This window comes from Pseudomonas putida, from assembly GCF_001636055.1.
GTDB lineage: Bacteria > Pseudomonadota > Gammaproteobacteria > Pseudomonadales > Pseudomonadaceae > Aquipseudomonas > Aquipseudomonas machongensis.
Genome location: NZ_CP011789.1, coordinates 2,740,814 through 2,856,156, shown reverse-complemented (window position 1 = coordinate 2,856,156; position 115,343 = coordinate 2,740,814). Strand labels below are relative to the sequence as shown.

Sequence of the window (115,343 nt, the reverse complement as noted above, 5' to 3'; positions counted from 1 at the left end):
TGGGCCTTGAGCGCCGCCATCAGGTCGACGATGGCGATCTGCAGCTCGGCGCGCAGTTCGTCGATGAAGGTATGACTGGCGAAGCACGGCACCAGCACGGCGTCGGCACCGCTGTCGGCATAGCCCTGGCAGACCTGGAACACGTAGAGCTTGCGCGAGGTCATGCTCGCGCCCGCGCTGAGCGGCAACGCCAGGTCCTTGAACGGGTGCTGCTCGAACAGCAGGTGGTAGCGGCCCTGTTCGGCCAGCAGGGGCTGGCTCTTGAGCAGCTTGAGGAACAGGTCGCCACCGGCCAGCGAGCCGAGGCCGCCGATGATGCCGAGAGTGCGCGCGTTGGCGGTCTTGCGTGGGCTTTTCATGGGACGGTCCGGATCAGGCGTGGGTGGCAGGTTTCAGCGCAGGTTCGACAGGCGTCGGGGCATCCTCATGGCGCCGTTCGAGGTCGGCGATCACCGCCGTGGCGATGCTGTTGCCCACCACGTTGGTCGCGGTACGGCCCATGTCGAGGAACTGGTCGATCGCCAGGATCAGCAACAGCCCGGCCTCGGGCAGGTGGAACATCGGCAGCGTGGCCGCGACCACCACCACCGAGGCCCGCGCCACCCCGGCCATGCCCTTGCTGGTGACCATCAGGGTCAACAGGATCAGCACTTGCTGGGTGAAGCTCAGCTCGATGTTGTAGGCCTGGGCGATGAACATGATCGCGAAGGCCTGGTACATCATCGAGCCGTCGAGGTTGAAGGAGTAGCCCAGCGGCAGGACGAAGCTCGACACGCGCTTGGGTGCACCGAATTTCTCCAGCGCATCGATGGTCTTGGGGTAGGCCGATTCGCTGCTCGCAGTGGAGAACGCCAGCAGCACCGGCTCGCGGATCAGCTTGCCCAGGGTGAACACCGGGCGCCCGAGGAAACCGTAGCCCACCGCGAACAGCGCCAGCCACAGCAGCAGGATGCCCAGGTAGAACTGGCCGATCAGCTTGCCATAGTCGAACAGCAGGCCGATGCCCTGGGTGGTGACGGCAGCGGCCAGCGCGGCGAAGACGCCGGCCGGAGCGAACATCATCACGTAGTCGGTGATGCGGAACATCACCTTGGCCAGCTCGTCCACCAGCTCGCCGATGCGGGTGTTGCCTCGTTGCTTGACGAACGCCAGCGCCAGCCCGAAGAACAGCGAGAACACCACGATCTGCAGGATCTCGTTGTTGGCCATGGCTTCGGCGATGCTGCGCGGGAACACATGGCTGATGAAGGTCTTGAGGCTGAAGTCCCCGGCGTTGACCGCCACCGAGCTCACTGCCTGGCCCGACTCCACGCTCAGGTTCAGGTGGGCGCCAGGCTGGAACAGGTTCACCAGCAGCATGCCCAGGGCCAGGGAGAACACCGAGGCGCTGACGAACCAGATCATCGAGCGCAGGCCGATGCGCCCCACCGAACCGGAATTGCCCAGGCTGCTGATCCCTGCGACCAGGGTGGCGAACACCAGGGGGGCGATGATCATCTTGATCATGCGCAGGAAGATATCGGTGACCAGGCTGAAGTAACCGGCAATCTGCTTGGCGGCGTCCGCGGAGCCTGCGTAGGTGTTGCACAGCCAGCCGACGACGATGCCGAGCAGGATCGCCACGGCGATGTAACGGGGTAGTTTCTTGTTATTCATCTCGACCTCTGTCTGTCGAATGCGGGAGGGACAGCAACAGGCTACGACGCACGGCCGGGGCAGTTGATGAGGATGCGCGATGGGTTCATGCGTAATTCGCATAGTTGTCGAATGGCGGTGAATTCGCGGCGAAGCGAGGATAAAATCCGGCATTGAACCGCCCCACTAACCTGTAGCAGCGGCGGTTCGCCGCTGCGACTTGTCCCACGATTGGGCGCGCAGCGGCCATAACACCGGACACCGAGTCACATCAGAAAGATCTCGGTTGCCTGGCTTGCGGCCGCTACGCGCCCGATCGCGGGACAAGCCCGCTCCCACAGGATGCGGCTGCAGAGTCTGCGCACCAACCACAGGACCACCACCATGCAGACAAAATGGATCGATGACCTGCTGGCCATCGCCGAAACCAAGAGCTTTTCCCGCGCGGCCGAGATCCGCTGCATCACTCAGTCCGCGCTGTCGCGACGCATTCGCTCGCTGGAGGAATGGGTCGGCGTCGAGCTGGTCGACCGCAGTACCTATCCGGTGCAACTGACCGCCGCCGGCAAGACCTTCTGCGACGAGGGCCGAGACGCGCTGTCGATCTTCCATGACCTGCGCTCGGCGCTGCGCCGCGGCGAGCGCATGCCCGGGCGCTCGATCCAGGTGGTGGCCGGGCACACCCTGTCGATGACCTTCCTGCCCACCTGGTTCGCCGGTTTCCAGCGGCGCTACGGCTACTTCAATGCGCGGGTGCTGGCCGCCAACGTGCAGGAGGCGGTCATCGCTCTGGCCGAAGGCAGCTGCGACCTGATGATCGGCTACAGCCACCCGCGTGCACCGATCATCCTCGACCCCGACAAGTTCGTCGGTCTGCGCCTGGGCAGCGATGCCTTCTTCCCGGTGTCGGCGCCCGACGCAGATGGGCGCCCGCTGTTCGCCCTGCCGGGGGCAGCGGGCAAGCCCCTCCCCTACCTCGCCTACACCTCTACCTCGTTTCTCGGGCGGGTGGTGGATGTGCTGCTGCAGGGCAACGCGCAACCTCACCTCAAGCGCTTCTACGAAGCCGACATGGCCATGCACCTGATGCGCATGGCCCGCGAGGGCTATGGCATCGCCTGGCTGCCGGAGTCGGCGGTCGAGGAGGAACTGGCCAGCGGTCGGCTGGTGCGCGCAGGCGGGGACGAGTGGAGCGCGGAACTGGAAATCTGGTCATTCCGCTCGATCGGCAACAGCAACCCGACCATGCTCGAGCTATGGAAGTCGCTGGAACGCGACCTGCGCTGAAACGCTGCCGGGGCCTTTGCGGCCCCGGCTTCAGGTGTATCGACGGGCGATCAGAACTTCAACTGCCATTGCCCCATCACGGCGTGATTACGCGCATTGCTGCCCAAGTCGCCGTTGTAGCCCAGGCCCACACTCTGCCGTGCACTGAGCCCCAGCTCCAGCCCGGCCTCGACGACCAGGCTGTCACGGTCCAGCGCACTGCCCTGGACGCTGAACGCATCGCCGCCGGCCAGGAACGCCTGGCGCGTGCGGGTGTCGAGGTTGCCATAGGTGTGGCGCCAGCCCAGGCTGGCGCGGGGCGTCAGGCTCATGCCGTTGTCCAGTTGCCCCAGGTGTGCGATGCGCACGCCGAAGGTACTGGTGACATTGTCCTGCGTGTCGGCATCCACCGCCAACGCAGCATCGCCGCCCTTCTCGCGGTAGCTGTCGCGGTGATAGCGCTGGTAGCCCAGGTTGGCGAAAGGCTCGGCACTCAGGCGCCCACTGCCCAGAGCATAACCCAGCTCGGCGAAGGCCTGCTGGCTGTCGGCATCGTAGTTGCCCTTCAGCCGCTCATCGAAGCCATCGAAGGCCACGCTGCGCTTGCTGTCGCCGTCATGGCTGCTGTACGCCGCACCCAGGCGCAGGGCCAGCGGGCCACTCTGGCGTTGGGCGTAGAGGCCGGCATGCCAGCTGCGCACCTTGCCGTCCAGGCCGCTGGCGTCCAGGCGGGTGCGCGAGTAGCCGCCCAGCACGCCCAGGCGCCAGTCGCTGCCCACCGCCCAGTCCAGGCCCATCACCGCGCCGCCGGTGCGCTGTTCCAGGCTGCTGGCGCCGTGGCTGCCATCGACCTTGCCGTAGCTGCCCAGCGCCTGGCCCCACACTCGCCCCTGGGCGTTCGGGTCGTTGAGGTTGCGCACGCCCTGGGGCAAGCCGGTGGCAGCGAGCACCGGGGTGTCCTGCTGATCCAGGCCCACCAGCAACCCGGCATTGCTGCCCATCGACTGCAAGGCGCCGAGCATGGTGCTGCCCACCTGGGCGCTACCGGCCAGGGTGGCCGCAGCGAGGTTGGCGGTGTTGCTGCCCGACAGTTGCTCGATGGCATTGCCCGCGCTGGCGTTCGAGGTATTGAGCAGCGCACTGTACAGCGCACTGCCGCTGCCCAGGCTGGCCAGGCTGCGCGCCGCAGCGCCAGCGTTGGCGCTGCGGGCGAACTGGTCGAAGGCGACGTCGTTGCGGGTGTAGGTCAGGCCTACCGACTGGCTGCTGTAGCTCAGTTTCGGGGTGAGGAAGGCGTAGTCGCTGGTGACCTGGCCAAAGGTGCCGTTGATCGCACCGGCGTTGAGCACGGTGTACTGGCTTTGCCAGGGGTACTGGCCAGGCGTCGGCTGGATGCGCAGGGTGGCACCGCCCAGATTGGCGGTACCGGTGACGGTGATCGGCGCGCTGCTGCCGTCGGCGTTGACGCCATAGACCAGGCTGGCGCCCGAATCGAACTTCAGGTCGCCCTTGACCGTGGCCACGCCCAGCCCGGTGTTGGTCAGCATCGTGCCCCTGACGTCGAGACCACCGACCACACCACCGCCCGCGTAGGTCGCCCCCCGGTCTACCCGCAAACTGCCGAGCACGCTGCCCTGGTTGACCAGCGCGGCGCCCCGGGTGATCTCGCCACCCTGGCTGAAATCGTTGACGCTGCTCAGCGTCCAGGTGCCCCCGGAGACCAGCAGCTTCTCGAAGTTGGCGCTGTTGCCGAACTGGCCGCTGCCCTCGAGCTGCAGCGTATCGACGCCATCGCCTGCATCCACCAGGCCATTGAACACCCCACCGGTACGCACGATCAGGCGGTCGTCGCCGCCGCCCATGCTCAATGCCAGGCCGTTGCCGCCGCTGATGGTGCCGCTGTTGATCACGGTGTCATCGAAGTTGCCGACCAGCTTGATGCCGAAGCCACGCTCGCCACGAATGATGCCGGCGTTGTCGATGGTGGTGGCGCCGACGCCCGAACCTTCGGCACCGTCGTCCACCAAAATGCCGTTGTCGACGCTGCGGATCAGGCCGGTGCTGGTGTTGGTGACCGTACCGCCACCCATGGCGATGCCTTCGCTGCCGTTGGGCCGCCCGCCGCTGTCCACGCCCTTGGCGCCCAGGCCCTGGATGGTGCCGGCGTTGTAGACGTGGCCGATGAAGTCGATATCGACGCCGTCGCCATCGCCATTGATCTTGCCATCGGCGATGGCACCGGTGATGGTGCCCCAGTTGTACACGGTGCCGGTGCCGTCGGAGCCGAAGCCCGAGCCGTTGCGCCCGGTGACGCTGGCACCGGCATAGTTGTAGAGGGTGGCGTCGGTCTTGAGGTCGATGCCGTGACGGTCGGCACTGATGCTGCCGTAGTTGTACACGGTGACGCCGGTCGAAGTACCGATCTTGATGCCGTCGTATTTCTGGTCCAGGCCCTTGGCATCCTGGGGCGCGGTGTCGGTATAGATACGCCCGTAGTTGGTGATGGTGGCGTTGGAGCCGGTCTTGATCGCGTCGTTGCCCACGGCGTGGATCACGCCGCTCGCCTCGTTCACCAGGGTGGTGCTGAAACCTGGGTTGTTGAGGGCCTCCAGATCGATGGCCTGGCCATCGGTAATGGATTCGATGGTCCCGGCGTTGCTGATCTTGAGGCTGCCGCCCGCGCTGGGGTTGGTCTGGAAACGGATACCGTCGTTGGTACCCTGGATCAACGCCCCGGCGCGGTTGGTGATGACGAAGAAGCTCTGGTCGGTGCCGCCATCCTTGGTGTCGATACCACGGGCCACAGTGGAGCGAATGATCCCGGCATTGTCGACGCTGACCGTAGTGCCACTGGTCTGCTTGGGCAGGATCACCCCGTCGTCGGCACCCGAGACGATGCTGCCGGTCGGCGTCACCTTGAGCGTGTCGCCCTTCTTGAGTTCCAGCGTGCTGGTACTGGCATTGCCAACCTGGTAATCGGTGGCGTTGGCGGCCAGGGCAGCACTGGCCAGGGCGACACACAGGGCCAGACGGTGCGGCGTGAAATGCATGTTGGGGCGACCATTGTGATTGTTGATGGCCGGCCAATATGGCTATCAGATATTACCGTTTGATTGACAACCTGCGCCGACCGCCTTCAACCAGCGCCCCACTTCGGCATAAATCCCCTCCACGGCCTCGACCATCCCCTGCATCCGCAGGAAATCGTGGGTCAGTGCCTCTTCCACCCGCCACTGCAGCGGCACACCGGCCTTTTCCAGGGCGTGCGCCCAGGCAACACCTTCATCGAGCAACGGATCATGCCCGGCCAGGGCCATCCAGGTGGGCGCCAGCCCTTCGAGCGCCGTCAGGTGCAACGGCGACACCCGCCAATCGAGGCGCTGCGATGCGTCACGCACGTAGTGCCGGTAGAACCATTCCAGGGTTTCGCTCTCGAGCAGGTAACCCTCGGCAAATTTCCCATGGGACGGCCGCTGGCAACTGATATCGGTGACCGGATAAAACAGCAACTGCGCCAACGGACGCAACGCCGCCTTCTCCGGCTGCTGCGCGGCCACGGCGGCGACGACGATGGCCAGGCTGGCCCCGGCGCTGTCGCCACTGACCACCACCCGGCGGGCATCCAGGCGCTGCGCCTCGCCGTGTTCCTCCAGCCAGCGGGCACTGGCCAGGGCATCGTCCGCAGCCGCCGGGAAGGGTGCTTCCGGCGCCAGGCGGTAGGCTGGCGCGAGGACCGCAAAATCGCTGCACATCGCCAGGCGGCGACATACCGCATCGTGGGAGTCGAGGCTGCCGACCACATAGCCGCCACCGTGAAAATACAACAGCACCGGCTGCAGACCGTCCACCGGCGACTGCCGACGGTACAACCGTGCCGGCAGCGGTTGGCCGTCACCATCCACCATCTGCAGGTGCTCGACCTGCAGGTCATCAGGCGGGCTCGGGTCGAGCACCTGGGAGCTGCGCTCGAATTCGGCACGGGCCTGCTCGACGCTCATCTGGTGCATGGGTTGGCTGGCACCGGTCAGTCGGCCCAGTTCGACCAGTTCGAGAAAACCGGCCAGGTCAGGATGCAGAGACATTGGGAAAATCCTCGGAAGACGCGATACGGGCGCCCGCCGATGCGGCGGACGCCCGAGGTTTCAATGACTGAACGTCGGGGCCAGGCTGTCGCGGATATCCGCCAGTACGCTGGGGTGCTGCAGCAATTCGAAGTGCCCTGCCGCCACCACCGCACTGGCCTGGCACTGCCCGAGCGCCGCTTCGAAACTGGCACGCTCGCGGCTGCCGACGACTTCGCCCCACCAGCAGCGCGCTTCGGCCGCCACCGCAGGCAGGCTGTGCAAGGCCTCACCCAGGGCTTTCAGGCGCATGGCCACGACGAAGGTGTGGGCCAGGTCCTGTGCCTCGATTCGGGCATACACCTCGGAGGTGCTGCCCTGCTCGCGCAGTTGCCCGATCTGCACCGCCAACGCATCGGAGTCCAGTTGCGTCAGCGTTGCGGGGTCGAGCGCCGCTGCGGGCGCATCGCCCAGGGTGACCGCCACGAAACCGTGGAAGTCGTCACGCCAGTCGCCGCCCGCTGCGGCCAGCCCCGGCAGGTAACTGTCCACCAGCCCCAGCAGGCTGACTTCGCGGCCGAGGCGGATCAGCTCGGCGGCCACCAGCACCGCCAACGGCCCACCCAGCGACCAGCCCAACAGCCGCAGCGGCCCTTCGGGCTGCTTGCGCAGCACGACTTGGGCGTAGTCGCCAGCCATTGCCGCCAATGAGCTGTCCTGCCACTCGCGGTCCAGCAGCATGCGGCATTGCAGGCCATAGACCGTGCACTGCCCATCCAGGTGGCGGGCCAGCGGCTCGTAGTCGAACACCGTGCCGAAGCCGGCATGCAGGCAGAACAGCGGCGAGCTGCCGTCGACGATACGGTTGAGCGCCAACAGCGGATCCGGCGCCTGCGGCTTGCGTTCGCTGCCGCACAGTTGGGCGATGGTCGGTTTGCTCATGATGTCGCGCAGCTTCAGGCTCAGGCCCAGCTCAGGTGCCGCGCGGACCTTGCCCAGCACCTTGAGCACGCGCAGCGAGTCGCCGCCCAGTTCGAAGAAGTTGTCGGTGATCCCGACCTGGTCGAGCTCCAGCACCTCCTGCCAGATACGCACCAGCGCCTGTTCCTGCGGCGTACTGGCCGGCACGTGCTCACGCGCCTTGAACTGCGGGTCAGGCAGGGCCTTACGGTCGAGCTTGCCATTGGCGCTCAGCGGCAGCGCGGCGAGCAGGATGATCTGCGCCGGGACCATGTAGTCCGGCAGTTCATCGGCCAGGTGCGCACGCAGGCTTTCGGCCAGGTTGTCACCCGCCTCGGCCACCACGTAGGCGACCAGTTGCTTGCTGCCATTGACCTCCCGCGCGACCACCACGGCATCGCGTACCTCGGCCCGCCCACGCAGGCGCGCCTCGATCTCGCCCAGCTCGATACGGAAACCGCGGACCTTGACCTGGTTGTCGAGGCGGCCGAGGTAGTCGAACACGCCATCGGCGCGACGGCGCACCAGGTCGCCAGTGCGGTACAGACGCCCGCCCGCCTGCGCGAACGGGTCACAGACGAAACGCTCGGCCGTCACGTCCGGACGCTGATGGTAGCCGCGCGCCAGGCCCTCACCGCCGATGTAGAGCTCACCGGCAACCCCGTCCGGCACCGGATTGAGGGCAGCGTCCAGTACATACAAGGTGCGCTCGCCGACCCGGGTGCCGATCGGTGCGTACACCGCCTCGCACGGTTGGTTGGCGGCAACGCGCCAGAGCAGCGGCGTGACCACGGTTTCGGTCGGGCCGTAGCCATTGGTCAGCGCCTGCGGGCGCAGGTTGCGGCGCACCAGGTCGTAGTTGGCCTGGGCCACCGCATCGCCACCGAAGCAGTAGATGCGCACTGCCGGCGGCTCGCGGCCTTCGGCGTACTCGGCCAGTTGTTGCAGGTAGGCCGGCGGGAAGCAGGCGATGTCGATGCGCTCGGCATGCAACGCTTGCCAGGTCTGTTCGGGCGTCCACAGTTCGCCCGGACGGATCACCAGGCAACCGCCATTGCTCAGGGTCGACAGCCAGCGCTCCTGGGCGCCATCGAAGGCGAACGACATGAACAGCAGCTCGCGGGTGCGCGCGTCCATTTCGTAGCGCTCGGCGATCGCCGCGCAATGCATGGCCAGTGGGCCATGGGTGACCGCCACGCCCTTGGGCTTGCCGGTCGAACCCGAGGTGTAGATCAGGTAGGCCAGGTTGTCGGGCGACACCGTCGCGGCGCCACGGGTGATGCCCGCAACGTCGAGGTCAAGGCTGTCGAGGGTCAGCCAGTTCACTCCCTCGCGTTGCGGCAGGCGCGCCTGCACGCTGTGCTCGGTGAGGATCAAGGCAGCGTTGCTGTCCTGGAGGATCCAGTCCAGGCGCTCGCGGGGGTAGTCGATGTCCAGCGGCACATAGGCGCCACCGGCCTTCATCACGGCGTAGAACGCCACCACCATGTCCACCGAGCGCTGCAGGGCCACGCCCACCCGCACTTCCGGGCCGACACCCTGCGCCACCAGCAGCTCGGCCAGGCGGCTGGCCCGCTGTTCGAGTTGGGCGTAGGTCAACTGGCGACCGGCACACACCAGCGCAACCTGCGTCGGGCGCTCGCGGCTGTGGCGGGCGATCTGCTCGCCCAGCAGCGCCGTCGGCGCCTGCCCACCCAGGCGGTTGGCTTCGACCAACTGCCGCTGCCCGGCCTGATCGAGCAGGCCGAGATTGCCAAGCCGAGCCTGCGGCTGGTCGAGCATCGCCTGCAGCAAGGTCTCGAAGCTGGCGAGGATCTGCTCGACGCTGGCCGGCGTGAAACGCCCGACCAGATAGAGGAACTCGATCTTCAGGGTCGCGCCCAGGTGCACCGCGAGGTCCATGGCGTAGTTGGTCACGTCACGCGTGCTCACCTGGCCGAACTGCAACTGTTGGTCCTGGGCCTGGGCGAGGCGCTCGTCCACCGGATAGTTCTCGAACACGATGATGCTGTCGAACAGGCCACCGGCGCCCTGCCCGGCCCAGCGCTGGATATCGGCCAGCGCCGTGTGCTCATGGTCGCGCACCTCCAGGTTCCAGGCCTGCAGGGCCTGCAGCCATTGGTCCAGCGGCTGCTGATCGGACAGGGTCTGGACGATCGGCAAGGTGTTGATGAACAGGCCTAGCATTTCACCCGAACCTGCCAGCTCCGCCGGGCGCCCGGCCACCGTGGCGCCGAAGCAGACGGTCTGCTGCCCGGTATGGCGCTGCAACAGCAGCAGCCAAGCCGCCTGCACCAGCGTGTTGGGGGTCACCCGCAATTGCTGGGCGACCTCGCGCAGGCGTTGGGTGCGTGCGCCATCCCAGTCCAGGTACAGCGCCGCATGGCCTTCAGCCTGCGCATCGGCCGGCAACGGCAGGCTGCTGCTGAGGCTGGTCGGCCCCTCCAGCCCTGCCAGGCGCTCGCGCCAGAAGGCTTCCTGACGCGCTGCCGGCTGCGCGCGCAACCAACCGATATAGTCGCGGAAATGCCCGCGCTTGGTGGGCAACGGATGCCCGGCATAGCACTCGAAGACCTCGCCCATCAGGCGCGAATTGGACCAGCCGTCCATGAGGATATGGTGGCTGGTCCAGATCAGTTGGGTGGTGTCGTCATCCAGGCGCACCACGCTCAGGCGTGCCAGCGGCGCCTCGAGCAGCTCGAAGCCACGTGCACAATCCTCATCGGCCAGCGCCTGCAAGGCGCCTGGCTCGACGGTGCGCTCGCGCCAGTCCAGGCAGCGCGCCGGCAGGCTGCCTTGGCGGTAGACCACCTGCAGCGGCTCGGCCAGGTGGCTGGCGGTCCAGAAACCGGTGCGCAGGATCTCGTGGCGCGCCACCACCTGCGCCCAGGCGGCGATGAACGCCTCGGCGTCGAGGCCCTTGACCTCGATGCTGGTCTGGTTGATGTACAGGTTGGCCGCCGATTCCTGGGTGTGGAACAGCATGCCCAGCTGGGTCGGCGATAGCGGGTAGATGTCCTCGACCTGCTCCAGCAGGCCGGGGAAGCGCTCGAGCTGGGCCTGATCGAGCCCGCACAGCGGGAAATCCGAAGGCGTCGCGCCGCGCACCGGCAGTTCCACGCAGTGACGCACCAACGCGCCGAGCTGTTCGATGTAACGCTCGGCCAGGGCCTGGATCTCGTCGGGGGCGAACTGCGCCCGGCTGAAGATCCAGTTCAGGCTCAGCTCGCCGCCATACAGCTGGCCATTGACCGTCAGCCAGTTGCCCAGCGGTGCATCCTCGCCCTGCTCCGCCCCGGCAGACTCGTTTGCCGGGGTGAACAGCGCACCATCGTCCACGGCGAAACTGCCGTCGAACTGGCCCAGGTAGTTGAAGGTCACCCGCGGCTGCGGCAACGCCGCGAGCAGCGCACGCACCTGCGGCTCGCCGTAGTAACGCAGCGCCCCGAAACCGACGCCGCGATGCGGAATGGCGCGCAGTTGCTCCTTGACCTGCTTGATCGAGGCTCCCAGCTCGGCAGCCGGCGTCAGGCACACGCTGAACATCGAACTGAACCAACCGACCGTACGGGTCAGGTCGATGTCGTCGAACAAGGCTTCGCGCCCGTGCCCTTCCAGTTGCACCAGGGCGTGCTCGTCACCGGTCCAGGCCACCAGGGTGCGCGCCAGGGCCGTCATCAACAGGTCGTTGATCTGGGTGCGATAGGCCGCAGGCGCCTGCTGCAGCAATTGCCGGGTCAAGGCCGCGTCCAGGCGCACCTGCACCGTGCCGGCGTCGCGATTGAGCAGAGGTTGCGTCGGCGCGGCTACAGGCCAGTGCACCTGCACCTCGCGCAGACGCTCCCAGTACGCAAGCTCCGCCTGGCCCTGCTCGCTGTGCGCATAGCTTTCCAGGCGCTCGGCCCAGGCCTTGACCGAGCTGGTGCGTGGCCCAAGGTCCGGTGCCTGGCCAGCCAGGCTCTGCTGGTAGGCGCTTTGCAGGTCGTCGAACAACACCCGCCACGACACGCCATCGACCACCAGGTGGTGGATCACCAGCAACAGGCGCTGGCTGTCGTCGGCAAGGGTGATCAGCACGGCGCGGACCAGCGGGCCGTCGGCCAGGTCGAGGCTACGCTGCACCCGCTCACCCAGGGCTTGCAGGGCATCGGGCTGTACCCCCTCGACCCGCTCCAGCAACGTACCGACCGTGGTCACCTCACGGAACTGTGCCTGCCACTGCCCGTCCACCTCGGTGAAACCCAGGCGCAGCGCATCATGCTGCACCAGCAGCGCCTGCAAGGCGCGCTCCAGGGCATCGGCGTCCAGCGCCAGGGTCGGCTGCAGCAACACCGATTGGTTCCAGTGCGCGCGCTGCGCCAGCGGCAAGGCGAAGAACGCCTGCTGGATCGGCAGCAGCCCCGCCCGGCCGGTCACCGGCCCCTGCTCGGCCTCCTGGCCCCCGGCCTCGATGCGCACCGCACCGGCCAGGCCCTGGATGGTCTGGTGGCGGAACAGGTCCTTGGGCGTGAAGCGGATACCGGCCTGCCGCGCGCGGCTGACCACCTGGATGGAGATGATCGAGTCGCCACCCAGTTCGAAGAAGTTGTCGTTGACCCCGACCTGCTCCAACTTGAGCACGTCCTGCCAGATCCCGGCGAGGGTCTTTTCCACGGCGCTCTGCGCCGCGACATAGGCCTGTTTCGACTGGCCGACCGCAGGGTGCGGCAGCGCACGACGCTCCAGCTTGCCGTTGGGGCTCAGTGGCAGTTGCTCGAGCAGCAGCAGGTGCACCGGCACCATGTAGTCCGGCAGCACCGCGCCGAGGCGCTCGCGCAAGGTGGCGCGCAAGGCTTCGGCCGCCGCGTCGTCCGCCACTGGCGTGCTCGGCACCAGATAACCGGCCAGTTGCAGGCCACCGGCACCCGGCACCGCCAGCACCACGGCTTCGCGCACTTCGTCCTGCTCCATCAGCCGTGCTTCGATCTCGCCCAGCTCGATGCGCAGCCCGCGAATCTTCACCTGATGGTCGATACGCCCCATGTACTCGATCACCCCGTCGGCGCGGTAGCGCGCCAGGTCGCCGGTGCGGTACAGCCGCTCGCCGTCACCGAAGGGGCTGGCGACGAAGCGTTCGGCAGTCAGCCCAGGGCGGCGGTGATAACCGCGCGCCAGGCCGGTGCCGCCCAGGTACAGCTCGCCCACCACGCCCACCGCCACCGGACCGAGACCGGCATCCAGCACGTAGGTCTGCAAGTTGGCGATCGGCTCGCCGATCGGCACGCTGTCGCGGCCTTCTTCGCGGCAGGTCCAGTGGGTCACGTCGATCGCCGCTTCGGTCGGGCCATACAGGTTGTACAGCCCGGCATTCGGCAGCTTGTCGAACACCTGGCGCTGGGCATCCACCGGCAGCGCCTCGCCGCTGCAAACGATACGGGTCAGGCTGTCGCAGCCCGTCACCGCAGGGTCGGCAACGAAGGCCTGCAGCATCGACGGCACGAAGTGCAGCATGGTGATGCGTTCACGGCGAATCAGCTCGATCAGTTGCGCCGGGTCGCGGTGCAGCCCCGGCGCGGCGACTACCAGGCAAGCGCCGGTCATCAGCGGCCAGAAGAACTCCCACACCGACACGTCGAAACTGAACGGGGTTTTCTGCAACACCCGGTCCCCGGCAGTCAGGCCATAAGCCTGTTGCATCCAGCACAAACGGTTGGTCAAAGCGCGGTGGCGGTTGCCCGCACCCTTGGGCTTGCCGGTGGAGCCGGAGGTGTAGATCACATAGGCCAGGTTCTCGCCCGTGACCTCGATCACCGGCGCGTGCTCGGCATAACCGCTCAGCGGCTGGTCGAGCAGCAGGCACTCCAGGCCCTGCGGCAGCGGCAACTGCTCGCGCAGGTGCGATTGGGTCAGCAGCAGTTCGATGCCGCTGTCCTCGATCATGTAGGCCAAACGCTCGCGCGGATATTCCGGGTCCAGCGGCACATAGGCGCCACCGGCCTTGATCACGGCCAGCAGGGCCACGACCATTTCCACGCTGCGCTCGGCCGCCACGCCCACCAGCACATCCGGGGCCACGCCCGCCGCCTGCAGGCGGTGCGCCCACTGGTTGGCCAGGGCGTCGAGCTGGCGGTAGCTGAGCTGACGCTCGCCGAACACCAGCGCCGTGGCGTCCGGCGTGGCCTCGACCTGACGCTGGATCAGCGCCTGGACGCTGTGCTCCAGCGGGTACTCGACCGCCGTGGCGTTCCAGCGCGCCAGGGTGTCACGCACTTCGTCGGCAGCGATCAACGGCAGGTCGTCCAGCGTGCAGTCGAGGTTGGCGACCATCGCCTGCAGCAGGTTCTGCCAGTGCCGGGCCAGGCGCTGCGCGGTCGCCGGCTCGAATAGGTCCAGGGCGTAGGTGAACTGCGCATCCAGCGCATCGCCCTGCTCCAGAATGTTCAGGGTCAGGTCGAACTGGGCGGTATGGCCCTCGCTCTTGAGGTTTTCGATACGCAGGCCGGACGCCTGGGCGCCGTCACCGCCAGCGCCCAGCGCCGCGCCACCCTGGTGATTGAACATCACCTGGAACAGCGGGCTGTGGCTGAGGGTGCGTTGCGGGCGCAGTGCTTCGACCAGTTGCTCGAACGGCAAGTCCTGGTGCGCCTGCGCGCCCAGGGCATCGGCCTTGACCTGCTGGAGAAACGCCCGCACGGTCGTCTGCCCCGAGATCTCGACGCGCTGCACCAGGGTGTTGACGAAGAAGCCGACCAGTCGCTCGGTCTCCATGCGATTACGGTTGGCCACCGGCACGCCGATGCGCAGGTCGCGCTGGCCACTGTAGCGGTACAGCAAGACCTGATACGACGCCAGCAACAGCATGAACAGGGTGACGCCCTGCGCCTGCGCCACACTGCGCAGTTCACGGCACAGCTGCGCCTCGAGCTTCACCTCCAGGCTTGCGCCGCGCAGGCTCTGCTCCGCAGGGCGCGGATGGTCGAACGGCAGCTCGAGCACCGGATGCTCGCTACCCAGGCGTTCGGTCCAGTAAGCCAACTGACGCTCCTGCTCACCGGCCTCCATCCACTGACGCTGCCACAAGGCGTAGTCGGCGTACTGCACCGCCAGCGCCGGCAGTTGCACGGTCCGCCCTTCGCACGCGGCGGCGTACAGCTGGACCAGCTCGTCGATCATCACCTGCATCGACCAGCCATCGGTGACGATGTGGTGTTGGGTGAGCACCAGCACATGCTCCTGCTCGCCGAGCCGCAACAGCTTGACCCGCAACAGCGGGCCGGCCTGCAGGTCGAAGCGGCGCTGGATCTCCTCCTCGACACACGCCTGCAACTGCGCCTGGCGTCGTTGCGGCGCGTCGTCGAGGGCCAGGGTCTGCTGCTCGATCCCGGCCCAGTTCGGCGCATCGATCACCTGCAGCACCTGCTCGTCATCCTGGACGAAGCGGGTGCGCAAGCTTTCATGACGGGCCACCAGCGCAGCAAAGCTGGCATCGAGCGCAGCGATGTCGAGCGCGCCCTGCAACTTCAGGGCGGCACTGATGTGATAAGCACTGCTCTCGGGGCTCATCTGCCAGAGGAACCACTGCCGCTCCTGGGCATAGGACAGCAGTTGTGGTTCCTCGGGCTGACGCTTGAACACCGGCGCGACGCTGAACAGATTGATGTTCTTGTGCTTGAGCATCACCGCCAAGGCCTTGCGTTCCTTCGGCGACAGCTCGCCCACCCTTTCAATCAACGCTTTCACACCGGTTCCCCTTCACTCAGAAATTAGCTTCTCAAGCTCATCTCCTGTTAAACGTTCCAGGGCCTCCAAGGATTTAGCCAGTTCATCCATCAAAGGATCGTTGCCCACATCCAGTGCTTGCACCGAAGCACTGAACTCGCCCAGGTGCCGCGCGTTGAACAGGGTCTTGAGCGGGACCTCGATGCCCAGGTGCTCGCGAATCCGCACGATCACCTGGGTCGCCAGCAGCGAATGTCCACCGAGGGCGAAGAAGTCATCGTCCAGACCCACCTGCGGTACTTGCAGCACGTCCTTCCAGATCTGCGCCAGTTGTTGTTCGCGCTCGCTGCGCGGTGCCACGTAGCGGGCCTGGGCCAGCTCCGGAGACGGCAGCGCACGACGTTCCAGCTTGCCGTTGGGGCTCAGCGGCAATTGATCGAGCAGCAGCAGGTGCACCGGCACCATGTAGTCCGGCAGCACCGCACCGAGGCGTTCGCGCAAGGTGGCGCGCAAGGCTTCGGCCGCCGCGTCGTCCGCCACTGGCGTGCTTGGCACCAGATAACCGGCCAGTTGCAGGCCACCGGCCCCCGGCACCGCCAGCACCACGGCTTCGCGCACTTCGTCCTGCTCCATCAGCCGTGCTTCGATCTCGCCCAGCTCGATGCGCAGCCCGCGAATCTTCACCTGATGGTCGATACGCCCCATGTACTCGATCACCCCGTCGGCACGGTAGCGCGCCAGGTCGCCGGTGCGGTACAGCCGCTCGCCGTCACCGAAGGGGCTGGCGACGAAGCGTTCGGCAGTCAGCCCCGGACGACGGTGATAACCCCGCGCCAGGCCGGTGCCGCCCAGGTACAGCTCGCCTACCACACCCACCGCCACCGGACCGAGGCCGGCATCCAGCACGTAGGTCTGCAAGTTGGCGATCGGCTCGCCGATCGGCACGCTGTCGCGGCCTTCTTCGCGGCAGGTCCAGTGGGTCACGTCGATGGCCGCTTCGGTCGGGCCATACAGGTTGTACAGCCCGGCATTCGGCAGCTTGTCGAACACCTGGCGCTGGGCATCCACCGGCAGCGCCTCGCCGCTGCAAACGATACGGGTCAGGCTGTCGCAGCCCGCCACCGCCGGGTCGGCGACGAAGGCCTGCAGCATCGACGGCACGAAGTGCAGCGTGGTGATGCGCTCGCGGCGAATCAGCTCGATCAGTTGCGCCGGGTCGCGGTGCAGCCCTGGCGCGGCGACCACCAGGCAAGCGCCGGTCATCAGCGGCCAGAAGAATTCCCACACCGACACGTCGAAACTGAACGGGGTTTTCTGCAACACCCGGTCCCCGGCAGTCAGGCCATAGGCCTGTTGCATCCAGCACAAGCGGTTGGTCAGCGCCCGGTGGCGGTTGCCCGCGCCCTTGGGCTTGCCGGTGGAGCCGGAGGTGTAGATCACGTAGGCGAGGTTCTCGCCAGTGACCTTGATGACCGGCGCCTGCTCGGCATAGCCGGTCAGCGGCTGGTCGAGCAGCAGGCACTCCAGGCCCTGCGGCAGCGGCAACTGCTCGCGCAGGTGCGATTGGGTCAGCAGCAGTTCGATGCCGCTGTCCTCGATCATGTAGGCCAGGCGCTCGCGCGGGTATTCCGGGTCCAGCGGCACATAGGCGCCACCGGCCTTGATCACCGCCAGCAACGCCACGACCATTTCCACGCTGCGCTCGGCCGCCACGCCCACCAGTACATCCGGGCCCACGCCCGCCGCTTGCAGGCGGTGCGCCCACTGGTTGGCCAGGGCGTCGAGCTGGCGGTAGCTGAGCTGACGTTCGCCGAACACCAGCGCCGTGGCCTCCGGCGTGGCCTCGACCTGACGCTGGATCAGCGCCTGGACGCTGTGCTCCAGCGGGTACTCGACTGCGGTGGCGTTCCACGCTTCCAACGGCAAGGCACGCTCATGGGCGTCGAGCATCGACACCTCGCCCAAGGCCCGTGTGGCCGAAACGGCCAGGCCTTCCAGCAGCAGGCCCAGGTGCGCGGCCAGGCGCTCGATGGTCGCCGCCTCGAAGCTGTCGCCGTCGTAGCTGTAGTGCAGCAGCAGGCTCGCCCCCTGGTTGACCGCCAGGGTCAGCGGGTAGCTGGTCTGCTCGTGGTTGCTCACCGCGTCGAAACGCAGCGCCTCGGGCGCAGCCTGCTCCAGCACTTCGGAGACCGGGAAGTTCTCGAACACCAGCAGCGTGTCGAACAGGGCGCCACCGCCCTGCCCGGCCAGGCGCTGGATCTCGTACAACGGCGCATGCTCGAACTCGCGCAGCGCCAGGTTGCGCGCCTGCACGGCCTGCAGGCAGTCGGCCACGGTCTGTTGCGGGGTCGGCGTGGCGACCACTGGCAAGGTGTTGATGAACAGCCCCATCTGCTGCTCCATGCCCGGCAACTCCGCCGGGCGCCCGGCCACCGTCGCGCCGAAACACACGCTCGCCTGGCCGGTGTAGCGCTGCAACAGCAACAGCCAGGCCGCCTGTACCAGGGTGTTGAGGGTGACTTTCTGCTCACGGGCAAAGTTCGCCAGGCGCGCAGTGACGGCCTCGTCCACGGCGATACGGTAGTCGCCATGGGCGGCGCCGGCCGCGCGGGGCTCCTGGCGGATGGCACGGGCCAGGTGGGTAGGCTCGTCGAGCTCCGCCAGTTGCTGGCGCCAGAACGCCTCGCACGCCTCGGCGTCCTGCGCCTGCAACCAGGCGATGTAGTCACGGTAGCGCCCGACAGGCGCGGCGACCGCCTCACCGGCGTAGCGCGCCAGGACTTCGCCGAGCAGCTGCGAATGGCTCCAGCCATCCATCAGGATGTGATGGTGGGTCAACAACAGGTGATGACGGCCCGGCGCCGTGGCGATCAGTTGCACCCGCAGCAGCGGCGCCTGCTCCAGGTCGAAGCCCTGGGCACGCTCGGCCAATGCCAGTGCATCCAGTGCGCCAGCCTGGTCGGCGCGGCCCTGCCAGTCGTGCAGCGCGAACGGCACTTCGACCTGGCGTGCCACCACCTGCAGCGGCTGGCTGAGCCCACCTTGCCAGAGGAAACCGGTACGCAGAATGTCATGGTTGAGCAGCGTAGCCTGCCAGGCATCGCGGAAACGCATCGGCTCCAGCCCGTCGATGTCCACGCGCATCTGGTTGACGTAGTCGCCACTGGCCTGCTCGTAAAGGCTGTGGAACAGCATGCCCTGTTGCATGGGCGACAACGGGTAGAGGTCCTGGACACTCGCCGCCGCCACTGGCAAGGCGTCCAGCTGGGCCTGGGACAAGCGGGCCAGTGGCACGTCCGAAGGGGTCAGGCCGCCCGCCTGCGGTTGGCAGCAGTGCTCGATCAAGGCCAGCAACGCCTGGGTGTAGGCATCGGCCAGGGCCTGGATGGTGTGGTTGTCGAAACGTGCGTCGCTGAAGGTCCAGCCCAGGCTCAACTCGCCATCGAACACCTGGCCGTTGACGCTCAGCGCGTTGGCCAAGGGCGCGTCGGGGTGTTGCTCGGCGCCACGGGCCTCGTCGCAGGGCAGCCAGAACGCCGCCTCGCCGCTGGCGAAGCTGGCATCGAACTGGCCCAGGTAGTTGAAGGTGATCGACGGGGTCGGCAGGCCGGCCAGTCGCTCGCGCACCTGCGGTGCGGCAAGCTGCGACAGCACGCCAAAGCCCAGGCCTTTGTCAGGGACCGCGCGCAATTGCTCCTTGATCTGCTTGAGCGAGTCGCCCAGGCCTGCCGCCGGGGTCAGGCGCAGTGGGAACACACTGGTGAACCAGCCGACGCTGCGGGTCAGGTCGAGGTGCTCGAACAGGTCTTCGCGGCCATGGCCTTCCAGCTGCACCAGCGCATGGGCCTGGCCGGTCCAGGCGCAGACGACCTGGGCCAGGGCGGTCAGCAGCAGGTCATTGACCTGGGTGCGATAGGCTGCCGGTGCATCCTGCAGCAAGCGGCGGGTCTGCTGCTTGTCCAGTCGCGAGTAGAGCGTGCTGCCGTCGCGATTGCGCTGGCCGCCATCGGCACGGTCCCAGGGCAATTCGGCGCTCAGTTCGCGGCCCTGGGCCTGCCAGTACTCCAGTTGTTCCAGCGCATTCGTGCTGGCGTGCTGGCGCAGTTGCTCGACCCAGTCGCGCTGCGAGCTGGTCTTGCCCGGCAGGGCCAGGGGCTTGCCGCTGCTCAGTTGCTCGAAGGCCAGTTGCAGGTCTTCGAACAGGATGCGCCACGACACGCCGTCCACCGCCAGGTGGTGGATCACCAGCAACAGGCGCTGGCTGCCGTCCGGCAGGTCCGCCAGTACGGCGCGCAGCAGCGGGCCATCGCCCAGCGACAGGCTGCGCTGGGCCGATTCGGCCAGGGCTTCCAGTTCGTCGGCAGTGTTCAGGGTGCGTTGCCAGAGCAGCTCAGTCGGCTGCTCGCCGAGCGGACGGTAATGCGCCTGCCAGCCGGTCTCGCTTTCGGTGAAGCTCAGGCGCAGCGCATCGTGGTGCGCGACCAGCGCCTGCAATGCCTGCTCCAGGTAACCCGCGTGCAGCGGCTGGGCCGGCTTGAGCAGCACCGACTGGTTCCAGTGGTGACGCTCGGGGATATCGGTGTCGAAGAACGCTTGCTGGATCGGCAAAAGCGGCATCTCGCCAGTTAGCGGGCCCTGCTCGATCAGTTGCACGCCCTCACCTTCCTGGGCAACGGTCGCCAGCCCTTGAACGGTCTGGTGCTGGAACAGCGCCTTGGGCGTGAAGCGAATACCCGCCTGACGCGCACGGCTGACCACCTGGATCGAGATGATCGAATCGCCGCCCAGTTCGAAGAAGTTGTCGGTCACGCCAATCGGCGAAACCTTCAAGACTTCCTCCCAGATCGCCACCAGGCGTTTTTCCAGCACGCTGCGCGGCGCTACCTGGCGCGTCGGGGCAGTTGCCTGCGGCGTGGGCAGCGCCTTGCGGTCGAGCTTGCCGTTGGGGGTCAGTGGCAGACGTTCGAGGAACAGCCAGTGGGTCGGCACCATGTAGTCCGGCAGGGTCTGTTGCAGGTTGGCTTTCAACACACTGCGCAATTCGCTTTCGTCGGCGCCAAGGTCATTCGCCACCACGTAGGCGACCAGTTGCTGAACGCCATTGAGCTCGACGGCCAGCACCGCCGATTCGCGCAACAGGCCCTGGGCCTGCAAGCGCGCTTCGATTTCACCCAGCTCGATACGCAGGCCGCGTACCTTCACCTGATGGTCCACACGTCCGGCGTACTCCAGCACGCCGTCTTCGCGGTAGCGCGCCAGGTCGCCGGTGCGGTATAGCCGCGAGCCGTCCGCCGCGAACGGGTCCGGCAGGTATTTCTCGGCGGTCAGCCCCGGGCGCAAAAGGTAGCCACGGGTGATGCCCTCGCCCGCCAGGTACAGCTCCGCCGTCGCCCCGACCGGCACCGATTGCAGCTCGCCGTCCAGCAGGTAGCTGGCGGTGTTGTGCAACGGGCGGCCAATGTTGGCCTGGCCACCCGCTTCGCGGCGGGTCCAGGTCGAATAGGTGGTGTCTTCCGAAGGGCCGTAGAGATCGTAGACATGCTGGATGTGCTCCAGCGCGTAGAGCGCCTCCACCACCGACTGCTTCAGCGGCTCACCCGCCAGGTTGACGATGCGCACGCTCGCCGGTATCTGCCCGGCACGCAGCAGCGCGCTGGCCGCCGACGGCACGCTGTTGATCAGGCGCACCCGATCCCGCGCTGCCAGTTCAGGCAGCTCCAGGGCATTGCGCGCCCCCACGATGAAACCGCCCCCCGCCAGGGTCACGAACAGCTCCCACACCGACAGGTCGAAACAGATCGAGGTGCTGGCCAGCACGCCTTGGATGTCCGCCTGGCTGTACACCTGCTGCGACCAGGCCACCAGTGCGGCGACGCTGCGGTGGGCAATGGCCACGCCTTTCGGGCGGCCAGTGGAGCCGGAGGTGTAGATCACGTAGGCCAGGTTATCGGCCACGGCGCGGGCTGGCAGGTCACTGTCGTCGCCGTCCAGATTCAGCTCATCGAGCAGTACGCTCGCGAACGCGCCATCGACCGCCAGTGCATCGAGCACCGCGCGTTCACTGATCAGTACGCGGGCAGCGCTGTCGTCGAGCATGTAGCTGACGCGCTCGGCCGGATAGTCCGGGTCCAGCGGCACATAAGCACCACCGGCCTTGAGCACTGCCAGCAGCGCCACCAGCATCGACATGCCGCGCGGCAAGGCCACGCCGACCCGCACTTCGGCGCCAACACCCAGGCTCACCAGGTGGCGGGCCAGGCGGTTGGCGCGGGCGTTGAGGGTGGCGTAGTCCAGTTGCTCATCGCCCCAGATCGCCGCCAACGCCTGCGGCGTGCGGCGTACCTGGGCTTCGATCAGATGATGGATGCACTGGCTGCGGTCGAAGTCCAGGCCATTGGCGTTCCACTGCCGTTCGATACGGGTCCGTTCACGGCCCTCCAGCAAGGTCAACTGGTGCAACGGTGCCTGAGCGTCGGCACAGAACTGCTCCAGCAGGTGCAGCAGGTGACGCGCCACGCCCTCGACGGCGCTGTCGCGCAACTGCGTGCGGTCGTAGTTGAAATGCAGCGTCAGCTCCCGCCCGGCGGCCACCGCCAGGGTCAGCGGGTAGTTGCTTTGCTCGTGGGCACGTACCGCGCTGAAGCGCAGGCCCTGGTCGCCGCCCTGCTCCAGGGCCTCGGCGATGGGGTAGTTCTCGAACACCAGCAAGGTGTCGAACAGGCCCTGGCTACCCTGCTCGGCCCACCGCTGGATTTCGAACAACGGTGTGTGCTCATGCTCGCGCAGGGCCAGGTTGACGCCCTGGACCGTCTGCAACCACTGCGCCAGCGTTTCCTGTGGATCGGGCGCGGCGATCACCGGCAGGGTATTGATGAACAGACCGATCTGCTGCTCGATGCCCTTGAGCTCGGCCGGGCGACCCGCCACGGTGGCGCCGAAGCACACGCTGCGCTGCCCGGTATAGCGCTGCAACAGCAACAGCCAGGCGGCCTGCACCAGCGTGTTGACGGTCACCTTGTGCTGGCGCGCCAGCACGCCGAGGCGCGTCATGGCCTGGGCATCGAGGCCGGCATGATGATCGGCATAACCGCCCTGCCCGCCAGGCTGCGGCGCAGGCAAGGCACGCGACAGCCAGGTCGGGGCCTGCAGGCCGTCCAGTTGCTGGCGCCAGAACGCCTCGCGGGCCTGCGCCGGCTGCCGCTGCAGCCAGCCGATGTAGTCGCGGTAGTGCCCGGACGGCGCCGCGATGGCCTGGCCGGCATAGCGCTGCAGCACTTCGCCCAGCAATTGCGCGGTGCTCCAGCCGTCCATCAGGATGTGATGGCTGGTGAAGATCAGGTGATGGCTGTTGGCACCGTTGCCCACCAGCAACAGACGCAGCAACGGCGCCTGCTCCAGGTCGAAACCTTGCTCACGGGCTTCGCGTGCCAAGGCATCGAGCCGTGCACTGTCCGGCACCTGACCATCCCAGCGCACCTCGGTGAACGGCACCTGCACCTGACGCTGCACCACCTGCAGCGGCCGGGTCAGCTCGCCCTGCCAGCGCAAGCCGGTGCGCAGGATCGCGTGGGCCTCGATGGTGGCCTGCCAGGCGGCCCGGAAGCGCACCACATCCAAGCCCTGCACATCGGCGCGCATCTGGTTGATGTAGTCACCGCCCGCCTGGTCGTAGAGCGAGTGGAACAACATGCCGTGCTGCATCGGCGACAGCGGGTAGATGTCCTCGACGGTGCTGGCGTCCAGCTGCAGCGCATCCAGGCCGGCCTGGTCCAGCTCGGCCAACGGCACATCGGACGGGGTCAGCCCGGCGTGGCCGGCCTCGGTGCAGTGCTCGACCAGGGCGCTGAGTGCCTCGCGGTAGGCATCGGCCAGGCCCTGCACAGTGGCGACTTCGAGCATCTGCGGACTGAAGGTCCAGCTCAGGCTCAACTGGCCGTCGTACACCTGGCCATTGAGGGTCAGCCAGTTGCCCAGTTGCGCAGCATCGCCCTGCTCGCGGCCACGGGCCTCGCCACTGGGGCGCAGCACTGCCTGTTGCGGGTCGAAGCTGGCGTCGAACTGGCCAAGGTAGTTGAAGGTGATACGCGGCTGCGGCAGCGCCTGCAGCGCCGCACGATCATCGGCGCTGCCAAGGTAACGCAGCACGCCGAAGCCCAGGCCCTTGTCGGGCACCGCGCGCAGTTGCTCCTTGACGCGCTTGATCGCGCTGCCCAGGTCGGCGCAGTGGTCCAGGCGCACCGGGAACAGGCTGGTGAACCAGCCAACGGTACGGGTCAGGTCGATGTCGTCGAACAGCTCCTCGCGGCCATGGCCTTCAAGCTGGACCAAGGCGCTGTCGCTCCCGCACCAGGGCGCCACGACCCGTGCCAGGGCGGTCAGCAGCAGGTCGTTGACCTGAGTGCGATAGGCCGCCGGTGCCTCTTGCAGCAGGCGCCGGGTGGTCTCGGCATCCAGCCGGGTGTGCACGGTGTGGGCCTGGGCATTGGCCAGCGAGCCCTGCGGGTCGTTCACCGGCAAGTCGCGCGGTGCGCCGGCCAGTGCCGTCTGCCAATAGGCCATCTGCCCGCGCATATCGCCCTCGGCCGCAGCCGCCAGGCGCTCGGCCCAGGCTTTGAGCGAGCTGGTCTTGGCCGGCAGCACGCATGGCTGGCCAGCGTCCAGTTGCGTCAGCGACTGTTGCAGGTCATCGAACAGGATGCGCCAGGAAATACCATCGACCACCAGGTGGTGGATGACCAGCAGCAGACGTTGGCTGCCGTCGGCGAGCTGCGCCAGCACCGCGCGCAGCAGCGAACCGTCCTCCAGCGCCAGGCTGCCCTGCGCGCGGTCGGCCAGGGCCTCCAGCGCAGCGTCGTCCTCGGCCTCGACCTGCCACAGCAAGGCCGACTGCTGGTAGAGCGCCTGCATCGCCTCTGGGGTTCGGAAGTAGGCGCCCTGGACGCCGAACGACAGGCGCAGGGCATCGTGGTGGTTCACCAGTTGGCTCAGGGCTGCGGTCAGCGTCTCGACCGACAAGGCGCGGGCGGGCTTGAGCCAGACCGACTGGTTCCAGCGCGCAGGTTCTTCAGGCAACGCGGCGAAAAACGCCTGCTGGGCCGGCAGCAGCGGCAGGCTGCCGTGCACCGGGCCCTGGTCGATGACCAGCCCCTGCCCGCCCATCTCGGCGACCTGGGCCAGGGCGCGGATGGTCTGGTGCTGGAACAATTGTTTGGGGGTGAAGCGAATACCCGCCTGGCGCGCACGGCTGACCAGCTGGATGGAGACGATCGAGTCGCCGCCCAGTTCGAAGAAGTTGTCGGTCACGCCCAGCGCCTGGCACTTGAGCACGTCCTGCCACAGCGCGTGCAGGCGCAGTTCCAGGTCGTTGGCCGGTGCGACCTGCTCGCTGCCCGCGTTGGCTTCAGGCAGCGGCAACGCCTTGCGGTCGAGCTTGCCATTGCTGGTCAACGGGAACGCGTCCAGCAGCAACAGGTGGTTGGGCACCATGTAGGCAGGCAGCTGCCCTTGCAGCGCCTCGCGCAGGGCCACCGCCAATGGCTCGTCCTGGCCCGGCTCGGGCACCACGTAGGCCAGCAACTGCTGCTCACGCGCCAGCACCAGCGCCTGGCGGACACCCGGCAGCGCGACCAGGTGTGCCTCGATCTCGCCCAGCTCGATGCGCAGGCCGCGGATCTTCACCTGATGGTCGATGCGCCCGAGGTAGTCGATCACCCCGTCGTCGGCCTGGCGCACCAGGTCGCCACTGCGGTACAGGCGCGCGCCGGGTCGGCTGGAGAACGGATCGGGGACGAAACGCTCGGCGGTCAGCGCCGGGCGCTGGTGGTAACCGCGCGCCAGGCCTTCGCCACCGATGCACAGCTCGCCGGCGGCGCCCGCCGGACACACCTGCAACGCCTCGCCCAGCACGTAGGCGCTGGCATTATCGATCGGCATGCCCAGCGGCACTACCGCCCCTGACAGCACGGCCGGGACTTCGCACGCGGTGCTGTCGATGGTCGCCTCGGTCGGGCCATAGAGATTGACCAGGCGCCCTTGCCAGCGCTCGCGCAACTGTGCACACAACTGCGCACTCAGGGCCTCGCCGCCGCACAGCACGGTGCGCAGGCTGGCCAATTGCTCAGGGCGCGCATGCGGCAGCATCGCCTGCAACAGCGACGGCGCCGATTGCAGCACGGTGATGCCGTGCGCCTGAACTTGCTCCCACAGTTGCGCCAGCGACTCATCCTGCCCCGGCGCCGCCAGTACCAGGCGCGCGCCGCAGATCAGCGGCAACCAGAACTCCCACACCGACGCATCGAAGCTGATCGCGGTCTTCTGCAGCACGCGGTCCTCGGCCGTCAGCGGCAAGCACTCGCGCATCCACGCCATGTGGTTGCCAAGGCCGGCATGCCGCACCGCCACGCCCTTGGGCTGGCCGGTGGAGCCGGAGGTGTAGATCAGGTAGGCCAGGTGCTCGCCATCCACCGCAACCTGTGGCGCGATGAAATCCCCATCCTGCACCGCGCTCGCAGGCGCGAGCGCCAGCACGTCCAGGCTCTGCGGCAGTGGCAGTTGCGTCAGCAGGGCTGGCTGGGCGAGCAGCAGGCCGATGCCGCTGTCGTCGAACATGTAGGCCAGGCGCTCGGCAGGATAGGCCGGGTCGAACGGCACATAGGCCGCACCGGCCTTGAGCACGGCCAACAGCGCCACCACCAGCTCCAGGCTGCGTTCGGCAGCGATGCCCACTCGCACCTCGGGGCCGACGCCACGGGCGATCAGCTCACGTGCCAGACGATTGGCCCGCGCGTCGAGCTCGGCATAACTGTACTGCTGCCCGGCGCAGACCACGGCGACGGCCTGCGGCGTGCGCTCGGCCTGGGCCTGCACTTGCAGGTGCACCGGGCGGGCATCGGCATGCACCACCTGCGGCCCCTGGGCACGCAAGCGCACCTGCTCGGTTTCGGCGGCGCTCATCAGCGCCAGCTCGGCGCAACGCTGGTCAGGCTCGGCGACGATGGCCGCGAGCAGCGTTTGCCAGTGAGCGACCAGGCGCTGCACGGTGCCGCGCTCGAACAGGTCGGTGGCATAGGTGAAGGCGGCGATCAGCGCGTCGTCGGACTCATGGGTTTCCAGGGTCAGGTCGAACTGCGCGGTGGGGTTGTCCCAGGCCACCCCTTCGACGCGCAGGTCACTGCCAGGTGCAGCCTGGGCCTGGCCGCGCGCCGGGGCACTGCGCTGGTGGTTGAACATGACCTGGAACAGCGGCGCATGGCTGAGGCTGCGTTGCGGTTGCAGGGCTTCGACCAGTTGCTCGAACGGCAGGTCCTGATGCTCCTGGGCGCGCAACGCGGTGTGCTTGACCTGCTCGAGGAAGGCGCGGAACGGCTGCTGCCCGTCGATCTCGGCGCGCAGCACCTGGGTGTTGACGAAGAAGCCGAGCAACCCCTCGGTTTCCGGGCGGTTGCGGTTGGCCACCGGCACCCCGACACGGATGTCGTGCTGACCGCTGTAGCGGTGCAGGAACAGTTGAAAGCTTGCCAGCAACAGCATGAACAGGGTCGCGCCCTGCCCCTGGGCCAGGCTGCGCAGTTGACGGCTGAGGTCGGCATCGAGGCTCACCTCCAGGCGCTCGCCACGCAGGCTCTGCACCGCCGGTCGCGGACGGTCGCCCGGCAGCGCCAGCAGCGGCTGCTCGCCACCCAGTTGCTCACGCCAGTAGTGCAACTGGCGCTCGCGCTCGCCGGCTTCCATCCAGTGCCGCTGCCAGATCGCATAGTCGGCGTACTGGATCGGCAGCGCCGCTGCCACGGGGACCTGCCCCTGGCTGAATGCACCGTAGGCCCGCACCAGTTCGCCGATCATGATCTGGATCGAGGCGCCGTCGGCGATGATGTGGTGCTGGACGATGGCCAGCACATGGTCGTGCTCACCCACCTTCAGCAGGCTGGCACGCACCAGCGCGCCGTCGAACAGGTCGAACACCTGCTGGGTCAGGGCTTCGACCCGGGCCTTGATGCAGGCATCCAGCGCCGCATCGCCCGGGGTGCCGGAAACCAGTTGCTCATGCGCCAGGGGTAGCCCCGCGGGCGGCAGGATACGCTGGCTCAGGCGCCCGTCCTGCTCGGCAAAGCGGGTGCGCAGGCTTTCATGGCGCTGCTCCAGCCAGTCGAGGCTGCGCTGCAGGGCGTCGATGTCCAAGTGGCCGCGCAGACGCAGCACGGTCGCCAGGTTATAGGCGGTGCTGCCAGGGTCCATCTGCCAGAGGAACCATTGACGCTCCTGGGCGTAGGACACCGGCAGCGTGTCGAAGGCTGACTGCACCTGCGGGATCGGCAGGTTGGCCGGGGACACCCCCTCCGCCAGCATCTTCTCCAGGTACAGGCGGCGCTTTTCCAGCGGCAGGGTAATGAAGCGCTGCGCGATTCTCAGGGCTGCTTGGGTTTCCATCAAACTTCCTCCATTTCGTCAAGCAGCCATTCGAGCTTGCTCAATTTCGATTCATCCACCACCTGCCCGCCTGCCTGGCCCAGCGCCTCGGCGAACTGCTCCAGCACCGGCGCCTGGAACACCAACTGCGGCGACAGCTTCAGACCCAGCGCCAGTTGCAGGCGCGAGACCACGCTGACAGCCAGCAACGAATGCCCGCCCAACTCGAAGAAGTGGTCGTGCACCCCAACCTGCTCCAGTTGCAGCACCTGCTGCCAGACCTCGGCGACCTGGCGTTCCAGGTCGGTACGTGGCGCCTGGTAGACCTGGCGTGACGCGCTGGCGTCGACGGCCGGCAAGGCCTTGCGGTCGAGCTTGCCGTTGGGGGTCAACGGCATGCGTTCAAGCACCTGGATATGCGCCGGCACCATGTAGGCCGGTAGCCGCTCGGCCAGGCTCTGGCGCAGCGCCTCGCGCAGGCCATCGCCCGCCTCGGCGGCCTCCAGCGGCACCACGTAGCCCACCAGCTGTGCGCCGCCCGCGCCGTCGCGGGCAATCACCACGGCCTCGCGGACCTGCGGATGGTCCTGCATCAGGGCCTGGATCTCGCCCAGCTCGATGCGGAAGCCGCGGATCTTCACCTGATGATCCAGACGTGCGAGGTACTCCAGGGTGCCATCGGCCAGGTGGCGCACCAGGTCGCCCGTGCGGTACAGCCGCGAGCCATCGTCGGCGAACGGATGTGGCACGAAGCGCTCGGCGCTCAGTGCCGCGCGGCCGTGGTAGCCGCGGGCCAGGCCCTCGCCACCGATCAGCAGCTCACCGGCCACGCCCGGCGCCACCGGTTGCAGATCGGGGCCGACGACGAACAAGGTGGTATTGCCGATGGCCTCGCCCAGCAGCGGTGCCGGCTGTGTGGCATCCAGGCGTCGCCGTGCCGACCAGATGGTGGTCTCGGTGGGGCCATACAGGTTCCACACTTCGCCCCCCAGGGCGAGCATGCGCAGGCTCAGTTCCGGTGCCAGCGCCTCGCCCCCGCAGAGCATGCGGCAACCACGCAGCAGCTCGGCCTGCGGGTTGTCGAGCAGCATGCGCCAGGTCGACGGCGTGGCCTGTACCACGTTCACGGCCTGCTCGCGCACCACCTCCAGCAGTTGCTCGGGATCGCGTGCAGCCTGACGATCCACCAGCACCACACGTGCGCCGCGCACCAGCGGCAGGAAGATTTCCAGGCCGAAGATATCGAACGAGAAGGTGGTCAGCGACAGCACCCGGTCTTGCGCCTGCAACCCTGGCGCTGCCGCCATGCTGTCGAGGAAGTTGCCAAGCCCCCGGTGCGGGACCATCACACCCTTGGGCCGCCCGGTGGAGCCGGAGGTGTAAATGACATAGGCCAGGTGGTCGTCAGCCACCGCTACCTGCGGGTCATGTGCCGCCAGCGCGTCCAGCGCATCCGACTCCGCTGCCAGCAGCATCTGTTGTACGCCCTGAGGCAGGGTGCGCCGTTCGGCCAGGTGGGGCTGGGTCAGCAGCAGGCCGATGCCGCTGTCCTGGATCATGTAGTCCAGGCGCTCTTCAGGGAAGTCCGGGTCCAGTGGCACGTAGGCGCCACCGGCCTTGAGCACGGCCAGCAGTGCGACCAGCATTTCCAGGCCGCGGTCCAGGCACAGCCCCACCAGGCGGTCTGGCCCCACACCCCGGGCGATCAGCCCATGGGCCAGGCGATTGGCGCGCAGGTTGAGCTCGGCATAGCTGATCGATTCAGCGCCATGAACCGCGGCGATAGCCTGGGGCTGGGCCTGAGCCATGGCCTCGAACTGGCGGTGCACTGGCAGCCAGGTCACATCGTGTCCGACCTGGCCGCTCCAGTCGTGCAGCACCTGGCGGCGCAGGGCCGCTGGCAGGCTGTCGACCTCGCCCAGCGGGCGTTCGGCATCTTCGACCAGGGCGTCGAGAATCTGCGCCAGTTGCGCTGCCAGCCCAGCGATCTGCGCCGGGGTGAAGCACTGCGGGTCGAAGCTGTATTGCAGGCTCAGTTGCTCGCCGGCGTTGACCAGCAGGGTCAAGGGGTAGTTGGTCTGTTCGAGGTTGTCGATGGCGCCGAAGCGCAGGCCATCCGGTGCACGCGCCTGCAGCACGTCCGACACCGGGTAATTCTCGAACACCAGCAGGCTGTCGAACAGGGCTTCACCCCCCTGCCCGGCCCAGCGCTGGATGTCGAACAGCGGCGTGTATTCATGCTCGCGCAGACTCAGGTTCTGCGCCTGAAGGCCCTGCAGCAGGCTGGCGACACTGTGCTGGGCGTGCAGGGTCAGCGCCACCGGCAAGGTGTTGATGAACAGACCGACCTGCTGCTCGACCCCCGCCAGCTCCGACGGGCGCCCCGCCACCGTGGCACCGAAGCACACGGTCTGCTGCCCTTGGTGGCGCTGCAACAGCAGCGCCCAGGCCGCTTGGAGCACGGTATTGAGGGTGACTTTCTGCTCGCGGGCAAACGCCGCCAGGCGCGCACTGCGCTGGGCATCGAACACCTGGTCGTGCTGGGCGTGGGCCTGCTCATCGCTGGCAGGCGTGGCGCCACGGAACACTTGGGCCAACAGGGTCGGCTCGTCCAGCTCGGCCAGTTGCGCGCGCCAGAAGTCCTGGTTGCCCTGCTGATCCTGGCGAGCCAGCCAGTCGATGTAGTCGCGGTAGCGTCCGCGTGGCGCCTCCTGTGCCTGGCCGTTGTAGTGCTGCAGCACTTCGGACAGCACCTGCGCGTGGCTCCAGCCATCCATCAGGATGTGGTGATAGGTGTAGATGAAGTGGTGACGGCCTTGGCCCAGGTCCACCAGCAGCAGACGCAACAGCGGCGCACTGGCCAGTTCGAAGCCCTGCTGGCGCTGGGCATCGGCCAGGGCCTGCAAGGCCGGGGCTGGCGCGTCCAGGTCACGCAGGTCATGGACGCTGAAAGGCACCTCGACCTGCTGGCGAACCACCTGTAGCGGCTGGGCCAGATCGCCTTCCCAGACGAAGGCGGTGCGCAGGATGTCGTGGGCCTGCACCGTGGCCTGCCACGCCGCATGGAAGCGCTGCGGGTCGAGGCCATCGATGTCGACACGCATCTGGTTGATGTAGTCGCCGCTGGCCTGCTCATAGAGGCTGTGGAACAGCATGCCTTGCTGCATCGGCGACAGTGGGTAGAGGTCCTGGATCGTCTGCGCCGCCACTGGCAGGGCATCGAGCTGGGCCTGATCGAGCCCGGCCAGGGGGAAATCCGACGGCGTCACGCCGGCGACACCGACCGTGCAGCAATGGCCGACCAAGGCCACTAGCTCACGCTGGTAGTCCTCGGCAAGACGCTGCAGCGTGGCGATATCGAAGCGCTCGCGGCTGAAGGTCCAGCTGATCTGCAAGCGCCCGTCGAACACCTGGCCGTTGAGGTTGAGCCAGTTGTCCAGCGGCGCCTCGGGTGAATGCTCGGCGCCACGGTTCTCCCCGGCAGGCAGCCAGGCAGGCGACTCGTCGGCAAAGCTGGCATCGAGCTGGCCGAGGTAGTTGAAGGTGATGCGCGGGGTCGGCAGCGCACGCAGGGCGTCGCGCACCGAGGCGTCGCCCAGGTGACGCAGCACACCGAAGCCCAGGCCGTTATCGGGGATCGCGCGCAGTTGCTCCTTGATCTGCTTGAGCGAGTCGCCCAGGCCTGCCGCCGGGGTCAGGCGCACCGGGAACACACTGGTGAACCAGCCGACGCTGCGGGTTAGGTCGAGGTGCTCGAACAGGTCTTCGCGGCCATGGCCTTCCAGTTGCACCAGGGCGTGGTCGTGGCCAGTCCAGCGGCAGATCACACGGGCCAGGGCCGTCAGCAACAGGTCGTTGATACGGGTGCGGTAGGCGGCGGGCGCCTGCTGCAACAGTTGGCGGGTCTGCTCGGCATCCAGTGTGCTGTGCACCGTCACGCCGTCGCAGTTGCGATTGGCGCCGTCCAGGCGCTGGCACGGCAGGCTGTCGTGGGCGCCTTCTAGCGTTGCACGCCAGAAGTCCAGCGACTGCTGCAAGCGCGAGCTGTGCGCGGCGCGTTGCAGTTCGCCGACCCAGTCGCGCTGCGAGCTGGTCTTGCCCGGCAGGGCCAGAGGCTTGCCGCTGCTCAGTTGCTCGAAGGCCAGTTGCAGGTCTTCGAACAGGATGCGCCACGACACACCATCCACCGCCAGGTGGTGGATCACCAGCAACAGGCGCTGGCTACCGTCCGGCAGATCGGCCAGCACGGCGCGCAGCAGCGGGCCATCGCCCAGCGACAGGCTGCGCTGGGCCGATTCGGCCAGGGCTTCCAGTTCATCGGCAGTGTTCAGGGTGCGTTGCCAGAGCAGCTCGGTTGGCTGCTCGCCAAGCGGACGGTAATGCGCCTGCCAGCCAGCATCGCTTTCGGTGAAGCTCAGGCGCAGCGCATCGTGGTGCGCGACCAACGCCTGCAACGCTTGCTCCAGGTAACCCGCATGCAGCGGCTGGGCCGGCTTGAGCAGCACCGACTGGTTCCAGTGGTGACGCTCGGGGATATCGGTGTCGAAGAACGCTTGCTGGATCGGCAAAAGCGGCATCTCGCCAGTCAACGCGCCCTGCTCGATCAGTTGCACGCCCTCGCCTTCCTGGGCCACGGTCGCCAGCCCTTGGACGGTCTGGTGCTGGAACAGCGCCTTGGGCGTGAAGCGGATACCCGCCTGACGCGCCCGGCTGACCACCTGGATCGAGATGATCGAATCGCCGCCCAGTTCGAAGAAGTTGTCGGTCACGCCAATCGGCGAAACCTTCAAGACTTCCTCCCAGATCGCCACCAGGCGTTTTTCAAGCACGCTGCGCGGTGCTACCTGGCGCGTCGGGGCACTGGCCTGCGGCGTGGGCAGCGCCTTGCGGTCGAGCTTGCCGTTGGGGGTCAGTGGCAGACGTTCGAGGAACAGCCAGTGGGTGGGCACCATGTAGTCGGGCAAGGTCTGCATGAGCCAGGCCTTGAGCGGCTCGGCATTGTCGTGCAGCGCGGGAGCGACGACATAACCCACCAGCTGGGTGCTCAGCTCGCCCTGATGCGCGATCACTGCCACTTCACGGACGTCGGCATGAGCCTGCAAACGCGCTTCGATCTCACCCAACTCGATACGCAGGCCGCGCACCTTCACCTGATGGTCCACACGTCCGGCGTACTCCAGCACGCCGTCTTCGCGGTAGCGCGCCAGGTCACCGGTGCGGTACAGCCGCGAGCCGTCCGCCGCGAACGGATCAGGCAGGTATTTCTCGGCGGTCAGCCCCGGACGCAGCAGGTAGCCGCGGGTGATGCCCTCGCCCGCCAGGTAAAGCTCCGCCGTCGCCCCGACCGGCACCGATTGCAGTTCGCCGTCCAGCAGGTAGCTGGCGGTGTTGTGCAACGGGCGGCCAATGTTGGCCTGGCCACCCGCTTCGCGGCGGGTCCAGGTCGAATAGGTGGTGTCTTCCGAAGGGCCGTAGAGATCGTAGACATGCTGGATGTGCTCCAGCGCGTAGAGCGCCTCCACCACCGACTGCTTCAGCGGCTCGCCCGCCAGGTTGACGATGCGCACGCCCGCCGGTATCTGCCCGGCACGCAGCAGCGCGCTGGCTGCCGACGGCACGCTGTTGATCAGGCGCACCCGATCCCGCGCTGCCAGCTCCGGCAGCTCCAGGGCATTGCGCGCCCCCACGATGAAACCGCCACCGGCCAGGGTCACGAACAGCTCCCACACCGACAGGTCGAAGCAGATCGAGGTGCTGGCCAGCACGCCTTGGATATCGGCTTGGCTGTACACCTGCTGCGACCAGGCCACCAGCGCGGCGACGTTGCGATGAGCAATGGCTACGCCTTTCGGGCGGCCAGTGGAGCCGGAGGTGTAGATCACGTAGGCCAGGTTGTCGGCCACGGCGCGGTCTGGCAGGTCACTGTCGTCGCCGTCCAGATTCAGCTCATCGAGCAGCACGCTCGCGAACGCGCCATCGACCGCCAGTGCATCGAGCACCGCGCGTTCGCTGATGAGTACGCGGGCAGCGCTGTCGTCGAGCATGTAGCTGACACGCTCGGCCGGGTAGTCCGGGTCCAGCGGCACGTAGGCGCCACCGGCCTTGAGCACTGCCATCAGCGCCACCAGCATCGACATACTGCGCGGCAAGGCCACGCCGACCCGCACTTCGGGGCCGACACCCAGGCTCACCAGGTGGCGGGCCAGGCGGTTGGCGCGGGCATTGAGGGTGGCGTAGTCCAGTTGCTCATCGCCCCAGATCGCCGCCAACGCCTGCGGCGTGCGGCGTACCTGGGCTTCGATCAGGCGATGGATGCACTGGCTGCGGTCGAAGGCCAGGCCGTTGGCATTCCACTGGCGTTCGATGCGCTCGCGCTCGCTGTCCTCGAGCATCGCCAGCTCGCCGACGCGCTGCTCTGGCGCTGCGACGATCGCCTGCAACAGGTTCAGCCAGTGCTGCGACAAGCGCTCGATGGTCTCTGGCAGGAACAGGTCGGTGGCGTAGGTCCAGATCGCCGACCACGCCGTACCCGACTCGAAGGTATTGAGGGTCAGGTCGAACTGCGCGGTGTGGCTGTCCCACGCCAGCGCCTCGACCTGCAGGCCCGGCACCTGCACCATGGACGCCTCGGCGGCACGCTCGCCCTGGTGGTTGAACATCACCTGGAACAGCGGGCTGTGGCTCAGGCTGCGCTCAGGGTGCAGGGCCTCGACCAGTTGCTCGAACGGCAGGTCCTGATGGGCCTGGGCTTCCAGGGCGCTATCACGTATCTGCTCGAGCAGGCGGGTGAAGGCCATGCCCGGCTCGACCTCGGCACGCAGGACCTGGGTGTTGACGAAGAAGCCGATCAGACGCTCGGTCTCCAGGCGGTTGCGGTTGGCCACCGGCACGCCGACGCGGATATCACCCTGGCCACTGTAGCGGTGCAACAGCACCTGGAAGGTGGCCAGCAGAAGCATGAACGGCGTCACCCGCAGCTCACGCGCCCGCTGTTGCAGGCCCTGGGCCAGGTTGTCCGGCAGCGCCAGCGCAAGCTGCGCGCCACGGAACGACTGTTCGGCCGGGCGTGGATGATCGGTAGGCAGTTGCAGGAACTGCTCGCCGGCAAGGCGTTCGGTCCAGTAGCCGAGCTGACGCTCGCGCTCGCCGGCCTCCATCCACTGCCGCTGCCAGATTGCATAGTCGGCGTACTGCAGCGGCAATACCGGCAGCGTGGGCGCTTCGTCCTGGCTGAAGGCGGCGTAGCATTGCACCAGTTCCTCGACCAGTACCTGCATCGACCAACCATCGGAGACGCTGTGATGCTGGGTGACGACCAACACATGGTCGTCCTGCGCCACACGCAGCAGGCGCACACGCAACAGCGGCCCCTGCTCCAGGTCGAACACCTGGGCCACCTCGGCCTGCACCCGTGCGGCCAATTCGGCCTCGGCGACCGTTTCGATCGGCAGCGCCAGCGGTACGGCGGCGTGAATGCGCTGCTGTGCACCCTGCGGCGCCTGGGCGAACGTGGTACGCAGCGACTCGTGACGCGCCAGCAGGCTGTCGAAGCTGCGCTGCAACGCCGGCACATTCAGCGCGCCGCGCAGGCGCAAGGCGCTGGGGATGTTGTAGGCGCTGCTGCTCGGGTCGAGTTGCCAGAGGAACCACTGGCGTTCCTGGGCGTAGGACAGCGGCGCCAGCTCGCCACGCGGTACTGGCAGCAGCGCAGGCTGTGCGGCGTCTGCGGTTGGCGTGAGGCTGGCGACGAACGCCTGCAGGGTGGTCTGTTCGAACAGGGTGCGCAGCGCCACTTGCAGGCCCAGCCCGTGACGCAGGCGCGACACCACCTGGGTGGCCAGCAGCGAATGCCCGCCCAGGGCAAAGAAATCGTCCTGCAGACCGACCCGCTCGACCTCCAGCACCTGCTGCCAGATCTGCGCGACTTGCTGCTCCAGCGCCGTGCGCGGCGCCTGGTAATCCTCCTGGCGCAGGGTCGGGGCCGGCAGCGCCGCGCGGTCGAGCTTGCCGTTGAGGGTCAGCGGCAGGCTGTCCAGGCACAGGATATGCACTGGCAGCATGTATTCCGGCAGGTCGGCCTTGAGGCCGCTGCGCAGGCGCTCAACAAGCGCCGACGCCTCGCCGCTGCCCTGCTGCGCCACCACATAGGCCACCAACTGCGTACCGGCACTGCCGTCGCGAGCCAGCACCACCGCCTCGCGCACGCCCGGCAGTTGCAGCAAGCGGGCCTCGATCTCGCCCAGCTCGATACGGAAACCACGGATTTTCACCTGCTGGTCGATACGCCCGACGTACTCGATCACCCCGTCGTTGCGGTAGCGCGCCAGGTCACCGGTGCGGTACAGGCGCCCGCCATTGCCGAACAGGTCGGGCACGAAGCGCTGAGCGCTGAGGTCGCTGCGGCGATGATAGCCGCGCGCAAGCCCGGCTCCGCCGACATACAGTTCGCCGATGCATCCCGGCGCGACCGGCTCCAGCTGGCCGTCGAGCAGGTACCAGGACAGGTCGTCGATCGGCTCGCCGATCGGGCTGCTGGCTGCCCCTTCGAGATCACGCGGGCTCAGCGGACGGTAGGTGACATGCACGGTGGTTTCGGTGATGCCATACATGTTCACCAGCCGCGGCCCCTGCGCCGCGAAATGCCCGTACCACGGGCGCAGCGCCTGCACCTCCAGGGCCTCGCCGCCAAAGATCACCTGGCGCAGGGCTCCGAGCTCGGCGGCGTCACGCGTGCAGGCCACCTGCATCAGTTGCTTGAACGCCGAAGGGGTCTGGTTCAGTACCGTGACGCCTTCGCGGTGCAGCAGCGCGTGGAAATCCTCGGTGCTGCGGCTGGTCTCGTGCGGCACGATCACCAAGCGCCCGCCATGCATCAGGGCGCCAAAGATCTCCCACACCGAGAAGTCGAAGGCGTAGGAGTGGAACAGGGTCCAGACATCGTCGGCACCGAAGTGGAACCAGCGCTCGGTGGCGGCGAACAGGCGCATGACGTTGTCATGGGGCAGCAGCACGCCCTTGGGCTGGCCGGTGGAACCGGAGGTGTAGATGACATAGGCGAGCTGGCGCGGGTCGCAGGCCAGTTGCGGCGCGCCGGGGTCGGCAAGCGGCTGCGGCGACAGCGGTTCCAGCATCAGCTGGCGCACGTCCTGCGCACCCTGCACACGTGCCGCCAGGTGCGGCTGCACCAGCAGCAGGGCGATGCCGCTGTCGGCCATCATGTAGGCCAGGCGCTGGGCCGGCGCGCTGGGGTCCATGGGCACATAGGCAGCACCTGCCTTGAGCGTGGCGAGAATGGCCACGATCATTTCCAGGCTGCGCTCGACCACCAGGCCGACCCGCACCTCAGGGCCGACACCCTGCGCCAGCAGGCGATGGGCCAGGTGGTTGGCTTGGGCTTCGAGCTGGCCGTAGCTGAGCTGGCGATCATCCAGCGTGACTGCGATGGCCTCGGGACGCAGGCGCGCCTGCTCCTCGATGCGCTGGTGAATGCACTGCTGCACCGGATACTCAGCCGGACGCGGATTCCACTCGGCGATGATGTCCGCGCGCTCCTGCGCAGTGAGCAACGGCACCTGCACCAGGGGCGTATCCGGCGCTGCGATCATCTGCCCGAGCAGTTGCAGCCAGTGCCGCGCCATGCGCTCGACGGTGGCCCGCTCGAACAGGTCGGTGGCGTAGGTGAAGGCTGCCGACAGCTGCTCGCCAGCCTCGGCGGTGTCCAGGGTCAGGTCGAACTGCGCGGTGACCGTGCGCACGTCCAGCCCCTCGATGTGCAAGCCCGGCAGGTTCAGCGCCGAGGCGCCATCGCCGCCGAGGTGGTTGTGCATGACCTGGAACAGCGGGTTGACCCCGGCATTGCGCTCCGGCGCCAGGGCCTCGACCAGTTGCTCGAACGGCAGCGCCTGGTGAGCCTGGGCGCCGAGCACCGCCGTACGCACCTGCTGCAGCAGTTCACGGAAGGTATTCTGCGGGTCGATGCTGACATCCAGCACCTGGGTGTTGATGAAGAAGCCGATCAGCGCCTTGGTATCGGGGTGCTGACGGTTGGCCACCGGCACGCCGACGCGGATCTCTCGCTGGCCGCTGTAGCGGTGCAACAGCAACTGGAAGCTGGCCAGCAGGAGCATGAACGGCGTCATCCCCTGCGACTGGGCCAGGCTGCGCAGGCCTCGCTGCAACTCGCCCGGCAGCGTTACCGCCAGGCGTTCGCCGCGATGGCTGGGCTGCTGCGGGCGCGGGTGATCGAGCGGCAACTCCAGCACGGGTTGCTCGCCGCCCAGACGCGCAGCCCAATAGCCCAGCTGGCGCTCGCTCTCCCCCGCCTCCATCCAGGCCTGCTGCCAGATCGCGTAGTCGGCGTACTGGATCGATGCCGCCGCCAACGTAGGTTCGCCACCGCCGCTGAAGGCCGCATAGGCGTGTACCAGTTCCTCGACCAGCACCTGCATCGACCAGCCGTCGGAGACGATATGGTGCTGGGTCATCACCAGCACATGGTCGTCATCGGCCAGACGCAGCAGGTCGACGCGCAACAGCGGGCCCTGCTGCAAGTCGAACAGCGTCTGGGTGCGGGCCTCGACGAAGTCGCGCACGGCCTGCTCGGTATCGGCGCCGGCATCAACGGGCAGGTGCTGCAGCGGCAGCTCGAAGGCCGATGCCGGCGCCTCGATCACCTGGCGCACGCCCTCGGCCGTCTCGACGAAGCGCGTACGCAGCGATTCGTGCCGCCCCAGCAACCACTGGAAGCTGCGGGCCAGGGCCGGCACATCCAGCGTGCCCTTCAGGCGCAGGGCACTGGGGATGTGGTAGGCACTGCTGTGCGGCTCCAGTTGCCAGAGGAACCACTGGCGCTGCTGGGCGTAGGACAGCGGGATAACATCGAGGCCTTCACGGGCCGCCGGGATCGGCAACTGCCCCAGGGTCAGGCCCTTGCCGGCCAGCTTTTCCAGGAAGGCCCTGCGCTGTGACAGCGGCAACCTGATGAATCGCTGAACCAGCGCGATGTTATCCATTACAGCCATCTCAGTTCGTCTCCAACTCGGTGAGGAAGTCATGCATATCGCTCAGATCCTGCTCGAGATCGGTGGTCCGCAACCCTTCCAGCGCTTGCGCATAGCCCTGCAGGTCGTCGGCCTGGAAGATCAGCTCCAGTGGCACCTGTACCTGCAGTTGCGCCTGTGCGGCTGCCGTGGCTTGTGTCGCCAGCAGCGAATGCCCGCCCAGTTCGAAGAAGTTGTCGTCACGCCCCAAGCGGTCGACCTTCAGCACCGCAGCCCAGATATCGGCGATGGCGCTTTCCAGCTCGCCTTGCGGCGCGCGGTAGTCGCGTTGCATCAGGCTGGCATCCGGGGCCGGCAGGGCCTTGCGGTCCAGCTTGCCGTTGGGTGTCAGGGGCAGTGCTTCGAGGAAGACCAGATAGGTGGGGACCATGTAACCCGGCAGTGTCTCCTTAAGACGAACGTTGAGCTGCTCGCGCAATTTAGCCTCGCCGAGCGCCAGGCCTTGCGCGCTGGCCAGCACGTAGCCCACCAGTTGCGGGCCACCGACGCCAGGGCGGGCCAGCACCACCGCTTCACGCACGCCGTCCTGGGCCTGCAGGCGCGCCTCGATCTCACCCAGTTCGATGCGGAAGCCGCGGATCTTGACCTGGTGATCGACCCGTCCCAGGTAGTCGACCACACCATCGGCGCGCTGGCGCACCAGGTCGCCACTGCGGTACAGGCGTGCGCCCGGCACACCGTAAGGGTCCGGAACGAAGCGCTCGGCGGTGAGCGAGGGGCGGTGCAGGTAGCCGCGCGCCACCCCTGTGCCGCCGAGGTACAGCTCGCCCGCGACGCCCTGGGGCAGCAACGCCGCCGAATCGTCGAGCACATAGGCACTGCGGTTGCCGATGCGGCTGCCGATCGGCGCATAGGCTGCCTGGCAACGTTCGGCGCGATCGGCTTTCCAGATCAGCGGGGTGACCACGGTTTCGGTCGGGCCATAGCCATTGATGATGTGCTCGGGCGCAAGCACGGCCTTGACCAGCTCGAACGCGGCTTCCGGCACCGCGTCGCCACCGAAGCAGTAGATGCGCACCGGCGGCGGGTTGCCGTGCTCACGCACGTGTTCGGCCAACTGCTGCAGGTATACCGGCGGGAATGCGGCGACGGTGACGCCATGCCGGTGCATGGCCGCGCAGGCCTGCTCGGCGGTCCACAGTTGCGGATCGCGAATCAGCAGGCGGCCGCCGTGCAACAGGCAGGTCAGCCAGCGTTCATGGGCACCGTCGAAGGCGAACGACATGAAGTGCAGCTCGCAGTCGCGTGCGCTCATGGCGTAGCGCTCACCAATCGCCAGGCAGTGCATGGCCAACGGGCCATGGGCCACGGCAACGCCCTTGGGCTGGCCGGTGGAGCCGGAGGTGTAGATCACGTACGCCAGGCCCTCGGCGTGCACCGGGCGCTGCGGCGCGCTGCTCGGCAGCGAGGCGCTGGCCAGTTGGTCGATGCACAAGGTCGCCACGGTTTGCGCGGCAGGCAGGCGCGCCAGCAACTGCGAATGGGTGAGCAACAACGCCATGCGCGAGTCCTGCATGAGGTAGGCCAGGCGCTCTTCGGGGTACTCCGGGTCGAGCGGCACATAGGCCGCGCCGGCCTTGAGCACCGCCAGCAACGCAACCAGCATCTGCGGGCCACGCTCCAGCGCCACCCCCACCAGCGCCTCGGCGCCCAGCCCTGCCTCGATCAAGCCATGGGCCAGGCGGTTGGCCTGCTGGTCGAGTTCGGCATAACTCATTTGCTGCTCGCCGAACAACACCGCCACCGCCTCCGGCGTGCGCTGCGCCTGGGCCTCGAACAACTGGTGCACTGCACGAGGCGAATCGAAGCGTGCATCGACGTGATTCCACTGCTCCACCAGTTGCGCACGCTCCTGCCCGGTGGTCAGCTCCAGCGCACCGATGGCCTGGCCTGGAGCCGCCTCGAGCAGTTGCTCGAGGACCTGGCGCAGGTGCCCGGCGACCTGCACGATGCGCGCATCGTCGAACGCTTCGCGCAGGTAGCTGTAGTGCACCTGCAGGGTCTGCTCCAGGGCGATGGCCAGGGTCAGCGGGTAGTTGGTGCGCTCGTGGCTGTCGATGGCGCCGAAGCCCAGGGCGGGCACCTCGGCCTGGCGCAGGGCCTCGGCCACCGGGTAGTTCTCGAACACCACCAGGGTGTCGAACAGCGCCTCGCCGCCCTGCCCGGCCCAGCGCTGGATATCGTACAGCGCGGTGTGCTCGTGCTCGCGCAGGGCCAGGTTGTGCTGCTGCAACTCGGCAAGCCATTCGCCCAGCGCCTGCTCGGCTCGCACCTGCGCCACCACCGGCAGGGTATTGATGAACAGCCCGACCTGGCGTTCGATACCGACGATCTCCGCCGGACGCCCCGAAACCGTGGCGCCGAAGCACAGCGCCTGCTGGCCGGTGTAGCGCTGCAGGAGGATCAGCCAGGCGCCCTGCAACAAGGTGTTGACGGTCACCTTGTGACGGCGCGCCAACTCGCCCAAGCGCTGGGTGAATGCGGCATCGAACTGCTGGTAGTGATCGCCAAACGGCGCTTGCGCCACGGCTTCGCGGCGCACGAAGGCCTGGGCCAGTCGGGTCGGGGCCTCGAGCACACTCAGTTGCTCGGTCCAGAAACGCTCGCTCAGCCCGGCATCCTGGGCCTGCAGCCAGGCCAGGTAGTCGCGGTAACGCCCGACATGGCCGATCTCGCGGCGCGCGGCGTAGCGCTGCAGCACCTCACCCAGCAGCTGCGAATTGCTCCAGCCGTCGAGCAGGATGTGGTGATGGGTGTAGATCAGATGGTGACGCTCATCAGCCGTACGTACCAGCACCAGGCGCAGCAGCGGCGCGCGGGCAAGGTCGAAGCCCTGGGCCTGTTCCTCGGCCGCCAGGCGATCGAGGGCGGCGGCCAGGTCCTGGTCGCCACGCAGGTCGAGCACGCGGAACGGCACCTCGACCTGCTTGTGCACCAGTTGCAGCGGCCGCTCGACATCGCCCTGCCAGAGGAACACGCTGCGCAGGCTGTCGTGGGCGTCCAGCGCCTGCTGCCAGGCCTCGCGGAAACGCGCCGGGTCCAGGCCGTCGATGTCCACCCGCATCTGGTTCACGTAGTCGCTGGCGTCCTGCTGGTACAGGCTGTGGAACAGCATGCCCTGCTGCATCGGCGACAACGGCACGATGTCTTCGATCTGCCGCGCAGCGACCGGCAGCGCATCCAGTTGCGCCTGGGCCAGCGGGTAGAGCGGGAAGTCCGAAGGTGTCACGCCTGCTTGGCCAGGCTGGCAGCAATGCTCGACCAGGGCCTGCAACTGCTCGGCGAAATCGCGGGCCAAGGCTTGCAGGGTGGCGTGGTCGAACATCTGCGTGCTGTAGGTCCAGCTCAGGTCCAGTTCGCCGTCGTACACCTGGCCGTTGATGCCCAGCCAGTTGGCCAGCGGCGCCTGGGCGCTCTGCTCGGCGCCACTGGCCTCGCCGCTCGGGCTGAACAGCGCGCCATCGTCGGACTGGAAGCTGCCATCGAACTGGCCCAGGTAGTTGAAGGTCACGCGTGCCACCGGCAAGGCCTGCAGCGCTTCACGGGTCGCGGCATCGGCGAAGCGGCGCAGGGCGCCGAAGCCCAGCCCTTTGTTGGGCACGCTGCGCAACTGCTCCTTGATCTGCTTGAGCGAGTCGCCCAGCGCTTCGGCCGGGGTCAGGCACACCGGGAAGACGCTGGTGAACCAGCCGACGGTACGGGTCAGGTCGAGGTGCTCGGCCAGTTCTTCACGGCCATGGCCTTCCAGCTCCACCAGCACGCTGCCCTGCCCGCTCCAGCGGCACAGGGTGCGGGCCAGGGCGGTCAGCAGCAGATCGTTGACCTGGGTGCGATAGGCGGCCGGCGCTTCCTGCAGCAGGCGCTGGGTCGTGGTTTTGTCCAGGCGCGTATGGACCATCGCCGCATGGGCGTTGTCCAGCACCGCCGTTGGTGCGGCGCACGGCAACTCGGCGGCGCCCTGCAGGCGTTGCTGCCAGTAGCCCAGCTCAGCGCTGTGCTCGGTGGCGTAACGACGCAATTGCTCGGCCCAGTCGCGTTGCGAGCTGGTCTTGCCCGGCAAGGCCAGGGGTTTGCCGCTGCTCAGTTGCTCGAAGGCCAGTTGCAGGTCTTCGAACAGGATGCGCCACGACACGCCGTCCACCGCCAGGTGGTGGATCACCAGCAACAGGCGCTGGCTGCCGTCCGGCAGGTCGGCCAGCACGGCACGCAACAACGGGCCATCGCCCAGCGACAGGCTGCGCTGGGCCGATTCGGCCAGGGCTTCCAGTTCGTCGGCAGCGTTCAGGGTGCGCTGCCACATCAGCTCGGTCGGCTGCTCGCCAAGCGGGCGGTAATGCGCCTGCCAGCCTGCCTCGCTTTCGGTGAAGCTCAGGCGCAGCGCATCGTGGTGCGCGACCAGCGCCTGCAATGCCTGCTCCAGGTAACCCGCATGCAGCGGCTGGGCCGGCTTGAGCAGCACCGACTGGTTCCAGTGATGACGCTCGGGGATGTCGGTGTCGAAGAACGCTTGCTGGATCGGCAGCAGCGGCATCTCGCCAGTCAACGGGCCCTGCTCGATCAGTTGCGCACCCTCGCCTTCCTGGGCCACGGTCGCCAGCCCTTGGACGGTCTGGTGCTGGAACAGCGCCTTGGGCGTGAAGCGGATACCCGCCTGACGCGCCCGGCTGACCACCTGGATCGAGATGATCGAATCGCCGCCCAGTTCGAAGAAGTTGTCGGTCACGCCAATCGGCGAAACCTTCAAGACTTCCTCCCAGATCGCCACCAGGCGTTTTTCAAGCACGCTGCGCGGTGCTACCTGGCGCGTCGGGGCACTGGCCTGCGGCGTGGGCAGCGCCTTGCGGTCGAGCTTGCCGTTGGGGGTCAGTGGCAGACGTTCGAGGAACAGCCAGTGGGTCGGCACCATGTAGTCCGGCAAGGTCTGCTTGAGCCAGGCCTTGAGCGGCTCGGCATCGTCGTGCAATGCCGCAGCAGCGACATAGCCGACCAGTTGCGTACCCAGTTCGCCCTGACGGGCGACCACCGCCACCTCACGCACCTCGGGGTGCGCCAGCAGGCGTGCCTCGATCTCCCCCAGCTCGATACGGAAACCACGCACCTTGACCTGATGGTCGATACGCCCCAGGTATTCGATCGACGCGTCTTCGCGGTAACGCACCAGGTCGCCGGTGCGGTACATGCGCCCGCCTTCACCGGTGAACGGGTCGGCGACGAAGCGCTCGGCACTCAGCCCTGGCCGACGCAGGTAACCGCGCGCCAGGCCCTCGCCGGCCAGGTACAGCTCGCCCGCCACACCCACCGGCTGCGGCTGCAGGTGGCCATCCAGCACATAGGCGGCGGTGCCCGGCAGCGGCCGGCCAATGCTGGCCCGGCCGTTGGCCTGGCGCAGCACGCAGGTCGAATAGGTGGTGTCTTCGGACGGCCCGTAGAGGTCGTGCACGCGCTCGATACCCGGCAGCGCATACAGCGCATCGACCAGCGACTGCTTCAGCGGTTCGCCCGCCAGGTTGATGGTACGCACACTGGGCGGAATCGCCCCGGCCTGCAGCAGCGCGGCAATCGCCGACGGCACGGTGTTGATAAGGGTCACGCGCTCGCGCGCGGGCAGCTCCGGCAGCGCCAGGGCGTTGTCGGCGAGGATGAAATGACCGCCGCCGGCCAGGGTCACGAACAGCTCCCAGACCGACAGGTCGAAGCAGATCGAGGTACTCGCCAGCACGCCTTGCAGGTCGTCCTGGCTGTACAGCTCCTGGGCCCAGCGCACCAGCGCCACGGCATTGCCATGGGTGATCGCCACGCCCTTGGGCAGGCCGGTGGAGCCGGAGGTGTAGATCACGTACGCCAGGTGCTCGGCATCGTCATGCTGGACCGGCGCATGGGTCGGTTGCAGCGCCAACTGCGGGTCGTCATCGAGCAACAGCAGCGACTGGCCTTCGCTGATCACCGACGCCAATTGCGCGGCCTGATCGGCCTGGGTCAGCAGCAGGTGTGCCTGGCTGTCGCCGAGCATGTGCGCCAGGCGCTCGCGCGGGTAGGCCAGGTCCAGCGGCACATAGGCGCCACCGGCCTTGAGCACCGCCAGCAAGGCCACCACCAGTTCGGCGCTGCGCGGCAGTGCCACACCCACCCGCACTTCCGGGCCGACACCCAGGGCGCGCAGGCGATGGGCCAGGCGATTGGCCTGCGTGTCGAGCTCGCGGTAGCTCAGCTCACGCGCGCCGCAGATCAGCGCCAGGGCCTCGGGGGCCTGCGCGGCGCGGGCCTGGATCAGACCGTGCAGGCTGGCGTGGGTCGCAGGCGGCAGCGCTGCCGAATTCCACGCCTCAAGCATGCGCTGCTGTTCATCGGCGGCCAGCAGCGGCAGCCGCGCCACCGGGCACTGCGGGTCGTGCACCACGGCCTGCAGCAGGTGCTGCCAATGGTCGGCCAGACGCTCGATGGTGGCGTGGTCGAACAGGTCGGTGGCGTAGGTCAGCGACACTTCGATGCGTGCCTCGACCTCGGTGGTGTCCAGGCTCAGGTCGAATTGCGCGGTGCCGCTGTCCCAGCTGAGCGGTTCGAGCGTCAGGCCTTGCAGGGAGGTCGCGGTGGCAGGCGTCACCTGATGGTTGTGCATGACCTGGAACAGCGGGCTGTAGCTCAGGCTGCGCTGGGGCTGCAGGGCGTCGACCAGTTGCTCGAACGGCAGGTCCTGGTGGGCCTGGGCGCCGAGCACGGCCTGGCGTACCTGTTGCAGCAGTTGATCGAAACCGGCCGCGCCGTCGACCTGGGCGCGCAGCACCTGGGTGTTGACGAAAAAGCCGACCATCGACTCGGTCTCGGCCCGGGTGCGGTTGGCCACCGGTACGCCGACGCGGATATCGGACTGGCCGCTGTAGCGGTGCAGCAAGGCCTGGAACGAGGCCAACAGGTAGACGAACAGGGTCACGCCCTGGGCGCTGGCCTGCTCGCGCAGCGCTGCCACCAGCGGCTCGGCCAGGCTCAGGTCGAGGCGCGCGCCGCGCTGGCTCTGCTCGGCAGGCCGCGGGCGGTCGAACGGCAGCTCCAGCACAGGCTGTTCGTCGCCCAGTTGCTCGCGCCAGTAGGCCAGTTGCCGAGCGCCCTCGCCCGCCTCCAGCCATTGGCGCTGCCACTGGGCGAAGTCGGCGTACTGCAAGGCCAGGGGCTCGAGCGCCGCGGCCTCGCGACGGCAATGGGCGAGGTAACGCGCCTGCCACTGCTCGACCAGCAGTTGCATCGACCAGCCGTCGGAGACGATGTGGTGCTGGGTCATCACCAACACATGGTCCCGTTCGCCCAGCACCAGCACGCGAACCCGCAGCAACGGCGCCTGGAACAGGTCGAACGGACGACGAATCTCGCGTTGTACTTCGCGGCGGATGGCCGCCTCGTCGGCCTGCGCCTCCATGGCCTGGTAGTCGATCGCGAAGGTCAGCGCCGGGGCGATGACCTGACGGACCTCGCCGTCCTCTTCGACGAACGCGGTACGCAGCGAGGCATGGCGATCCACCAGGTCCTGCACGCTGCGCGCCAGGGCGTCGCGATCGAGCACGCCGCGCAGGCGCAGCGCCGCCGGAATGTGATAGGACGCACTGTGCGGCTCCAGTTGCCACAGGAACCACTGGCGCTCCTGGGCGTAGGACAACGCCAGCGGCCGGTCATGGCCCACACTGACCAACGCCGGCCCCGCCTCAGCGGCCTGGGCCTGGCAGGCCTCGGCGAACGCCTCAAGCACCGGCGCCTGGAACAGCACCCGCACCGGCACCTCGCGCTGCAATTGCTGGCGAATGCGCACCACCACCTGCATGGCCAGCAGCGAATGCCCGCCACGCTCGAAGAAATGATCGGCCAGGCCGATCTGCGGCACGTCCAGCACCTGGGCCCAGATGTCCGCCAGCGCCGCCTGCAAGGCATTGCGCGGGGCGATATAGGCAGCGCTGCTCGCGTCCGCCTCGGGCAGTGGCAAGGCTGCGCGGTCGAGCTTGCCGTTGTTGTTCAGCGGCAATTGCTCCAACACCACGAGGTGCGCCGGCACCATGAACTCCGGCAGCGACTGGCGCAACGCGTCGCGCAGCGCGGCGACGAAGGCCGTGCGCGCATCGCCCTGCACTGCCTCGCTGGCAACCGGCACGACGAAGGCCACCAACTGCGCCCCCTGGCCAGTCGCCTGGGCGATCAGCGCAGCAGCACGCACCCCCGGCTGGGCCTGCAGGCAGGCTTCGATCTCGCCCATTTCGATGCGCATGCCGCGAATCTTCACCTGATGATCGATTCGCCCGACATACTCCAGTGCCCCTTCGGCGTTGTAGCAGGCCAGGTCGCCACTGCGATAAAGCCGTGCGCCCGGCTCGCGGGCGAACGGGTCGGGCAGGAAGCGTTCGGCCGTCAGGCCCGGACGCTGGTAATACTGCTGGGCCAGACAGGCCGGGGCGGCGATGCACAGTTCACCGACCGCGCCGGCCGGCAACAGCTCGCCAGCACCGTCGAGCACATAGAGGGCGCGGCCAGCAATGGCCCGGCCAATCGGCACGCCGTGGCTGTCGCTGGCATCGCCCAGGCGGCAGGCATGCACGCTCGAGACCACGGTGGCCTCGGTCGGGCCATAGGTGTTGATCAGCGCGACCTCGCCAAGGCCCGCAGCGTGCCAGAGGCGCAGCCCTTCCACCGACATCGCCTCGCCGCCGACGTGCACCTGGCGCAATGCGCCCAGGCCGCGGCCCGGCTGCGCGGCGCACTCTTTGGCCAGCAGGTACCAGTAGGCCGCTGGCAGGTCGGCCAAGGTGACCTTATGCTGCACGATGTGCTCGGCCAACTGCTGCACATCCCACAGCACCTCGCCCCGCATCACCAGCGCCGCCCCCAGGGCCAGCGGCGGGTAGCACTGCTCGACGAAGCCGTCGAAGCTGAAGGTGGCGAACTGCAGCACGCGGTCGTTGGCGCCCAGGTGCGAATACTGCGCGCCGCTCTGGCAGAACTCGCGCAGGGCGGCATGGCTGATGGCGACGCCCTTGGGCCGGCCGGTGGAACCGGAGGTGTAGATCACGTACGCCAGGTCCTGGGCGTGAGGCTGCACGAGCGGGTCATGCTCGGGCTGCACGTCCAGCACCAGCTCGCCGGTCACCAGGCGCGGGACTTCGGGTGGCAGGCTCAGCCCCTGCAACAAGCCGTCGTCGCACAGCAGCAAGTCGAGCTGGCTGTCTTCGATCATGTAGCGCAGGCGCTCATCCGGGTAGGCCGGGTCGAGCGGCACATAGGCAGCGCCACTCTTGAGCACGGCCAGCAGGCTGACGATCAGTTGCGGGCTGCGGCGCAGGGCCAGGCCGATACGTTTGCCCGGGCCCATGCCCTGGGCGATGAGCAGGTGCGCCAGGCGGTTGGCCTGACGATTGAGCTGGCCATGGCTGAGCGAGTGGCCCTCGCACGACACGGCAAGAGCGTCGGGGCTGCGCGCGGCCTGGGCGGCGATGCGCTGGTGCACCAGCGGTGTGGCAGACAGGTCGATCGCTTCGCCCTGGCTGTGCGCCAACACCGCCTGCTGCGTGGTGTCATCCAGCAGGCGCAGGCTGCCCAGCGCGGCCGAGGGCTGCTCGATCATCTGCTCGAGCGCCTGGCAGAAAGCGGCGCACAACTGCTCGACCTGCGCAGCATCGAAGTGTGCCAGGTCGTAGGCGAACTCCACGCTCAATCGCGCGCCCAGCTCGATGCCAAGGGTCAACGGGTAATGGGTGCGCTCGTGATTGCGCAGCGCACCCACCTGCAACCCGGCCGGCGCGCCATCACGCAGGGCCTCGGCCACCGGGAAGTTCTCGAACACCATCAAGGTGTCGAACAGCACGCCGCCCTGTTGGCCGGCCCAGCCCTGGACCTTGTACAGCGGCACATGCTCGAACTCGCGCAGGTCGAGGTTGAACGCCTGCAGCGTTTCCAGCGCCTCGCCGACCGACTGGCCAGGTGCTGCGCTGCACAGGACCGGCAGGGTATTGATGAACAACCCCAATTGCTCCTCGATCCCCGGCAATGGCGCCGAACGCCCACTGACGGTTGCGCCGAACGCCACGCAGGCCTGGCCGGTGTGACGTTGCAATACCAGGCCCCACGCCGCCTGGAACAGGGTGTTGAGGGTGACTTTGCGCTGGCGGGCGAACTGCCCCAGGCGCTCGGCGAAGGCACCGTCGAATACATGCAAATACTCGCCACTGCCCTGCCCTTGCGCGCGACGCAACGCCGAGGCCAGCAAGGTCGGCCCCTGCAACGGCGCCAGTGCGGCCTTCCAGAAGCGCTCGCCGGCGTCCACGGGCTGGCGTTGCAACCAGCCCAGGTAGTCGCTTAAACGCCCGCTGGCGGCAGCCACCGGTTGCCCGGCGTAGGTCTGGATTACCTGAGCCAGCAGGCTGGCATTGCTCCAGCCATCCATGAGGATATGATGGCTGGTGTAGATCAGGTGCCAACCACCGCCCTGCTGCGCCACCAGCTGCAGGCGGAACAGCGGTGCCTGGCGCAGATCGAAGCCGCGAAGGCGTTCGCCGGCGGCCAGGGCATCGAGGTCGTGCACGCCCTCCAGCACCTGCAGCGGCAGGTCGAGATGGCGCTGCACCAACAGCTGCGCCTCGCTCAAGCCTTCCCAATGCACGCTGGCGCGCAGGATCTCGTGGCGCGCCATGGCCTCGCTCCAGGCCTGACGCAAGCGCGCGGGCTCCAGCCCCTGGATATCCAGGCGCAGCTGGTTGATGTAGGCACCGGCCCCGGGCTCGTACTGGGCGTGGAAGAACATGCCCTGCTGCATCGGCGACAGCGGATAGAGCGCTTCGATAGCGCTGGCAGCGACCGGCAGCGCGTCGAGCTGCGCCTGGTCGATGCGTGCGAGCGGGAAGTCGGACGGCGTCGCCTGGCCGGCTGGGGTTTGCAGGCAGTGGGCGATCAGTTGCGCCAGCTCGTCGCGGTAGGCCTGGGCCAGGCCTTCGATGGTGGCATCATGGTACATCTGGCCGCTGTAGCCCCAGCGCAGCGACAGCTCGCCGGCATAGACCTGGCTCTCCAGGGTCAGCCAGTTGGCCAAGGGGGCCTCGGGATCCTGGGCCTGGCCGCTGCGCTCGGTGGCGGGCGCCCAGAGGGCCTGGGCATCGAACTGCTGGTCGAACTGCCCCAGGTAGTTGAAGGTGATGCGCGCAGGCGTGACCTGGCCGAGCGCCTGGCGCTGGGCCTCATCGCCCAGGTAGCGCAGCAGGCCGTAGCCCAGCCCCTTGCCCGGCACCGCACGCAACTGCTCCTTGACCGCCTTGATCGAGGCGCCCACATCGTCACTGACGCTCAGGCGCACGGGGAACAGCGTGGTGAACCAGCCCACGGTGCGCGACAGGTCGACATCCTCGAACACCTCTTCGCGACCATGCCCTTCCAGCTGCACCAGCACCGCTTGCTGCGCGCTCCAGCGCGCGACCACCCGAGCCAGCGCGGTCAGCAGCAGGTCGTTGATCTGTGTGCGGTAGGCGGCCGGGGCAACGTGCAGCAACTGACGGGTCAGCTCGGCGTCCAGGCGCGTTTCCAGGGTGCGGCCATGGCGGTTGAGCGCGGCGCCCTGGGGCATGTCGCACGGCAGGTCATGCTCGACACGCTGGGCGCACCAGTAGTCCAGCTCGCCGGCCTGCTGCGCGGCCAGCGCAGGCAGCCGCGCGGCCCAGGCCTGCCAGGCGCTGGTCTTGGCGGGCAGCGCCTGTTGTGTGTAGGCGTGCTGCAAGTCTTCGAGCAGTACGCGCCAGGACACGCCGTCGACCACCAGGTGGTGGATCACCAGCAGCACGCGCTGGCTGCCATCGGCCATGTGCACCAGTACCGCGCGCAGCAGCGGCCCGTCGGCCAGGTCGAGGCTGCGCTGGGTGGCGTCGCAGAGCGTCGCCAGCGCCTGGGCATCGGCGGCCGTCTCTTCGCGCAGCAACCCGGCAGGCAGCGCACCGTGCTCGGCTTGCCAGTGGCCATCGCGCAACTGGAAGCGCAGGCGCAGGGCGTCATGTTGCTCGACCAGACGCACCAGCGCCTGCTGCAGGCGAGTGCCATCCAGAGCCTGGCGTGGGGTCAGCAGCAGCGACTGGTTCCAGTGCGCCCGTGCAGGCACCGCCTGCTCGAAGAAGGCGCGCTGGATGGGGGTCAGCAGCGCCGGGCCCTGCACCGCGCCCTGCTCGGCCTGCACCTGCGTCGCACGCCCGGCAGCGCCAGCCAGGCCGCGCAGGGTCTGGAACTGGAACAGGTCACGCGGGCTGAACTGCAAGCCTTGGCGCCGGGCGCGACTGACCACCTGGATGGCGATGATCGAGTCGCCGCCCAGTTCGAAGAAGTTGTCGTCCAGGCCGACCTGTTCGACCCCGAGCACCTCGCTCCAGACCTGCGCGAGGATCTGCTGCACCGGCGTTTGCGCGGCCACGTAGGCGCCGCGTGGTGCCGCATCGGGCTGCGGCAGCGCCTTGCGGTCGAGCTTGCCGTTAGGCGTCAGCGGCAGGCGCTCGAGCGGCATCAGGTGGGTGGGCACCATGAACTCGGGCAGTGCCTGCAACAGCCAGTCCTTGAGCCCCTGCTGCCAGCCATCGGGCTGTTCGTTGAGCACCAGGTAGGCCACCAGCTGCTTGCCGTCCAACGCCAGCACCACGGCCTCACGCACCCACTCATGCTGGGCCAGGCGCGCCTCGATCTCGCCCAGCTCGATGCGCAGGCCGCGAATCTTCACCTGATGGTCGAAGCGGCCGAGGTATTCGATCACGCCATCGTTGCGCTGGCGCACACGGTCGCCGGTGCGGTACAGGCGCTGGCCAGACACGAAGGGGTCGGCGACGAAGCGCTCGGCCGTCAGGCTCGGGCGGCGATGGTAGCCTCGGGCCAGGCCGACACCCCCCAGATAAAGCTCGCCGGAAACACCGGGGGCGACCGGCTCGAGGCCGGCGTCGAGCACGTAGGTGCGCAGGTTGGCGATCGGCAGGCCGATCGGTACGCTGTCGCGGCCTTCGTCGCGGCAGGTCCAATGGGTGACGTCGATGGCTGCCTCGGTCGGGCCATAGAGGTTGTAGAGGGCTGCGCCCGGCAGGCGGGCGAACACCTGCAACTGGGCATCCACCGGCAGGGCCTCACCGCTGCAGACGATACGTCGCAGGCTGCTGCAGGCTTCGACACCCGGCTCGTGGATGAACGCCTGGAGCATCGAAGGCACGAAATGCAGGGTGCTGACCTGGAAGCGGCGAATGGTCTCGATCAAGCGCGCCGGGTCGCGATGTTCACCTGGCGCGGCCACTGCCAGGCGCGCGCCGGTCATCAGCGGCCAGAAGAACTCCCACACCGACACGTCGAAACTGAAGGGCGTCTTCTGCAGCACGGTGTCGTCGGCGCCGATGGCGTAGGCCTCCTGCATCCAGTGCAGGCGGTTGGCCAGGGCCCTATGGCTGTTGCCAGCGCCCTTCGGCCGTCCGGTCGAGCCGGAGGTGTAGATGACGTAGGCCAGTTGCTCGGGGTCGATATCCGCTCTCGGGGCACTGGTGGGCTGCTCGTCCAGCGGCAACCGGTCGAGCGCCACGCACTGCACGCCCTGGGGCAGCGGCAGGCTGTCGAGCAGTGCCTGCTGGGTCAGCAGCAGGTCGATGCCACTGTCCTCGATCATGTAGGCCAGGCGTTCTGCGGGGTACTCCGGATCCAGCGGCACATACGCAGCACCGGCCTTGAGGATGCCCAGCAGCCCCACCACCATTTCGACGCTGCGCTGCACGCTGATGCCGACCAGGCTGTCGCCCCGGGCACCCTGGGCGCGCAGGTAGTGGGCCAACTGGTTGGCGCGGGCGTCGAGCTGGGCGTAGCTGAGCGCGTGCTCGCCAAACACCAGGGCCGTGGCCTGCGGCGCGCGGCGTGCCTGGTCTTCGAACAACTGGTGCACCGGGCGTTCGAGCGGGTAGTCACGGGCGGTGGCGTTCCAGTCCTGAAGCACGGTGGCAAGGCTGGCGTCATCGAGCATCGGCACCTGCCACAGCGCTTGCTGTGGCTGCTCGACCAGGCCCCGCAGCAAGGCCTGCCAGTGCCGGGCCATGCGCTCGATGGTGGCGGCATCGAACAGGTCGCTGGCATAGGTGAAGGCTGCGTGCAGCACCCCACCTTGCTCGTAGGTGTCGAGGCTGAGGTCGAACTGGGTGGTGCGGCTGCGCCATTGCAGCGGCGCCAGTTGCAGGCCGGACGCCAGGGTGACGGTGGTCAGGTCGGCGACCTGCGGCTGGTGGTTGTACATCACCTGGAACAGCGGTGCGTGGCTGAGGCTGCGCTCGACCTTGAGCGCCTCGACCAGGCGCTCGAACGGCAGGTCCTGGTGCGCCTGGGCGCCCAGCACGGTCTGACGTACCGCTTGCAGATAGGCCAGCACGTCCTGTTGCGCTTGTGGCTGCAGGCGCAGTACCTGGGTGTTGACGAACAGCCCGATCAGCCCTTCGACCTCGGCGCGGTTGCGGTTGGCCACCGGGCTGCCGATGCGCAGGTCGCATTGGCCGGTGTAGCGTTGCAGCAGCATGCCGAAGCTGGCGAGCAGGACCATGAACAGCGACAGGTTGTGCTGGCGGGCAAAACCGCGCACCTGCTCGGTCAGTGCCGCGTCGAGCGGGAATGACTGGCGGCTGCCGCTGAAGCTGGGGGTGGCCGGGCGGGCGTGGTCCAGCGGCAGCTCCAGCACCGGCTGCTCCTCGCCCAGCTGGGCCTGCCAGTACTGCAACTGGCGCTCCATCTCGCCCGCTTCGAGCCAGCGGCGCTGCCACAGGGCGTAGTCGACGTACTGGATGGGCAGTGCTGGCAACTGCGGTGCCTGGCCTGCAGCAAAGGCGTCATAGGCGCGGCTGAACTCATCGATCAGCACATTCATCGACCAGCCGTCGGAAACGATGTGGTGCAGGGTCAGCAGCAGTACGTGCTCCTGCGCATCGAGGTGCAGCAGGCGCACCCGCAGCAGTGGTCCGTGCGCAAGGTCGAACGGGCGTAGCGACTCGGTTTCGGCTTCGGCACGAACCTGTGCCTCACGCTGGTCGGCGGCGAGATTGCGCAGGTCGACGCGCTCGATGTTCACGCGGGTGAGCGGGCGATGGGCCTGCTCCAGGCGATCATCGGCCTGGGGTTCGAAGACGGTCGTCAGGCTTTGGTGACGGGCCAGTACGGTGGCGAAGGCCTGCTCCAGAGCGGCGGCGTCCAGTTGACCTAGCAGGCGTACGGCGCCTGGGAGGTTGTAGGCGCCGCTCTGGGGGTCCATTTGCCAGAGCACCCACATGCGTTGCTGGGCGTAGGACAGCGCCTGGCGGTCTGGGGCCTCGACACCGGCGGGGATGGGGAACTGGGAAAAGTCGATGCCCTCCTTGGCCAGGGTCTCGAGGAACACGCGGCGCTTTTCCAGCGGCAGTTCAATGAAACGGCGGGCCAGTTGCAGGGACTTCTCGGGATTCATCAGATTGCTTCCGTACGAGTGGGGTATCGGGCGGGGCCCGGCTATCCCTACGAAACGGATACATCTTGCAAAAAGTTAGGTTTTGGGGGGCGCTGGGTGGTGCTCGAGGCGCGTGAATATCCGATTTGGGTAGCGACGTGGAGTCACCTTTTCGCCCTTACGGCGACCTACTTTTTTTCTTGGAAAAAAGTAGGCAAAAACCGCCTGCTCCCACATACGGCCCCTGCGCTGCGCTCCGGGGTTCCCTCGCGCCGGCGCCTTCCGGGCCTTCGCGGACTCCGACTTGCTGCGCAAGTCTACTTCTCGCGACTTCGGCGGGACGCCGAAGGGCGCTGCGCGCCAGGGCCCTACAGACGCCTCTGCTCGGCCTCCTGAGGTCGCGATGGGTGGTGGCTGGGATATTGCGCGCTTAGAAGCAAGGGCAAGAGCAAGAGCGGGAGGGGTGGGGCTTGAAACATTTGCTTGCATTTGAGGCTTCAGGTTTTTGATTCTCATTCGTCCTATTAATTGCAGCCTTCAAGGTTGAGACGAAACTCGACCGCAATTTTCCTCAGAAGAACGAGTGATGGCCCGACAAATTAAAAAATCCAAGTCCAAACTGTGGTTTCTGGTGCACAGTTGGCTTGCCCTGCCGATCTGGTTCTTTGTCCTGATCGTCTGCTTTACCGGGATGCTTGCGGTGGTCAGCCAGGAGATCGTCTGGCTGGCGAACCCCGACGTGCGTGCCAGCCAACCGGACGACAACGCCGAGCGGCTGAGCTTCCAGCAGGTCTTGAGCGCGTTGAACAAGGCCGAACCGGACATGGCGGTGCGCTTCATCAGCCAGCCGGATGGCTCGCACTTCGCCCTCGAAGCGGCAGTCACCTACCCCGACGGCACGTCGCCGACGCTCTACGTCAACCCCTACACCGGCGCCATCCAGGGCAAGACCCCCGACTTCAACTTCCAGGCCTTCACCCGCGCCCTGCACGGCTGGTGGCTGGTGCCGTTCACCAACGGCTATAGCTGGGGCTGGTACCTGGTGTCGTTGCTTGGCCTGCCGATGCTCGCTTCGCTGGTCACAGGGCTCGTGGTGTACAAGAAGTTCTGGCGCGGGTTCTTCAAGCCGGTACGCACACAGCACGGCTCGCGGATCTTCTGGGGTGACCTGCACCGTCTGGCCGGGGTGTGGTCGATCTGGTTCATCGCGGTGATTTCGATCACCGGCACCTGGTTCCTGATCCAGGCCATTCTCGGCGACAACCACGTCACCATTTCCACCGAGCCGATCGTGCCGGTCATCGCTCGCGAACAAGTGCCACAGAGCCCCGACGGCAATCCGGTGCCGCGTATCGACCTGGACGAGGCCGCCCGCATCGCACAGGAGGCCATCCCCGGCCTGGACATCAGCTTCATCACCCTGCCAGCCACCGCCTACAGTCATATCAGCATGGGCGGGCGTGGCTGGTACCCGTTGATGTTCCAGACCGCCGAGGTCAACCCGTACACCCGCAACGTCGACAGCCAGTTCCTGCTCGGCGACCGCTCGACCCTGGAGTTCGTCACCGAATCCATGCGCCCGCTGCACACCGGTGACTTCGGTGGCCTGCCGATCAAGCTGATCTGGTTCTTCTTCGGCCTGGTACTCACCCTGATGGTGCTCAGTGGCCTGCTGATCTGGACCAAGCGCACCGCCCAGGCCACCGCCGCAGCGCTCAAGCGCAGCGAGCGCCCGGCACGCGTGCGCAGGCATGAAGACACCCCCGTGGAGGCCCAGCCATGAGCCAGACCCAGACTCAAACCCTGCCGCCCAGCGGCCTGAAGCAGTGGTGGCTGAAATGGCGCTTCCACTTCAACATCCTGCTGATCCTCATCCCGCTGGGCTTCATGCCCAAGTACTTCGCCGATGCCAGCCTGTTCCGCGGCGACAGCGGCCTGGGTGCCAACGTAGTCAAGGATATCCAGGTCGACCGCTGGCGCCTGGACCTGGCCGAGTTGCGTGACGAAGCGCCACGCGCCGACGGCCCGGCCGGGCACTTCAAGGTGTTCAACGCCGCGCTCTGCCAGACATGCACCGAGGGCGCGAAGGCCATCTACCTGCGCATCGGCAAGCCGCGCAACCTGCGCGCCGCAGGCTCGATCTTCTTCGGCTCGCCCTACCGCATGAGCACCTCGCTGCCGATCCCACCGCGCACCCGTCCCGACGCCGAAATCTGGATCACCATCGAAGGCTGGGACGGCAGCATGCACCAGGCATCCGTACCGCTGGCCAAGGCATCGCCAGCCACCGTCGCCTGGCTCGAGAAACAAGGAGGCAAATGATGAAACACCTGTTGCGCAGGCTTGCCCTGCCCCTGCTGACCTTCACCGCCCTGCCGGCATTGGCGCACAACCCGATGTGCGACTGCGTATCGGTGGCGGGCGATCAGATCACGTGCACCGGCGGCTTCTCCGACGGTAGCGGCGCGCCGGGCGTGACGCTGGATGTGATCGGCTACGACGAGCAAGTGCTGGTCGGCGGCAAGCTCGGCGACGACTCGACCCTCACCTTCAAGCGCCCCGACGGCGAGTTCTACGTGCTGTTCGACGCCGGTCCCGGCCACGTGGTGGAAGTCGACCATGCCGATATAGGCGCGCCATGAGCCGCGCCCAGGTCATCCGCCCGGCCGGCGCCGGGCATGAAACCCTCTATGTACTGCTGGCTGCGCTGTTGATCGCCGCCCTCGCCGCGACCGTGGTCGGGCTGCGTGGTGAACGGGTCGACGAGCAGACCATCGCCAGCCACCAGATCGACGCTCGCCGTGACCTCAACGCCGCCGAACAGGGCGTCTACACCGACCTGCACGTGGCCACCGAGGAAATCCTCGCCCTGCGCCAGGAAAATGGCCAGGCGCCCGCTGTGCAGGCACTGGCCGATGATGCGCTGCCGCCCTTCGTCGACGACACCAGCAGTGCCAGCCGGGGCCGCCATCAGTGGCAGTGGCTGGCCAGTGGCGCCTACCTGGGCTCAAGCCAGGACGCCGACGTTGCCGGCAGCTTCCTGTTGATCCTGCCGCAGGCCGACACCGCACCGGCCCAGGTGTGGCTGCGCCGCGACCGCAGCACCCGGGCCCCCGACGATCTTGGCCAGGCCGCGCTGATCGCCGCCGGCTGGCAGGAAATCGTCAGCCACTACGACGCCGGGGTCACCCGCGAACACCGTCACTGAACCCAAGGACCGCGCCATGCTCCGCTCCGCCCTCGCCTTTCTCCTGGCCTGCCTGCTCCCGGCACTGGCCCTGGCCGACAGCGGCAAACCGCTGCGCATCGGCATCACCCTGCACCCCTACTACAGCTATGTGAGCAATATCGTCGGCGACAAGGCCGAAGTGGTGCCGCTGATTCCCGCAGGCTTCAACCCGCATGCCTATGAGCCGCGCGCCGAAGACATCAAGCGCATCGGCACCCTGGACGTGATCGTGCTCAACGGTATCGGCCACGACGACTTCGCCGATCGCATGATCGCCGCCAGCGAAAAACCCGACATCAAGACCATCGAGTCCAACCAGAACGTCCCGCTGCTGGCCGCCACCGGCATCGCCGCGCGCGGTGCCGGCAAGGTGGTCAACCCGCACACCTTCCTGTCGATCAGCGCCAGCATCGCCCAAGTCAACAACATTGCCCGCGAGCTGGGCAAGCTCGACCCGGACAACGCCAAGTTCTACACCCAGAACGCCCGCGCCTATGCCAAGCGCCTGCGCGTGCTGCGCGCCGAAGCCCTGGCCAAGGTCACCGAGGCACCGGGCGCGGAGTTTCGCGTGGCGACCATCCACGCCGCCTACGACTACCTGGTGCGCGACTTCGGCCTGGAGGTCACAGCAGTGGTCGAGCCGGCTCATGGCATCGAGCCGAGCCCGGCGCAGTTGAAGAAGACCATCGACCAGCTCAAGGCTCTGGATGTGAAGGTGATCTTCTCGGAAATGGACTTTCCCTCCGCCTACGTCGAAACCATCGAGCGCGAATCCGGGGTGAAGATCTATCCGCTGACCCACATCTCCTACGGCGAATACACCGCCGACAAGTACGAGGTGGAGATGAAGCGCAACCTCGAGACCGTGGTCAAGGCCATCCAGGAGAACCGCGCATGACCGCCGCGGCCAACCTGGTCAGCGCCCAAGGCCCGCGCATCGACTTCGCCGGCATCGACCTCACCCTTGGGCGCACGCGCATCCTCGAGCAGGTGAGCTTCAGCGTTGCCGCCGGCAGCGTGCATGCCATCGTCGGCCCCAACGGTGGCGGCAAGAGCTCGCTGATCAAGACCCTGCTCGGGCAGATGCCGCACCAGGGCCAGTTGACCCTGCACTGGCCCAGCCAACGCGAGGTGATCGGCTATGTGCCCCAGGCGCTGGAGTTCGACCGTGGCCTGCCGATGACCGTCGACGACTTCATGGCCGCCATGTGCCAGCAGCGCCCGGCGTTCCTCGGGCTGTCGCGCCGCGTGCGACCCGACATCGACGCCGCCCTGGCCAAGGTCGGCATGCTCGACAAGCGCAAGCGGCGCATGGGCGCGCTGTCCGGCGGCGAGCGCCAGCGTGTGCTGCTGGCCCAGGGGCTGATCCCGGAGCCGCAGCTGCTGGTGCTGGACGAACCCATGTCGGCGCTGGATGAAGCCGGTATCCAGGTGTTCGAGCAACTGCTGCACGGCTGGCGCCAGGCCGGCACCACGGTGCTGTGGATCGAGCACGACCTTGAAGCGGTACTGCGTCTGGCCGACCGCGTCACCGGGCTGAGCCGCAAGCTGCTGTTCGACGCCCCGCCCGCACAGGCCCTGACCCCGGAGCGCCTGCTCGGGCTGTTCTCCGTCCACCCGCGCAGCGAGAGCCTTGCCTGATGAGTTATGAAGCCTTCCGCCAACTGGTCCAGCAATGGGCCACCGCTGGCTACCTGCCCGAGGCCCTGGCCTATGGGTTCGTCATCAACGCCCTGATCGCCGGCCTGATGATCGGCCCGGTGCTGGGCGGGCTCGGCACCCTGGTCGTGGTCAAGCGCTTTGCCTTCTTCTCCGAGGCCGTCGGCCACGCCGCCCTCACGGGCGTGGCCATCGGCATCCTGCTCGGCGAGCCCTATACCGGGCCCTACGGCAGCCTGTTCGGCTACTGCCTGCTGTTCGGCATCCTGCTGAACTTCCTGCGCAACCGCACGGGCCTTTCACCAGACACCCTGATCGGCGTGTTCCTCTCCGTCTCGCTGGCCCTGGGTGCCAGCCTGCTGCTGATGCTGGCCGGCAAGATCAACGTGCACATCCTCGAAAACGTGCTGTTCGGCTCGGTGCTCACCGTCAGCCCTCACGACCTGCTGGTGCTCGGTATCGTCGCCGTACTGGTGCTGGCCCTGGCCCTGCCGCTTTACAACCGCATCATTCTCGCCAGCTTCAACCCACAGCTGGCGGCCGTCCGCGGCGTGGCGGTGAAGACCCTCGACTATCTGTTCGTGGTGCTGGTGACCCTGGTGACCGTGGCCTCGGTGAAGGTGATCGGCGCCATCCTGGTCGGTGCGCTGCTGGTGATCCCCGCCGCCGCCGCGCGCCTGGTCAGCCAGTCGCTCAAGGGTTTCTTCTTCGCCTCGGTGCTGATCGCCACCCTCAGCACCTTGCTCGGCATCCTGCTGCCGATCGTCTTCGACCTGCCCGTGCCCTCCGGCGCTGCAATCATCCTGGTGGCCGGTGTGTGCTTCGCCCTCGCGGCCCTCGCCCGCGCCCTCGTCCCCCGCCTGCAAGGAAACCCGGCATGAACCTCACGCTCAAACGCCTCACCCTGGCCCTGGTCCTGGCCGGCGCGCCCACCCTGACGCTGGCCGCACAGCCCGCCAGCAGCGCCGCAGCCACGCAAGTGCTGACCACCCTGCCGGTGACCCACAGCCTCGCTGTCGCGTTGCTCGACGGCACCTCGGTGCAGCTCAAGCGCGCGGCACCGGCCAACCTTCCAGCCAGCCGCCAGCCGTCGTACTTCGAGGGACGTGGTGGCGCGAGCCTGCAGAAGGATGCACGGCAGGCCACGGCGGTGATCGGCGTGCGCTCGATCTGGCATGACGACCCGCTCTATCCCATGGCGCGGCGCAGCAACATCCGTATCGTCGAGATCGATGCCGCACGCCCGGTCGATGGCGCCCTGCCCGGCATCGCGGTGGATGGCGACAATGCCTTCGCCAGCTATCCCTGGTTGAACCCGATCAACCTCGGACGCATGGCGGATGTGGTGGCCAACGACCTGGAGCGCCTGTCCCCCGCCGACAAGGACAAGATCCAGGCCAACCTGGCCGGGCTCAAGCGACAGATGCTCGAGCTGACGTCCAGCAGCCAGACCCGCCTGGCCGAGGCGGATAACCTCAGCGTGTTGAGCCTGTCGGAGCGATTGGGTTACCTGGCCAGCGGGTTGAACCTGGATGTGGTGTCGCAGGCACTGCCGGCAGATGGCAAGTGGGACGAAGCGGCGCTGAAGGCGCTGGGAGAGACCCTCAAGACGCAGGATGTGGCGTTGGTGTTGCACCATCGTCAGCCTGAACCAGAGGTGCTCAAGGTGATCGAGGCTGCAGGCGCCAGGTGGGTGGTGGTCGACAGCGATCCGGAGGATACGGTGGCGGAGCTCAGGAACACTGTCGACGCGGTGGTGGCCGTATTGGTCAAAGGGTGACGCAACGCCTGCTTTGACAGATCAGAGCATGGACCGGCGATCGCTTCGTACAAGCCAAGGCCGAGCACTGGCACCCGCTGCTCGGCCCGCAGTGGCATCTTCATGAGGGCCGCCGGGCCAGGTTTATGTCCCGAGACGGCGCACACCCAAACTGGCGGCTGTACTCGCGACTGAACTGCGACGGGCTTTCATAGCCGACCCGGTAACACGCGCTCGACACATCCAGCCCCTCCCCCAACATCAGCCGCCGAGCCTCCTGCAGGCGCAATTGCTTCTGGTACTGCAACGGGCTCATGGCGGTGACGGACTTGAAACGGTGGTGCAAGGTCGAGCTCCCCAGGTTCGCGATCCGCGCCAGCTCTTCGATGCGCAGCGGCTGGGTGTAGTGGTTGTTCAACCAATCGATGGCCTTGCTCACGCGCCGGGTCTGCGAGTCGCCCATGGCCAGCTCGTACAGCCGACGCCCATGCACGCCTCGCAGCAGGCGGTAGTGCAGTTCGCGCAGCGCCAATGGCGCGAGCATGCCGATATCCCGTGGCGACTCCAGCAACCGCACCAGGCGCAACATGGTTTCCAGCAGCGACACATCGATCTGCTCGAGAAATAACCCGCGCTCGGGCTCATCCGGTACGCCCGCGGGCGGCGCATCGGCGATCACCTGGGCAAGCTCGGTCGGCTCGAAGTCCAGGCGAATGCACAGGTAAGGCGCCTGCGCGCTGGCCGTCAGCACCCGACCAGACACCGGTAGCGTCACCGATACCACCAGGTAGTTGAGGGGGTCGTACAGATAACGGTCCTCGCCCAGGCCCACCTCTTTCTGCCCCTGCACGATCAGGCACAGCGCCGGTTTGTGCACGGTATGGATGATGTCTGACGGCGCATCCATTCGAATCACGTGCAGCGGCGCGATGGCGGTTTCGTAAACGCCCGGAGCGGTAAAGCGCTCGGTCAGCAAGCGGACGAGTTCACCACGGTACAAGGCAGTGGTTTGCAGGAGAAAAGCATCGTTATGCGCCATTCAAGGGTTCTCGCATGTTGGAATTCGGCGTTGTATCACGGTCTTGGTGTGACGGCAGACCATGGGGGCTACCTGGCGGCGTCGCCAGGGCCAGGCACCCATTGTCCCCCGCGAAAAACACCTGCGTTAGGTCGAAACTGCCGTCGAGTTGCCTGATCCTTCCGTTCCGGCGCGCAGCAGCGGGGCTGTGCGGATCACCGACACGAATAGGCAAAGGTCGCGCAGGTTTCGGCACGCACCGAACCGCCTCACAACCTTAGTCTTTTCTCCGTACCCAGCAGGAACGTCTGCTCTCCCTGCAGACGCCTGAACCTTCATGTACAGGAGATACGCACATGTCCAACATCAACGACAAAGTCGTGCTGATCACCGGCGCCAGCAGCGGCATCGGTGAAGCCGCCGCCAGGCTGATCGCTGCCAAGGGCGCTCACGTGGTACTCGGCGCCCGCCGTATGGATCGCCTGCAACAGCTGGTGAGTGAAATCCGCGCCGAAGGCGGCTCGGCAAGTGCCCACGCACTGGACGTGACCGACCTCGACTCCATGCACGCCTTCGTCGAATTCGCCAAGGCGCAGCATGGCAAGGTCGATGTGATCATCAACAATGCCGGGGTAATGCCGCTGTCGCCACTGAGCTCGCTGAAGGTCGAGGAATGGAACCGGATGCTGGACGTCAACGTGCGCGGCGTACTGCACGGCATCGCCGCGGTGCTCCCGGGCATGGAAGCGCAGGGGCATGGTCAGGTCATCAACATCTCGTCGATCGGCGGGCTCTCGGTCTCTCCCACCGCCGCTGTGTATTGCGCGACCAAGTATGCCGTACGGGCGATCTCTGATGGCCTTCGCCAGGAAACCGACAAGATCAGGGTGACGGTGGTGTGCCCTGGAGTGGTGGAATCGGAGCTGGCCGACACTATCACCGACGACACTGCCCGCGAGGCCATGAGGACGTTCCGGCGCGTGGCGCTGGAGGCCGATGCGATTGCACGGGCGCTGGTCTATGCCATCGAGCAGCCGGATGATGTCGATGTCAGTGAGCTCGTGGTGCGGCCGACTGCCAGTCCTTATTGAGGACGCCTGAGCGAAGGGGTGTGGGTCGATGGGGTGGATGCAGAAAGCTGTTCATGAGGCGTCCGCCGCCGACTGTTACAGGCTATCGAGCCGATCTGCTCAGCGCTGCTGACTACACCGCTCAACCCGCCCCCTTCGCGGCTCCATGCTTGCGAGAAAAGCCTTGGTATCCCGGTTGGAGCGCAAGCACACCACCCGGCAGCCCACGGGTGCGCTCGCCGCAAGTTGCTCCATCTTCATTCGCGCCGAGCGTCTGGTGTGCCACATGAACGTGAAGAACGCCGGCAAGTTGGCCAGCCGCTCCGGGCAGTCGTGCGGCAGGTCCGGCCGGGACTGCCCGTGATAACGCAGCGCTCTGCTCAGCACCCGCCAGAATCGCAGCGACGCCGAACGATCGATCCAGATCAGAAGATCCGCACGAGCCAGTCGATTGCTCCAGGTGGTTGAATGGCCACCTTCGAATATCCAGCGATCACGCGCCTCGACCTCATGGCACAACCGTGTCTTCTCGTCTCGGCTTCGCTCGACCCAGCCTGGCTGCCAGTGAATGGTGTCGATGTGCACGACCGGCAGCCCCGTGCATTCGCCAAGTTTGCGCGCCAAGGTGCTCTTCCCGGAGCCGGGTTGGCCGACAATCATGATCCGTTGCATCGAAGCTCCTTTTCGCCATGCCTGTTGAATGGGGCGCGCGATTCTACGGAAAAGTCCGGCAGCGTCAACCCAAGGAGCGGGCAAGCCAATCACGGCGGGTCATCTCCCATATCTCGACCTCAAGCGGCCCGGAGACGAAATGCCCGTCGCGCCTGTCCACCAGGCGCATGCCTTCATGCTCCGACACTTTTCGAGAGGCGTGATTGGCAACGGCCTTGGGCACCTGCATGACGGGGCGAGACAATGTCTCGAACCAATAGGCGTTGACCACCCGGCAGGCTTCGCGCATGTAGCCCTGCCCCCACCACTGCGGTGCAAGCCAGAAACCCCGGTTGTTCCCGGGTTGGTCGTACAGGCTGATGCTGCCGATGATGGGTTGCTCTGCGCCGCGCAGGCGGATCATCCAGTGCCATTCACGGCCCGCCGCCATGGCCGGTAACGCCATGTCACGCACGTAGACCAACGCGCCGTCTTGCGGATAGGGCCAGGGCACACGGCGATCGAGATAACGGACCACCTCCCACTGGGGAAACAACTGCTGGATCGCTGGCGCGTCTTCCAGTTGAAGGGGGGTGAGCACAAGGCGTTCTGTATACAGCGTCGCGAGGCAATCCATGGCGGTCGTTCCTGAGTACCGTTATGCCGGGGCCTTGATGGTCCGGGATTGAACCGCCGGTGTCGAGCGCAGAAAGGATGAGTCAGCTCGGCGCATTCATCGCGTCGTTGCAGGGGGCAGTGGCGCCGGTATCACTTGCACCTGTCCATGCTCCACCCCGCGCTCGACCATCAATTGACGCGACAACTCGCCGATACGCCCACTGGGGCCCTGAAGCACCGAAACCTCCAGGCAATGTCCTGCATCCAGGTGCACGTGCAGCGTCGAGCGGGTCAGGTCGTGGTGCGCGTGCAACGTCTGGTTGAGGCGCTTGGGAAGCTCACGCGTGGTGTGGTCATACAGGTAGCTGACCACCGCCACGCAGGGGTCATCTTCCGGCAAGGCTTCGGCTTCGCGCAGGCCGTTGCGCAGCAGGTCGCGGATGGCCTCCGAACGCCCTTGATAGCCCTGCGTTTCAACCCGTCGATCGATCAGACCGAGCAGCTCTTCATCCAGAGTGATGGTGATCCGTTGCATTTTCACTTCCAGTAAGATGATTTTTTATAGACATCATACCCACCGCTCTTTAGCCTACGGCCTCCATCGAAGTGGGGGACGCAGTGTGAAGCAGCAGCCTGGCAAACGAAAGCCTGCCCTGTGGGGCATTGTTCTTCTCGCGATGAGCGCCTTCGCGCAGGCCGCCGCCCCCACGGCGCCGGGTCAGACACTGGTGTACTCCTGGCCGGTCAACGCCGGCCCCATTGACCCGCGCGGATATGCGCCGAATCAGATGTACGCCCAGGCCATGGTCTACGAACCGCTGGTCCGCTACACCCACGCCGGCACCGTCGAGCCGTGGCTGGCGACGGGCTGGAAAGTGTCCGAGGACGGCAAGACCTACACCTTCACCTTGCGCGACGGCGTGCGTTTCAGCGACGGTACGCCGTTCGATGCCGCGGTCGCCAAGGCCAACCTGGATGCGGTCCTGGCCAACAGCCAACGCCATTGCTGGATGGAGCTGGTCAGCACCCTCGACCATGTCGAGGCCCCCGATCACCTGACCTTGCGCCTGGTGCTCAAGCACCCTTACTACCCGACGCTGATGGAGCTGGCCCAGGTCCGCCCGATGCGCTTCGGCGCCCCTGCAGCCAAGCCCGGCCAGCCAGTCGGGACCGGGCCCTGGATGCGGGTCGAGTCGCGCCTGGGCGAGTTCGACCGCTTCGTGCGCAACCCTTTCTACTGGGGGCCGCAACCGGCCTACGGCGAAGTCATGGTGAAGGTCATTCCCGACCCCAACAGCCGTGCCCTGGCCTTGCAGGCCGGTGAAATCGAGCTGATCCAGGGTGCCGCCGGCGAGATCAGCGCCGCCACCTTCGTGCGCCTGCGCGACCAAGGCTACGCCACTGCCCTGTCGGCGCCGTTGGCTACCCGCACGCTGGCCATGAACACCGGCCGTGGCGCCACGCGCGACCTGGCGGTGCGCCAGGCGATCAACGAGGCGGTGGACAAGCAGGCGATCATCGACAAGATCCTCTACGGCCTGGAACCGCGGGCTGACACCCTGTTCGCCAGCAACATGCCGTACTCGGACATCGGCCTGAAACTCTATCCATACGACCCTGCACAGGCCAGGCAGGCGCTGGAGTCCGCAGGCTGGACACTGGCTCCCGGTGCCAGCGTGCGCAGCAAGGGCGGTGAGCCGCTGTCGATCGAGCTGGTGTTCCTCGGCACCAGTGCCTTGCAGAAAAGCCTGGCTGAAGTCCTGCAGGGCGAGTTGGCCAAGGTCGGTATCCATGTCGAGTTGCGGGCCGTTGAAGAAGGCGCCCTGGTGCGGCGCCAGCGCGAGGGTGACTTTGACATGATCTTCGCCGACACCTGGGGCGCCCCGTATGATCCGCATTCGTTCGTCAGCTCCATGCGTTATGCCGGCCACGCCGACTACATGGCCCAGCGCGGGCTTGCGATGAAGGATGAACTGGACCGGCGCATCGGCCAGGTGCTGGCCAGCACCGACGAGCAACAACGCGCCGAGCAGTACCGCTTCATCCTGACCACCCTGCACGAGCAGGCGGTGTACTTGCCCATCTCCCACCTCACCGCCATCAGCGTGCACCGCGATTCGGTCGATCACGTCGAATTCGGCAGCACCTTGTTCGATGTGCCCTTCGAGGCCATGACCCCCAAGCAGGCCCACTGACATGCTGCGCTACATTCTGCTGCGCCTGGTATTGCTGGCCCCGGTGATGCTCGGTGTGTCGCTGCTGGTGTTCGTGTTGCTGCACCTGGGCAGCACGGACCCGGCCCTGGATTACCTGCGCCTGTCGCACATCCCGCCGACAGATGCGGCCATTGCCGAAGTGCGCCATGCCCTGGGCCTGGATCGGCCCTTGTACGAGCAGTACCTGAACTGGCTGTGGAATGCGTTGCATCTGGATTTCGGTGTTTCCTACCTGACCGGCCGACCGGTACTGGACGACCTGTTGTACTACCTGCCGGCGACCCTTCAACTGGGCGGCCTGGCGCTGGCCTGCACGTTGTTGCTGTCGATCCCGCTGGGGCTCATGGCCGCGCGCTGGCAGGGTCGCTGGCCCGACCATGCAGTCCGGGCGGTGACCTTCCTGGGCGTGTCGATGCCCAATTTCTGGCTGGCGTTCCTGTTGATTGCACTGTTCTCGCTGTCGCTGGGCTGGCTGCCGCCGCTCGGTCGAGGGCGCGCCGGGCACCTGGTGATGCCAGTACTGACCATTGCCCTGATGTCGATGTCGATCAATGCTCGCCTGTTGCGCGCCAGCCTGCTCGAAGCCAGCGGCCAGCGCCATGTCACCTACGCCCGCGCCCGGGGCCTGCCCGAACGCCGGGTGTGGCGCGACCACGTGCTGCGCAACGCCTGGCTGCCGTTCGTCACCGCCACCGGCATGCACGTGGGCGAACTGATCGGCGGTGCGCTGGTGATCGAGACCATCTTCGCCTGGCCCGGCGTGGGGCGCTTTGCCGTCTCGGCGGTGCTTAACCGCGATTTTCCGGTGATGCAGTGCTTCACCCTGCTGCTGACCGGCCTGTTGATGCTCTGCAACCTGGTCGTGGACGTGTGCTACGCCTGGCTCGACCCACGCAGCCGGCTGGAGGGCGCACGCGCATGAGTACGCGCTGGGCAATTCGTCGGCCGGCCGTGCCCGGCCATGCGGGGCTGGTCCTGGGCCTGGTGCTGGTTGGCCTGCTGGCGGTACTGGCCGTATTCGGCCAGTGGCTGACCCCGCACGACCCCGATCTGGTCGACCTCGGCCAGCGCCTCATGCCACCCGATGCCAGCCACTGGCTGGGCACCGATCACCTGGGCCGCGACCTGCTGTCGCGCTTGATCGTCGGTACCCGCCTGTCGCTGGGCAGCGTGATGTTGACCCTGGCCCTGGTACTGGCGCTCGGACTCGCCGTGGGAGGCCTCGCGGGCTTTGTCGGCGGGCGCACCGACCTGCTGCTGATGCGCCTGTGCGACATGTTCATGACCTTTCCGACCCTGGTGCTGGCGTTCTTCTTCGTCACGCTGCTCGGTACCGGCCTGACCAACGTGATCATCGCCATCGCGTTGTCCCATTGGGCGTGGTATGCGCGCATGGTGCGCGGCATGGTGATTGCCCAGCGTGGTCGTGAATACGTGCTGGCCTCGCGCCTGGCCGGTGCCTCGCGCAGCACCCGCCTGCGCCAGCACGTGCTGCCGAACATCGCAGGCCCCTTGCTGGTACTGGCGACCATGGACATCGGCCACATGATGCTGCACGTCTCGGGCCTGTCGTTTCTCGGCCTGGGTGTGGCACCGCCTACGGCCGAGTGGGGCGTGATGATCAACGATGCCAAGGAGTTCATCTGGAGCCACCCCCACCTGCTGCTGTTGCCGGGGCTGATGATCTTCTTCTCGGTGATGGCCTTCAACCTGCTGGGCGACGCACTGCGCGACCGCCTCGACCCGACCCGGGAGCACCACTAGATGATGCCAGCGACCCTCGAAATCCAGGACCTGCTCATAGCGTCCCACGCCGGTTTGCTGGTGCATGGCGTCGACCTGCAGTTGCGCCGCGGCGAGGTCTGCGCACTGGTCGGGGCCAGTGGTTCGGGCAAATCCCTGAGCTGCCTGGGCATGCTCGACCTGTTGCCTGCGGGCCTTGTGCGTACCCAGGGCCAGTTGCTGCTCGACGGCCAACCGGTGAGCGCCGCCCAGGTGCGTGGCCGCCTGGCCGGCCTGGTGCTGCAGAACCCGCGCAGTGCCTTCAACCCGGTAAGCAGCATGGCCAGCCACGGGCTCGAAACCCTTCGCCAGCACGGTATCACCGGCGCCGCCGCCCGCGAGCGCATGGCCGACTGCCTGGCGGCCGTGGGCCTGACGGATCACGCCCGCGTGCTGCAAGCGTTCGCCTTCCAGCTCAGCGGCGGCATGCTGCAGCGCATGATGATCGCCTTGGCGCTGATGGCCGAAACTCCGTTCCTGCTGGCCGACGAGCCCACCAGCGATCTCGACGCGGTAAGCCAGGCACGCTTTCTCGACGTGCTGATGGAGCTGGTTGGACGGCATGGCCTCGGGGTGCTGCTGGTGACCCATGACATGGGGGTGGTGGCGCGCTGCGCCGATCAGGTAGCGGTGATGGATGCCGGCCGCATCGTCGAGCGCCAAGCCGTGCATGCACTGTTCGACCGCCCTGTCAGCGACACTGCTCGCACCTTGCTCAAAGCCCATCGAATCCTCTGCGGGAGCCAAGCATGAGCCTGCTGCATGTCCAGCAACTGAGCCATCGCTACCGCACCGGCGGCTTGCTGCGCAAACGCGGCTGGCTGCAGGTGCTCGACGGTATCGACCTGCAACTTCAAGCGGGCGAATCCATTGGTTTGCTGGGCTGCAGCGGCAGTGGCAAAAGCACCCTCGCCCGCCTGCTGCTCGGGCTCGAAACTCCGAGCCAGGGGCAGGTTACCTTCGCCGGGCAAGCGGTCAGCCAACTGCGCGGCGAACCGGCACGGGCCTTCCAGCGGACCGTGCAGTTGGTGTTCCAGGACGCGCCGGGGGCGTTCAACCCACAGCGCAGCATCGGTTGGAGCATTGCCGAGCCACTGCGGCACCTGAGCGATCTGAGTGAGGCAGCCCAACGCCTACGGGCCATCGAGCTGCTGGAGCAGATGGGCCTGCACGCCGAGCATGCCGAACGCTTGCCACAGCAACTGAGCGGCGGCCAGCTACAGCGCGCCAACATCGCCCGGGCGCTGGCAATCTCGCCAAAGCTGGTGGTGCTCGACGAGGCGCTTTCGAACCTCGATCGCGTGCTGCAACTGCAACTGCTGCAACGGCTCGACGCACTGCGTCGCGACAACGGCACGGCTTTCCTGCTGATCAGCCATGACCTGAGCCTGGTGCGGTACTTCTGCCAGCGGGTTGTAGTGCTTGACGCAGGGCGCATCGTCGAAGATCGGGCCGTGGAGGGTGAACTGTCGTTCGAGCATCCCGCGGGGCGCCAGTTGCAGGCCGCCGTACTGCCCGAGCGCCCGGCAAGGCGTGGCGCTCAGGTCAGCAGGTCAACTGCGTGAGGCAGTGCGCCAGATGATCACGCGGATCAGCATCGGTTGCCTCAAGGGGTCATATCAGAACGCATACACCAGCGTGGCCGTTGCGCTGCGCGGCGTGCCATACCAGCCCCGCGAGCCGATCGCGGTGTAGTACTTCTCGTCGAACAGGTTATTGAGGTTCAAGGACACGCTGGTCTGCGGCGTGAAGGCGTATTGCGCCATTACGTCGACGATGCTGTAGGCGCCTTGGGTGAAGGTCTCGTTGTTGGGCCCGGCATCCTTGTAGTACTCCATGCCCTGCCAGCGCACGCCCCCGCCAACCTTCAACTGCGGCAGCGACTGCAGGCGGTAGCTGGTGAACAGCTTGAGGGTATCGCGTGGTACTTCGGTGAGCAGGCGATCGCCATCGGCGTTCTTGCTCACCGCGTAGGTGTAGCTCGCGGAGACTTGCCAGTCAGGCAGGATCTCCCCCGTCATTTCCATTTCGAAACCACGGGTCTTGGTGCCGGACTCGGCGCGGTAAGCCTGGTTGCCATCCGGGGCAAGGTTGCTGCCGTCGGCCACGGCGAGATTATCCTGGTGCACTTCGAAAACGCTGAGCGCGGTGGTCAGGCGCTTGTCGAAGAACTCGCTCTTTATACCCAGCTCGTAGTTCACGCCTTCGAGCGGGTCGAGGTAGTTGCCGCCCACATCCTTGCTGTTCTGCGGCTTGAAGATGGTGGTGTAGCTGGCGTAGGCCGACCAGTTCTCGGCCAGGTCGTACACCAGCCCGATGTATGGCGTGACGACGCCGGTTTCGCTGCGCGAGGTCCGGCGGGTCGCCCCGCTCGAGAGGTTGGTGTTGGCTTCGTCACGTTTCCAGTCGATCACCCGCGCACCGGTAATCAGCGACAGGTCATCGGCCAGGCTCCAGCGCACCGAAGCCACCAGGCCATCCTGGGTTTCGTCCAGCGCATCGCGCGACGACTTGGTGTGGATGGCATCCGGAACCGCCAGCGAGCCGTCCCAGGTATGGATGTTGTCGATGGTCTGGAAAGACCAGAGCGGATAACCGTCATTGCGGTAATACGCCCGGTAATGACTGGCGCCCACATACGCCTGGTGCTCGCGCGACAGCAACTCGAAGGGGCCAGAGGCAGAGAGATCGAACGACGTCTGCCGGGGGTCCCCCGCCCAACGGCCGGTCCAGGTACTGATGCCGCTGCCGTCGGGGTTTACGGTGCCGTTGGCGGCGGTGGCGAAGGCGTCGTCATAGCTGCGGCGGCTGTGCTCGGCGTTCAGTTTCAGCTGCCAGCCGTTGTCCAACTGGTGCTCCAAGGTGGTGAACAGGGTTTTCGTGCGGCGCTTGTGATAGCTCCAGTCGGACGCCGAGTTGAACGAGCGCGAAGGCTTGAAGTGGCTGCCATCGCTATTGAACATCGGGAAGCCATGGTTGCCCGCGCCGTCGTTGTCCATCTCCTGGTATTCGGCGCCTACGGTCAGCATCGTGCTGTCGGTGACATCCCACTCCACCACGCCGTAGGCCACCTGGCGCTCCAGCGATTGGCGGTCGATATGGCTTTGGCTGTCGGTGGTCGACGCCACGAAGCGCCCACGGACATGGCCGCTTTCGGACAGCTTCCCGGACACGTCCAGCTCGGTGCGATAGTTGTCCCAGGAGCCGGCCTTGAGCGTCAGTTTGCGCTGGGTCTGCAGCGTCGGTTTCTTGCGAATCAGGTTGATGGTGGCGCCCGGATCACCGGTACCCGACATCAGCCCCGTGGCGCCGCGAACCACCTCGACGCGGTCGTAGCTCACCATATCGGCCAGGTCGTCACGAAAACCGTAGCTGTCAGGTCGATTGACGCCGTCGACCTGGTAGCTGCCCACCTGGAAACCACGGACATAAATGTTGTTGCCGTCACTACCGGCCGGCCCCATGCTGTCGACGACCACACCAGGGGTCTGTTCAAGCACCTGGGCAACGTCCGTCAGGTTCTGGTCTTCGATCCGCTGGCGGGTGACCACACTGATGGACTGGGGCGTCTCGCGTGCCGACAGGCGCAGGCCGGTCGCGGTGCTCGCCGAGCCCGTCGCATAGCTGCCAGTACCCTCGGTCGTGCTGCCCAGCCCCGTGGCATCGATGCTGGTGGCCCCCAGTTCCACCGTGCCTTCGGCTGGCGCCTTGCTCAGCACGTAGCGCTTCTCGCCCATCTGCTGGATCCGTAATCCGGTACCTTGCAGCAAGTGGGCGAAACCCTGCTCCAGCTCGAAGCTGCCGTGCAGCCCCGATGACCGCAGGCCATCCGCCTCTTCTTGGCTGAAGCTGATGGTCACGCCGCTGGCCGCGGCGAACTGGCTGATCGCAGCGGCCAGGCTGCCAGCGGGAATATCGTAGTGCTGTGGGGCAGCCCAGGCGGTCGAAGTCGCCAGTGCGGCGCTGCACAGGCTCAGCGCGAGGGTCGCCTGGCGAATGCTGCTGGCTAGCGAGGAACGGCGTGCGGACATGAGATTGGGGTTCCTGATCTGGTTGGCATGGGCGCGCCAGATGCGCGCTCCCTCAAGGGCCGAGCCAGCAAAAGAAATCTGTTACCCCGAGGCAAAAAAAATTCGGGCAACGCCTATGACCCGCTTACCCCAGCCCGGAGGGCTCCAGGCGCACCCAGTAGTCGGTCATGCGTCGGACGCGGATCGGCAAGGCGTCTTCCAGGCTGGCCAGCGCAACGTTGGTGTCATCGAGGTTGAAGGCGCCGGACAAGCGCAGCCCGGCGACCTCCTTCGAGCAGCCGAGATAACCAGGCCGGTAGCGGGCCAAGGCCTGCACCACATCACCCAAGCGCCAATCGACGCTGACCAGCATGCCCTGGACCCAGGCCTGGGCATCGGGCTCCATCGGTCGCAGCGGCCCGAAACTGTCGGCAGTGAAGCTCAGGCTGTAGCCGGTATCGATGCGCAGCCGTTGCGACATGCGCTTGGCTTGCACCTCCACGGCCTGGGTGGCCACCGTGACATGACTTACGCCAGCGTCCTGGCGCACGCTGAAGCGGGCGCCAAGGGCCAGGATGTCGCCTTCGGCGGTGCACACGCTGAGCGGACGCGGATCCTGGGCAGTGTCCACCAGAATCTCGCCCTGGCGCAGTTGAATCAGGCGCTGCCCGGCGTCGAACACGACGTCCACTCGGCTGTCAGTGTTGAGGTCCAGCCGCGTACCGTCGGCAAGCGTCAATTGCCGCCGCTCACCCACCCGAGTCCAGTAATCGGCACGCCAGGGCGAGACCCGATAGCCCTGCCACCCCACCGCTCCGACCCCGAGCAGCAGCGCCAGGGCCTTCACCGCGGAACGTCGATCCCAGCGTGCGGCCTGCAGTGTCTGCGCCGCACCACGAGGGGCGTTGCCCAGGCGGTACTGCAATTGCTCCAGGCGTGCCCAGGCTTCGGCATGACGGTTGTCGGCGGCGTACCAGGCTTGCCATTGGACGCGAGTGGCTTCATCGACGTCGCTGTCGTGCAGGCGCACATACCAGTTCACAGCATCGGCTAGAATGGCCTTCATGCGTCGTCGATCAGCAAGCAATGCATCAGCCCACGGGCCAGGTGCTTGCGCACGGTACTGACCGAAACACCCAGCCGGGTGGCGGCTTTTTCGTAGCTCAGGCCGTCAAGCTGTACGGCCAGGAAGATCGCCCGCGTGCGCTCGCCGAGACCATCGAGCATACGGTCGATGGCCATCAACGTTTCCAGCACGGCAGCACGGGTTTCAGCGCTGGGCGCATAGTGCTCGGGCTGTTGCGCCAAGGCTTGGAGGTAGGCGCTTTCCAGGCTGCGACGCCGGTAGAGATCGATGACCAGGCCGCGAGCGATGGTCGCCAGATAATGCCGTGGCTCGTTGAGCATGCCTGCACTGCGCGCCAGCAACACCCGGATGAACGTGTCCTGGGCCAAGTCCGCAGCATCGGCGGCGTTATTCATGCGCTGACGCAACCAGCCGTGCAGCCAGCCGCTGTGCTCGCGGTACAGTGTTTCCAAACCCATGTGCGCGGCGCCGTCAGCTACAACGGTGGACATCACGCTCCTCCCCGAAAAAGATTATTAGATGCAAATAAGAACATGTCGCAAGTGTACTCAGTGAAGGGGAGATTGGGAATGCCGCGCTGGATGAGGTCAGCCGAGCGATCCATCGATCACACTGATGATTACTATCGAACGGCCTGCCTATAGGCCTTTCGGAACCCACTTCTATAATCGCCCTCCTATTTTCCCGCCTCCTGCGCCTGCTCCAGGCGACAACACTTGGAATCCGTACCATGCCAAGCGTCAATCAGGCCCCCGATGGCCTTCTTGAACATAACCAACAGAGCGTCAAACAGCAGTGGCTGGCGATTCTCTCGGTTGCCGTGGGCGCCTTCGCCCTGGTGACCAGTGAATTCCTCCCGGTAGGCGTTCTCAACGATGTGGCCAGCGACCTGGGCATCAGTGCCGGGCAAGCCGGCCTGATGGTCACCCTGCCCGGTATCATGGCCGCCCTCGCCGCTCCGCTGCTGTCGGTGGGCATCGGTGCCATGGACCGCCGCTACCTGCTGATCGGCCTGACGCTGATCATGATCATCGCCAACTCGGTGGTGGCCTATGCCAGCGACTTCAGCCTGCTGCTGTTCGGCCGCGTGCTGCTGGGTATCAGCATCGGTGGCTTCTGGGCCACGGCCATTGCCCTGAGCGGGCGCCTGGCGCCCAAGGGGGTGGGCGTGGCCCAGGCGACTTCGATCATCATGGTCGGGGTCACCCTGGCCACGGTGCTGGGCGTGCCGGTCGGCACCTGGCTCAGCGGCCTGATGGGCTGGCGCATGACCTTCCTGGTGACCGCCCTGCTGGGTGTGCCGGTGCTGCTCGCGCAGGTCTTCCTGCTGCCACGGCTCAATCCCGACAAGGCCATCCGCATCAGTGACTTGCCGGCGCTGTTCATCAATCCGCTGGCACGGGTCGGCCTGATCGCGGTCTTGCTGATTGGCCTGGCGCACTTTGCCGCGTACACCTATGTCGCACCGTTCTTCAAGCAAAGCTCGGGCTTCGACGGCGCAACCATCGGCTCGCTGTTGCTGCTCTACGGCGTAGCCGGCGTCATCGGCAACCTGTTCGCCGGCTTCGCCGCCAACCGCAGCGTGCGCTACACCCTGCTGCTGGTGGCCTTGCTGATCGGCATCAGCACCGCACTGTTCCCTTACTTCGCCACCGGCATGACTGGGGCGGTGATGCTGATCGCACTGTGGGGCTTTGCCTTCGGTGCCTTCCCGGCCTGTGCCAGCATCTGGATGTTCGTGGTCGCGCCCAAGGATGTCGAACGCGGCATGCCGCTGTTCGTGGCCATGTTCCAGGTGATCATCGCACTGGGCTCGTTCTTCGGTGGGCGGATCGTCGACCAACTGGGCAGCTCGGTGCTGCTGAGCCTGGCCACGGCGCTGGTCGGTTGCGGATTCGTCACCGTGCTGGTACTGGGGCGTAACGTCAGCAACAGCCTGGCAGCCCAGCCTGCCTGAGCCTTGCAGGGGCTGCGTTGCGGCCCCTGCAGCTTGCGTCGGTCAACGCGTCATGCAGCGCTGGTAGCGCTCGTCCACCCTCCCCGCAAACCACGCCGTGGTCAACTTGCGGGTGATCTTCGGGCTCTTGAGCACGATCCCCGGCAGCACCGCACGTGGCAGTGGTTTGCCCGCCTTGGCGTCAGCGAGGGCAAATACGCCGCGGTACAAGGCGCTGTCCTCGAGCGCCAGACTGTTCTCCAATTCCAGCTGGCTGCGAATCTGCGGATTGCGCAGCCCCAGCTTCACCCCAAGGCTGCGCGCCGCGCGCTCGGTCGTGCCTGGCAGGATCGCACCCGGTGCGATCAGGTCGCCGTCCAGGGCCAACGCTGCACCCGTCACGCTGTTCAGCGCCGCCTGGAATGCGGCGTTGCGGCTGGCGTACCAGCCTGCGTTGAAATCGGCGAAGCGGTACAGCGGCCGCTCATAATGGGCGGGATAGCCCAACAAGTGGGCGATGCCGAAGTACAGGCCGCCGCGACGGCTGAATACCTCCTGGCGAATCGTGCCCTGGCGCTGGTAGGGATAGTCCTTGGCATGGCGTTCGGCAAAGTCGATGCTGACCTGCATCGGCCCGCCGGTACGCACCGGGTTGAGCCCGCCGAGCAACTTGTCGCCCAGCGGCAAGCCGGCGATGAAATCATCGAACAGGGCGCTGAGCTGCTTCTCGCTGCGTACCGCCAGCAGGCGCTGCTGGTAGCTCTGGCCGTTCGCCGAAGGCGTCGCCAGGGCGCCATCGACCAGCAGCCTGGGGATATGCAGACGCGCGGCGCGGCGGTCGATTTCCTCGCGGGCGATGCGGCCCAGGTTGGGCACCTGGGGGTCGGCGGTGAAGGTGGATTCCTGCTCGGTCACCGCCAGCACCGCGCACAGATTGCTGCGGCTGGGCGCGATGCCCTGGGCGGTGAACGCGACCTGGATGTCCTCGGCCCAGCCCTGGCGGTCCTTGACCGAGGCAGGCAGCAGGCGCATGAGCTGGGCGCGGACCTGGGCAGGGTCGACTTCGGGCGACTCCTCGCGGCGCCCGGCACAGCCTTGCAGCAGGGCCAGCAGCATCAGCCCAGCGCCCAGCAGCCGCGGGTTCAGGATGGGTCACCGACGATGTAGGTCTTGCTGATATGGCGGAACAACGGGTGGCTGGCACTGCCCAGCAGTTCGAACAGCACCATCTCGCGGGTGACGATCTGCGCCCCGGCGTCGCGCATGCGCGCAAGGCCTGCCGCCTTGTTTGCCGGGGTGCGGCTGTCGCAGACGTCCTCGACCACGAACACCTGCTTGCCCAGGCCCAGCAGGCCAAGCACCGTCTGCAGCACGCAGACGTGGGTTTCCATGCCACAGACGATCACCTGCTCGCGCGCCAGCAGGCTGGCGGGCAGGCATTCGGCGGCCACGCAGGAAAAGTGCAGCTTTTCGACGATCTCGGCCCCTGTAGCGGCGGCCTTGAGTTCGGCCAGGGTCGCGCCCAGGCCCTTGGGGTACTGCTCGGAAATCACCGTGGGCAGCTCGAGTTCGGCGATGGCGGCGAGCAACCCGCGGGCCCGCGCGCGGGTGCCCTCGGGGTCGCTCATGGCACCGATGAGGCGTTCCTGGATATCGACGACCAGCAGCGTGGCCTGGCGGGGATCGATCAGCATGGGGACAACCCTTGTCCTGTGGGAAAGCCCCCAGCCTCCCCCAGGCAAAGGCCTACGTCAATCATGCCGAAAGTCGATGAGGTTCCAGAGAGGCGGCCAGCAGGCTCAACACCCGGTCTTCGTGCTCATGGATGAAGAAGTGCCCGCCAGGGAAGACCTCCAGCGAGAAATCGCCCAGGCTTTCGCGACGCCAGGCCAGCAGTTGCTCTTCGCTGGCGCGGTCGGCCTCGCCGCCCAAGACATGCAACGGGCAGTGCAACGGTGCGCGTTGGCGATAGTCGTAGCGGCCGCACATGAGGAAATCGGCGCGCAGAATCGGCAAGGTCAGGCCCATGAGCTCTTCGTTAGCCAGCACCTCCTCGGGGGTGCCCTGCAACTGGCGCAGCTCGTCGATCAGCTCGGCATCGGTCTTGGCTTCACGCCAGCCCTTGCCGTCGTAGTCCTCACGTCGGGTCGGTGCCGCCGTGCCGCAGGCAAACAGTGCGACCGGTGCCTTGCAACCCAAGGCTTGCAGCTCGTGGGCCAGCTCGAAGGCGAGCAGCGCGCCCAGGCTGTGCCCGAGCAGCGCATAGGGCGTGCTCGCCGCCAGGCGTTGCTCGCTGGCCAGTTGCCGGGCCAGTGCCTGCATGTCGGTTTGCAGCGGCTCGCCCAGGCGCGCGCCGCGCCCGGGCAACTCCACCGGGCGCACCTGCAACCAGGCCGGCAGCTTGCGCCGCCAGCGGCTGTAGACCATGGCACTGGCGCCCGAGTACGGCAGGCATAGCAGGTTGAGTGCAGTCACGCCTTACTGCACCGCAGCTTCGGCCATCTTCTGGCGCAGGCTCAGGGGGCGCATGTCGGTCCACACTTCATCGATGTAGGCCAGGCAGTCTTTCTTCAGGCCACTCTTGCCTGCGGCGCGCCAGCCGTTGGGGATCGCCTTGTAGTCGGGCCAGATCGAGTACTGTTCCTCGTGATTGATCACAACCTGGAACACGATGTCGTCGCGGTCGAAAACGGAAGTCATTGCCTGTCTCCTTGGGGTGATGATGGCCCGGTCCGCCTGGACGCAGGGCAGCTCTCAGGAAAACGAAGGGAGACGGGGGAAAATTACGCTTTTTTCACGGATCGACATACAAGGACGTCGAGCGGCGGGCAGCGCTTGCGGGCCATTGCGGACCGCAAGCGCGGTAGTGCGCGGTGACGCGGCTACGGCATCACTGGTGGCACGTACTGCAAGGTGGTGCCCAGCGCCCAGAGCAGCACCAGCACCAGGGGCACGTGCACCAGCAGTTGCACGAAGGAGAAGCCGATCAGGTCACGCGCCTTCAGGCCCAGCACGCCCAGCAACGGCAGCATGTAGAAGGGGTTGATCAGGTTCGGCAGCGCCTCGGCGGCGTTGTAGATCTGCACCGCCCAGCCCAGGTGGTACTGCAGGTCGTTGGCCACCAGCATCACGTAGGGCGCTTCGATGATCCACTTGCCGCCGCCAGACGGAATGAAGAAGCCCAGCACCGCCGAATACACGCCCATCAGCAAGGCATAGGTGTCATGGGTGGCGATCTGGGTGAAGAACACCGAGATGTGGTGCGCCAGGGTCTGTGCGTCGGCGCCCTTGACCTGGGTGAGGATGGCGGCGATCGAGCCGTACAGCGGGAACTGGATCAGCACGCCGGTGGTGGTCGGCACCGCACGGGCCACGGCGTCGAGGAAGCTGCGCGGACGCCAGTGGAGCAAGGCGCCCAGCATGATGAACAGCAGGTTGTAGGTGTTCAGCCCGGAGATGGCGGTGATCGCAGGCTTGGTGGCGAACTCCTGGTACAGCCAGCCGGCCGCCAGGGCCACCAGCAGCAGGATCAGGATCGGGCTGTGCTCCAGCCACTCGCCGGGGCGGGTGCGCTGCGGCGCAGGTGGGGCGGTGAAGGTCGGATCGACACCACAGTCCTGGGCGCTGCGCGCACTGTTCGGTCCGGGCGCGGTGGCGTAGGCGACGACCAGCGAGACGATCACCAGCGCGGCCAGCATCACCCCGGACTGCCAGAGGAAGATGGTTTCGGTGAACGGAATGACGCCGGTGATCGACAGGATCGACGGCGGCAGGCTGGCCGGGTTGGCCTGCAACTGTGCAGCCGACGACGACAAGCCCAGCGCCCACACGGCGCCCAGGCCCAGGTAGGCAGCAGCGCCCGCGGCGCGGTAGTCCATCTTCAGGTCCGTGCGGCGGGCCAGGGCACGCACCAGCAGGCCGCCGAACACCAACGACAGACCCCAGTTGAGCAAGGAGGCGAGCATCGAGATCAGCGCCACCCAGCACACCGCCGAGCGGCCGTTCTTCGGCAGGCGCGCGAGGCGGTCGATCAGGCGCGCAGCAGGCGGCGAGCTTGCGACCACATAGCCGCCAATGACCACGAAGGCCATCTGCATGGTGAACGGGATCAGGCTCCAGAAGCCGTCACCAAAGGCCTTGGCGGTGTCGGTGGGCTTGGCGCCCATGGCCAGGGCGCCCAGGCACACCAGCATCACGGCCAGGGCGGCGAACACCCAGGAGTCGGGGAACCAGCGTTCGGCCCAGTTGGAGCAGCGCAGGGCAAAGCGGGCGGAGCGGCTGTCTTGGATTTCAGCGGCCACGAGTGTTTTCCTTTTTTGGTCTTATTGGTGGATGTTGCTTGTTTATCAACGCAAAACCCCTGTAGGCGCGGGCTTGCCGTGGGAGCGGGCTTGCCCGCGAATACGTTGGTGAATGTACCGGCGCATTCGCGGGCAAGCCCGCCCCTACAACGAGCCCGCCCTTACAGGGGGGAGGTAAAGCAATAGCGTTAGAACGTCATCTCTTTCACATCGTCCGGCACGATCAGCTTGCCGGCGGTTTTCTCGACGATCTCCTGGACGCTCACCCCGGGCGCGGTCTCGCGCAGGATGAAGGCACCGTTCTCGATCTCGAGGTAGGCAAGGTCGGTAAGCACCTTGCGGATGCAGCCAGCACCCGTCAGCGGCAGGCTGCAACGTGGCAGGAGCTTGGACTCGCCGTCCTTGGAGGCGTGGGTCATGGTGACGATGATGTTTTCGGCGCCGGCCACCAGGTCCATGGCGCCCCCCATGCCCTTGACCAGCTTGCCGGGGATCATCCAGGAGGCGATGTTGCCCTCCACGTCCACCTCGAAAGCGCCCAGCACGGTGAGGTCGACATGACCGCCACGGATCATGGCGAAGGATTGCGCCGAATCGAAGATCGACGCGCCACGGCGGGCGGTCACGGTTTGCTTGCCGGCGTTGATCATGTCGGGGTCGAGGGTGCTCTCGGTGGGGAACTCGCCCATGCCGAGCAGGCCGTTCTCCGATTGCAGCATCACGTCCATGTCGGCGGGCACATAGTTGGCCACCAGGGTGGGGATGCCGATGCCGAGGTTGACGTAGTAGCCGTCCTTCAGTTCACGGGCGACGCGTTGAGCCATCTGTTCGCGGGTCAGTGCCATGGTCAGGATCTCTTTGTTGTTCTGTGGACGGCGCTCAGGCCTTGACGGTGCGCTTCTCGATGCGCTTCTCGAAGGTGCCGACGATGACCCGGTCGACGAAGATTCCCGGCGTGTGGATCTCGCTGGGCAGCAGCACGCCCGGCTCGACGATTTCCTCGACCTCGACCACGGTGATCTTGCCGGCGGTGGCGGCCAGCGGATTGAAGTTCTGGGCGGTGTTGCGGTACACCACGTTGCCGTAGTGGTCGGCCTTCCAGCCCTTGACGATGGCGAAGTCGCCGGTGATGGATTCTTCGAGGATGTACTTGCGGCCGTTGAACTCACGCACCTCTTTGCCTTCGGCGACCGGGGTGCCGTAGCCCGTGGCGGTGTAGAAGGCCGGGATACCGGCACCGCCGGCGCGCATCTTCTCGGCCAGGGTGCCTTGGGGGGTGAGTTCCACTTCCAGCTCACCGCTGAGCAACTGGCGCTCGAACTCGGCGTTCTCGCCGACATAGGAGGCCACCATCTTGCGGATCTGCCGGTCTTCGAGCAGCACGCCCAGGCCGAAGCCGTCGACGCCGCAGTTGTTGGAGACCACCGTCAGGCCCTTGACCCCGCGGCGCTTGATCTCGGCGATGAGGTTCTCGGGGATGCCACACAGGCCGAAGCCGCCGGCCAGTACCGTCATGTCGTCGGTCAGGCCTTCGAGAGCCTGTTCATAGGTTGCTACGCGCTTGTCCAGTCCGGCCATGCTGATCCGCCTTTGTAGTTGTTTGAGCGTGTGGAAGGCATCTTCACCGCTGGCGACTGATTTGTTAATTTTGTTTTCGTCATCGATTGATAACTTTTGCAAAACAACCTGCGGACCCGCCATGAACGTCAAGCAACTGCGCGCCTTCGTCACCGTGGCCAAGTACCAGAGCTTCGCCCAGGCCGGCGAACACCTGCACATTTCGCAACCGGCACTGAGCCTGACCATCAAGGCGCTGGAGGACAACCTCGGCGGCGCCCTGCTCACCCGCACCACACGCAGCGTCAGCCTCACCGCCGAGGGCGAGGTGCTGCTGCCGCTGGCCCGGCGCCTGCTGGCCGACTGGGACGATACCGAGGAAATGCTGCGCCAGCGCTTCACCCTGCAACTGGGGCGGGTGTCGGTGGCGGCGATGCCGGCCTTTGCCGGCAACCTGCTGCCGCAGTCACTGAAGGTGTTTCGCCAGCGCTACCCCAAGGTCAACGTCACCGTGCACGACGTGATCAACGAGCAGGTGCTGGAACTGGTCCGCCACCGCCGCGTCGAACTGGGCATAGGTTTCGAGCCCGAGCGCAGCGATGCCTTGCAGTTTCACCCGTTGTACCTGGACCGGTTCGTCGCCGTGGTGCCGGGCGATTCACCCTTGGCGCAGCAGCCCCAGGTGAGCTGGCGCGAACTGTTGACTCATGACTTCATCGCCCTGCAACGCCCGTCGGCGGTGCGCCTGCTGCTCGAGCAACACCTGGCCGCCGAGCATGGCCGGCTGGCGGTGGCCTTCGAAAGCCACCAGTTGTCCACGGTCGGGCGAATGGTTGCCAATGGTTTGGGGGTCAGTGCCGTACCGGCGCTGTGCATCAACCAGATGCAGGAGCTGGGGGCGCGCTGCGTACCTTTGGTCGAGCCCACTGTCGAGCGGCGCATTGGGGTCATCGCCCTGAGCGACCACAAGTTGTCCACTGCGGCGCAGGCGTTGCTGGATGTGTTGCTGTCACATACCCGTGCGCCGGAGGTGTGGTCGCATGGGGTTGCGTGAGGGCTGAAAGGTGCTTGCCTGAGGTTTTTCAGCGCCTGTGAGATCGAGCGCCGCGCGGGCGGCGCTCGATCTCACAGGCGCTGAAAATCTTTCGGCAAGCACCTCAGTCACCAACAAGATAATCACGCAAGCGCAGCAACATCGCGTCACAACCCTGCAGTTGCACGACGCTGACGAACTCGTCCGGCTTGTGCCCCTGATCCATGCTGCCCGGCCCGCAGACCACGGTCGGGATCCCCGCCTGATCGAACAGCCCACCTTCCGTGCCAAAGGCCACGGTGCCGAAATCTTCCGAGCCGCTGAGCAGCGCCACCAGGCGCGCCGCTTCGCTGTCTTCGGGCGTTGCCAGCCCAGGGTAGGCACTGAGCGGCGTGAGACGGATCTCGCTGGCATCACTGACGGCACGCATGCGTGGCAGCAGGTCGGTTTCGGCGTAGGTATGCAGGCGCTCGGCCACGACCTTGGCTTCAAAACCCGGCAAGGCACGCACCTCGAAATCGAACTCGCACTCCTCAGGCACGATGTTCAGCGCGCGGCCGCCCTTGATCACGCCAGTCTGCACGGTAGAGAACGGCGGATCGAAGCGCGCGTCATGTTGCTCGGGACGGGCCAGCTCGCCGCCGATCTCGCCCAGCTTGCCGATCAATTGCGCTGCGTACTCGATGGCATTGACACCATAAGGTGCATAGGCCGAGTGGCACGCGGCGCCGTGCACCTGGCAGCGCATGGCCAGCTTGCCCTTGTGCCCGAGCACGGGTTTGAGCTCGGTGGGTTCGCCGATCAGGCACAGGCGTGGCTTGTTCGGGCGCTGTTCGAGCGCCTCCAGCATCGAGCGCACACCGAGGCAGCCGACCTCTTCGTCATAGGAGAATGCCAGGTGCACCGGCGTCTTCAGCGGCTGGGCGAGAAACGCCGGCACCGCCGCCAGCACCGAGGCGATGAAGCCCTTCATGTCGGCCGTGCCACGGCCATACAGGCGGCCATCGCGCTCGCTCAGGCGAAACGGCTCGACGCTCCAGGCCTGGCCGTCCACCGGCACCACATCGGTATGCCCGGACAGCACCACGCCGCCACGATCGGTCGGGCCGATGGTGGCGAACAGGTTGGCCTTGGTACCCACCTCGTTGAGGAACAGTTCGCTCTCGACCCCAAGCCCCGCCAGGTAATCGCGGATGAAACCGATCAGTTCGAGGTTGGAGTCGCGACTGACCGTGGCAAAGCCGATCAGGCGCTCCAGCACGGCGCGGCTGGTGAGATCACTCATCGCCCGGCACCCCGTAGCTGGGTGCGGTGGTCGGGTTCAGGGCGCGTGTGACGTAGTCCTGCATCTGTGGGCGATAGGCCTGCCACAGGCGGTCGAGTTCGCCGATCGGGTCGTGCTCGGCCCAGTCCACACGCAGGTCCACCAGCGGCCAGGTCAGCTCACCGGCGATCTTCAGGGCGGCCGAGTGCACAGGGCCTGCCTCGCCACCGGCGGCCATGGCCGCGTGCATCGCCGCCAGCAAGCGATCGGCCAGGTGCCCACCGGCCTGCTCGAACGCGTGCACCATCGCCTCGATCACCTGCGGCGAGGCCAGCAGGTTGCCCGCGGCTGCACACTGCTCGCCGGCGACCGCATTATGTACGCCGAGTGCTTCTTTGCCGGTGAACAGCGCGACCTGGCCGTGGCTGTCGATCACCGTCACCTGGCGGTACTCGCTCCAGCCGTTGGCGCTGAGCACCCGGTCCAGCGCTGCGGCAGGCGGCAACTGGCCCTGCTCGAGGGCGTCGAGGATCTGCGGGCCGAGGGCCGGCAAGGTGATGTTCTGCGTCGCCACCGCCCCTACCCCGGCACGCACCCACGGGCAGCGGGCACCGACGGCGATGCTGGACGAGCTGATGGCGATGCCGACCTGGCCGGTTTCCTGGCAGCGGCCGATGATGGAGAAGGTCATGGTGCAGCTCCTTTCTGGGTTTACCGGCATTCTCGGCAAGCCCTGGCGGCGGCGAAACGAGCATTTTGCTTGGCAATGGCGAGGAAAAAACTGGGCACCGCGGGTTTGCTGGGCAAATCTGCCGGGCTGCTCGCTGCAGCGCTGCCACCCTTCGCCAATTTATCGGCAAGCCCCAGCTAAATACTATTTTCGCGAAATTCCGTGCATCCCTAGTCTGGCCCCAGGTAACGGCGGTCCTCCAAAACCGACCTGACAAAAACCGCCTGAACAAGGGCTCGGACATGACACTGAACAATCTCGAAATCGACACCCTCGTGGTCGGCGCCGGCCAGGCCGGCGTGGCCATGAGCGAACACCTGAGCAAACTCGGCGTGCCGCACCTGGTGCTGGAACGCAACCGCATCGCCGAGGCCTGGCGCACTGGACGCTGGGACTCGCTGGTGGCCAACGGGCCAGTCTGGCACGACCGCTTCCCTGGCCTTGAATTCGACCTCGACGCCGACGCCTTCGCCGGCAAGGACCAGGTCGCCGACTACTTCGAGCGCTACGTGCGCAAGTACAACCTGCCCGTGCGTACCGGCATCGAAGTCAAGCGCGTGGTGCGCAACAGCGACCGCCCGGGCTTCACCATCGAAACCAACGAAGGCGTGATCCGCGCCAACCGCGTGGTCGCCGCCACCGGGCCGTTCCAGAAACCGGTGATCCCGGCCATTGCGCCAAAGGATGAACGCCTGCACCAGATCCACTCCGCCGCATACTACAACCCGCAGCAATTGCCTGAAGGTGCGGTGCTGGTCGTCGGTGCCGGGTCTTCCGGGGTGCAGATCGCCGAAGAGCTGATGCGCGCCGGGCGCCAGGTCTACCTCTCGGTCGGTGCCCACGACCGCCCACCACGCGCCTACCGCAACCGCGACTTCTGCTGGTGGCTGGGCGTGCTGGGTGAATGGGACGCAGAAATCGCCAAGCCAGGCCGCGAACACGTGACCATTGCCGTCAGCGGTGCCCGTGGCGGCCATACCGTGGACTTCCGCGCCCTCGCCCACCAGGGCATGACCCTGGTCGGCCTGACCCAGTCGTTCGAAGACGGCGTGGTGCGTTTCCAGGACAACCTGGCCGACAACATCAACCGCGGCGACGAGAACTACCTGGCCCTGCTCGATGCCGCCGATGCCTACATCGAGCGCAACGGCCTGGACCTGCCCGAAGAGCCCGAAGCGCGCCAACGCCTGGCCGACCCGGACTGCGTCAGCAACCCGCTGCTGGAACTGGACCTGGCCAAGGCTGGTGTCACCAGCATCATCTGGGCCACCGGCTACGGCGTGGACTTCAGCTGGCTGCAGGTCGACACCTTCGACGCCAACGGCAAACCCCAGCACCAGCGCGGCGTGGCCCGCGAGCCGGGGGTGTATTTCCTCGGCCTGCCCTGGCTGTCGCGCCGCGGCTCGTCGTTCATCTGGGGCGTATGGCACGACGCCAAGCACGTCGCCGGCCATATCGCCACCCAGCGCACCTACCTGGCCTATCGCGACCGCGACCAGCGCGCAGCGGATGAACAGCCACACACCTCGATCAGCAACGTCAGCACCCTCGGAGCCCACTGATGCCTACCCATACCCGCATCCGCATGTTCAACACCAAGGCCACCTACCCCAACCAGACCCTGGACAATGACCTCTGCCAGGCCGTGCGTGCCGGCAACACCATCTATGTACGCGGCCAGGTCGGCACCGATTTCGAAGGCCGCCTGGTCGGTCTGGGCGACCCCCAGGCGCAGGCCGAGCAGGCGATGAAAAACGTCAAGCAACTGCTTGAAGAGGCCGGCTCCGACCTGTCGCATATCGTCAAGACCACTACCTACATCACCGACCCACGCTTCCGCGAGCCGGTGTACCGCGAAGTCGGCAAGTGGCTCAAGGGCGTGTTCCCGATCTCCACCGGGCTGGTGGTAGCGGGTCTGGCGCAGGCTGAGTGGTTGATGGAAATCGATGTGATCGCTGTGGTGCCGGATGAGCAGTAAGCACTGATTGCCACCGCGGTGTTCTGTTCGCGGCGGTTCGGGTAGCCGAACCGCCGCGAATCGTTTACAGCTTCGCCAACTCTTCGCGACAGAACTCGACGAACAACTGCGCAGGCTTGGTCAATTGCACACGCTTGAGGTGCGCCGCCGCCAGCCCCGACAACGCCACCGGCTCGGCGATATCCAGTGTCACCAGGCGCTTGCCATCGTAGGTGAAGGGTGAATGCGGCCGGGTCACCAGCAGCGAAAAACCGAACCCCTGCCCTACCATCCCGCGCACCATCTCGATCGATGGCGAACTGAAGACGATGTTCGGCGTCAGCCCCATCTCGTTGAACAGGCTGACGAAGTAGGTACGGCTCGGCGCAACGTCGAGCAGGATCATCGGCTCCGGGCACAGGTCGCGCAGCGAAACCTGGGCCTGGCTGGCGAAGCGGTGCTTCTCGGGCAGCAGCACATAGGGCTTCTGCGGCGGCATCAGCGGCTCGGCCTCGATGGTGCCGTCCAGGTCGTGGTCGTAGAGAAACGCCAGGTCGAAGGTGCCGGCGGTCAGCCCCTGGATCAGCTCCTGCTGCTCACCGTCACGCAGGCGGATGTCGACACCGGGGTAGCGCTCGCGAAACCCTGCGATCAACCGGGGCAGATAAAGCGGCGCAACGGTCTCGAAGCAGCCGATGTCGATCTGCCCGGCCACCGTATCGTTGTCGGCCAGGGCGTTCTGCTCGAACTCATGGGACATCTGCAGCAGCGCCTTGGTCTTGGCGTAGAAGCGCTTGCCGCTGGGGGTCAGCGACACGCCCTGGGCGTGGTGACGAATGAACAACTGCACACCGAAGCTCTCTTCCAGGCTCTTGATCGCGGTGGAGATCGACGGCTGGGCGATGTACAGCTGGCGCGAAGCCTCGGCAACACTGCCGGCCTCCACGGTGGTGACGAAGTACTTGAGTTGTCGCAAGGTGTAGGAAGCCATGGGCACCTCTGGGGCGCCGTGGGCGGCGCGCGGAATTTTCCTCTCACCTTACCTTAGTGGCTGGCGTGCGTGCGGCCAGTGCAGCCTAGGATTTGCCTGGGGGCTGAGCATATTTTTGCTCGCTTGTTGCCCGCCCCCAGGGCAACGGTCCCTCAGAACCCGACCGTCGCCGACAGCAGCCAGGTTCGCGGGGTCGACAGGGTCAGGCCGGTGGCGGTGCCGTCGGGGACGTTGGCCGAGGCCCAGTAGGTCTTGTCCAGCACATTCTCGACGCTGGCCCGCAGGGTGACGTCCTTGTCACCGAGCTTGAGCGCGTAGCGCGCGCCCAGGTCATAACGCTGCCAGGCGTCGACCTTCTGCCGGTTGGCGGCATCCAGGTACTGGTTGCCGGTGTGGATGACACGCGCGCTGAGGGTCAGCCCGTCGATGGCCGGCAGGTCCCACTCAACGCCAAGGTTGGCATTGACCACCGGCGCGCCGATGGCCCGGTTGCCATCGTTGCGACCATTGGCCGTGCGGGTCTGCTCGGCATCGAGGAACATCGCCCCACCCAACACCCGCACCCCGTCCAGTGGTTCGCCGAACAGGCTGATTTCCAGGCCCTGGTTGCGCTGCTCGCCGTCGGCGCTGAGGTTGTTCTGGGCATCGGTGAAGTACGACGGTTTCTCGATGCGGAACAGGCTGACCGTGGTGCTGAAACGCCCCATGTCGTACTTGGCGCCGACCTCCAGTTGCTTGCTGCGGTAAGGCGCGAAGACCTTGCCGGCGTTGTTCGCCGTTTCCGGTGCCACCTGGCCCTGGGTCAGGCCCTCCATGTAGTTGAAGTACAGCGACAGCTGCTCGGTGGTGCGCCACACCAGGCCCATGGCCGGCGAGGTGGCGCGCTCGTCGTAGCGCTGGTCGGGCTCGCCGGGCTCGGAGCTGTCGACCTCGACACGCTGAAGGCGCGCGCCAAGGGTGAGCAGCACGGTGTCGTCAGCGAAACTCAGGGTATCGGCCAGGGCCAAGCTCGACAGCACGGTGTTGGTGTGGGTCGGGTTGTCGTCGGCCAACGGCGCGCCCGGTGCGGGCAAGGTCACCGGGTCGAACAGGTTGCTGACGCCGTTGGCATAGCGCGCACCGCTGTTGTCGAAGGTCAGGTCGAAGCGATTGAGGCTGATGTTGAGGGTATGGCCGACCGCGCCGGTGTTGAACCAGCCGCGCACGCCGACGGTGCCGGTAACCACGTCTTCCTCGCGTTGGAAGGCGCGCGGGCTGACGGTGAAGCGACCGGCTTCGTTGACCACCTGCACGGCATGGCGCATGAAGTCGTAGTCGCCCTTGCGCGCCCCCAGGGCGCCCAGCAGCATCCAGTTGTCGCTCAGGTCATACTCGCCGCGCACGGCGCCGAAGGTATCCTTGGCCCGCGAGTAGCTCCAGGGCTGGGCGAAATTGTGGTGAACATCCTTGGCATCCGGCACCTTGAGCCCTGCGGCAAGGCCCACACGCTCCATTGGCGCATCCACGTCACGCGCCTGATGGCCGATATCCAGCGACAGGCGAGTGCGCTCGCCTTTCATATCCAGGCCCAGCACGGTCGCCTCGCGGTCCATATGCTGGTGATCCCATTCGGTGTCGCCGGCCTGGCGCACCGCATTCAGGCGCACGCCAAAGCGTTGGTCGTCACCGAAGCGTCGACCGATGTCCAGATGACCGCCCCCTTGTCCCGCCGAGGCGTACAGCGCGGTGAACTCGGTCAGCGGCGTCTCGCCAGCGCGCTTGGGCTCGATGTTCACCCCGCCGCCAATGCTGCCGTTGGGCGCCAGGCCGCCAAGCAGCGCACCTGGCCCCTTGAGGATATCGACCCGCTCGACCATCTCCATGTCGATCGAGTAGGTCGGCAGCACGCCATACAACCCACCGTAGGCGACATCGCTGTTGTACAGGCTGAAGCCGCGCACGGAGAACTGTTCGAAGCGCCCGCCTGCCGGGTTGGTGCTGCGCACCGAGGGATCGTTGGCGACGACATCGGCAAGGGTACGGGCCTGCTGGTTCTGCAATATCTCGCGGGTGTAGGAGGTCATGCTCAGGGGCGTCTCCATGTAGTCACGCTCGCCCAACATGCCGAGGCTGCCCCGTCGTGACACCTGGCCACCGGCATAGGCGTCTGCTGCCGGCGCGGCGCCCTGGCCATGGACATTGATGTCGGGCAGCACATGCGCGCCCTCGACCGGCGCGGCCTGCCGCACCAGGGTGAAGCTACCGGGCCCTGCCGAGACCAGTATCAGGCCTGAGCCCTGCAGCAAGGCAGCGAAGCCCTCCTCGACCCCGTATTCGCCGGCAAGCCCCAGGCTGCTGCGCCCGGCGACCAGCGCCGGGTCCACCGACAAGCTGACCCCAGCCTGGCCAGCAAAGCGTGTCAGCACGGCGCCAAGGCTGCCGCCCGGCACCTGATAGCTGCGCCGCGCTTCATCGGCCCAGCCAGACGCGGGCAGACCCAGCGCAAGCAGCAGGCCAGCGCGCATCAGGTGCAAGGATAACGGGCGAAGCAAAGGGGTGCGGGACATCCGGAACGCTCTCAGATCAGGGGTGGATACCCTTGATGACAAGCAGGCGGCAGAAAAGGGACAGCGGTCAGGCAATTTTCTTGCGCGGGGTCAGCGACACCCAGTAGCGGGTGCGGTAGTGCACCTGAAGCGGCAGGCTCGCCGCCAGCAGGGCCAGAATGCGGTCGGTGTCGTCGAGCTGGAAAGTACCGGTCGCCGCCAATTGCTCCAGCGCCGGATCCCAGCGCAACAGCCCGGGGCGGTACCGATCCAGTTCACGCAGCAGATCGCCCAGGGGCTGGTCGTCGACGATCAACAACCCCTGCTGCCAACCGGGCAGTTGGGCATCGAACGGCTGGCTGGCGGTCACCCCGGAGGCGCTCAGCGTCGCCCGCTGACCGGCCTCCAGGCGGACCGCCGGCCCGGCCAGCGGTTGCAGGCTGACCTGGCCACGGGTGACCGACACCACACAGCCCTGCGCACGCTCACGCACGCACACCCCAGCCCCCTGCACGCGCACCAGGCCGTCGCGGGTCTGCACCTGCAGCGGGCCAACGGTGTCGACGGCAATCTCGCCCTGCACCAACTGCAACCAGTGGCGGCCTTCGGCGAAGTCCAGATTGACCGCCGTGGCGGTGTTGAGCTGCAACCGGCTGCCATCCGGCAAGGTCAAGCCGCGGCGCTCGCCCGTGGCGGTACGCAGGTCGGCACGCCAGCCGTCCAACGGCAACTGCCGATAACCCAGCCAGGCCAGCGGCAGCAGCGCGCCAACACCCAGCATCTGCCCCAGCACGCGGCGGCGATCTGGATCGGGGCGGTCCAGGCAAGCCACCGCCAATGGCGCCGGTACCTGGGCGAAGCGCTGGCGCAGCCCCTCGGCTTTCTGCCACAAGGCTTCATGGGCGGCACTGCGGGCGCGCCAGCGTTGCAGCGCAGCAGCCTGCTCCGTGTCGAGCTGGCCGGCATCCTGCAAGGCCAGCCACTGCGCTGCCTCACGGGCCAACTGGCGTGCGCCGACCTCCGCCGGGGCGCTCACAGGTCCACCAGCAGGCAGTGTTCGTATGCCTTGGCCATATAGCGTTTCACCGTACGCTCGGACACCTCCAGCCGCGCGGCGATGCTGGCGTAGTCCAGCCCTTCGAGCTGCGACCAGAGAAAGGTCCGGCGTACCACGGCAGGCAGGCCATCGAGCAGGTCATCCAGGGCCTGCAAGGTTTCCAGCAGCAACCAGCGCTGCTCCGGTGACGGTGCAAGCGCCTCGGGCAGGTTGGCGAGGGCGTCCAGGTAGGCCTGCTCGAGGCTGCGCCGCTTGTAGTGATTGACCAGCAACCGACGCCCGACCGTCAGCAGGTAGGCCCGTGGCTCGCGCAGGCTCGGCACGGCCTTGGCCTGCTGCGCCGCGAGGACCCGCAGGAAGGTGTCGTGGGTCAGGTCCGCCGCCGTCCAGGCATCGCCCAGGCGCCGGTGCAACCAGCCTTGCAGCCAGCTGCGATGGTCGCGATAGAGGGTGTTGAAGCTGGGTTCGGGTGCCGCGGCGGGGTCGGACATTCGGAGGCACACTGGGGAAGGATGAGATACGAATGCGAGTGATTCTAATTATTTCTCATGCGCTCGCCAAGGTGCTCTGCTGTGATCCACCCGCGAAGCGGCGGCAAGAGCCACCGGCAAAATCCGATTAAACCCTCACCTACCTCCCCCTTCTAAACAGTTTGTGCCCCACGGCACACCCTGCAATCAACACCACCTCGGAGGGGGACCCGATGGACGATCGATTTCTGCAGTTGCTGACCACCACCACGGTATTCGGCATCTCCATCCTCAACCTGCTGCTGGCCCTGACGGTGACCGTGATCACCTTCCTGGTGACGCGCTGGGCGCTGAGTTTCCTCAAGCGCCGCGCCCGCCAGTGGTCCAGCCATGACGGGCAGCTCAGCAAGCTCATCACCCAGGTACTCGAAGGCACCAGCAACTTCCTGCTGATGCTCGCCTCGCTGCTGGTCGGCCTTGGCGTGCTGGACCTGCCGGAACGCTGGCTGGACCGGGTCGGCAGCCTGTGGTTCGTGGTCGCAGCCTTGCAGATCGGCCTGTGGGCCAACCGCGCCATCGCCACTGGCCTGACCCGCTACTTCGCCCGCCACGACACCGGCAACACCTACCGTGGCAGCGCGCTGGCGACCCTGTCGGGCTGGGGCGCGCGGGTGTTGCTGTGGTCGGTGGTGCTGCTGGCGATGCTGTCGAACCTGGGCGTGAACATCACCGCCTTCGTCGCCAGCCTTGGCGTCGGCGGCATCGCCGTGGCCCTGGCGGTGCAGAATGTGCTGGGCGACCTGTTCGCCTCGCTGTCGATTGCCGTCGACAAACCGTTCGAGGTCGGCGACTTCATCGTCATCGGCTCGCTCGCCGGCACCGTGGAGAACATCGGCCTGAAGACCACACGCATCCGCAGCCTCGGCGGCGAGCAGATCGTCATGGCCAACGCCGGCATGATCAGCAGCACCATCCAGAACTACAAGCGCCTGCAGGAGCGACGCATCGTCTTCGAGTTCGGCCTGTCGTACGACACGCCCACGGAGGCGGTGAAAAAGGCCCCGGCGATCGTCGAAGAGTCGATCAAGGCCCAGGGCCAGGTGCGCTTCGACCGCGCCCACCTGCGTGGCTTCGGCAAGGAGGCCCTGGAGTTCGAGGCCGTCTATATCGTCCTCGACCCCGGCTACAACCTGTACATGGATATCCAGCAGGCGATCAACTTCCAGTTGCTCGAGCGCTTCGCCAAGGTCGGCGCCAAGTTTGCCGTCGGCGCGCGCTCGATCAAGGTGACAGGCTTGCCGGAGGCCTCGAACCAGTTCACGCAGGTCAGGGGCCGAGACTCGCTGGGGAACTGAACGCCGGTCCCGGCGCTACAGCCTCACCCCGCACATCCCGGCGATGATCGCCAGCGCAATGGCCGCGCAGGCGAGCAAGCCACTGCGCCAGATCAGACGCACGGTCCGCTCCTGCACGCCGTGCGCCTGCATCACCACGCGCAGCCCCAGCAGCAGGTGCACCAGGACCAGAAACACACCCAGGGTGTAGTGCGGCACCAGGCGGATGTTCCAGGGATCGAACAACAGGCCGGTGGGCGCGCCGGTGGCGAAATTCCAGTCGGTGGGAATGCCCAGGTAGGTGCGGGCGTAGATGAACACCGAGTTCATGTGCCCAAGCACGAACAACGACAGGAACACCCCGGACGCCACCTGCAAGGTGCGCAGCCGATCCTGTACCCGCGCGCTCCAGCGCCAGGCCAGGTGCAGGCCGCTGACCACCTGGAAGACGAAGGCCATCACCAGCAGCGGTTCGATGAAGCCTGCCCGGTAAACGGTACGGCCGAGGTCCATGACCTGGGCGTGCAGCTCAGGCCCGACCAGCCCGGTCAGGTGATTGGCCAGGTGGAACAGCACGTACAGGCACAGAATCGCACCACTCACACCGTGGGCCACGCGCCAGCAACCGAGGCCCCCGGTGACGAATGCCCCCGCCTGCTGCCGCCCGCTCAGCAGCGCAAGCGTAGCCAACCCCAGCCACAGCACGCACCACACCAGCGGATCGGGCAGCGTGCTGCCCAGCAGCGCCTGCACCACGCCGAGGAACACATACAGGGTCGGCGCAGCCACGTTGGCATAGGCGAACCGGCGCACGCCCACCGACACCTCGGCACGCCCGGCCACCAGCAATCCCGGAATCGGTACCGCGAAGGCGAGTGCAAGCGCAATCACCGCGCCGATGCCATCCAGGCCGCTCGGCTCGCTGACATAGGCGTGGAACAGCATCAACAGAAACGGATACACCAGCACCGCCATCAGCGGTACGGCTAGCGGACTGCGGCTGCCCAGGCGCTCGAACGCCAGCGGTGCGGGTTGTTCGACAAGGGTCATGGACGCGCCCTCCCCTCAGCCAGACTGTCCAGCAGCCGCTCATGCTCGACGCGCAGTTGCGCAGGCTCAAGTACCGCGGTGCCCTGCAAAGCCAGGTAATGCACCGAATGCAGGCCGATGCAGGCAAAGGCGGCGCTCAGGTAGGGGGTGAGAAAGTCGGGCTGGCTGGGACGCTCGCCGCTGAAAAAACCGCCGGCAGCGATCGCCACATGCACCGGGCGATCGACGAGCAGGCCGGTCTTGCGTCCCTCGGCTGTACGACCGATGGTGCGTCCGACGCGCAGTACCTGGTCGAGCCAGGCCTTGAACACCGATGGCACGGTGAAATTGTGCATCGGTGTACCGATCACCAGCACGTCGGCGTGCTCGACTTCCACGATCAGTTGCTCGGACAGCGTCATGGCCGAGCCAGCCAGTGCCTCCTGCAGCGCCTGGGGCGATTGCAGGCCGTCGGCGTAGGCTGCCGACGCATGGGCGATGGGCGCCAGGCCCAGGCCACGGCGGGTCACCCGCACCTGGGGCATGTCTTTGGACAAGTGGGCGACAAGCGCTGCCGAAAGCGCCCGGCTGTGGGAGTCGGCCCTGGTGCTGCAATCGATATGCAGAATATTCATGCGGGGGTTCCGAACAGGGGCTTGCGGATGCAGGCCAGTGGACACGGGCTCATCGGTAGTCTCCGGGAGTGGGAAAAGCGAAACGTCGGGCTACAGGGCCTGGCTGAAGTGCATGGCCTTGGCCAGCAGGCCCTGGCGGAAATAGAAACGCTGGCCCAAGGCGTTGCCCAGCGCGGTATCGAGCACAAGGTGCGCGCAGCCCTGTGCCCGGGCCTCCTCGCGCAAGGCATCGATCAGGGCCGCGCCGAGGCCGTGGCTGCGGGCCTCGACGCTGGCGACCAGGTCATCGACATACAGGAAGCGTCCGTAGAGCAGGTTCTCCTGCAACCGGTAACCGGCCAGCGCCTTGGCCTCCTCGCCCTGCCAGGCCGCCAGCAGGCGATAGTTCTGGCCGGCCTGGCGCCGTACCTGGTCAATGAACGCGGCGGTATCGGCAAGATGGGGTCGCAGTTCGCTCATCACTGCAAAGCAGGCTTGCAACTGCGCGTCGGTTTCAACGTGGGCCAGGCGAAAGGTATTCATGGCATGTGTCTCTTGAGGTCTGGCCGCCACTCTAGGAAGATCATGACCTACCTCACAGGTGCAAGAATCGCTCAATTGAATGGGACATGCCCCATGGACCTGCAGCAGCTCAAACCCAGCCGCGAACATACCGCGCCCATCTACCTGCAGCTCTACCAGCGCTATCGCGAAGCGATTGCCAAAGGCAAGCTGCGAGCGGGTGACCGAGTGCCCTCGGTGCGCAGCCTGGCCAGTGAGCTGAATCTGGCCCGGGGCACGGTGGAGATGGCTTACCAGATGCTGGTCGGCGAAGGCTATTTCATCACCCGCGGAGCGGCGGGCACGAGGGTTGCGCCAGGACTGTGCAAACTGTCCGGCAGCGCCCAGATCAACCTCGAGCAGGCTGCACCTTCGCCGCAGCAGAAACAGGACCCACGCACCGAGCTGCCGCCCTTCCGCCTCGGGCTGCCAGCCTTGGATGCCTTCCCGCGCAAGACCTGGGCGCGTCTGGCAGCGCGTCACCTGCGCGGCCTCGACAATCCGGCCATGATCACACCACCGCCCGCCGGCCATACGCAATTGCGGCGCGCCATCGCCACCTACCTGGGCATTTCCCGCGGCATCAACTGCAGCCATGAGCAGGTGTTCGTCACCAATGGCTACCGTGGCGCGCTCGACCTGGTATGCCGAACCCTGCTGCGCCCCGGCGACCTGGGCTGGTACGAAGACCCGGGCTACCTGCACGCGCGCCAGTGCCTGGAGCACCTCGGCATGCGCCTGCAACCGGTGGCGGTGGACCGCGACGGCCTGGATGTCGCGCAAGGTCGGCGCCTGGCGGCGCAGGCGCGGTTCGCGGTGGTCACACCGACCCACCAGAGCCCAATGGGCGTGGCGCTCAGCCTGCAGCGGCGACTGGACCTGCTGGACTGGGCCATGGGCGCCGATGCCTGGATCGTGGAGGACGACTACGACAGCGAATTCCGCTATCACGGCCGCCCCCTGCCTGCGCTCAAGAGCCTGGACCGCGAAGGACGCGTGCTCTACACCGGCACCTTCAGCAAAGTGCTGTATCCCGGCCTGCGCCTGGCCTATCTGGTGGTGCCGATTTCCCAGGTCGAGCGCTTCAACCACAGCGCCTGTCACCTGCCAGGCCCTGGGGCCATCGCGCCGCAGGCGACCGTGGCGCAGTTCATGGAGCAAGGCCACTTTGCCCGCCACCTGAACAAGATGCGCAAGCTGTACGCCTCCCGTCGCGGCTACCTGGTCGATGCCTTGCAGGAACGCCTGGGCACACGCCTGAGCGTGCAACAGCAGGCCGGAGGCATCCATGTGCTGGCGCATATCCTGGATGCAACCGACGAGCGCCTGCTCGCCTCCAGCGCACGAGCGGAGGGCATGGCGCTGCACGCACTGGGCGAGTGGCGGGCCCAACCCTCGCCAGAGCAAGGGCTGCTGATGGGCTTTGCCAATTTCATCTGCGCCGAAGACGCGATGGCAGCGGTAAGCCAGTTGGAAGCGGTGTGGAAGGCGCTGGACGACACAGGAAGGGTCAAAACACACAGAAACAAATGAACATCTTTTGTTTCAATTTCCAAGCACAAACAAATTATTACAATTGATTTGTTAATGTAAATGGAATTAACAAGCTCTTGCTCAGGTGATTATCCCGCTGGGGAATCGGACCAGAATCCGGCTGTCAACCCACCCCACAGGAACCACACGATGAGCAACCTTCCCGTTTCCCGCAGCCACTACCTGACCGTCACCCTGGTCGCAGCGGTCACCGCCGCCGCAGCCTCCGCCACAGCCCTGGCCATGCAAGTGCCGGTCTGGGCCATGTTCATCGGCTGGATCGCTTTCTTCACCCGCGGCCTGACCACCCGCTCGACATTGGAGAACCTGGGCTGCGTCTGGCTCGGCCTGGTCTTCGGCGCGCTGGCGGCAGCAGGCGTAGGCCTGCTCGCGCCGAGCGTCGGCGCATTGCTGGCGATCCCGATGGTGGTGTTCCTGGTGGCAGTCATCGTGGTCAGCCTGCGCGGCCTGCCGGCGATGAACAACCTGCTGTGCTACTTCCTGGGCCTGGTGGCCTGGTTCGCCGCACACCTTGAGCCGTCGCTGGAGAGCCTGGCGCACATGGCCGGCGCCAGCACCCTCGGTTCGCTGGCAGGCTGGATCTCGCACTACAGCCCACGCAAGATCTTCGTGGCCTGACCTGGCCCGGGAGCCAGAGGCAGAGCGCGCGGTGTCCTGTTCGCGGGCCGGCGCCCTCCTGCACGGGGTTCGTGCTGGCAGGCCTCACCATGCATAGGTCAGGCGCGCATAGTAGAAGGCCCCGCTGTAGCCATAAGGCGAGAACGTCGAGTACTTGAGGTTGCCACCCGAGCTGTTGGCGAAATCCAGCTTCTCGGGTACCTGGTTGGTCACGTTGTCGCTGCCCACGGTGAACAACCAGTTGTCATGGCTGTAGTCCAGCGCCAGGTCCAGCACCCACTGCGCGGCGAAGGTCTGGTCCGGGAAGCTGGTGTCGTTCTGGTAGCTGGTATAGCTGCCATAACGCACCAGGTTGCTGCGCAGTGTCCAGTTGCCAAGGTTGAAGTCGTTGCCCAGGGTCAACTTGTGTTCGGGCGTGGTATCGCCCAGCAGGCCAAGGCGCTCGCGACGCTCCAGCAAGGAGGTGGTCGGCAGCCCCAGTTGGGCGAGGATGGCCGGGTCTTCCTTGGTGTCGGTGACCTTGGTGTGGTTGTAGTTGTAGCCCGCCGTGGTGCTCCAGCGCACACCGTTGTCGAACTGGTAGCGATAGCTGGCCACCAGGTCCACGCCGGTGGTGCGGGTATCCGCGCCATTGGTGAAGTAACGGGCGCTGGTGTAGTTGATATCGCCCACACCACCGGCGCGCAGGTAGTCGATGGCCGTCTGGTTCAGGCGCAGGTTCGACGACAGGGTGATGCGGTCGCGGATATCGATCCGGTAGACGTCGGCGGTGATCTGCAGGTCGTCGGCCGGGCGCAGGACCAGGCCGAGGCTGTAGTTGCGCGACTTTTCCGCCTTCAATTCGTCTGCCCCGAGCAGGCGGGAAACCGGCGCATCCACCGGGAAGATCCCTGCCTCCTGGATCACCCCGTCGACCAGTTGCGAGGAGGTCGACGCGAAGTGCTGCTGGGCCAGTGACGGTGCGCGAAAGCCCGTGGAGAGGCTACCGCGCACCGCCACCGCCGGGGTGAAGTCGTAGCGCGCCGAGAGCGAGCCACTGACGTTCGAGCCGAAGTCACTGTAGTCCTCGTGACGGGCGGCGGCGGAGACACCGAGCTTGTCGCTGAACTTGGTTTCCAGGTCCAGGTACTGGGCGAAGTTCTGCCGGGTCCAGTGCCCGGCATCGGCATCGCGGAAACCGGCGTAGCCCTGGCTGCCGCTCTTGTAGTAGGAGGCCGGCTCCCCGGCGTTGACCTCGTAGCCCTGGTGCAGGTACTCGGCCCCCACCGCCACCGACACCGGATAAGGCAGCCAGCCCAGTTCGACATCGCGGGCCAGGTCCAGGGTCACTTGTTTCTGCTCGCTGGTCAGGCGGCCATTGTCGAAACTCAGCGGGGTGCTGCCGGTGTCGTTGAACAGCGCGCGGTTGAGCGTGCGGGTATTGATGCCGTAGTCGTTGCGACCGTAGCTGGCCGAGAGATCGTAGCGCCAGTCCTGGCCCAGGTCGCCGCGCAGGCCGGTGGTCAGCGAGGAATCCTCCAGCGTGCCGTTGATCAAGGGCAGGAAGCCATTCGGGTAGAGGCTCTGCACGTTGCCGGAGTTGTTGCTGGCGCGGTAGAAGGCCGCCGTCTGGCCGTGGGTCTTGCGGTAGCCGCCAAAGGCATAGAGCTGGGCCTGTTCGTTGAGGTCGAGCTGGCCATTGAGGAAGAACTTGAGGTTGTCGTTGGCCGGCTCGCCCTGGCGGAACACCTGCTGGCCGTAGGTGGTGGAGCCAAGGCTGCCGGGGCGCAGGTCATCACCGGCGCGGTTGGTGTAGTCGTTGTCGCTGCCCTCGGCGGAGAGGTTCAGCCAGCCCTTGTCGCCCAGCGCAAGACCGGTGTTGGCCGACGCTTGGCGCTGGATGCCATCGCCCTTGTTGTATTGACCGAAGCGGGTACTGACCGAACCTCCGCTGGCATCGTGCTTGAGGATCACGTTGATCACCCCGGCGATGGCATCGGACCCGTAGCGCGCCGACGCACCGTCGCGCAGCACTTCGATATGGTCGATCGCCGAGATCGGGATGGCGTTGAGGTCCACCGGCGCCGAACCGCGCCCAGCGGCGCCGCCGAGGTTGACGAACGCCCCGCTGTGCCGGCGCTTGCCGTTGACCAGCACCAGCACCTGGTCGGGCGACAGACCGCGCAATTGCGCCGGCCGCGCCAGCTCGGCACCGTCGACCAGGCTCGGCCGCGGGAAGCTGATCGAGGGAATCAACCGCGCCAGCACTGCGCCCAGTTCCTCGGAGCCGGTGGCGCCCAGGCTTTCGGCGGAAATGATGTCGATCGGCGACAGCGACGCGCTGGCCGTGCGCTCCTGGGCACGGGTGCCCGTGACGATCACTTGCTCCAGGCGGACGTCCTGGCTGGCACCCTGAGCGCGGGCTTTACCTGCCGCAGCGGAGGCGGCAGGTGCAGCGGAAATCACCACGCCGTCCTCGCCCTGGCGATATTCCAGGCCACTGCCCTGGAGCACCTGTTCCAGAGCCTGGTCACTGCTGTAGCGCCCTTGCAGTGAGGGTGCGCGCTGGCCGGCGACATGCTGCGGGTCGAAGGCAATCGGTACGCCGCTCTGGCGTGAGATCTGCACCAGGGTCTGGCCCAGGTCGCCAGCCGGCAGGGCGTAGTCGACCAGGGGCTCGGCAGCCAGTGCGTGGCTGCCAGGCGCCAGCAGGCTACTGCCCAAGGCGACGGCGAGGGCAAGGCAGGAGTGGCGAAACGTGGCGTGAATCGGGTTGGGCATGGCTGGCCTTTTCTGCAGTGGGGTTTGCGCTAATGAGCAACCAGCGGGCGAAACCTGCAGAAAAGGCTTGGATCGATTGGTGCTTAGCTTATGCATCACGCGAGGTCGATACTCACCCACAGCGCCCCCACGCTCGCCAGCCGAATCGGCAAGGCGGCGGCGATCAAACGCAATGCCCGCGCGCTGTCATCCAGTGGAAACAACCCGCTGATCTTCAACTTCGCCGCCTCGGGTGTAATCCTGAGCACGCCGTGCCGGTAGGCACGCAAGGCCTCGACCACCTCACCCAGCGTACTCTCGCGCGCCTCGTACAGCCCGCTGAGCCAGGCGCTCGCCGCAGGGTCCGCACGCCCCAGCCAGGGCGCCTGCCCGGCGATCAGACGTGCCTGTTGCCCCGCCCTCACCCGCAGCGCATTGCCCTGGCGCGTGCGCACCACGCTCTGGCGCGCAAGCACCGTGAGTCTGACCTCGCCGTCGAAACGCTGCGCAAGCAGCAGCGTGCCGCCCTGCTCCACCTCGATGTCGGCAAGCGCAGTCTCCAGGGTGAGGGACGGGCCGCTGCACTCGAGTTGCAAGGCGCCCTGGTGCACGTAGAGCGTGCTTGGGGGGCGCGGGCTCACCCGCGTCTGCGCATCGAGGGTAAGGCGGCTGCCGCCGTCGAGTACGAAGCTGCGGCGCTCTGCGGTCAAAGTCAGCAGATCACCCGGCGCCCAGATGCGCTCGCCAACGGTCTTGGCTGCCAGTGCCGCCACACCGAGGCCCCCCAGCGCACCCAGGCTGTTCCTGAGAAACCGGCGGCGCCCGGAGGGAAGCTGCAATGCCGCGATCACCTGCTCTTCGGGCAGGCGCTGCAAGCCTGGCCGCTTGGCCTCGCCCAGCCCCTGGCTCATGCGGCGAAATACCTGGGCATGCATGGCATCGCCGTCGTGCCAACGCTGGAAGGCGGCGGCATCCTCCTCGCTCAGGTGCCCCGAATGCAGCAGCGCCATCCACTGCGCCGCCTCGTCGATCACCTGGGCCATGGGCTGCTCGCTCATGTGTCCAGCGCCTGGTAGCACAGGCGAAACGCTTCGCTCATGTACTGCTGTACGCGGCTGACGGAAATACCCAGCCGATGAGCGATATCGCTGTAGGTCATGCCACCGAGCTGACTGTGGATGAACGCCGCCTTGCCCTGGCCGGGCAAGCCGTCGAGCACACGGTCCAGGTGCAGCAGGCTGTCGATCACCAGGTGCGCCTCTTCCGGAGAAGGCTGCACCTGCGCTGGCAGGTCGCGAACCCAGCGCACATAGGCGCGTTCGAGGTCGCGGCGGCGCCAGCTCTCTTGCAGCAGGCGCTGGGCAATGGTCGTGAGCATCGCCCGCGGCTCGCGAATGGCCGCCGGATCCGGCAGGCCGAGGATGCGCACGAAGGCTTCCGAGGCGATGTCTTCGGCGCTGTGCGGGCACGCCATGCGGCTGCGCAGGCGAGCGCAGAGCCAGGTGTAGTTCTGCGCGAACAACTGCCCGAGCAGTTGTTGGGTCGATGACGGCCGCAAATCCATATCCAACCTGCCAAGCTAAAGGCTGGCACTGTGCCTCAAAGTGGAAATCCGAAAAAGGAATATAAAATTAGATAAATATTCTTTTATGAAATAACCAGCTTGTTGTCACGCTTCACCTCCCTCAACAGACGCTCAAACGCCTCCAGCACCTGTGCCGGACGCTCAAGCATCAACTGATGGCCGCACTGGGCCAGCACCTGGAACTGTGCGCGCGGCAACTGTCGCGCCAGGGCTTCTCCGCCACTGGCGGGCGTCAGCCCATCACTGTCGCCAGACACCACCTGTACCGGCAGGTCGAGCCCGGCAAGCGCCTCGGGCTCAGGCCAGCTCGCGCTGTTCATCAGCGCCTTGAACACATCCAGGCGGTTGCGCTGGGCCAGGCCCTCCTCGTACTCGATCAGCGCCGGGTCGGCCAGCGGATGCCAGGCCCGCGCACGAAAGTCCTTGGCCAGGATCGGCCGCAACAGCTTCAACAACCAGGTCGGCAGGCCCAGCAAGCCACCGCGCCCCGCAGGCCGTTGCAACAGGCTGCCCAGCAACAACGCGCCGTCGATACGCACGTGCGGCATCTGACGCGGCAGCTCGAGCAACGTGCTCATGGCCAGGCCGCTGCCATAGGAGTGCCCCACCAACAGGTTGCGCCGCCCGGCATGGCGCTGCAGCAATGCCACCTGGTCGGCCACCAGCGCCTCCCAGGCATAGGCGCTGGTGTCATGCGGCTTGTCGCTGTCGCCGTGGCCGAGCAGGTCCCAGGCCACCAGGGTGTAACCCTGCTCGCGCAGGCTTGGCCACAGCTCGCGCCACTGATCCTTGTTGCCACCACTGCCATGCCCGAGAAACACCACGGTGTCGGGCTCATGACTGCCGGGCTGCACAGCCACACTCAGCCGTCGCCCGGGGCGCACTTCGATGAGTTGGCCGCGCACCCGCGGCAAGTCGGCGAATCGGTTCGGGTCAGCCATGGGCACCTAGGGCCTCCTTACAGGCAAATGAATCGGGACGGGCCAAGCCCAGGTGGTCGCGCAAGGTGCTCCCCTGATAGGCACGCCGGAACAGCCCTCGGCGCTGCAGCTCAGGTACCACCTTGTCGACGAAGGCCCCCAGGGCATCGGGCAGATACGCCGGCATCACATTGAAACCATCTGCGGCGCCCTCGGTAAACCATTGCTCCATCTGGTCGGCAATCTGCCGGGCGTCACCCACCAGCACCAGATGGCCACGTGCTGCGGCCATGCGCAAGTACAGTTGACGGATGCTTAGCCGCTCCTCACGGGCCACGCGGATCAACAGCTCACGGCGGCTGACGCCGGACTCGGTGCCCGGCAGATCCGGCAACGGCCCGTCGAGAGGATACGCCGAAAGATCGACACCCCCGGCAATATCGGCCAGCAACGACAAGCCGACTTCAGGCTGCACCAGTGCCTGCAACTGCTCGAACAACGCCTGGGCTTCGGCGCGCGAGTCGGCCACGATCGGCAGCACCCCCGGCATGATTTTCATCTGCTCGGCACTTCGCCCGAAGCGCGGTAGCAGCGCCTTGAGTTCGCGATAGAAACGCTGGGCACCTGCCAGTTCCGGCTGTGCGGTGAACACCACCTCGGCATGGGCTGCCGCCAGCTCGCACCCCGCCCGTGAAGCACCGGCCAGTACTTGCACGGGCGTCACCCCAGCGCTCGCCCAATGACGCTGCAACTGTTCGAGAAAACGCCGGGCCAGCTCATAGCGCCGGGCGTGTTCGAAGTGCCCGTCACGCCCGAAGTTGAACGCTTCCTGGGCATTGCTCGAAGTCACCAGGTTCCAGCCGCTGCGCTGTCCACTCAAGGCCTCGAGCGAAGTGAAGGCCTGCGCCAGGGTCTCGACCTGGTTGTAGGAGGTGGTCACCGTCGCTACCAGGCCGATGCGCTCGGTGACTGCTGCCAGCGCTGCCAGCAGGGTCAGCGGCTCGAAATGCTCGGTGCGTGCCATGCGGCTCAACGCCTCGCGATCGCCGGGCAGCATGGCCAGGGTGTCGGAGAGGAACAGGGCATCGAAGCAGCCGCGCTCGGCGGTACGTGCCAACTGCCTGTAATGGGCAAAGTCCAACCCGCCATCGGCCTGGGCATCAGGGTGACGCCAGCCCGCGACATGGTGTCCGGTGGCCATGAGGAAGGCGTTCAGGCTCATCATCCGCCGGCTCATGGGGTGGCCTCGGCCACTGGCGCCTGCACCGCGAAGTCCTGCAACAGCCTGCGCGTGTAGGGATGCGCCGGCCGTTCGAGCAAGTTGCGGGTCGCGCCCTGCTCCACCACCTGGCCAGCCTGCATCACCGCGATGCGGTCGCACAGCCGCGCCGCCACCCGCAGGTCGTGGGTGATGAAGACGATGCTCAGCTTCAGGCGCCGCTGCAGGTCTTCGAGCAGTTCGATGATCTGCACCTGGATCAGCGCATCGAGTGCCGACACACACTCATCGGCAATCAGCACCTTTGGTTCCACCGCCAGCGCCCGGGCAATGCCGATACGCTGGCGCTGACCACCGGAGAATTCATCGGGGTAGCGTGCCAGCGCGGTGGCCGGCAGCCCGACCAGGGCCAACACTTCGCGCGCCTTCTGCGCCGCCTCTGCCTGGCTGCGCCCCTGGGCCAACGGCCCGGTCATCAATTGCGTGCCGATACGCTGGCGTGGATTGAGCGAGGCGAAGGGATCCTGGAAGATCATCTGCACCTGGCCACGCAAAGGCCGTAGCTGCGCCTCGGGCAACCCTGTCACATCACGTCCGTGCCACTGCAGGCAGCCAGCATCGCTGCGCAGCAGGCGCACCAGGCAGCGGCCCAGGGTCGACTTGCCCGAACCGGACTCGCCGACGATCCCCAGGGTTTCGCCCTCGCCCAATTGCAGGTCGACACCCGCCAACGCCTGGGTCGTGCGTCGGCCCCACCAGCCGATGCGGCGGCTGAAGTGTTTTTCCAGTTGTCGTGCCTGCAACGCCAGCGCCCCTTGCCCCAACGGCGGCCGTGGATGGGCCGGCACGGCACCGGCGGCAGCGATCAGTTGTCGGGTATAACGCTGCTGCGGCGCGCTCAGCACCTGGGTACTGCTGCCTTGTTCCACCACATGGCCCTGCTGCAGCACCAGCACGCGATCGGCGATGGCCTCGACCACGGCAAAGTCGTGGGTGATGAACAGCATGGCCATGCCGTGCTCGTGCTGGATGCGGCGCAGCAGGTCGAGGATCTGCCGTTGCGTGGTCACATCCAGCGCCGAGGTCGGCTCATCGGCGATCAGCAGCTTCGGCGCGAACGCCAGGGCCATGGCAATCACCACTCGCTGGCGCTGCCCGCCAGACAACTCGAAGGGGTAGGCATGACGCAAGCGCTCGGGATCGGGCAGCCCCACATAGCCCAGCAGCTCGAAAACCCGCGCGCGACGCTGGGCAGCGTTCTTCATGCCGTGGGCCTGGAGTGTCTCGTCGATCTGTCGGCCCACGCCGAGCAGCGGGTTGAGTGCACTCATCGGCTCCTGGAAGACCATGCTGATGTCGCGCCCGCGCAGCGCGCGCATGGCCGCATCGTCCAGTTTGGCAAGGTCATCACCGCGCCAGCGCAGCGCGCCCTGCTCCACCTGCAAAGGCGTCGGCAGCAGGCGCAGCAGGGCCTTGGCCAGCATCGACTTGCCCGAGCCGGACTCGCCTACCACGCACAGGCACTCGCCTTCGCGCACCTGCAACGACAGGTCGTGAAGCGCATGGCTGCGATCGCCGCCTGCTGGCAGTGCGATACGCAGGTGCTCGATATCGAGCAGGATCGGCTGGCTCATGACGACACTCCTGTTCGGCGGGCAGGTTCGAATGCGATACGCAGGCCTTCACCGACGCGGTTGACCGCCAGCACGCTGAGCAGGATCGCCAGCCCCGGCAACAGGCTCATCCACCAGGCCTCGCGCAATACACCACGCGAGGCGTTGATCATGTAGCCCCAGCTCATCGCCTCTGGATCGCCCAGGCCGAGAAACGCCAACGCCGCCTCGGTGAGAATCGCCGTGGCCATGACGAAGCTGAGCGTCACCAGCAGCGGCGCCAGGGCATTGGGCAGGATCTGCCGGAACACGATCGCCAGCGGCGACTGCCCCAGCACCCGCGCAGCCTGGACGAACTCACGCTGGCGCAGGCTGAGGAATTCGCTGCGCACCAGACGCGCCACACCCGGCCAGGCGACCAGGGCGATGGCCAGCACGATGGTGCCCAGCGACGGCTCCAGTACCGCCACCAGGATCACCGCCAGCACCAACTGCGGAATGATCTGGAAGAACTCGGCCACGCGCATCAACAGCGCATCCAGCCAACCGCCGAAGTAACCCGCGAGTGCACCGACCAGCAAGCCGACAAGCAACGTGGCCAGGCTCGCCAGCGCCCCCACCGCCAGTGACACCCGGGCGCCATACAGCAGCCCCGTGGCCAGGTCGCGCCCCAGCAGGTCGCTGCCCAACCAGTGCTGGGCTTGCGTGAAGGGCGCGAGCATCGGCGTGGTGTTCATTTCCCAGGGAGACCCCTGGCCGATCCAGGGCGCGGCCAAGGCCAGCAGCCCCAACAGCAGCAGGAACACCGCGCCAGCCAGTGCCGCGGGTTGCCCGAGAAAACGTTGCCACACGCTTGAATCCCTCATCGTGCTGCCCCCCCTGCTGCGATCCGCGGGTCGAGCAGACGGCAGGCCAGGTCAGTGAGCAGGTTGAAGCCGACCACCAGGATCGAGATCAGCAGAAAGCCGCCCAGCAGCACGCCATAGTCGCGCTGGGACAGGGCGTCGTACATCAGGCGGCCAATGCCCGGCCAGGAATACACCACCTCGATCAGCAAGGCGCCGCTTGCCAGTTGCCCCAGTTGCAGCCCGGCGAAGGTCACCACCGGCAGCAGCGCGTTGCGCAGCACATGGGCGAAGACGATGCGCGCCGGATGCAGGCCCTTGGCGCGCGCCGTATAGACATGCTCCTGGCGCAGTGCTTCAAGGGTGGACGCGCGGGTCAGGTGCACGTAGAGGGCGAGGAACAGAAAGCTCAGCGACAGGCATGGCAGCACCAGGTGACGCAGCCGGTCCGCCAGCCAGGCGACGCCGTGCAGGTCGCGGGCAACGGTCTGCATGCCGAACGCCGGCAGCCAGTCGAGGTGGACCGAGAACAACAGGATCAGCAGCATCGCCAGCCAGAACGGCGGCGTGGCGAACAACAGCAACGCACCATTGGCGATCAGCCCGTCCAGCCAGGGTCGGCGCTGGCGGTTGAACGCTGCCAGCGCGCCCAGGCCGACCCCGAGCACCGACGAGACGAGAAACGCAGCGCCCATCAGGCTCAGGGTGGCGGGCAGGCGCTCGGCGAGCAGGTCCCACACCGGTGCCTGGTTGCGGTAGGAATAACCCAGGTCCAGATGCGCCACCTGGCCCAGGTAACGCCACAACTGCTGTGGCAGTGGCTGGTCCAGGCCCATGTCGCTGCGCAGCTTGGCAACGTACTCGACATCGTCGATCCCGGCCTCGCCGGCCATCAGCAATGCCGGGTCGCCAGGCGCCAGGCGCACCAGCAGAAAGCTCAATACCAGCACCCCAAGGATCATCAGCAGCGCACGCCCCAGGCGCCCACCGAAAGACCTCAACCCGCTCATGGCGCCGGGGCGTCCAGGTAGACGCTCTCATAGTCTTCGTTGAGGCTGGTGGCCGTCTGCAGCAGGTTCTTCACCTGGCTGTGGAACAGCGTCGGGTAGCGCATCTCGAAGATCGGCGCGACCGGCAGCTCGTCGTTGAGCAAGTGCTCGAGCTGGCTGTACAGGCGGGTGCGCTCCGCGCCCTCGGGCGTATCGGCGACCTGATTCCACAAGCGGTCGGCATCGGCATTGCGGTAGCCGCCGACGTTGGCGAAGGGCGACGTCTTGACGATGTAGTCGGAGCGGTACAGGTAGGCATTGACCAGATAGGGATCGCCGATCTGGAAAATGAAATTGTAGGTCAGGTCGAAGTCCCAATCGCTGACACGCTGGAACCAGGTGGCCGCATCGGAGGTCACCACTTGCACCTTGAAGCCCAGCGGCTGCAAGGCCTGACGGGTGTATTCGGCAAGCCGTTCCCAGGCCCCGCCCTTCTCGCCGTTGAGCAGGCGGATCCGCACGGCGCCCACATCCACCCCGGACTCGGCGATCAGCGCCTTGGCCTTGGCAAGGTCGTAGCCGTACTGCGGCAGTTGCGGGTCGTGGTAAGGCGAACTCGAAGCGAAGGCGCCCGGCGCGACCTTGCCGGCACCGAAGAAAATGTTGTCGACGATGAACGGGCGGTTCAAGGCATAGAGGATCGCCTGGCGCACCTTGGGGTTGTCCAGTGGCGCTTTGCGCGTGTTGAACTGCAGGAAGGCCAGGCCCGAATACAGCTCCCAGCCCTGCTCGGAGGCGTGTACCCCCGGTAACGCTGCGAGACGTTTGAGGTCGGCATAGTCGGCATCGCCGCTGCGCAGCACCTGCACGTCATCGCGCTCGAAAGCGGCCGCGCGCGATGAGCCATCGGGGATCACGTGGAAGACGATGGCATCCAGGTGCGGCAGGCCCTTTTTCCAGTAGTCGGGGTTTTTCACCAGCTTGATGTAGGCGCCTCGCTTCCACTCCTGGAACACGAAGGGCCCGGTGCCCACGGGCTTGAGGTTATAAGGGTTGCTGCGAAAGTCGGTGCCGGCATACAGGTGCTCGGGCACCACCGGGCGCAGGCCGCTGCCGAGCAACGAAAGGAACGGAGCGAAAGGCTTCTTCAGATGAAAGACCACCTGTTGCGGATCACTGGCGTCGATGCTGTCGACGTACTCGGCGAACACGCTGCCGACGCGCTTGTCGACTTCCGGGTAGAAGGTGCCAAAGCTGAACTTCACATCGGCCGCCGTGAAGGGTTGGCCATCATGCCAGTGCACATCGGGTTGCAGCGTGAAGCGGTAGGTCAGGCCATCCGGCGTAACGCTCCAGCTACGCGCCAATACCGGTTGGGGCTTGAGCGTGGTGTCGAAGGTCAACAACCCTTGCAGGATCTTGCCGCTGACGTACTGGGTGGAAACGTGGGTGACCACCCCGTGCATCAGCGACGGCGGCTCAGGTTGGGCGATCAGGTTCAGCACGCCACCGTCGCGCGGCGCGGCATGGACGCTGGCGGCAAGAAGCGCGGCACCGGCCAGCAGGCCCAGGCGTTTCAGGGCAAGACGCAGCGGCCCGGGGTGAGGCGAACGGCGGTGGGCTTGATGGGGCATGCGGACTCCTTGGCGATAATTGCACGGGGCACAGGCCCCTCTGCCAGGCATTTTTGCAAGGGGTGTGCCACTGCGCGCAACGCCTGCGCACAGGCGCCGCAGGGGCTCGTGACGCAACTTCACTGATGAAAAATCCACAGCGCGCGGCGTGAGTGTGGAAAAAGCAACAGTGTGCCCGGCGATGCATCGCTTTCCACGGCTGCGTCCAGCCGCGCCGCACCGCGCATGATGTGCGCGCAAGCCAACTGGCACAGCCCTTGCCCTGCTTGTCAGATCGACAATCCAACGGACACTCGCCCCATGTCACAGGACTACCTCGGCAACCCTCTCGATACCGAACACCCCCAGGCCCGCAAGGCGCTGGACGATTTCATCGGTGGCTTTCTCGGCTACCACCCGCGCGCCGAAGCCATCCTCGCCAGCGCCGAGCGCCACCCCGAATCAGCGCTGAGCAATGCCCTGGCCGGCATCCTGCTGATGTTCAGCGAATCGCCCGAAAGCCCGGCCCTGGCCGAGCGCTATCGGCAGGTCGCCGCTCGGGTGAACGCACCGCATCCGCGGGCGGCGTTGTACCTGGCGCTGCTGCAGGCCTGGATGGACGAGGACCTGGACCAGGTGCTGCAGCTCAGCGAAACCCTGCTCGAGCACTACCCACGCGACCTGTTCGCAGCCAAGCTCAACCAGTATGTGCAGTTCAATCGCGGTAACTGGCCGGCCTTGCTGCGCATCGCGCTCAAGGCGGTCGATGGCTGCGGGGATGTCGCCCAGAGCCACGGCATGCTGGCCTTCGCCTACGAGCAGTGTCATTTGCTCGAGGAAGCCGAGGCCAGCGCACGCCAGGCCCTGGCACTGCAGCACGACGAACCCTGGGCGCAGCATGCGCTGGCCCATGTGATGCTGACCCAGGGGCGAATCGAGGAAGGTATCGCCTTTCTTGAGCGCGCCAGCCCACATTGGCAAGGGCTCAATTCGTTCATGTACACCCACAACTGGTGGCACCTGGCGCTGTTCTACCTCGGGCGTGGCGACCAGGCGCGGGTGCTGGAGATCTATGACCGGCATGTGTGGGGTGTGCTGCCCGCCTACTCGCAGGACCAGGTCGGCGCCGTGTCGTTGCTGGCCCGGCTGGAACTGGCGGGCGTCGACGTGGGCGAGCGCTGGCAAGCGTTGGCGCCCTACCTGCAACAGCGCCACGACGACACGGTGCAGCCGTTTCTGAGTGTGCAATACCTGTATGGGCTGGCGCGCGCCGACAAGCCCGAGGCACAAAGGCTGCTGCAGGCACTGCGCGAACGCGCACGCGAGGCACCGCCGTTCAGCCGGGCGGTCTGGGCCGAGGTGACAGTGCCGCTGGCCGAGGGTTTGCTGGCCCATGCCCGTGGCGAACATACGCTGGCGTTGGCGCGGCTTGGCGTGGCCCTGCCACGGCTGAACGAGATTGGTGGGAGCCATGCCCAGCGGGATCTGTTTGCCCAGATCGAGCTGGACGCGCGGCTGGGGGCGCAGGATTGGGCCGGGGCGCAGCAGGTGCTGGAACTGCGACGGCGCTACGACGGGCTGGACGTACCGACCAATCGAGCGCTGGCGCGGGTGTATCGAGCCTTGGGGCTGCCAGGGCTGGCGCAGGCTGCGGTGGCGCGCGTCGAGGAGGTGCTCGGGCGCTAGCCGGGCGACGGCAAGCATGCTCCGCGAACACCGGCAACGCCGGTGTCTGCCTCTACCGCGCGCGCCGCGCCTCGTACACCCCCCGGGCGATTGCGCGGGCCACGCAACTGGCCGCCGCCGCGCCGATGCGGCCGACATCCACCTGCCGCCGCGCCCCACTGCTCAATTCGACCTCGCCGCTGGCCAGGGCGAACACGGTGTCGCCATCGAATGGCAGGTGCGCCGGACGCACCGCCATGGCAATGCCATCCTGCCCCATGATCGCCACACGCTTGCACTCGGCAGTGCTCATCCGTGCAGTGCTGGCGATCACCACCAGCGTGGTATTCGCCCCAGCCTGAAGACGCCCCATCGAGTCCAGCCGTGACAGTTCGGGCATCGGGTCGCTGCAATCCTGATCAGCGCGAGGGCGAACACCACCGGCCTCGCCATCGATTTCCCACGGCCAGGCCCAGAAGGTTTCGCCATCGGGCATGTACACCGAACCGATAGGGTTGGCCACCACCAGCGCCGCGACCATCACGCCATCGCCCAGGTCCAGCGATGCCGAACCCAGGCCACCCTGGAGCACACCTGCCATCGCTCCACGCCCGGCGCCCGCCGCGCCAAGGGCGAAATCGGCGGTGCAGTTGCCCAACGCCTCGATCCCCAGCCGCCGGTAAGGCGGCTCCATCCCCCAGCGCTTGTCGCCGCCATTGGCCAGGTCATGCAGCACGGCGGCTGGCACGATGGGAATGGCCGGTGCGCCGGCCTTCAGATGCAAGCCCACACCCTGCGCAGACAAAGCGGCAGCCACCCCGTCCGCCGCGCCCAGCCCGAACACCGAGCCGCCGGCAAACACCAGGGCATGCAACTGCCCCACCATGTTTTCCGGTTCCAGCGCCGCGGTTTCACGCCCACCCGGGCCGCCACCCCGAATATCGACGCTCGCCGTCCATGGGCGTTCGGTACGGATCACCGTGACGCCAGTGGCGACACGCTCATCGAGGGCGTGGCCGACCAGCAGGCCAGGGATGTCGGTGAGCAAGTTGCGCGGTCCGGGGCGTGGCATCGAATGAATTCCTTGAAAGAGGGTTCGTGCCCCGGAGCAAGTGGTGTGCCAATGCCGGCGGTGCTGCCTGGCATCCCATGGCCAGGACGACGTCACTGCGCAAAAACCAACACCTTGGCCAGACACTGCTACAAAAACACCAGTCCACGCCTCGCCCTGATCCCAAACCCTTGTCCAGAAAGGCCTTTTCAGCCTGGCACAGCCCTTGCTCCAGGCTCCGCCACCAGAGCTTGAGCCCGGAGCCACGCGCATTCGGCAACAAGCCGCCTCTGATCTTTTCGCGACGCAGAGCCGTCGCCTTACTCGACAAGGTTGGCCACCCAGCAGGGCGCGAACCGGGGAACACACTGGAGCCTTCGTACATGACTTCTTCACGCCTTACCGGTTTGCGCCGGCCGCGCAAGACCTTCGCCCACAGCCTGCTGTTCCTCGCCCTGTGCGAGGCCGCTGGCGCTGGCAGCCCGTTGCTGGCCGCCGAGAGCAAGAGCGACAACCCGCTGGACACCGTGGTGGTGGTCGGCAACCGCGGCCAGGCGCGCACCCTGGCCGAAAGCCCGGCACCGGTGGATGTCATCTCGTCCAAGCAACTGCTGGCCACCGGGCAGCCTGACCTGACCCGCGCCCTGAGCCGCGTGCTGCCCTCGCTCAACCAGCCTGCATCGTCCGGCTTCGGCTCCACCTCGGTGGTGCGCCCCATCAGCCTGCGTGGCCTGAACGGCGACCAGGTGCTGGTGCTGGTCAACGGCAAGCGTCGCCACAACAGCGCCTTGCTCAATAACGGGACCTACCTCAACTCTGGCTCGCAGCCGGTCGATCTCGACATGATCCCCACCGCCCTGGTCGACCACGTCGAAATCCTGCGCGACGGTGCCTCGGCGCAATACGGGTCGGACGCTATCGGTGGCGTGGTCAACATCGTGCTCAAGCAGACCGACCACGGCGGCAGCCTGAGCACCAGCTATGGTCAGAACTACGAGAACGGTGACGGCGAAACCGTACGCCAGACCGGCAACGTCGGCCTGGCCCTGCCCAACGACGGCTTCATCAACCTGGGCGTGGACATCAAGCACCAGAAGATATCCGACCGATCCGACAATGCGCCTTACACCGACAGCGCCGGCAACACCAGCCTGCAGCACACTTACTACGGCACGGGGTTGCCCGAAGCGCGCAACTTCAGCCTGGGCTACAACGCCGAACTCCCCGTGAGCGATGCGCTGACGCTGTACTCGTTCTCCACCTACACCCGACGCAACTCGGAAAAGCCCCTGGCCTTCCACCAGCCATCGACCTTCGATGGTATCGCCACGCCCTTCCCCGAAGGCATCGAAGACACCCTGCGCTTCATCGAAAACGACTTCCAGGTGGCCTTCGGCGGCAAGGGCAACGTCGCCGGCTGGGACTACGACCTGTCGAGCACCTACGGCCAGGACCACGCCGAAGCGACCCTGCGCCATACCTACAACCTTAGCTACGGCCTCGACTCGCCCACCTCGGTGGACACTGGCGTGAAGACCTTCAGCCAGTGGACCAACAACCTCGACCTGACCCGCGCCTTCGACCTCGGCCTGGCCAAGCCGACGCAGATTTCCTGGGGGCTTGAACAGCGCTACGAGAACTACAAGATCGGCAAGGGCGACTACGCCTCCTATGCCAGCGGCCCGTTCACCACCGGCGCCAGCGGCAACCCGATCGCACCGGGCACCATCTCCGGTGCCGGCACCACACCCGCCGACGCCGCCGAAAAAGGCCGCACCAGCCTGGCCGGCTACGGCGAGATCGGCCAGGACCTGACCGACAAATGGCACGTCGATCTGGCGGGGCGCTACGAGCACTACAACGACGGTTCAGGCACCACCACCAACGGCAAGTTCGCCACCCGCTACCAGCTGACGCCGATTCTCGCTGTGCGCGGCAGTTTCAGCACCGGTTTCCGCGCGCCGTCGCTGGCCCAGCAGATCTACAGCTCGACTTCGCAGAGCAACGTCAACGGCAACCTGTTCGACTACCGCAACGTAGCGGTCGATTCGGCCGTGGCCAAGGCACTGGGGGCCAGCACCCTCAAGCCCGAGAAATCCACCAACTTCGGCCTGGGCCTGACCCTGCAGCCGACCGATGCCACCAGCATCACCCTCGATGCCTACCAGATCAAGATCAAGGACCGCATCGCCCAGACCGGCTACCTTGGCGGCACCCCGCAGATCACTGCGATACTCGCCGCGGCCGGGCTGCCCACCAACCAGTCGGTGACCTACTTCACCAATGCCCTGGACACCACTACCCGCGGCATCGACCTGGTCGGCGACTACCGTCAGGCGCTGGGCGCCTACGGCAGTGTGCGCTACACCCTGGGCTTCAACTGGAACACCACCGAGATCGACGATATCCACGCCTCGCCGGTGGCCCAGCAGGCCCTCGGGCCTACCGGTGGCTATGACCGTCAGCGTCAGGGCAACCTCAAGCACGGCCTGCCCGAATCCAAGCTGCTGCTGGGCGCCACCTGGACCATCGACAAGTTCGAGATCGGCTTGAACCTGACCCGCTACGGCGAGTACACCCAGTACGGGACTACCGAAGCCTTCGACCGCACCTTCTCGCCGACCTGGATCACCGACCTGAACCTGGACTATCACCTCACCTCCAGCCTGACCCTGACCGCAGGCGCCAACAACCTGTTCAACGTCTACCCGGAACGTACCCACCTGCCCAGCAGCTCCGGCGCCTTCCCCTATGGCAACTTCTCGCCTTATGGCACCACTGGCGGCTACTGGTACACCGGCCTGACCTACAACTTCTGACCCACCGCCCTGTCGCCCCGCAGGCGGCAGGGCCCTGCCGAACGCTTGCACGGAGGCTGTCATGACCCGTCGCACCGACCAGCTCAAGCTGGGCGCATTTCTCGCCAACAGCGGTCACCATGTGGCCGCCTGGCGCCACCCCCTGGCCCAGGCCGACGCCAGCCAGGACTTCGAACATTTCAAGGCCATCGCCCGCAGCGCCGAACGGGGCAAGTTCGATGCACTGTTCATTGCCGATGTGGTGGCGCTCTGGGGCCATCACCTCGATGCCTTGAGCCGCACCGCGCGCGCCGAGCACTTCGAGCCGCTGACGTTGATGTCGGCACTGGCGGCGGTCACCGAGCGCATCGGCCTGATCGCCACCGCCACCACCAGCTACAACGAGCCGTACCATATCGCCCGCAAGTTCGCCTCCCTCGATCACCTGTCCAAGGGGCGCGCAGCCTGGAACCTGGTGACTTCGGTGGTTGCCGACGAAGCCTGGAACTTCGGCCGCGAGCAGCACATCGACCACACTGACCGCTACCAGCGCGCCGAAGAGTTCCATGACGTGGTCAAGGGCCTGTGGGACAGTTGGGACGACGATGCCTTCGTCCGCGACAAGGCCAGCGGCCGCTACTTCGACCCGGACAAGCTGCACACCCTGAACCACAAGGGCGCACACTTCTCGGTGCGTGGCCCACTGAACGTGGCTCGCCCACCCCAGGGGCACCCGGTGCTGGTGCAGGCCGGCGCCTCGGAAGCCGGCAAGGCCCTGGCGGCGCGGGTGGCCGAAGTGATCTTCGCCGCACACCACGAGTTGCCCGCCGCCCAGGCCTTCTACCAGGACATCAAGCAGCGTGCTGCAGCCCTGGGCCGCGATCCCGAGCACATCAAGATCCTGCCTGGCGTCACCCCTTTCATCGCCGATACCCGCGAACAGGCCCAGCAGTTGTTCGAACAGTTCCAGGCCCTGATCGACCCGGTGCTGGGCCTGCGCCTGCTGGCCGACACCCTGGGTGAAGACATCGACCTCTCCGGCCACGACCTCGACGGCCCGTTGCCCGACACCCCGCCCGGCCAGCGCGGCAGCCGCCGAGACCAGGTGCTGCAACTGGCCCGGCGCGACAATCTCAGCATCCGCCAGCTGTACCTGCGCCTGGCTGG

General features: G+C 66.7%; 66 protein-coding genes (2 of these 66 running past the window's edge). 25 read left to right on the top strand and 41 right to left on the bottom strand.

What is annotated here, in order from left to right; all coding sequences use genetic code 11:
* Positions 1-359: the beginning of an aspartate/glutamate racemase family protein gene (locus AB688_RS12635; protein WP_063544452.1), read on the bottom strand. The gene continues 1,102 nt to the left of window position 1, outside the view; 359 of the gene's 1,461 nt are visible here — the first part of the coding sequence; the start codon lies at positions 357-359; its stop codon lies off the left edge, out of view.
* A 13-nt stretch (positions 360-372) separates the two neighbouring features.
* Positions 373-1,656, bottom strand: coding sequence for a dicarboxylate/amino acid:cation symporter (locus AB688_RS12630; protein WP_063544450.1), 1,284 nt, complete (start codon positions 1,654-1,656; stop codon positions 373-375).
* Between the two features lie 363 nt (positions 1,657-2,019).
* On the opposite strand from AB688_RS12630, the gene AB688_RS12625 reads away from it, so the two are divergent.
* Positions 2,020-2,922, top strand: a complete 903-nt coding sequence (locus AB688_RS12625; protein ID WP_063544448.1) for a LysR substrate-binding domain-containing protein — start codon at positions 2,020-2,022, stop codon at positions 2,920-2,922.
* Between the two features lie 50 nt (positions 2,923-2,972).
* Here AB688_RS12625 and AB688_RS12620 read toward each other — a convergent pair whose 3' ends face one another.
* From AB688_RS12620 to AB688_RS12595, 6 genes are read right to left on the bottom strand one after another with little or no spacing between them, the layout of a single operon-like run.
* Positions 2,973-5,951: an autotransporter outer membrane beta-barrel domain-containing protein gene (locus AB688_RS12620; RefSeq protein WP_063544446.1), complete on the bottom strand. Its 2,979-nt coding sequence runs from the start codon at positions 5,949-5,951 to the stop codon at positions 2,973-2,975.
* A gap of 45 nt (positions 5,952-5,996) precedes the next feature.
* The gene (locus AB688_RS12615) at positions 5,997-6,983 is read right to left on the bottom strand and encodes an alpha/beta hydrolase (RefSeq protein ID WP_063544444.1); all 987 of its coding nucleotides are present in this window, start codon (positions 6,981-6,983) and stop codon (positions 5,997-5,999) included.
* A gap of 60 nt (positions 6,984-7,043) precedes the next feature.
* On the bottom strand, positions 7,044-15,641 hold the full coding sequence (locus AB688_RS12610) for a non-ribosomal peptide synthetase (protein ID WP_063544442.1): 8,598 nt from the start codon (positions 15,639-15,641) through the stop codon (positions 7,044-7,046).
* Positions 15,642-15,653: 12 nt separating this feature from the next.
* The gene (locus AB688_RS12605) at positions 15,654-28,046 is read right to left on the bottom strand and encodes a non-ribosomal peptide synthetase (RefSeq protein ID WP_063544440.1); all 12,393 of its coding nucleotides are present in this window, start codon (positions 28,044-28,046) and stop codon (positions 15,654-15,656) included.
* Positions 28,046-39,046 (bottom strand): non-ribosomal peptide synthetase, encoded by an 11,001-nt coding sequence (locus tag AB688_RS12600; RefSeq protein ID WP_063544438.1) that lies wholly within the window; start codon positions 39,044-39,046, stop codon positions 28,046-28,048. The genes AB688_RS12605 and AB688_RS12600 overlap by 1 nt, the downstream gene beginning before the upstream one ends.
* Before the next feature lies 1 nt (position 39,047).
* Complete coding sequence (locus AB688_RS12595) at positions 39,048-54,530, bottom strand: non-ribosomal peptide synthetase (protein WP_063544436.1); 15,483 nt, start codon at positions 54,528-54,530, stop codon at positions 39,048-39,050.
* Between the two features lie 565 nt (positions 54,531-55,095).
* On the opposite strand from AB688_RS12595, the gene AB688_RS12590 reads away from it, so the two are divergent.
* The 8 genes from AB688_RS12590 to AB688_RS12555 are packed head-to-tail and all read left to right on the top strand — an operon-like array spanning position 55,096 to position 61,177.
* A complete protein-coding gene (locus AB688_RS12590) occupies positions 55,096-56,292 on the top strand; it encodes a PepSY-associated TM helix domain-containing protein (protein ID WP_054893236.1) in 1,197 nt (398 codons plus the stop codon).
* Entirely contained in the window at positions 56,289-56,831 is a 543-nt protein-coding gene (locus AB688_RS12585; RefSeq protein ID WP_054893235.1) for a hypothetical protein, read from the top strand. Before AB688_RS12590 ends, AB688_RS12585 begins: the two co-directional genes overlap by 4 nt.
* The gene (locus AB688_RS12580) at positions 56,831-57,151 is read left to right on the top strand and encodes a hypothetical protein (RefSeq protein ID WP_054893234.1); all 321 of its coding nucleotides are present in this window, start codon (positions 56,831-56,833) and stop codon (positions 57,149-57,151) included. The genes AB688_RS12585 and AB688_RS12580 overlap by 1 nt, the downstream gene beginning before the upstream one ends.
* Positions 57,148-57,717 carry a DUF6162 family protein gene (locus tag AB688_RS12575; RefSeq protein ID WP_063544435.1) on the top strand — a complete coding sequence of 190 codons (570 nt, stop codon included), beginning with the start codon at positions 57,148-57,150 and terminating at the stop codon, positions 57,715-57,717. Before AB688_RS12580 ends, AB688_RS12575 begins: the two co-directional genes overlap by 4 nt.
* Positions 57,718-57,733: 16 nt before the next feature.
* Positions 57,734-58,636 carry a metal ABC transporter substrate-binding protein gene (locus AB688_RS12570; RefSeq protein WP_054893232.1) on the top strand — a complete coding sequence of 301 codons (903 nt, stop codon included), beginning with the start codon at positions 57,734-57,736 and terminating at the stop codon, positions 58,634-58,636.
* Positions 58,633-59,379, top strand: coding sequence for a metal ABC transporter ATP-binding protein (locus AB688_RS12565; protein WP_063544434.1), 747 nt, complete (start codon positions 58,633-58,635; stop codon positions 59,377-59,379). The genes AB688_RS12570 and AB688_RS12565 overlap by 4 nt, the downstream gene beginning before the upstream one ends.
* A complete protein-coding gene (locus tag AB688_RS12560) occupies positions 59,379-60,278 on the top strand; it encodes a metal ABC transporter permease (RefSeq protein ID WP_054893230.1) in 900 nt (299 codons plus the stop codon). The genes AB688_RS12565 and AB688_RS12560 overlap by 1 nt, the downstream gene beginning before the upstream one ends.
* The gene (locus AB688_RS12555; protein WP_063544429.1) at positions 60,275-61,177 is read left to right on the top strand and encodes a metal ABC transporter solute-binding protein, Zn/Mn family; all 903 of its coding nucleotides are present in this window, start codon (positions 60,275-60,277) and stop codon (positions 61,175-61,177) included. The genes AB688_RS12560 and AB688_RS12555 overlap by 4 nt, the downstream gene beginning before the upstream one ends.
* Before the next feature lie 100 nt (positions 61,178-61,277).
* Here the strand turns inward: AB688_RS12555 and AB688_RS12550 are convergent, their stop codons facing one another.
* On the bottom strand, positions 61,278-62,195 hold the full coding sequence (locus AB688_RS12550; RefSeq protein ID WP_063544427.1) for an AraC family transcriptional regulator: 918 nt from the start codon (positions 62,193-62,195) through the stop codon (positions 61,278-61,280).
* Positions 62,196-62,530: 335 nt separating this feature from the next.
* Here AB688_RS12550 and AB688_RS12545 point away from each other — a divergent pair, with 335 nt between their 5' ends.
* A complete protein-coding gene (locus AB688_RS12545; protein WP_063544425.1) occupies positions 62,531-63,265 on the top strand; it encodes an SDR family oxidoreductase in 735 nt (244 codons plus the stop codon).
* Positions 63,266-63,364: 99 nt separating this feature from the next.
* Here AB688_RS12545 and AB688_RS12540 read toward each other — a convergent pair whose 3' ends face one another.
* The 3 genes from AB688_RS12540 to nikR form a co-directional block, all read right to left on the bottom strand.
* On the bottom strand, positions 63,365-63,916 hold the full coding sequence (locus AB688_RS12540; protein ID WP_063544423.1) for a hypothetical protein: 552 nt from the start codon (positions 63,914-63,916) through the stop codon (positions 63,365-63,367).
* A gap of 64 nt (positions 63,917-63,980) precedes the next feature.
* On the bottom strand, positions 63,981-64,532 hold the full coding sequence (locus AB688_RS12535; protein ID WP_063544421.1) for a GNAT family N-acetyltransferase: 552 nt from the start codon (positions 64,530-64,532) through the stop codon (positions 63,981-63,983).
* A gap of 96 nt (positions 64,533-64,628) precedes the next feature.
* Positions 64,629-65,048, bottom strand: a complete 420-nt coding sequence (gene nikR, locus AB688_RS12530; protein ID WP_063544420.1) for a nickel-responsive transcriptional regulator NikR — start codon at positions 65,046-65,048, stop codon at positions 64,629-64,631.
* Between the two features lie 142 nt (positions 65,049-65,190).
* Here nikR and nikA point away from each other — a divergent pair, with 142 nt between their 5' ends.
* From nikA to nikE, 5 genes are read left to right on the top strand one after another with little or no spacing between them, the layout of a single operon-like run.
* On the top strand, positions 65,191-66,708 hold the full coding sequence (gene nikA, locus AB688_RS12525) for a nickel ABC transporter substrate-binding protein (RefSeq protein WP_419555264.1): 1,518 nt from the start codon (positions 65,191-65,193) through the stop codon (positions 66,706-66,708).
* Position 66,709: 1 nt separating this feature from the next.
* Positions 66,710-67,651 carry a nickel ABC transporter permease subunit NikB gene (gene nikB, locus AB688_RS12520; RefSeq protein ID WP_063544416.1) on the top strand — a complete coding sequence of 314 codons (942 nt, stop codon included), beginning with the start codon at positions 66,710-66,712 and terminating at the stop codon, positions 67,649-67,651.
* Entirely contained in the window at positions 67,648-68,493 is an 846-nt protein-coding gene (gene nikC / locus AB688_RS12515; RefSeq protein WP_063544414.1) for a nickel ABC transporter permease subunit NikC, read from the top strand. Before nikB ends, nikC begins: the two co-directional genes overlap by 4 nt.
* A complete protein-coding gene (gene nikD / locus AB688_RS12510) occupies positions 68,494-69,264 on the top strand; it encodes a nickel import ATP-binding protein NikD (RefSeq protein ID WP_063544411.1) in 771 nt (256 codons plus the stop codon). It begins immediately after the preceding gene.
* Positions 69,261-70,076, top strand: a complete 816-nt coding sequence (gene nikE, locus AB688_RS12505; protein ID WP_063544409.1) for a nickel import ATP-binding protein NikE — start codon at positions 69,261-69,263, stop codon at positions 70,074-70,076. The genes nikD and nikE overlap by 4 nt, the downstream gene beginning before the upstream one ends.
* 54 nt (positions 70,077-70,130) lie before the next feature.
* Here nikE and AB688_RS12500 read toward each other — a convergent pair whose 3' ends face one another.
* The 3 genes from AB688_RS12500 to AB688_RS12490 all read right to left on the bottom strand — a co-directional run bounded on the left by AB688_RS12500 (position 70,131) and on the right by AB688_RS12490 (position 74,099).
* Positions 70,131-72,542 carry a TonB-dependent siderophore receptor gene (locus tag AB688_RS12500; protein WP_063544407.1) on the bottom strand — a complete coding sequence of 804 codons (2,412 nt, stop codon included), beginning with the start codon at positions 72,540-72,542 and terminating at the stop codon, positions 70,131-70,133.
* Between the two features lie 124 nt (positions 72,543-72,666).
* Positions 72,667-73,587, bottom strand: a complete 921-nt coding sequence (locus AB688_RS12495) for a FecR domain-containing protein (RefSeq protein WP_063544405.1) — start codon at positions 73,585-73,587, stop codon at positions 72,667-72,669.
* Complete coding sequence (locus tag AB688_RS12490; protein ID WP_063544403.1) at positions 73,584-74,099, bottom strand: sigma-70 family RNA polymerase sigma factor; 516 nt, start codon at positions 74,097-74,099, stop codon at positions 73,584-73,586. The genes AB688_RS12495 and AB688_RS12490 overlap by 4 nt, the downstream gene beginning before the upstream one ends.
* Positions 74,100-74,338: 239 nt before the next feature.
* Here AB688_RS12490 and AB688_RS12485 point away from each other — a divergent pair, with 239 nt between their 5' ends.
* Positions 74,339-75,565, top strand: a complete 1,227-nt coding sequence (locus AB688_RS12485; protein WP_063544401.1) for an MFS transporter — start codon at positions 74,339-74,341, stop codon at positions 75,563-75,565.
* Positions 75,566-75,607: 42 nt separating this feature from the next.
* Here AB688_RS12485 and AB688_RS12480 read toward each other — a convergent pair whose 3' ends face one another.
* From AB688_RS12480 to AB688_RS12450, 7 genes are all read right to left on the bottom strand, one after another.
* Positions 75,608-76,660 (bottom strand): DUF1615 domain-containing protein, encoded by a 1,053-nt coding sequence (locus AB688_RS12480; protein WP_063544399.1) that lies wholly within the window; start codon positions 76,658-76,660, stop codon positions 75,608-75,610.
* 26 nt (positions 76,661-76,686) lie between these two features.
* Complete coding sequence (locus AB688_RS12475) at positions 76,687-77,238, bottom strand: hydrolase (RefSeq protein WP_063544397.1); 552 nt, start codon at positions 77,236-77,238, stop codon at positions 76,687-76,689.
* Positions 77,239-77,299: 61 nt separating this feature from the next.
* On the bottom strand, positions 77,300-78,019 hold the full coding sequence (locus AB688_RS12470) for a thioesterase II family protein (RefSeq protein ID WP_054893212.1): 720 nt from the start codon (positions 78,017-78,019) through the stop codon (positions 77,300-77,302).
* Between the two features lie 3 nt (positions 78,020-78,022).
* Positions 78,023-78,244: an MbtH family protein gene (locus AB688_RS12465; protein ID WP_054893211.1), complete on the bottom strand. Its 222-nt coding sequence runs from the start codon at positions 78,242-78,244 to the stop codon at positions 78,023-78,025.
* Between the two features lie 182 nt (positions 78,245-78,426).
* Entirely contained in the window at positions 78,427-79,845 is a 1,419-nt protein-coding gene (locus tag AB688_RS12460) for a short-chain fatty acid transporter (protein ID WP_054893210.1), read from the bottom strand.
* Positions 79,846-80,033: 188 nt separating this feature from the next.
* Complete coding sequence (locus AB688_RS12455) at positions 80,034-80,690, bottom strand: CoA transferase subunit B (protein ID WP_054893209.1); 657 nt, start codon at positions 80,688-80,690, stop codon at positions 80,034-80,036.
* 34 nt (positions 80,691-80,724) lie between these two features.
* Positions 80,725-81,423, bottom strand: a complete 699-nt coding sequence (locus AB688_RS12450) for a CoA transferase subunit A (RefSeq protein ID WP_054893208.1) — start codon at positions 81,421-81,423, stop codon at positions 80,725-80,727.
* 121 nt (positions 81,424-81,544) lie between these two features.
* On the opposite strand from AB688_RS12450, the gene AB688_RS12445 reads away from it, so the two are divergent.
* Complete coding sequence (locus AB688_RS12445; protein WP_063544394.1) at positions 81,545-82,456, top strand: LysR family transcriptional regulator; 912 nt, start codon at positions 81,545-81,547, stop codon at positions 82,454-82,456.
* A gap of 103 nt (positions 82,457-82,559) precedes the next feature.
* On the opposite strand, the gene argE is transcribed toward AB688_RS12445, so the two are convergent.
* The gene (gene argE, locus AB688_RS12440) at positions 82,560-83,720 is read right to left on the bottom strand and encodes an acetylornithine deacetylase (RefSeq protein ID WP_063544392.1); all 1,161 of its coding nucleotides are present in this window, start codon (positions 83,718-83,720) and stop codon (positions 82,560-82,562) included.
* Positions 83,713-84,390 (bottom strand): DUF1028 domain-containing protein, encoded by a 678-nt coding sequence (locus AB688_RS12435; RefSeq protein WP_054892748.1) that lies wholly within the window; start codon positions 84,388-84,390, stop codon positions 83,713-83,715. The genes argE and AB688_RS12435 overlap by 8 nt, the downstream gene beginning before the upstream one ends.
* A 281-nt stretch (positions 84,391-84,671) precedes the next feature.
* Between AB688_RS12435 and AB688_RS12430 the strand changes: the two genes are divergently transcribed.
* Together AB688_RS12430 and AB688_RS12425 are read left to right on the top strand one after the other, a co-directional pair.
* Entirely contained in the window at positions 84,672-85,991 is a 1,320-nt protein-coding gene (locus AB688_RS12430; RefSeq protein ID WP_063544390.1) for a flavin-containing monooxygenase, read from the top strand.
* Positions 85,991-86,407 (top strand): RidA family protein, encoded by a 417-nt coding sequence (locus tag AB688_RS12425; protein WP_063544388.1) that lies wholly within the window; start codon positions 85,991-85,993, stop codon positions 86,405-86,407. Before AB688_RS12430 ends, AB688_RS12425 begins: the two co-directional genes overlap by 1 nt.
* Before the next feature lie 64 nt (positions 86,408-86,471).
* On the opposite strand, the gene AB688_RS12420 is transcribed toward AB688_RS12425, so the two are convergent.
* The 4 genes from AB688_RS12420 to AB688_RS12405 form a co-directional block, all read right to left on the bottom strand.
* A complete protein-coding gene (locus AB688_RS12420) occupies positions 86,472-87,377 on the bottom strand; it encodes a LysR family transcriptional regulator (protein ID WP_054892743.1) in 906 nt (301 codons plus the stop codon).
* Between the two features lie 152 nt (positions 87,378-87,529).
* Positions 87,530-89,923, bottom strand: a complete 2,394-nt coding sequence (locus AB688_RS12415; RefSeq protein ID WP_063544386.1) for a TonB-dependent receptor — start codon at positions 89,921-89,923, stop codon at positions 87,530-87,532.
* A 67-nt stretch (positions 89,924-89,990) separates the two neighbouring features.
* Positions 89,991-90,938 (bottom strand): FecR domain-containing protein, encoded by a 948-nt coding sequence (locus AB688_RS12410; RefSeq protein ID WP_063544385.1) that lies wholly within the window; start codon positions 90,936-90,938, stop codon positions 89,991-89,993.
* Entirely contained in the window at positions 90,935-91,450 is a 516-nt protein-coding gene (locus AB688_RS12405) for a sigma-70 family RNA polymerase sigma factor (RefSeq protein ID WP_063544384.1), read from the bottom strand. The genes AB688_RS12410 and AB688_RS12405 overlap by 4 nt, the downstream gene beginning before the upstream one ends.
* A 212-nt stretch (positions 91,451-91,662) precedes the next feature.
* Here AB688_RS12405 and AB688_RS12400 point away from each other — a divergent pair, with 212 nt between their 5' ends.
* Complete coding sequence (locus tag AB688_RS12400; protein WP_063544380.1) at positions 91,663-92,784, top strand: mechanosensitive ion channel family protein; 1,122 nt, start codon at positions 91,663-91,665, stop codon at positions 92,782-92,784.
* 15 nt (positions 92,785-92,799) lie between these two features.
* Here AB688_RS12400 and AB688_RS12395 read toward each other — a convergent pair whose 3' ends face one another.
* The 3 genes from AB688_RS12395 to AB688_RS12385 form a co-directional block, all read right to left on the bottom strand.
* Entirely contained in the window at positions 92,800-93,813 is a 1,014-nt protein-coding gene (locus tag AB688_RS12395) for a hypothetical protein (protein ID WP_063544379.1), read from the bottom strand.
* The gene (locus AB688_RS12390; RefSeq protein ID WP_063544378.1) at positions 93,810-94,427 is read right to left on the bottom strand and encodes an FMN-dependent NADH-azoreductase; all 618 of its coding nucleotides are present in this window, start codon (positions 94,425-94,427) and stop codon (positions 93,810-93,812) included. The genes AB688_RS12395 and AB688_RS12390 overlap by 4 nt, the downstream gene beginning before the upstream one ends.
* Before the next feature lie 90 nt (positions 94,428-94,517).
* Positions 94,518-94,949 (bottom strand): GNAT family N-acetyltransferase, encoded by a 432-nt coding sequence (locus AB688_RS12385; protein WP_063544377.1) that lies wholly within the window; start codon positions 94,947-94,949, stop codon positions 94,518-94,520.
* 93 nt (positions 94,950-95,042) lie between these two features.
* Here AB688_RS12385 and AB688_RS12380 point away from each other — a divergent pair, with 93 nt between their 5' ends.
* Both AB688_RS12380 and AB688_RS12375 read left to right on the top strand, forming a co-directional pair.
* A complete protein-coding gene (locus tag AB688_RS12380) occupies positions 95,043-96,500 on the top strand; it encodes a PLP-dependent aminotransferase family protein (protein WP_063544376.1) in 1,458 nt (485 codons plus the stop codon).
* Between the two features lie 150 nt (positions 96,501-96,650).
* A complete protein-coding gene (locus tag AB688_RS12375; protein ID WP_063544374.1) occupies positions 96,651-97,139 on the top strand; it encodes a DUF1097 domain-containing protein in 489 nt (162 codons plus the stop codon).
* Positions 97,140-97,223: 84 nt separating this feature from the next.
* Here the strand turns inward: AB688_RS12375 and AB688_RS12370 are convergent, their stop codons facing one another.
* The 9 genes from AB688_RS12370 to AB688_RS12330 all read right to left on the bottom strand — a co-directional run bounded on the left by AB688_RS12370 (position 97,224) and on the right by AB688_RS12330 (position 108,683).
* Positions 97,224-99,899 (bottom strand): TonB-dependent receptor domain-containing protein, encoded by a 2,676-nt coding sequence (locus tag AB688_RS12370; protein ID WP_081255226.1) that lies wholly within the window; start codon positions 99,897-99,899, stop codon positions 97,224-97,226.
* A gap of 95 nt (positions 99,900-99,994) precedes the next feature.
* Entirely contained in the window at positions 99,995-100,936 is a 942-nt protein-coding gene (locus AB688_RS12365) for a DUF4880 domain-containing protein (protein WP_063544373.1), read from the bottom strand.
* Positions 100,933-101,442, bottom strand: a complete 510-nt coding sequence (locus AB688_RS12360; protein WP_054892736.1) for a sigma-70 family RNA polymerase sigma factor — start codon at positions 101,440-101,442, stop codon at positions 100,933-100,935. The genes AB688_RS12365 and AB688_RS12360 overlap by 4 nt, the downstream gene beginning before the upstream one ends.
* Before the next feature lie 83 nt (positions 101,443-101,525).
* The gene (locus AB688_RS12355) at positions 101,526-102,404 is read right to left on the bottom strand and encodes an alpha/beta fold hydrolase (RefSeq protein WP_063544372.1); all 879 of its coding nucleotides are present in this window, start codon (positions 102,402-102,404) and stop codon (positions 101,526-101,528) included.
* A complete protein-coding gene (locus AB688_RS12350; protein ID WP_054892734.1) occupies positions 102,397-103,608 on the bottom strand; it encodes an LLM class flavin-dependent oxidoreductase in 1,212 nt (403 codons plus the stop codon). The genes AB688_RS12355 and AB688_RS12350 overlap by 8 nt, the downstream gene beginning before the upstream one ends.
* A gap of 8 nt (positions 103,609-103,616) precedes the next feature.
* Positions 103,617-105,236: a dipeptide ABC transporter ATP-binding protein gene (locus AB688_RS12345; RefSeq protein ID WP_063544368.1), complete on the bottom strand. Its 1,620-nt coding sequence runs from the start codon at positions 105,234-105,236 to the stop codon at positions 103,617-103,619.
* Positions 105,233-106,081 carry an ABC transporter permease gene (locus AB688_RS12340; protein ID WP_054892732.1) on the bottom strand — a complete coding sequence of 283 codons (849 nt, stop codon included), beginning with the start codon at positions 106,079-106,081 and terminating at the stop codon, positions 105,233-105,235. The genes AB688_RS12345 and AB688_RS12340 overlap by 4 nt, the downstream gene beginning before the upstream one ends.
* Positions 106,078-107,070, bottom strand: coding sequence for an ABC transporter permease (locus AB688_RS12335; RefSeq protein WP_063544366.1), 993 nt, complete (start codon positions 107,068-107,070; stop codon positions 106,078-106,080). The genes AB688_RS12340 and AB688_RS12335 overlap by 4 nt, the downstream gene beginning before the upstream one ends.
* On the bottom strand, positions 107,067-108,683 hold the full coding sequence (locus AB688_RS12330; protein ID WP_081255225.1) for an ABC transporter substrate-binding protein: 1,617 nt from the start codon (positions 108,681-108,683) through the stop codon (positions 107,067-107,069). The genes AB688_RS12335 and AB688_RS12330 overlap by 4 nt, the downstream gene beginning before the upstream one ends.
* 300 nt (positions 108,684-108,983) lie before the next feature.
* On the opposite strand from AB688_RS12330, the gene AB688_RS12325 reads away from it, so the two are divergent.
* Positions 108,984-110,348: a tetratricopeptide repeat protein gene (locus AB688_RS12325; RefSeq protein ID WP_063544364.1), complete on the top strand. Its 1,365-nt coding sequence runs from the start codon at positions 108,984-108,986 to the stop codon at positions 110,346-110,348.
* 52 nt (positions 110,349-110,400) lie between these two features.
* Here AB688_RS12325 and AB688_RS12320 read toward each other — a convergent pair whose 3' ends face one another.
* Positions 110,401-111,399 (bottom strand): P1 family peptidase, encoded by a 999-nt coding sequence (locus AB688_RS12320; RefSeq protein WP_063544362.1) that lies wholly within the window; start codon positions 111,397-111,399, stop codon positions 110,401-110,403.
* Between the two features lie 362 nt (positions 111,400-111,761).
* On the opposite strand from AB688_RS12320, the gene AB688_RS12315 reads away from it, so the two are divergent.
* Both AB688_RS12315 and AB688_RS12310 read left to right on the top strand, forming a co-directional pair.
* Positions 111,762-114,197: a TonB-dependent receptor plug domain-containing protein gene (locus tag AB688_RS12315; protein WP_054892728.1), complete on the top strand. Its 2,436-nt coding sequence runs from the start codon at positions 111,762-111,764 to the stop codon at positions 114,195-114,197.
* Positions 114,198-114,258: 61 nt separating this feature from the next.
* Positions 114,259-115,343, top strand: partial view of an LLM class flavin-dependent oxidoreductase gene (locus AB688_RS12310; protein ID WP_054892727.1) — the 5' portion only. The gene runs 253 nt beyond the window's last position; the window shows 1,085 of its 1,338 coding nt (coding positions 1-1,085); the start codon lies at positions 114,259-114,261; the stop codon falls past the right edge of the window.

What these genes read in the sequence shown, in the direction of transcription:
- AB688_RS12630 (WP_063544450.1), bottom strand. Translation starts at nt 1,656, where the DNA reads ATGAATAACAAGAAACTACCCCGTTACATCGCCGTGGCGATCCTGCTC.
- AB688_RS12625 (WP_063544448.1), top strand. Translation starts at nt 2,020, where the DNA reads ATGCAGACAAAATGGATCGATGACCTGCTGGCCATCGCCGAAACCAAG.
- AB688_RS12620 (WP_063544446.1), bottom strand. Translation starts at nt 5,951, where the DNA reads ATGCATTTCACGCCGCACCGTCTGGCCCTGTGTGTCGCCCTGGCCAGT.
- AB688_RS12615 (WP_063544444.1), bottom strand. Translation starts at nt 6,983, where the DNA reads ATGTCTCTGCATCCTGACCTGGCCGGTTTTCTCGAACTGGTCGAACTG.
- AB688_RS12605 (WP_063544440.1), bottom strand. Translation starts at nt 28,046, where the DNA reads ATGGAAACCCAAGCAGCCCTGAGAATCGCGCAGCGCTTCATTACCCTG.
- AB688_RS12600 (WP_063544438.1), bottom strand. Translation starts at nt 39,046, where the DNA reads ATGGCTGTAATGGATAACATCGCGCTGGTTCAGCGATTCATCAGGTTG.
- AB688_RS12595 (WP_063544436.1), bottom strand. Translation starts at nt 54,530, where the DNA reads ATGAATCCCGAGAAGTCCCTGCAACTGGCCCGCCGTTTCATTGAACTG.
- AB688_RS12590 (WP_054893236.1), top strand. Translation starts at nt 55,096, where the DNA reads ATGGCCCGACAAATTAAAAAATCCAAGTCCAAACTGTGGTTTCTGGTG.
- AB688_RS12585 (WP_054893235.1), top strand. Translation starts at nt 56,289, where the DNA reads ATGAGCCAGACCCAGACTCAAACCCTGCCGCCCAGCGGCCTGAAGCAG.
- AB688_RS12580 (WP_054893234.1), top strand. Translation starts at nt 56,831, where the DNA reads ATGAAACACCTGTTGCGCAGGCTTGCCCTGCCCCTGCTGACCTTCACC.
- AB688_RS12575 (WP_063544435.1), top strand. Translation starts at nt 57,148, where the DNA reads ATGAGCCGCGCCCAGGTCATCCGCCCGGCCGGCGCCGGGCATGAAACC.
- AB688_RS12570 (WP_054893232.1), top strand. Translation starts at nt 57,734, where the DNA reads ATGCTCCGCTCCGCCCTCGCCTTTCTCCTGGCCTGCCTGCTCCCGGCA.
- AB688_RS12565 (WP_063544434.1), top strand. Translation starts at nt 58,633, where the DNA reads ATGACCGCCGCGGCCAACCTGGTCAGCGCCCAAGGCCCGCGCATCGAC.
- AB688_RS12560 (WP_054893230.1), top strand. Translation starts at nt 59,379, where the DNA reads ATGAGTTATGAAGCCTTCCGCCAACTGGTCCAGCAATGGGCCACCGCT.
- AB688_RS12555 (WP_063544429.1), top strand. Translation starts at nt 60,275, where the DNA reads ATGAACCTCACGCTCAAACGCCTCACCCTGGCCCTGGTCCTGGCCGGC.
- AB688_RS12550 (WP_063544427.1), bottom strand. Translation starts at nt 62,195, where the DNA reads ATGGCGCATAACGATGCTTTTCTCCTGCAAACCACTGCCTTGTACCGT.
- AB688_RS12545 (WP_063544425.1), top strand. Translation starts at nt 62,531, where the DNA reads ATGTCCAACATCAACGACAAAGTCGTGCTGATCACCGGCGCCAGCAGC.
- AB688_RS12540 (WP_063544423.1), bottom strand. Translation starts at nt 63,916, where the DNA reads ATGCAACGGATCATGATTGTCGGCCAACCCGGCTCCGGGAAGAGCACC.
- AB688_RS12535 (WP_063544421.1), bottom strand. Translation starts at nt 64,532, where the DNA reads ATGGATTGCCTCGCGACGCTGTATACAGAACGCCTTGTGCTCACCCCC.
- nikR (WP_063544420.1), bottom strand. Translation starts at nt 65,048, where the DNA reads ATGCAACGGATCACCATCACTCTGGATGAAGAGCTGCTCGGTCTGATC.
- nikA (WP_419555264.1), top strand. Translation starts at nt 65,191, where the DNA reads ATGAGCGCCTTCGCGCAGGCCGCCGCCCCCACGGCGCCGGGTCAGACA.
- nikB (WP_063544416.1), top strand. Translation starts at nt 66,710, where the DNA reads ATGCTGCGCTACATTCTGCTGCGCCTGGTATTGCTGGCCCCGGTGATG.
- nikC (WP_063544414.1), top strand. Translation starts at nt 67,648, where the DNA reads ATGAGTACGCGCTGGGCAATTCGTCGGCCGGCCGTGCCCGGCCATGCG.
- nikD (WP_063544411.1), top strand. Translation starts at nt 68,494, where the DNA reads ATGATGCCAGCGACCCTCGAAATCCAGGACCTGCTCATAGCGTCCCAC.
- nikE (WP_063544409.1), top strand. Translation starts at nt 69,261, where the DNA reads ATGAGCCTGCTGCATGTCCAGCAACTGAGCCATCGCTACCGCACCGGC.
- AB688_RS12500 (WP_063544407.1), bottom strand. Translation starts at nt 72,542, where the DNA reads ATGTCCGCACGCCGTTCCTCGCTAGCCAGCAGCATTCGCCAGGCGACC.
- AB688_RS12495 (WP_063544405.1), bottom strand. Translation starts at nt 73,587, where the DNA reads ATGAAGGCCATTCTAGCCGATGCTGTGAACTGGTATGTGCGCCTGCAC.
- AB688_RS12490 (WP_063544403.1), bottom strand. Translation starts at nt 74,099, where the DNA reads ATGTCCACCGTTGTAGCTGACGGCGCCGCGCACATGGGTTTGGAAACA.
- AB688_RS12485 (WP_063544401.1), top strand. Translation starts at nt 74,339, where the DNA reads ATGCCAAGCGTCAATCAGGCCCCCGATGGCCTTCTTGAACATAACCAA.
- AB688_RS12480 (WP_063544399.1), bottom strand. Translation starts at nt 76,660, where the DNA reads ATGCTGCTGGCCCTGCTGCAAGGCTGTGCCGGGCGCCGCGAGGAGTCG.
- AB688_RS12475 (WP_063544397.1), bottom strand. Translation starts at nt 77,238, where the DNA reads ATGCTGATCGATCCCCGCCAGGCCACGCTGCTGGTCGTCGATATCCAG.
- AB688_RS12465 (WP_054893211.1), bottom strand. Translation starts at nt 78,244, where the DNA reads ATGACTTCCGTTTTCGACCGCGACGACATCGTGTTCCAGGTTGTGATC.
- AB688_RS12455 (WP_054893209.1), bottom strand. Translation starts at nt 80,690, where the DNA reads ATGGCACTGACCCGCGAACAGATGGCTCAACGCGTCGCCCGTGAACTG.
- AB688_RS12450 (WP_054893208.1), bottom strand. Translation starts at nt 81,423, where the DNA reads ATGGCCGGACTGGACAAGCGCGTAGCAACCTATGAACAGGCTCTCGAA.
- AB688_RS12445 (WP_063544394.1), top strand. Translation starts at nt 81,545, where the DNA reads ATGAACGTCAAGCAACTGCGCGCCTTCGTCACCGTGGCCAAGTACCAG.
- argE (WP_063544392.1), bottom strand. Translation starts at nt 83,720, where the DNA reads ATGAGTGATCTCACCAGCCGCGCCGTGCTGGAGCGCCTGATCGGCTTT.
- AB688_RS12435 (WP_054892748.1), bottom strand. Translation starts at nt 84,390, where the DNA reads ATGACCTTCTCCATCATCGGCCGCTGCCAGGAAACCGGCCAGGTCGGC.
- AB688_RS12430 (WP_063544390.1), top strand. Translation starts at nt 84,672, where the DNA reads ATGACACTGAACAATCTCGAAATCGACACCCTCGTGGTCGGCGCCGGC.
- AB688_RS12425 (WP_063544388.1), top strand. Translation starts at nt 85,991, where the DNA reads ATGCCTACCCATACCCGCATCCGCATGTTCAACACCAAGGCCACCTAC.
- AB688_RS12420 (WP_054892743.1), bottom strand. Translation starts at nt 87,377, where the DNA reads ATGGCTTCCTACACCTTGCGACAACTCAAGTACTTCGTCACCACCGTG.
- AB688_RS12415 (WP_063544386.1), bottom strand. Translation starts at nt 89,923, where the DNA reads ATGTCCCGCACCCCTTTGCTTCGCCCGTTATCCTTGCACCTGATGCGC.
- AB688_RS12405 (WP_063544384.1), bottom strand. Translation starts at nt 91,450, where the DNA reads ATGTCCGACCCCGCCGCGGCACCCGAACCCAGCTTCAACACCCTCTAT.
- AB688_RS12400 (WP_063544380.1), top strand. Translation starts at nt 91,663, where the DNA reads ATGGACGATCGATTTCTGCAGTTGCTGACCACCACCACGGTATTCGGC.
- AB688_RS12395 (WP_063544379.1), bottom strand. Translation starts at nt 93,813, where the DNA reads ATGACCCTTGTCGAACAACCCGCACCGCTGGCGTTCGAGCGCCTGGGC.
- AB688_RS12390 (WP_063544378.1), bottom strand. Translation starts at nt 94,427, where the DNA reads ATGAATATTCTGCATATCGATTGCAGCACCAGGGCCGACTCCCACAGC.
- AB688_RS12385 (WP_063544377.1), bottom strand. Translation starts at nt 94,949, where the DNA reads ATGAATACCTTTCGCCTGGCCCACGTTGAAACCGACGCGCAGTTGCAA.
- AB688_RS12380 (WP_063544376.1), top strand. Translation starts at nt 95,043, where the DNA reads ATGGACCTGCAGCAGCTCAAACCCAGCCGCGAACATACCGCGCCCATC.
- AB688_RS12375 (WP_063544374.1), top strand. Translation starts at nt 96,651, where the DNA reads ATGAGCAACCTTCCCGTTTCCCGCAGCCACTACCTGACCGTCACCCTG.
- AB688_RS12370 (WP_081255226.1), bottom strand. Translation starts at nt 99,899, where the DNA reads ATGCCCAACCCGATTCACGCCACGTTTCGCCACTCCTGCCTTGCCCTC.
- AB688_RS12365 (WP_063544373.1), bottom strand. Translation starts at nt 100,936, where the DNA reads ATGAGCGAGCAGCCCATGGCCCAGGTGATCGACGAGGCGGCGCAGTGG.
- AB688_RS12360 (WP_054892736.1), bottom strand. Translation starts at nt 101,442, where the DNA reads ATGGATTTGCGGCCGTCATCGACCCAACAACTGCTCGGGCAGTTGTTC.
- AB688_RS12355 (WP_063544372.1), bottom strand. Translation starts at nt 102,404, where the DNA reads ATGGCTGACCCGAACCGATTCGCCGACTTGCCGCGGGTGCGCGGCCAA.
- AB688_RS12350 (WP_054892734.1), bottom strand. Translation starts at nt 103,608, where the DNA reads ATGATGAGCCTGAACGCCTTCCTCATGGCCACCGGACACCATGTCGCG.
- AB688_RS12345 (WP_063544368.1), bottom strand. Translation starts at nt 105,236, where the DNA reads ATGAGCCAGCCGATCCTGCTCGATATCGAGCACCTGCGTATCGCACTG.
- AB688_RS12340 (WP_054892732.1), bottom strand. Translation starts at nt 106,081, where the DNA reads ATGAGGGATTCAAGCGTGTGGCAACGTTTTCTCGGGCAACCCGCGGCA.
- AB688_RS12335 (WP_063544366.1), bottom strand. Translation starts at nt 107,070, where the DNA reads ATGAGCGGGTTGAGGTCTTTCGGTGGGCGCCTGGGGCGTGCGCTGCTG.
- AB688_RS12330 (WP_081255225.1), bottom strand. Translation starts at nt 108,683, where the DNA reads ATGCCCCATCAAGCCCACCGCCGTTCGCCTCACCCCGGGCCGCTGCGT.
- AB688_RS12325 (WP_063544364.1), top strand. Translation starts at nt 108,984, where the DNA reads ATGTCACAGGACTACCTCGGCAACCCTCTCGATACCGAACACCCCCAG.
- AB688_RS12320 (WP_063544362.1), bottom strand. Translation starts at nt 111,399, where the DNA reads ATGCCACGCCCCGGACCGCGCAACTTGCTCACCGACATCCCTGGCCTG.
- AB688_RS12315 (WP_054892728.1), top strand. Translation starts at nt 111,762, where the DNA reads ATGACTTCTTCACGCCTTACCGGTTTGCGCCGGCCGCGCAAGACCTTC.